The following is a 92,354-nucleotide window of genomic DNA, read 5'->3' on the forward strand; positions in this document are numbered from 1 at the left end:
CCAGATCAACAGAAATCGCCAGATAATTAAGCGTTGTTTCTAACTCCATCCAATAAGCGCGAGTCAGTTCTTTGATGATTGCGTCTCTTCTTCCGTTTTCCATTGTTTTCTCCTTTTATAGATGATTGCATTATTTGGTATGTTCTATTAGTGTACCGTACCTTAGAATGGGATTTCAACCTTTTTCCTGCTGTCGCAGAAATATATGTATTAGTGGATTTTAAACGGAGCACCGCGTGATTCCTCTTTATAAAGACTCCAAAAAGGCAATAAGCGCGTTGCGCTCTGATTTTGTCATCTGCTCAACGATTTGCCGAGATCTTTTCGCTTCGCCCCCGTGCCAAAGAATGGCTTCCATTAGATCCCGCGCCCTGCCGTCGTGGAGCAAGTTGGTATGCCCGTTGACTCTTTTCATCAAGCCAATTCCCCACAAGGGCGGCGTGCGCCATTCCCTACCGCTGGCGTGAAAATCTGGGCGGTTGTCCGCCAACTCAGGTCCCATGTCATGTAACAGCATATCTGTATATGGGTGGATTGTCTGATTGCTGACCGAGGGAACACCCACTAAAACACCGGTTCTTAACGTAGGCACATGACAACTCGCGCATTGTGCTTTGGCAAAAAGTTCTTCGCCCTGTTTAACTTGTGGGTTATCCACGTTGCGTCGCGCTGGCACTGCCAATGTCTGAACGTAGAATGTTACGACCTCTAAGATATCGTCGCTGACCTCTGGTGTTGCGCTGTGTTTAGTGAGCTGGGGTTGTCCTGCGGAGTTCTCAATTGAAAATAGAGACGTTGTTAGTCCCATATCATCGTGGTACGCCGCTGCAACCTGCTGAATAAGCGTCGGTTGATTTGCTTTCCACCCGAAACGTCCCAGGGCGTAACGCTGCTTAACGACATCCCAGACATAATTAGGTTTACCAGAAATACCGTCCCCGTCTACATCGGCTTCGTCTGCGTAAGCGAGGATAGTTTCTTCAGGAATCGCTTCCAGCAAACCGAGTCCAAAGACAACCGGTGCGACGCGTGGCGATACTTCGATGTTTTCTGGCAGGGGTTGGTAAGTATCCGTAAAAGTATAGTTCGGATAGCGTAGATGCACGCGCGTGCCATCTACCGTTGTCAACGTCTGTTCGGTATAGTCAATCTTGACCTTTCCTTCCGGGTTTGCATTGACAATTGAGCGGTTGTTAAGTTGTGTACCGAAGCCAGGCACCGGTGTTGGCGGCATTCCGGCTGCCGAATCCTCTGCTTTTGGAAGGCTGAGTCTGAAGAGCATTGACACCAGTTTCTCGTTGGGACCCGGGGGGTGTCCACGCCCATCACGTGCGTGACAATTGATGCACGATATGTTGTTGTAGATAGGTCCGAGACCGGGGTTAACCTCTGCAGGTGCTGTCACAAACGCTGCTTCAAATTCACGGTCACCGTCCAGGTGTTTCTCAAATGCTGTTGGGGAAAGATTAGGAGCCGGGATTGAAAAGGCGTGGCTTGAGGCATCAAAGATCGTTGTCTCACCACCCGAAAACTCGCTCGTCGAAGATATGGGTATCGACTCTACAGCCACAGGAGACTCGGTGTCACACGCGCTCAGCAGAACCGCTAAGAAAAAGATGAGGAATGTTAAGCTCTGAAAATGTTTCATTTTAGTTGTTAGTCGTCAGTTATCAGTATTCAGTTAATTTAATTAAACTCGCTTGATTGAACGAGCGGGAGTATATCTTGTTCAAGTGTTAGTTGTACCGTGCTAACAGCATCGATTGCAGCTTGGACAGCACTGCGATTTGCGGTAATCGAATCGCGGAACGGATCTGGAATTGCCCCAATAGCGTCGATGGCTGCTTGTACTTCTTGCTGGAAACGGGCATCTAAATCAGAATCCTGACTGTTCACGAATTCGTTCAACCCCTGTCCATCCGTTACGAAATTACCCATGTAAACGTTCTGAATCCCACGGATATTGTCTTGGAAATCCGAGATGGAGTTGAAACTGAACTGGGATTCAACAAGGGTTGTGTCCGATTCGTTGTAAGGGTCAGATATTTTACCGTTCGCAACCTCATCAGCGATGGTTATCATGCCGTTTACCATCTCTTGCACCACGGCACTTTGGGATGGATAGATAACACTCCCTGTACCAGCTTGTGCCACTGCACTGCTGAAGTTTTCACCTTCTGGTGCCCACGCTAAGCGTAGTTGAGAGGTACTCGTCTTAAGGTTCTCTGTGGTTGAAACGAGGTATTCCAATTCACGTCTGGTTATATCCGATGCTTTACGTTGGTTGCCATCGCGGAACAGTAGGAATTCGATGGTGTGAAATCCTTTTTGTGTATCTTCTAATCCACTGACAAAATCCACCGTTAGTGCATCATTGCTGTCCAGAACAGACTGTAAGTTAACGTGATCGACGGGCCAACTATCTAACGCTGGATCGAGCCCTTGTGTGTCAACGGGACCGAACAGAAACGCTTCGCTCTGTTCCCAAGGTGTTCGGGTTGCTATCCACGCTTGTTGTGCTTTTTCAAGATTCCCTTGTGAGGTATCCGCCTCCAGCGTCTTGACGGCTGCCAACAGTTCACCGGCTTTGTTATCGAGGTCGGTGTATGTGGCTAACACAACAGTGTTGGCGAAATCATTGAGCATCGTGCTTGCATCAAAAGCAGCATCTTGCGAACCGTTAAGTTCATCCGCCTCATCATCACTGCCACATCCTACAACAAAGGCGGATGCAAGGAGCAAACAACACATTCCTATAGCAAGTTTTGACTTGCAAGCTGCGTCAAAAAGTGTCCAAACTTTATAGAGTTTCATACAAAACCTCCGTATTTGTAGATGATTAACTTTTCCTTAATATTGAAAGCCAAAGCCGAGCGAGAAAGTATTTTCTCTGTTTTTGTCTTTCGTTGCTAACCGTCGGAGAGAATAGTGGCTCTTAAAAACCATTTTTGGATGGACATGGTAGTTAATCCCAAAAGTCCATGTGTTTCTTTCCCACCGCGGATTGTCGAAGATAATACCTTCAACGCTCGCCATGGTATCATAAAAATCATAACGCGCGAAGACATCCAAAGTCTTATCTGAAGGCTTGTCCTCCAGATCATGATGTTTCGTGCTGTTATTTGGTTTCGTGAAAAATGATAGAATATCGTAGCCTGCCTCAATGTACCAACCGAGGGCTGAACTCCCTATGGGTGTACGCTTTACATTGAGATTGTTGGAAAGCGTCCGATTGACTTTAGACAACCGATCGGCATTCTCAAGCCTGCCCCAGAGAAACAATCCGCGTACCTTCACGGCATTTACTTCATAAAATCCGTGAAGACTCACAATTCCCACGTGGGCATCAAAATCCACATCAGGTTTTGGTCGGTTCGCGGCGGTGTCTCCGTAGTAGCCAGAGATACCGACGGTCGCGTTTTCATGAAACGCGTAATCGAGCCGTCCGACGAATGTAGGTGCCTCGGCGTTGGCTGTTTCAAATCGAAGTTGGTGTCCGCGAACTATCCAGTGCCGGGAACTGAAACCGGTCGAATCCAATCCGTTGACAATTTGTGCCTGATAGTTCAGTGAGCCGAGCGATCCGAAAATTTCGACACCGGTTTCATGCCAAATCGTTGGAATGATATGTGCTTCCGATTCGGGACGTGTTGTCGTAAAGTAGTGTTGGGGTCGATGCCGCTTTGCAACAAGCCCTACTGGGACTATAATATGTCCGACACGGAAGTTGAGGGAAGATTGAAAAGAAAAAACGGCAGCGAGTTTTTCAACAATGATTTCACCGCCTTTTTCGATTTCTGTCTCGAATTCTCCAAACTCTTCAAATTTGTCAAATTCCATTGTGCTACCGGTACCGCCGTGTTCAAACTCCAATTCCGATTCAAGTTGGATGGTATCGTTGATGCGGTATTTTGGCGCGATGACGAAACGTTCCACATCAATAGCAGCTCGCCTGCCCGGGTCAAGTTCCCAATCAAAGTGAGAATAGTGGATGATTCCGTATCCAGAGACCGAGAACGAATTTGATTCAGCAAAAGCAGCATCGCGATTAAAAATCGCTCCTACGAAAATAAACATTCCCCAAACAGTGAGGAACACGGGTTGTTTTCTCATAAATACAGATCTCTAACAAATATGATATTGAGATTCATTATCATATTTAGTGGCGTTTGCCCGAAATTTTTGATTTTATATTGGAGATTGCGTTTTTTAAAATTGATAACGAATCTCAGTATCTTTAATTATACCTACAATTCTCGCGAATGTCAAAGAAATTCGCGATAAATTGGCAGGTAACCGCGTGAATTGTGTTAATTATACCTACAATTTCTGTAAATGTCAAAAAAATCTACAGAAAATGTGAAAATTTCTAAAAATCCGATAAATGGATGAACCACGCGTTGACTAAAATCGGTCGGGCCACCAAACGTGCGGATGACCGAGTGGAAAGAGGATTTCCAGCACGGGAATAATTCCTTCGCTTACCGAAACATCGGGTTCAATGACGAGATCTTCAATGCTTCGTCTCCCCATCATCAATTGGATGAGTTTATCCTGTGGCATCTCAAGATTGAAGGTGTTCGCTCGACTGTTGGTATGTGCAACGCTGCCCTTATCAATTTCTAAGCAATCCTGTCCGATATCTGTTGAGATGAGGATCTTCCCGCTCCACTCTGAGAGATCGGCAGAACGTCGTAGACGTTTTCCCAATTCACTACTAATCCCTTTTAAGGTGCTTGATTGGTTGATAATCCGCATCATACCCGCGCTGTTCTTTGGGTTATTGGTATGTGTTCGGCAGCCATAACGTCGACAAAAGATAGTGAATGGATGGTCTGCGGGGATATGGCACTGGACCTGTGCTGCCCCAGTGTGTTTGGCACGGTCCGCAAGAAAGCAGACGATTGTCTCAAAAATCGTTCTGTCTTGGAATCCGATGTCACAGAGGATACAGTTCTCCTCCGTATCGTCACAGACGAAATAGCCGACTACCATATCACCTTCGTCCAGGACGACATACGGGTCAGCGTCAACCCTAAAGTTGCTCCCCATCTTGAATTTTTTCCAACGGGTCTCGTCTCGCAGAGGCGTACCCGTTCGTTCGGCGTTGTTTGCTGCGTAGAGCGACAATATCTCTGGTGCGTCGTTCTTCTCAAATTTACGGATCTGATATGTAGGTACAGCTGCCTGTGCCTCCTCCGTTTCAAGATAGATCCATGTTTCGGGTATCACTGTTGCGTAGCCAAACTTAGGATAGAAGTTCGGGATACCAAATAGCATCGCGACATCGAATCCATTCTCGGTCATGAACGCTGTAGAGTCCTCCATGACGCGCCGAGAATATCCTTTATTACGATGCGCTTCATTCGTGCCGACACCGGCGATGCCACCCATCTTGAGTTTTGCAGACCCGAATCGCATCTGATATTCAATGAGCCATAGACGACTCACATCTTCTTTATCTTCAGTCGAGAGCGATATCCGCCAAGTATTATCAGGTTGTGAGAACCGATCAATTTTCATCGCACCCCTCTATTGTTTCAATTGTTATGTCTTAATCTCTTGGTTTTGATAGTTTATGCATTACAGCGGCATATAATGCCTTGGACTCATTCTCGAATGGTCCGGGTTTACCAAAATTTTCTGGAAAGTATGAGAACAGACGCGCTTCGCTGACTTCATTAAGGTCTGTTGGGTTCCCTAACGCTTCGATTTCTCCCCAGTAAGCGATTCCCCAGTATTCGAGGTTGTACATGAAGCAGTGTACGTAACACAAAACTTCAAGGTTTCTCAGTGTTGCCCCCGTTTCCTCCAGGAGTTCACGGTGTGCTGCTTCTTCAGCCGTTTCTCTGGATTCGACGCGTCCGCTGGGTAGTACCCAGATGCCCTTATCGCGCCATTTGCAGAAGAGAATTTGGTTTTGTTGATGCGCGACGCAATTGATAAACTCAATTTTCCCTACATTTGCTGGGGGTTCCCCGAAATAGAGAAACATGTGTCCGTCTTGTTCTTCAATCTTTTGACTCACAATCTTTCCTTTCAGTAGAATCTACGATCAGTTTTCGTCCATTCAAAGGTTGTACGGGTCGGTTGTTACCGGACATGATTGATTTAAATGCTGCGACTTGCGAGTGGGACATCTCGATGGGAGTTGTCAGAACGAACCACTTAACACCTTCTGAACAGGGAGGTGTTGTCAACGAACCGGTATAGCGATAGGTGTGTTTTCTGCTCGGCAACAGATCGTAAGCATTTAAAATAACATCTTTGTTCTGTTTAGATTCACCTATGGTTGATGGCAGATACTCCCAAAAGGGATTAAATGCTGTATTGATGCGTCCGCTTTTAATAAGCACCCCAATAACAGCCAACGTCCCGTTTTCACTTTCATGGACGAGATGCATCTCCATGTCGGATAGGTCTCCTGCCACTGTATGTTCGCTGGGAGCATGAAAGTGGAATTCCAGAAGGTGGTATTTCGTTGCATCAACCTCAATCCAACTGCCTTGCTGGTATGCAACTGTGATTGTATTCCCGGTATTGTGGATGTTCAAAGATGTAGGTTGGTAATTAAAAGTAATTGGTAGAAGTTTCGTTGGTGTGGGATTCACGAGATCAATCGGAGATTGGTGTATTCCTGCACCGCACAATTGATATTCCGGACTGAGTCGTTCCCAAACGTCTGGTCCGTTTTCTGCTTCATAGCCCCAGCACACTGGCTCAATATGCTGGATAACTTTCTTTTCTTTTTTGTTTTCGTTCATATAAGTGTAAGTAAATGATGAAACTATTCCTTATTTTTCCTTATTATGTCAAAGGTGACACTCTTATCCGATGGTTTTATCTTTTCGCTGATGGATAATAACGCGATTGCCATCGGGGTCTTCGATAATCGCCCAAAAACATACAGCGGATTCACCTACAGGCGAAAGAGCGTGTATTCCTGCTTGTTCTAATTCTTGGACAGCAGCTTTCGCGTCGGCAACTGCAAGCGCGACCGTCCCTCCACCGGGTTGCGTAAAATCATAACCCTGTCCTAATACCAATGTGCCTGGATTAATCTCGAATTCCGCCCATGTCCCTTCATGCACCAAACATGCCAGTGGAATTCCAAGTAGGTCACGATAAAAGGTGAACGATTTCTGCATATCGCTCACCGCGAAGAAAGTAAAGTCAATGCCTAATATATTCACTTGACAACTGTAGCCTCCTCTGCTCACGCCTACAATGATGTACTAAGCAGCAAGGGTTTGGATGGGGTATTCACCATCGTGTTCGGATGCTGTCCAGAACGGACTCCAATCTGTGGCTCGATCCTTTCCGATGTAAAGTGTCTTTCCAATAGCTGCCCACGCTGTTCCATCGGATGCGAACGCAATACTCCCTGTGCTAATCCGATCGATGGATTCTGTGAGCTGCTCGTTCAGTTGGGTCCACGTTCTGCCGCCGTTCTCCGAGCGACAGAGCCATGCACCACCGCCTCTGGGTCCGTTTTGGACCGTGGCAATCAGAAGGTCTGGGTCTGTTGGATGTACAGCAATAGCGGTGCCGTAGCGACGCGGTAAACCTTGAGGCCGATGTTCCCATGAGTTTCCACGGTCTGTACTGATATAAACGCCGTTGGCGGTGTTTGCGTAAACTTGATGATCGTCCACAGGACACGTAGTGACCTGATGGACATCTTTATTGAGGTCTGGCGTGACGGGTTCCCACGAAATCCCTTCATCGGGGGAACGCATGATACTTCCGACATGGATGTCTGCATAACAAAAGCCGTCTTGGGTTTTGGCAAGCGTCCGCACGGCTGGGGGACCGCCCCAGGGTGTATACCATTCTTCTCTACACGGTAATTCATCAAACGCGACGATGCGTTCTGCTGGCCCCTCTTCTCCAACGAGGCGATAGACATAAGCACCTTCATCCGTTCCGATGAGCAGCGTCAACGGATTTTCACGGATAAGCAGCAAAGAAGCAATAGGATCTTCAATGCCGGTCGGAATCTGTTTCGGGTCGTTTTCTGACAGAAGCAGGAGTGTTCCGTCCGATAGAGCGAACACGGCGGCTTGACCGTTTGCCAGTGAAACCATTGCGCCGTAGCCGAGGTTTTGATGATCTGTGCCTTTATAGACTTGAATGGGGTCGCTACCTCCGTTGTTCTCGACGGTATAGATAGCGTTGTAAGTGGCAATAAACATTATGTTTTCTCCTTTGTTTTAACAAACAACTGACACACAACAGAATTCCTTTTCTAAGCATGCAGCATTTTCATAAATGTATCGTAGTTTGAAAAGTCTTCGACCCAAAAATTACATTTTCCTTTTAAACGTGCTCCGACTCCTATGAAGTGCCATCCGAGTTCTTGAGTCGCTTGCATATCCCATTCAGCGTCACCTATATATACGATGCGCTGGAAGTTATTCCCTAACGCAAATAAGCATTTCTTCATAATCGTTACGCGTTCGTCACCATCGTCACTGGAAGTTAAAACCGTATTCCTCAAATTAAATCCTGCATGCTGGAGTTTCATCTTGGCGGTATGTCTCCAACCGCCTGTAGCGAATCCAACTTCGTAGTTATCTGCAGCAGTAAGTTTATTAATCAGGTGAATAGCACCTTCTTTTGCACAGCATTTTCCACTGTTTTGAAGATACTGCCTAATCAATTCGCCGAATTTCGTACGGACTTCCTTGATTTGTGCCTTTTCCCGAATTTTATTTTCTTCCATAATTTGTCGCAAACTACCTGTGTCGGTTACATTTTTATATTTGCTCCAATCATTATGGATGTGAACTTCACCCAAGACCTCTCTTATGGCGGAGATGTAACAAGCATCATCAAAACCGAAACTTTCGACTAAAGTGCCGTCGATGTCGAATATTGTGGCGATCATTTGTTACCGTCTTCTTAATAGGTTTTAGTCAGGTTTACCCGTATGCCATCTCAGGATGTTTGCCGAGAACGCGCAGCAAGCGTTCATCAGCGCCTTCCAAGACATAATCAGGCATGCGGTAGTTTAGATAGGGCCAAAACCGTTGTGCGACGAATCGTTGTCCATAGACTTGGTGGAACAAATAACGTACTTGGTCGGTCTGGTTTGGCGCGCCGCGGTGCCACGTTTGTCCGTTGAGTAGGTAGAGGTCCCCGGCTTTCATGAGGAGTGAAACGGGTTCTTTACCCTCAAAGGTTGGCTGTTCTGGTTCATCGGGTTGCCGCCCAGAGTAGTGGCTCCCGGGAACAAATTGGGATGGACCGTATTTCACATCGTCCTGATCGGTGAGGGCGATTTGGATGGACATGCGGAACACAGGCATCCGTAGCTTTGGGTCGTGCCGTTCCATCTCAGGTGTGATCGGAAATTCCACACCATCGTCAACGTGGAAGCGGTTGATACCTAAATCTTTGCGGTTGAGGATACAACCTTGGGCGATACAGTGGCAGTGCTCACCAAGCACGGTTTCTGCGATGCTGATAATCGGCTCGCGCACGAGTAGGTCGCGAAACATAAGATCGCACTCAAAAAGACGATGCACGACAATAGGGGATTTTCCATCTTGCCGAGAACCTTTGACATTGCGCATCTGTAAGAAGTAAGGTTCCGAGAAGATTTCATCAACGCGTGCAACGATCCGTTCACACTCTTCGCGTGAGAGCACATTTCGGACAATCGTTGCCCCATTGTGATAAAAATCCTCCAAGATAGCATTCAAGGTATCCGAAGGTAAAGGTTCAGCCGGAAGTGCTTGTTCTTTGGTTTCCATGATTCTGAATCCTAATATGGATTGGGCGGTGTAAAGATTCTATTGATATTCCGTAATCGCTTCAGGATTTTTCATTGTTAACCTCGCCGTGTCTCAATTAAGAAAGAAGTTGGGTTTCGCTGTGCTCAACCCAACCTACGTTTCTTCACCCACCAATCAATTTACGACGCAAAGGTCTTCTCATCATCAAGATCCATCAGTGCGAACCATGTTTTAATGTCCGTTCGCTCTGGCGCGATTTTGTTAATCATCTTCGCCATAAGTGCCTCATAGCGTTCATCTGTGGGGCCCATCTGGGTCATCCGTTCGTTATAGGCTTCGATATCCGCTTGGCTTTTCGGATGGTTTTCCGTCAACCACGCCTCAATCTCTGCGTCGGTCGACAAAGTCTTCAATGCCTCAGCAAATTCTGCGGCGGAGATTCCTAAAAAACCGAGCGTTGCCCGGTCAATGCCTGAATCCTCACCGAAAAAATAAGCACCCAGCGAGTTGCTATTAGATGCGCGCCCTTTGTCAATCAACCGTGCGAGTTGAACCATGCCATAGACGTCTGTATTATAAGGGCTCCGTGGTGCGCGGCGGTTAAGGTCGATAATACCGAAGCTCAATTGATCGTCCACATCTTGAAGCTGGACCCAGGTGGTAATGTCCGTGCGCGTTGGATCTACTTCTTGACATCGCGCTTCAAACCGTTCCCGTGTTGTTTCATTGGGTCCATAGTTTACGAGCGTTTCGTTGAATTCATCGATTTCGGCTTGTGATTTACCGGAGTTTTCCCGGACCCATGCGCCAATTTCAAGGTCGTTGGGATTGTTAACCGCTGCCTCTTGGAAATCATCTGCAGAAATACCGAGGAATGTTAGGATGCGGACATCTTGTCCAGAATTATCGCCGTATAGGTATTCACCGATTTTCTCGGCACGTTCAGCGCGCGCTTTATCAGCCATTCGAGCGACGCCGCAGATACCGCCTACGTCTTTGGCGCGTGCACTGCGCGGAGGTCCAGCAATGAGATCCACCTGCCAGAAGCTTCCCCAATCGTCCAATTCCATGGACTGGAGTACGGTTGTGATGTCAGTTCTGCCGGGCGCGTAGCGAGCGAGCCTTTCTTTCAGGCGTTGTTTGTGTCCTTCAGTATCTGGGTTTAAGTTGATGGTTGCCTCGTTGAATTCTGCGATCTCTGCCTCGGTCTTTCCACTTGTTTCGAGTACCCACTGTCCGAGGGCAGCATCATCATATTCGCCAGCTGCTTCGGCATAAGCGTCAGCGGTAATTCCCAAAAACACTAAGACTTGCCGATCCAAGCCCGAGTTTTCGCCGTAGAGATACTCGCCGAGTGTTTCTGCGTTATGTGCGCGTGCTTTGTCTGTCAGCCGTGCCGCACCTACGATTCCGGCAACGCTCAAGTTTGTAGGTCGACGTGGTGGTTGGCGTGTCAAATCCATAATTGATATATCCTTCCAGTTCAAGAAATGAGATATTATGTCTTCCGCCAGTATTTTATCATATTTAAACGGTGTGTCAAGAGAAAATCTGAATGCATTTCCTAATTTATCTTGACATTTTTCAGGGAAAATGCTATGTTTGTCATAAAAGCGCATGGAGGAACGCGATGGGATTCCCTGTTTACGATTACCGCACGGATATACGGAATGTGTTGGTGACCCCGCAAATTCGTTCTCGTTTCCTAAGGATGGAGCCTGGACAGAGTGCTCAACGCCATAGTCATGACTTAGGACATGAGATTTTCCTGATCCTCGAAGGACGCGTCGAATTTGAAATTGATGGCGAAACCGAGGAGTTGGGACCGGGACAGATGTGTATTGCATTGGCGGATCAACCGCACACGGTGCGCGTTCTTGGTAATGAACCGATGACGATGTATCTGTCCGTTACACCACATATCCACCCGACGCACACGCCGCGGACAGAGGACGGCGAACGGCTACCACATAATTTCGTCCCTGCTCGCGCTTATGATGTCGAACCGAATATGCAGGTGTCTGTATCGGAACTCGTTGCGCGCCAAATACATGCATCACAGTTGCTTGAGGAGTTGACTCAAGCTTGTACAGCGGTTCAACAGGAGATGGGCAACCAACTGAAGGCGGCACTTGCTGAAGGTGATATGGATACGGCTACTGCAGCGCGTAAAGCAATGTGGGAGGCGATCTATCCGGTTTACAAGACACTTGCTGAATTGGGAGATGTTTGGAATACGCTTGCTCCGCGTGTAACCGATTGAGTTGTTTCGCAGACGAACTGACAAACTCTGATCCGCCTCGTCGGTTTTTAACTTGTTTTATCTTGGTGTCTATGGTATACTTAAATCAACAAAGAGGGCGTTACCTAATTTATTTGGGAAAATTGCCCGATTTGAACCGAATTTGATTTAACAACGTTTAAATTGTTTAATATTAGGATAGACTTCTCTTTTGGTTTGGAAAACCTCGTTTAAGCGATCCAACTTTGTGTATCTAACGAAAGCACGCCAACGCAGAGGGTATCCTAAATCTTGATGGATTTCTTTTGAACGAGGAATTGATCTCTGTCCCACAAGGTGGAGAAAATGTCACAATATAAATGAATTGTAAGGAGTACCTTATGATGAGAAATCAGCTTTTTAACAAGAAAATCCTTTTTTCCTTGTTAGCTGTTGTAATGTGTTTCGGGTTTACAGCGATGAGTTACGGTCAAGCCGATAGCACTGATGACCCAGAACCTACCCCGGCTGCTGAAGAGGCTGCTGAGGAACCCACTGAGGAACCTGCCGAAGAGGTTGCCGAGGAACCTGCTGAGGAACCTGCTGAGGAACCTGCCGAGGAGCCCGCTGAGGAACCTGCTGAGGAACCTGCTGAGGAGCCCGCCGAGGAACCTGCCGAGGAGCCCGCCGAGGAACCTGCTGAGGAACCTGCCGAGGAGCCCGCTGAGGAACCCACCGAAGAGGTTGCTGAGGAACCTACTGAGGAACCCACTGAAGAGGTGACTGAGGAACCTACTGCAGAGGTCCCTGTGGAAATGCCTGAAGAGGTTATCGAAGCGGAACCGGAACCGATTGTTCCTGGTTTTGATGTTACACTTGAACCGGGTTTGAATATGATTTCTATTCCGTTGATGCCTGCAGAACCGTACACTGCGAAGTCATTGGCAGAAATGCTTGGCGCGACAGTTGTCATCCAACTTGACGCTGCAACGCAGAGTTTCGTCGGTTACACGGTCACTGATAGTGGTGATGGTTTTGGTATTGATGGTGGTAGAGGTTATATTGTTAACACGCCGGCTGGTGGAATGGTGAAGTTCACGGGTGATGCGTGGGACAACCAACCGGAACCGGAACCCGTTGTTGAAGAGCCAGTAGTCGAAGAACCCGCAGTCGAAGAACCTGCGGTTGAAGAAGTTGCTGAAGAACCTGCGGTCGAAGAACCCGCAGTCGAAGAAGTTGTTGAGGAACCCGCAGTTGAAGAACCTGCGGTTGAAGAAGTTGCTGAGGAACCTGCTGAGGAACCCGCAGCTGAAGAAGTTGCTGAGGAACCCGCAGTCGAAGAACCCGCAGCTGATGGTGCTGCCAATGGTGATGCTGCCGCTAATGGCAATGGTGCTGCTAATGGTGCCGCTGCCGCTCCGGCTCTCTCGACATTCAAGAGCGCGTGGGCATTCGTCGTCGCCAGCGATATTCAAGGTATGGAGACCGGCACGGTCTACAGACTCGTCGCTGAAAATCTCCGCACTGGCAGTATCGCAACGCAGAACATCACGATGGGTGTGAAGCATTCTTCCGCTGTCTGGGCAGATCTCAACCGCAAGAGCGTCATCGAAGCAGGCGATAGACTCGAAATCGCACTCTACGATGATCGCGGTCGCGTCGTCTCAGGTCCCTTCCAACGCACGGTGACGACGACTGACATCCGCAACGCCTTCTTGAGTGTTGACTTGACAGTCGGCGATGTGCGTCCACAGGAGACGGTTTTGGCACAGAACTTCCCAAATCCGTTCAATCCAGAGACGTGGATTCCCTATCAGTTGAGCGAATCGACGGAAGTGTCGATCCAGATATATGATGTATCGGGTCGTTTGGTTCGGACGCTGAATCTGGGTTGGCAGCCGGTAGGTTCGTACATGACGCCGTCGAGTGCTGCATATTGGGATGGCAGGAATGCTATAGGTGAACGTGTAGCGAGTGGTATCTACTTCTATACGTTGCAGACCTCAGACTTTGCTGCGACCCGACGGATGGTTATCCTGAAGTAAATGGCTGTCAGTTATCGGTTGTCGATTATCAGTTAAAGACGGATGGTGTAACAAATTCGCCACTTCCTGGAATACGCCAAGTAGCGGAGGATTGTTACAAACCGCTCTTATCGACAACCGAAGACTGACAACTCATAACTAAAATTAATTAGTATCAAGTCGTTCACAATATAAATGAATTGTAAGGAGAACCTTATGATGAGAAACCAGCTTTTTAATAGGAAAATCCTTTTTTCCTTGTTAGCTGTTGTAATGTGTTTTGGGTTCACAGCGATGAGTTACGGCCAAGCTGTCGTCTCTGTAGAACCTGCTGAAGTAGAGTCCCCAGCGGCTGGGGAAGAACTCACAGTGAGTATTAATATCGCAGGTGGTGCTGGTGTCGCAGGATATCAAGTGACCGTTAACTTCGATCCGACTGCACTCAGTTATGTTTCCAGTGCAAATGCAGATTATCTACCTGCAGGTGCCTTTCCTGTACCGGCTGTTACGGCTGAAAATAGTGTTACAATAGCGGCAACTGCTATTGGTGCTACGTCTGATGGCGATGGTACACTCGCTATGGTAACGTTTGAAGTCGTTGAAGCAAAAGCGTCTGCTATCGGACTCAGCGGTGCTATCGTATCTGATGCTGCTGGCGAGCCTTTAGATGTCACAACTGCAGATGGTATGGTTACGGTTGCTGCGGCTGAAGAGGTTGCCGAGGAAACCACCGAAGAGACGACTGAGGAAACTACCGAAGAAGCCACTGAAGAGACGACTGAAGAGGTTGCCGAGGAAACCACTGAGGAAGCCGCTGAAGAGGTAACTGAGGAAGCTACCGAAGAGACGACTGAAGAGGGGACTGAGGAAACTGAAGAGGTAACTGAAGAAGCCCCGGCAGAAATGCCTGAAGAGGTTACCGAAGTTGAGATGCCTGTGAGCCAGATGTTCGAGATTACGCTCACGAACTTGACTATGGGTGAACACGGTATGAGTGGGCAAACTTTCTCACCTGCGATCTTCGCAGCACATCCTGCCGATATTAAACTTGCTGTACCCGGTGAACCCGCAAATCCTGCGATTGTTGCAATGGCTGAAGGTGGAGATACCTCAGGACTTGCCGCACTCGCAGCTGCTGCTGGCGCGAACATCGCGACAGCCATGAATGCAGATGGGACGAACAGATATACCATGCCGGGGCAATCCTCAACGGTTACCCTAACTGCTGACATGACGAACTCTTCGCTTTCTGTCGGCTCTATGCTCGTGTCAACCAACGATGCCTTCATCGCAGCGATTGACGTGCCACTCTTTGATGAAGACGGCATGCCCGTGACAGCAAGCCTTGAGTTGATGGCGTATGACGCTGGTAGTGAAGATAACACAGAGTTGGCTTCGGATATTCCGGGTCCCTTGGGTTTAGATGAAGTTGCGGACCCCGCGGGCAGTAATGAACGCGTACCAACGGTAGATGGCGTAATTATGCCTCACGAAGGTATCCAAGGTGTTGGCGATGTCAGTGAAGCGTTTGCGTGGGAAGAACCTGTCGCGATGCTGACGATCACGCCAGTTGAAGTGCCGATGGAACCCGTCGCGGAAGAACCGATGCCGGAACCTGAACCGGAACCGGAACCGATTGTTCCTGGTTTTGATGTTACACTTGAACCGGGTTTGAATATGATTTCTATTCCGTTGATGCCTGCAGAACCGTACACTGCGAAGTCATTGGCAGAAATGCTTGGCGCGACAGTTGTCATCCAACTTGACGCTGCAACGCAGAGTTTCGTCGGTTACACGGTCACTGATAGTGGTGATGGTTTTGGTATTGATGGTGGTAGAGGTTATATTGTTAACACGCCGGCTGGTGGAATGGTGAAGTTCACGGGTGATGCGTGGGACAACCAACCGGAACCGGAACCCGTTGTTGAAGAGCCAGTAGTCGAAGAACCCGCAGTCGAAGAACCTGCGGTTGAAGAAGTTGCTGAAGAACCTGCGGTCGAAGAACCCGCAGTCGAAGAAGTTGTTGAGGAACCCGCAGTTGAAGAACCTGCGGTTGAAGAAGTTGCTGAGGAACCTGCTGAGGAACCCGCAGCTGAAGAAGTTGCTGAGGAACCCGCAGTCGAAGAACCCGCAGCTGATGGTGCTGCCAATGGTGATGCTGCCGCTAATGGCAATGGTGCTGCTAATGGTGCCGCTGCCGCTCCGGCTCTCTCGACATTCAAGAGCGCGTGGGCATTCGTCGTCGCCAGCGATATTCAAGGTATGGAGACCGGCACGGTCTACAGACTCGTCGCTGAAAATCTCCGCACTGGCAGTATCGCAACGCAGAACATCACGATGGGTGTGAAGCATTCTTCCGCTGTCTGGGCAGATCTCAACCGCAAGAGCGTCATCGAAGCAGGCGATAGACTCGAAATCGCACTCTACGATGATCGCGGTCGCGTCGTCTCAGGTCCCTTCCAACGCACGGTTACCACAACTGACATCCGCAACGCTTTTCTAAGTGTTGACTTGACAGTTGGCGATGTGCGTCCCGAGGAAACGGTTTTGGCACAGAACTTCCCGAATCCGTTCAATCCTGAAACATGGATTCCGTATCAGTTGAGTGAATCGACAGAAGTCTCAATCCAGATCTATGATGTATCGGGTCGTTTGGTTCGGACGTTGAATCTGGGTTGGCAGCCGGTAGGTTCGTACATGACGCCGTCGAGTGCTGCGTATTGGGATGGCAGGAATGCTGTCGGTGAACGTGTAGCGAGTGGTATCTACTTCTATACGTTACAGACATCAGACTTTGCTGCGACCCGACGGATGGTTATCCTGAAGTAAATGGTTGTCGGTTATCAGTTAAAGAAGGCTGCTGTAACAAATTCGCCACTTCTTGGAATACGCCAAGTAGCGGAAAATTGTTACAAACCGCCGAAAACTGGCAACTCATAACGAAAAAAATAAAACGCCCCAATCTGCCGGTTGAGCTAACCGCGAATCAACGCCGATTAGCAGTCGGTGTTGGGGCGTTTTTTGATGTATAGATGAAGGAGAAGTTTTTTGAGTTATCTAAAAAATATCTTACCTGTTTGGGTGGTAATCGTGCTGCTTTTGGTTGCAGGCACGAATAGCGTATCTGCTTTCTCTTTTCTCCCGCCCCCGGATGAGAAGACTGGTGCGCCGAATGAAGGCACTTGTAGGGATTGCCACGTTGGTAATGACCTTGATGCTTCCGGTGGTTCATTGATGTTGACAATTCCCGAAACATATCAACCGGGTGAGGTATATACAATTATCGTCAATTTATCACGTGCCGGACAGAGCAAGTGGGGTTTTGAAATGACTGCGTTGGATGCGGATAGCGCACGTGCTGGTTCATTCACAGTCGACGCTGCAGCGAATACGCAGTTAACAGAAACAAACAGTAAGCAGTATATCCAGCATACGACTGCTGGGACTGCTGCAGGCACAAACGATGCGCATAGTTGGGAGTTTGAATGGACAGCCCCTGATGCTGATATAGGACCTATCACTTTCTACGCTGCGGGAAATGCCGCTAATAATGACAGTGGTATCACAGGCGATTATATCTACACAACACAGGCGGAATCAACACCGCCGGTTCCAGTAGTCGCGGGTGTGACCTTGGAAATTGTTGGGGATATGGCACTTTCGACAATGGATGCCGTTGCCGGTGTGAGTTATACCCTCAAAGTCACGAATACCGGGAATATGATGGACACAGTAACGCTTGAAGCCTCAGCAGAGGTGGGTATCGAAGGCACTGTTCTTGGTGCTTTGAGTGACAGTTCAGTTGCACTTGAGGCTGGGGCATCTGTGGAGGCTACACTCAAGGTTGCAGGAGACCTGTTCACAGAACCCGGCGATTATGCTATTGGTGTGACGGCGACCTCTGGAACGGACAGCACGATGACTGCCGAGATCACAACGACAACCACGATAGAAATGCCACCACCACCACCGCCACCACCGACCCCATGGGATGTTAACGGCGACGGGACGGTAAATATTCAGGACTTAGTACTTGTCGCTGGGCAATTCGGTCAGTCGGGTGAGTCTCTAAAAGGCGATGTCAACGGTGATGGGACGGTAAATATTCTTGATTTAGTCGCTGTTTCCTCACATTTCGGTGAAAATACAGAATAGTTGTCAGTTATCAGTTGTCGGTTTTCAGTTATGGTAAATTATAGAAATAAGTGGACATCTGGATGCCCGAACTTGTTCGGGAAAAGTGCGCTCTCCCCAACAAGTTGGGGCATCCGGACAGAGAGACATCTTAACCAACTACTGATGACCGACAACTAACAACCACTAAGGAAATATGAACATGGCATCTAAATATCGAGTTGGAATTATCGGATGTGGTGGTATTGCCAATGCTCACGCTCGGGGTTATCAGGGTGTTGAGCAGACAGAAATTGTTGCACTCGCTGATCCAGTTCAAGTAGCACTCGACAGGTTCGCCGACACTTATGGCGTACCCGCTGAAAATTGCTATTTGGATGCGCGCGAGATGCTGGATGAGGAAGACCTTGATATTGTCAGCGTGGCAACGTGGCATCAACTTCACGCACCCATGACAATTGCGGCGTGTGCGCGGAGTCCGAAGGCGGTCCTCTGTGAGAAACCGATGGGTGTGAGTATCGGGGAATGTGATGAGATGTTAATCGCCGCGCGACGCAACGATGTGAAGGTTGTGATTGGGCATCAACGCCGGTTCAATTCCGCTTGGACAGATGCTCGAAATCTCATCGCTGAGGGCGCGATCGGTGAACCTCGACAGATTGTCTGTCACGGGGGGCAAGGGTTGCTAAATGACTGTTCTCATCTCTTTGATATGATGCGTTATGTCATCAGTGACCCGGATCCGCAATGGGTTATTGGTAACGTTGAACGAAAAACGGAACGTTACGAGCGTGGTATTCAAATTGAGGACCGGAGTGCAGGGATTGTCGGCTTTTCAAACGGCTGCATCGGTATGCTTCTACAGGAGATCGGCAGACCGAACTATCAAGGCGGTATTGTTTACGGGACAGACGGCATCGCGGATGTAACAGAGGCGCGCGTCCGCCTTCTGAACAATAAGGCTACAGACTGGGAAGAACGTCCTTCTGATGGTAGGAACCAACACGTTGCGCAAGCGGCTGAGCTCGTTGAGTGGATTGAGGGTGGTCCGGAACACCGCGGTGAGGCGAAACATGGACGTGCTTCCGTTGAAATTATTATGGCGATCTATGAGTCCGCACGGATGCACGAAGTCGTCCAGTTACCGCTCCTGACACATGCGAATCCATTGGATTTGATGATTGAAAGTGGAGATTTACCCATTGAACGCCCGGGACGTTACGATATTCGTGCGTTTCTCTTGCGCGGTGAATCCATGAAACCTGAAGAGTAAGAATTTCCTACAAACATTTAGAGAACCATGCAAATTACACAAGGTGTTACTGTTGGCTTAACAGCATTACGACGCAACAAATTGCGCTCCGTGCTAACGACGCTCGGAATTATCATCGGTATTGCAGCGGTTGTCGCGGTTGTCTCGGTCGGTGGTGGAGCGGAACATTTGATGCTCGCTGAGTTGGAACGGATCGGTGGTGCTGGGCTGATCGTATGCTTCAGGAAAGGGGAGTTTCGTAGAGAGGATGGTTCGTACGTTGAGAATAAACATCCGGAGTATATTGAATATGAAGACCTCGGTTTTATCCTTGAAAACTGTCCTTCTCTTAAGGGAGCTACGGCACTGTCGCAGTTCAACCTTCCCGTATCGCACAAGCACGTTAACCAGTCGCTTGATGTTTGGGGCGTTACGCCCTACTATGAAGAGGTGAATAACTGGTACATTCAAGCCGGTAGGTTTATCACGCAGAGCGACATGGAGCGGAGAGAACCTGTTTGTGTGATTGGTTCTAAAGTCCGAGAAGACCTGTTTCAAAGGGAAGATCCGATTGGACTTGAACTCAGAGTCGGCAAGGAACGGTTCACTGTCATCGGTGTCATGGAGGAAAAAGGCAATAGTATGGCGAGTGAAGGGTGGGATAATCGCGTGATTATTCCACTCACCACGATGGAGATTCGATTTATCGGCCAACAGAAGGGGTGGATCTTCTTATGGGCGCAAGCCGAGAGTTATGAAAAGGTCGAGCAAGCCGTCGCTGAGGTCAAAGTCGCGATGCGCCAACAGCACGGCGATGAAAAATATTTTGAATTTTTTACTGCTAAAGAGATTATAAAGCAGGTAGGTAACGTGAGTCGGATTATTCAGGTCCTCCTCGGTGGCGTTGCGAGTGTTGCTTTGTTCGTTGGGGGTATCGGTATCATGAACATCATGTTAGTTTCCGTAACAGAGCGAACGCGTGAGATTGGCTTACGCAAAGCCATCGGCGCGAAACGCCGCGATATCTTGATTCAGTTCTTGATTGAAGCGATCGTTTTAAGCGTTTGCGGCGGACTCATCGGCATTTTCATCGGAAGCAGCCTCGCTTCCGTTTCTGGTCTGGTTATTTCAAAGCTCATGCAGGCAAGTTGGCCTGCTGTTGTCTCTGTCCAAGCGGCTTTGATCGCTTTTAGCGTCTCGGCGTTCATCGGTGTATTTTTCGGACTCTATCCGGCGAACAAAGCCGCCAACCTCACGCCAATAGAAGCCCTCCGTCGTGAGTAGCGGTTAATCGATAGGGCGTTCACTTCGTTCACTTTTAGCAATTAGTGGTTAGCGATTAGTAAAGAGATGCTTAATGCCCGTCGAAATTTTCTTTCCTACACGCTATCTGCTATCTGCTAATTGCCAATATGAAATCCCTCTATTTGACGTTCCATGTCTATCTGGCGTTCGCGCGGACCTCTTTTCAGAGGCAGATGCAATATAGGATCGCGAACCTTGCGGGTTTAACGACCAATTTCTTCTTTCTGTTGGTGCAGGTTTTTGTCTATATCGCCTTCTATAAAGCCAGTACGGTGCCACAACCTCTCAATATAGATGACATCATTACCTATTTCGTCCTTTGCCAGGCATCCCTAATGCTCATGCCGTTATGGGGCGGTCGCGAAATTGCGGACACCGTTAGAAGTGGCAGCGTCGCACTCCAACTAACGAAGCCAGTTGATTTTCAGACATATTGGTTCGCGGATGAATGTGGTAGAGCCTGCTATTACTTACTCATGCGCGGGTTTCCGACCTTTCTTATCAGTCTTCTCTTCTTCAAGGTTACAATTCCACAGCAGCCCAACGTCTTATTGGCGTTTACAGTTTCAATGATGCTTGCTATTTTCATGAGTGCTGCGATCACGATCACAATTTTTAGCAGTGCGTTCTGGACCCTGGATACGACAGGAATTTCTGGGATATCTGCATCTGTAATCACCTTCTTTTCTGGCATGTTGGTGCCGATCGCGCTATGGCCCGAATGGTTGGCACATATCGCCGACTGGCTGCCATTCAGCGGCTTGATTGATGTGCCGTTTAGTATCTATTTAGGCAAGGTTACAGGTATCGAAGTCTGGCGTGCTATCGGAAAACAGATGGCGTGGAGCCTCTTTTTTTTTGGGTTAGGACGCTTCCTTTTAAGTCGAGGGTTTTCGCGGTTGGTTATACAAGGCGGTTAGTAGACACTCCGAAAAAATGTACCATCTTTCTCTTTACTTCCATTTTGTCAAGCTCCGCATCCGATCGCAGATGGAATACCGGCTCTCGTTTGTTATTGAGCTATTTGCCCAAGCGTGTATCTCCGTCATCGATTTTTTCATGATTGCCCTTCTGTTTGACCGTTTCAAAGAATTAGCTGGATGGAGTCTGTGGGAAGTTGGATTCCTCTATGGGATGATTGGTATCTGTTTTGCAGTTGCTGAAATGATTGGCAGGGGGGTTGATACGTTTCAACGAAGTGTAGTGCGCGGTGACTTTGATACAATGCTTATCCGACCGCTCGGCACTTTCTTTCAAGTTTTTGCGCATGAATTCCTACTCCGTCGGATCGGGCGGTTGGCGCAAGCCCTGGTTGTCTTGCTTATTGCTAATTCGCAGTTAACTATAGACTGGTCATTTGCCAAGTTTGGCTATCTATTGATTTCACTCGCAAGTGGGACATGCTTTTTTATCGGTCTTTTCGTGATTGGCGCGACGAGCTGTTTCTGGACTGTCCAATCTATTGAGATTATTAATATTTTCACGCACGGTGGCGTTTTCATGGGGAGTTATCCGTTTTCTATCTATCGATGGTGGTTTCGGCACTTTTTCACCTTTGTTATCCCGCTGGCGTGTGTTAACTACTTTCCGTCCCTTTTTCTGCTGGGAAAAGTTGGATCGTTAGGTGTTTCACCGATTGGTGTGCAATTAGCCCCTTTCGCGGGCTTCCTCTTTCTCGGTATCACGATGCTATTCTGGAGATGGGGGGTCTTGCATTATCAGAGTACAGGACATTGAATGGTTATTAGTTGTTGGTTGTTGGTTAAAGGTGTGTTTGTAACAATTCTCGCTTAAAAAAATATGATTGAAGTTGATAACCTTAGCAAAACCTTCAAAGTCTATCATCACCGCACCGGATTTTTCGGGAGTTTTGTGAATCTCTTTTCTCGCAAACACCGTATCGTCCAAGCAGTGGACAAAATCTCCTTTACCGTAGCACGCGGTGAAATCGTTGGATATTTAGGACCTAACGGTGCTGGAAAGTCAACGACTATCAAGATGTTGACCGGTATTTTAGTGCCTTCATCGGGCAGTGTGACTGTGAACGGTTATATCCCGCATCGGCAACGGAAGGAAAATGCGAAACACATTGGTGTCGTATTTGGGCAGCGCTCACATCTATGGTTCGATTTACCAGTTCAAGAATCATTTGCGTTGCTACAGCGTATCTATCGCATTCCAGAGACACAATACCGCCACAATGTTGAGATGTTTGACGAATTACTCGACCTTGGTGATTTTTTCCGGACCCCTGTCCGTCAGTTGAGTCTCGGTCAACGAATGCGTGCAGATATCGCTGCTGCGCTGCTCCACAACCCAGATGTGTTGTTCCTTGACGAGCCGACTATTGGGTTGGATGTGGTTGCGAAGGCACGTATCCGACAGTTTATCCAGCGAATTAACGCTGAACGACAGGTCACGGTTGTGTTGACGACGCACGATTTAGACGATGTTGAGAAGTTGTGCAAACGTGTTATTCTCATTGACAATGCGCGTCTCCGTTTTGATGGGGAACTCACTACACTGCGACGATTGCTTTCGACGGAACGGCTGTTGAGTGTCGATTACGCAGAAGTCTATCCAGACGTTGGTATTCCCAATGCGGATATTGTGTATCAGGAGGGTGCTCGCGTGCAGTATCGATTCTCTCCAGAAGAGATTAGCGCGGCGGATCTCATTGGTGCGATCCTCAAAAAGTTCAGAATTATAGATGTATCGATTCAGGAACCCGATATTGAGGACCTAATCAAAACCGTATACGAGGATAACCTTACGCTTGAGCGTAAGTTGGCGGAGCCGGTATCTCCGGACGTATAGGCGAATTGACTTGACAAACCGAAAATCTGCAGGGTAAAATGTATAAGGTTTTACTGAATCTAATTTCTGAAATTTAAAGGAGAGATACAAATGAATTTAAGAGATATGAGCGCAATTTGCGTCCTCGGCGTATTCTTGGCAATGTTCTCGTATGTCAACGCCGCTGATGCACAAGATTTCGTAACAGATGGGCTTGTCGCTATATATACCCTCAATGAAGCAGATATAGAGGGCAAAACTGTCAAAGATATCTTTGGTGGCAAAGATGCGAAAATAGAAGGCACTCTCACATCTGTCGAAGGTGCGACCGATGGCACTGGAGAGGCGTTGGAATTTGAAGGGGACAGTTACATCGAAATCCCAGCGATGGGTGAGTTTGAGCATGTGAGTATTGAATGTTACGCACTGGAGGGTCAGTTCGGCGGCATTCAAGGTATCGTGTCAACATGGATGTGGGCAGCGGGTAAAGTTCATTTCAAATTCGAGGGAAACCAGATCCAAGTCCATAAGAATGACGGCGTGAAGATCCGTTTAAATGCTGAGGAAGAGCGGTGGTATCACATCATTTACACCAGCAATACCAAAGATAACGAACTCAAGCTCTATGTTGATGGTGAGTTGGTTGATGAGGGGAACGCAGGTACGACCCCTGAACTGATGGATGAACGCCGTATCGGTAGCGAACACGACGGTAGATTTCTGATCGGTATGATTGATAATGTCCGTATTTACGATCGGATTCTTGACGAAGATGAGGTTGCACAGAATTTTGAGTCACAAAGCGATCAATTGCCTGTCGAACCTGCTGGAAAACTCTCAATGACTTGGGGATACCTCAAGGGATTGAGGAATTAATTTTTTAGCGATTAAATACGGAGTGAAATTCATCGTTAAGAAAGCGGTTATTCCCATTGCTGGATACGGGACACGCCTTTTCCCCTCGACGAAAGCCGTACCGAAAGCTCTCTTTCCAATTATCAGTCAAGACGGTTTCGCAAAACCGGTCATTCAGTTGATTATTGAAGAGGCACTCACGGCTGGTGTGGAAGAGGTGTGTCTCGTTGCTCAGCCGCAACAGGTTGAACCGATTGCCGACTATTTTTCTGGCACCGTTGCGGATGCGATTCGCGAAAAGACGGAGTTGGCAGTACAGGCAGATCGTCTGGAAGAGATAGGTGAACGGTTACATTTCGCAATACAGGCGGAACCTCAAGGGTTTGGGCATGCTATCTATTGTGCCAAGGATTTCGCTGCTGGCGAACCGGTCATAATTCTGCTTGGCGACCATCTCTATATTTCGGAATCAGACATCACTTGCGCTAAACAGCTGGTGGATGTCTACGAGGAAGTTGGGCAGTCTGTCACAAGTCTTGATCTCTGTCCTGAAAGTGAGCTCTCGGTCAACGGGATTGTTCACGGAAACCCTTCTGTTGAATCCTCACGACTCTATACATTGACGCAAATTGCCGAAAAACCGACGGTCGAGTTCGCGCAAGAACATTTGCGCGTGGAAGGCATTCCAGAAAAGGAGTATCTCTGCAACTTCGGCATAGACCTCCTCACGCCTCTCCTTTTTGACATTCTGGATTATAACTACAAGCACCAAGTTCTAACGCACGGCGAGATTCAACTGCGGGATGCGATGACGGAAATGATACGACAGGAAGGCATGTATGGTTATCGGGTCGCTGGCGAACGTTATGATACAGGGAACCCGCAGGAGCTGCTAAGGACTGTCTATGCCTTTGGATTGCAAAGTCCCTATTGGGAAGTACTCGTCCATTAGATAAGATCCACGCGAAAATTAGAAACGGGCAGTTTGAGTTATATCCAAGTTTATCTCATCGAGCACAAACTGACAGTTTGTGCTACAAAGAATCTCTTAATCTAACGTTTCCCCGACCTCTAATTCAATAATTTCCACATCCTGAGATGCGGTTAATTTACGGAGTTCTTCGGGTGTTCCCGTCAATAGTGGGAAAGTGCCGTAATGGATAGGTAGGATCGCTGGTACGTTGAGCAATTGTGCGGCGTAGGCGGCTTCACGCGGTCCCATCGTAAAGTGGTCGCCGATGGGAAGCAGTGCCAAATCGGGTTGATAGATCTCGCCGATAATACGCATGTCCCCGAAGACGTTGGTGTCTCCAGCGTGATAGATTTTGTAGCCGTTCCCAAATTCAATCACATAGCCTGCTGGTTCACCCAGATAAACTGTCGTGCCGTCCTCTTCCGTGAAGCTGCTACTATGGTTTGCTGAAACCATTGTTGCCTTTATGCTGCCGACTGTGACAGTACCTCCCTTGTTCATTCCAACTGTGTTTTCAACGCCTTGTTTACCAAGCCATCCTGCGATTTCGACGATGGAGACGACTGTGGGAGCATAAGTTTTGGCGAGTGGCACAGCGTCGCTAATATGATCGGCATGTCCGTGTGTTATGAGAATAATGTCAAGGTTGTGGAATATCTTGAGTTCATCAGGACACACTGGGTTGTGAGTCACCCACGGGTCAATGAGGAGTGTTTGTCCGTCTGCTTCGATTTTAAAGGTGGAATGTCCGAGCCATGTCAGGCGGATGCCGTTATTGAGTTTCATTTAATGTTTCTCCTGGCACAGACTAACAGTCTATGCTACAAAGTATTTCCTTTAATCTGTGAGCAATAATTTCTACTTCTCCTGGCCTGAGGGTTTGTCCGTTGATAAGGACACCGTTCGCGCCTGTTCCTGCGATGTCAATAACGGGATTGCCTGCTTGCAGCTGCTGGAGGATTTCGTCTCGTGTGATACCGAGTTCTTCTGCGTCGAATCGGATTTCGGTGCGTGGCATGGGTTGCCCGGCTTCAGATGGAAAGCTGCGGTGTACTGTAACGCCTTGGATGTCCTTGAAAACCTCAGTATAATAGGTAACCTGATCTTCGTAAGATTGCTGTAGTTGTTCGTGATCCTGACCGAGATACCACTCCACGGCGGCGAGCAGCCCGACCAATTCCTCTTTGCCGACTTTCATACCCCTACCAATAAACGGATGCGGTGGTCCATTGAAAGCAATCGCTTCAATCAGCGATTTTGTCCCGACGATTAACCCGCTGCTCTGTGGACCGTGTAATCCTTTTCCGCCACTAAAGAGTGCCAAATCCGCGCCCATCTGTGTGAAACGCCATAAGTTTTCTGGGGGTGGTAGCTGCGCGGCGGCATCAACAATAAGCGGGACATCGTGCTTTTTGGCAATACTAATGGCTTGTTCATAGGGGACCCAGAGGTGTTCCCTACTCGGATTTGCGAAATAAAAGATTGCGGCGGTTTTTTCGGTGATGGCGTTTTCGAGTTCGTCGGGAGGCGTACCATTTTCATCACCTATTTCTACAAAACTAACACCGACCTGTCGCACTGCAAAATCGTATCCGACGCGACCGTGGCGGTGTACGATGACTTCACTTTTCATTGTGGACGGTTGGAAACCGCCCCTACCGGGGGAGGGGTGGAGCGGTAATTTCTCACGTTTGGTAGCATCAAGTCCAGTGATGCAGGCAGCAGTGCTGAGCGTTAGGGCAGCAGCGGCACCACAAGAGACGTACGCCGCCTCGTTGTGGGTAAGTTTCGCAATTTCTTCACCGACCCGTTTTTGCAGTTCGATGATGTCTACGAAATGTTTCGAGGCATCGGCCATCGCTGCAACGACCTCAGGGGGCATGATAGAGCCACCGAGTCGCGTGAGCGTTGCGTTGCCGTTAATGACTGTGCGAATGCCGAGGCGTTTGTAGATGTTCATCCCACTTCTTCACCATCTAATTTACCAACTTGGAGGTCAATTTCATTACGAGATTCAATCTTATCCACTTTGCCATCCACCATGCGGAAGATACGGTCGGAAACATCTAACATCTTGTGGTCGTGCGTTGCTGTGATGATGGTCACACCGTTTTCGGCGTTAAGTCGGCGGAGCAAAGCGATAATTTCTAACCCAGTTTTAGTGTCGAGGTTTCCTGTGGGTTCGTCAGCGAGAACAATCGCTGGATCGTTGGCGAGGGAACGTGCGATTGCGACGCGCTGTTGCTGTCCGCCGGAGAGTTCCAACGGCTTGTGTTGCACACGGTCACCGAGTCCAACGAGTGAAAGCAGATCAACACCCTTTTCTCGGCTTTCGTCGGCACTCATACCCGCGAAAATCATGGGGAGAGAGACGTTTTCGAGTGCTGTCATAACAGGGATGAGATTGAAGGATTGGAAGATGTAACCAATCTTTCGGCAGCGGAGCCATGCGAGTTCATAGGCGTCGAGTTGTGCGATGTCTACTTCGTCAATGTAGACTCTGCCTTCGGTTGGTTTATCAAGTCCGCCAATCATATTGAAGAGCGTTGATTTTCCTGAACCCGAGGGCCCCATAATGGAGATGTATTCACCGCGTTGGATTTGGAAGTTGACACCGCGGAGTGCATCAACCGTCTGCGTCCCCATCTCGTAGCGTTTAATGAGGTTCCGCACGCGGACTGTATTTTCTTTCGGAAGAACGCGTTGGAACTTTTCTGGTGTTTCGGCTAGAATTGCGTTGACATCGCCTATTTCTGTTGGTATGTTCATTTTTTTTCTCCTTCGTTTCGTAACTTAAAGTTCGTTAATAGTGAGCTGATATGATGTTTCTCGTACGGTTTGTATCAAGTAGTTCCTTGTCCATGCGAGTGCAGCTTGTAGGTCTATCGGTGGGTTAGGTTGTATGTATCCATCTCGTTTATTTTGTCTACGAAGTGCGTTAAGACTCATTGTGTTCGATTTTTTACTATTGCACGGCTGGCAGAGCAGAGCACGGTTATCTATATCATTTGTGCCCCCATCAGTTTTTGGGATTATATGATCAAGATGCAAATACCGTTTGTCGGGTGGAATGAAGTTGCATCCCCAACATTTAAGGCCGAACTGCTCGGTGAGGATGTCGTGCATTTCAGCGTGACGAAGTTGATGTTGGGTTTCAATAGAATAGACGTGTGCCAATTCGGGTGAAGTTTGCTCGTTTTGATCTGTACGTATGGGTGGTTCGGTCTGATAATGCATTTCGTATGGACGTGTTTGTCTATCAAGCCATTCTTTGTTGGTTGCGTATTTTTCAAGACGTTCCCGCTCTTTGCGTGGGATTCCCATGAGACGGGTGATGATATGATAGCGTGCATCTTTTCGCCTATCAATGCCAACCCAGCGTCGATTGAGATTTTGTGCAGCGATGATAGTAGTTGCACATCCGCAGAATGGATCTAATATAAGGTCGCCTTCGTTACTACTAGCTTTGATGATACGCTCGTAGAGAGCGACAGGTTTTTGGTCGGGAGAGCCGGTGCGTTCGTCGTCTCGGCCTTGCATCGTTAATTCTTTTTCTGTCCATAGATTTCCAATAGCTACTCCCGGGTGAGTGTCAAGATAAACTCTTTTGACGATGCCTTGTCTGAATTTGCGTCCGCGTGGTATTGCATAACGGCTTCCATTTTCGTCAACATGTTTATATTCAGACTTGATAGTTTGTTCTGACAACGGACGGAATATTTGATTAAAAGCGTGTGCATTGGAGGCAGAATAAAAAAACAACGTGTCGTGTTCTGTTGTAAATTTCAATTTAGCCGTGTTTTTATGCCCACCATACTTTTTCCACACAATTTCGTTGCGAAAGTTTTTCTTCCCCCAAATTGCATCCATACACATCTTGATATAATGACTCGCGGTAGAGTCGCAATGTAGGTAAATAGAACCCTTAGGTTTTAGGATACGGTGCATTTCAAGTAGTCTGACGCTAAGGAAGCAGAGGAATGCTGCGGTATCCCCCCCTTGGCAATGTTTAGCGGCTTCGATTGCATGGTAGAGTGCAGCATGGTTGTCTTTGATTTCTTCAAGCCATTTGGGGTGTACTTCGTTCCACTTCCATTGATCAGGTAATATACCCGTGTCGCCCCATTTCCAATTATCAACATAGTGACCTGCTGTTGTACTACGATTTCGTTTAGTGTTAAATGGTGGGTCGGTAGCGATAAGATCTACGGTTTCGCTGTTCATTCCCCGAAGCACATCTAAATTGTCCATTTCGTAAAGTGTGTTATCTAAGAAATTTTGTGTCATACGAGATGCTCTGCCAAGTACAGTATTGACAGGCCTCTGATTTTTTTCAAGAACGAAAACTATTTTCGGTTCTTTGTTTTACTTCTTGAAGCCGATTATATCGCTCTAAGAATTCAGTATGTGACCGTTGAACCATATTGAGTAAATCTTCATATCTCCTAATGTATATCTGTGCTTTTGCTAAATTATCCCGTTTTCCTCTGACTTGATAAGTGTCGACCAAGTTTCCACAAAGAAGATAGCCCGTGACTTCCTTATATTGATGCTCGGGATCGGTTGTTCGGTTAATGTGATCCCGCATAAAATTAACGTACTCTTCAATTTGATCAAGCGCGTCCGTAGAAACCTTTGACTGTGGGCGTTTTATTTCTACGACAACTAAATGCGTACTTTCTCGCACACATAGAAAATCGATTCGCCTATCTATCTCTGGTATATCATCTCTTTCTGGAAATGTATTGCGTAGCAAGTCGCTATATCTAACTTCGTCATCCACTAAGGTCCAACGTGGATCAATCACCCAAGGAAATTCTTTTAAGAAATTATGGAGCGTCGGGACCTCCAACGCGTTAGTCTTAATGAGGTTATCAAGTCTTTCAATTGTCGTTATCCGGCCTTCGGTAACCTTTGCCATTTCTTTTGCTTCTAAAATTTCCCATTCTCTAAATAAATTGAGGAGTTTTTCGGGTTCCTCAATTCCTGTGTTTTTTATTTCTGCAGCCATTTCTCTAAAGGAATCAAACTTCCAAAAGTCAAGGAACATTTGGATCATTGATTCAAAGTCCTGGATCTCGGCAGTAGGATTCTTATCAGTCGATTGCTGAATCAATTGACGAACTAATTGATCTGCTCGCTTAAACTCTCGCTTTTTGTCAATTTCCGCTGCTTGCTTTTGGAAGATAAGATATAGCGGATGCTCTTTTAACTTACGTTGATTATCTTCACTACGTTTTTTAGCCCATAAAGATGCTTTTTTATTTACCTCTTTTTGGCCCCATTCCTTCAGAGCTGTATTTGCTTCTGTATCCCATACTAACGAGTTTCGGGTCGTCGCGATTGTATCTTCTACTTCATCAACAAAATCAACGTGGAGTTCACCAATGAGATAGGAAAGCGCGAACTGTTGACCGATAACCGCGTCAAAAACGAATGGTTCTTGTACCAGCTTACCTCTTGCCATGAGCACAATACCGCGCTCTATCTTGTCTTTCTCTTGGCTTGTTCGGGTGAGTGCACCGATCCAACCTGACACTGTCCATCCAGTTCCAGGTTTTATCTCTGTCTTATCGTATTTCCACAAATACGGATTCCCATCCGCGTCCGAGGCAAGCTTGCTTTGCAAGTTTCGCTCTTCAATCGAGATAGGTTGGTCGTTAATGATGACTTCAAAGTCGTTCTGTTCCCCAATGACAGCAAATCTTCTCGCGAGTCCCCGACGAAGAGTGACGATTGAAATACTGCGAGTTTTGAATTTTGTGATGTACCTGAGGGTAATCTTTGTACCCTCGGATACTTTACCTGTCGGTTTCAGAGGTGGAAATTCAATTTCCCGTTTCTCTTCTTCTTTCAGGAGTTTGTCATAATTCATCTGAAAATGGCTGACTTCGCCATCTTTTACACTTTCTATAGCGATCTCCTTAGCGATTCCAAAAGCGGAAAACTTACCTATCCCTTTTCTCCCCATAATTTTACGCTTGTACGGAGTAGGTGTTTCTTCGGATTTTTCCTTTTCGCGTCGGTCTCTGCCTATAATGAGATATTTTTTACGGATATCCTGATCCGACATACCCAGTCCATTGTCTTTAATTATAATTTCTGAAGTTTGTTCGTTAATTTGCCCTTCTGGAATTGTAATTTCAACCTTTGTCGCATTTGCATCCCAAGCGTTGGCTACCAATTCACCAATGACCGGCGGCAGTGTCGAGTACATCTGCAGACCAAGGTGTTTGATGGTAGCAACATCAAATTCCATCCGATACGGCTGTTTTGAAGAAACTGGGTTATGCTTCATAGTGTACTTATCTATTTTGTTCAAATGCATTAATAATTGATTTTCCCAGATATTCAGCGAGTTTCACTGGGACAGCGTTACCGATTTGCCGAGCTATCGCAGAAATAGATGTGCCAAAAAATTTGTAATTATCCTTGAAGGTTTGTAGGGCAGCTGCTTCACGCAATGAAATACCCCTGTCTTGTTTAGGATGTATAAAGCGTCCAGAGTAAACATCCGTACAGCGAGAAGTCAACGTTGGTGCAGGTTTATTCCATGCCATCCGTCCAAACACATCTCTATGTGCATTCGGTTTTTCTTGATGACATTTTAGAAGGATAGTTGTATCAGTTACATCCCGACGGCTACCACCATCTTTCGGTACTGCCTCAACAATGCGTTTATGATGAGGTTTCAGTTCCCTTGCAACATGATTTGAATAATCTTGTGCCTCTTTTGCATCAACATCAGGGTAATTTTCAATACACTTTTTCACTGTTACAAATTTATCAGGATCTGTCTGCGGAGTAGGCAGAGAAATTGAGCCTTTTTTCGATGCCAAAAGGATGAATCGCTTTCGTGTCTGTGGAACCCCGAAATGCTTCGCATCAAGTAAATCTGCTGCAGGTTCTGAAAATTCACACTCTTCAAGAACCTCCAAGAATTTTTCATAAATCTCTTTTCCACAATTGTTGTTCAGCCCGGGCACATTTTCAACAAGAATGAAATCTGGAGGACATTCTTTTACGATCTCGGCGAAACTTAAAAGCAAGACTTTTCGGCTATCATCTTTCCAGTTCTGTCTGCTAAGAGTAGAGAACGGTTGGCATGGCGTGCAAGCAGCATAAAGCGTTGTATCTTCATCTTGGATTCCGAGTTCTTTGCGTAGTTCCTGGATTTCAATTTTACCGATGTCTTTATTGATGAAACGGCTAGGTTTGTTATTGTGAGTGTAAGTGTCTTGCAGACGCTCATCGTTATCTACTCCTGCTAGCACTCCTATCCCAGCATCTAACAAACCTCTTGTTAAACCGCCTGCGCCGCAGAAGAAATCAATTGCTTTAATCATAAGACTTTTTCCCATGTTGAGAAAGGACGTATCTAAGATAACCTTTGTATATTGATACAAAAATGCTTGTTACCCATAAAGTTAAACCTTCAAATTAGTTTACCACAAACTTCCTTAGAATGTCAAACGACTTTCTCATATTTTTTCATAGATGTTAGTCTATTGTCGTCTCTGTAGAAATCCAAAAATGCCTTGTTTTTCAGGTTCGGGTTCTGGTGTTGCAGGCGCGTTCTGTCGGTTATCAGGGATAGCGAACCCGATGAAGTTCCGTTTGCCGAGCTGCTGCATAAACGTAAAGAGCGACGTTTCAGCCTCTTTTCGAGTCAGTTGGTACTGATTTTGAACACCCTTGACGATCTGTGAAATGGTATGCTTACCATCACACTTCTGCCATACATAAGTCCCGATGGAATCCAACACAATCACTCTTTTATCCGGAAGCATAAAGAGTTTACTGGCAAGTCGGATCCAGAGTTTGTCTTTCTGGGGGACCACAAGCGATGCTTCGCCCTTGTCGTCTATTTCCCATGTAATCAATTGGTTGCGCACAGGAAATGATTTCATGACCTGTGTGCGATCTACATCAGGACGTTTCTTAAGTTTGAGAGTGTATAAGAGTTTGTTTAGCATTTTTTTACTGGTAACTTATAACTTCTTAACCAAAAACTATCAATGGCATTCAATGCTCTCAGCGACCTTTTGGACAGTTGAGGATGCGTCGGTATTGCTGATGGATTGGATAACATAGATACGGTTAGAGTGATTACATCGCCATAAATGAAAGACAAGCGTTGTCCGTTTGGAGAGCTTATCGAGCATCAACACGGGTGTAAGCGGGACACCATCATAGAGCCGTGTCTGTTGTCCAATGAGTGTAAGGTGTTCGTCTTCGGTATCTGTGTGCGATGTCACTTCAAACCCGTAGCCGCGAATTGCTTTTGCGTATTTGGCGCGGAACCATGTCTCAAGCGGGTTCGGTGTATCTGTATAGTCGCTTAGCATCACCTCTGCGGGTCCGTACCGCTCAACACTAAGACTCCCTCTGTCAGACGATTGAGGTGCTTTGTATTCAACTGTGCCGTTATTCCGTAGGCGACCGCCTGCCGATTTAGCGAGTTTTATCACACTTTGAAAACGTTCTTTTTTCGCGACGAAGGCGAACAGCAGATAACCACTTAGCAGTTTTTGACGTTCTAATTTGTATTCTGTGGGGACACCTAACTTAAGTCCATAAGCACTCCAGAGCGTCTGTGGCGCGTCTCTGTGGTCGGTAATTGACTGAAAAATACGGAGGACTGTTGGTCGCCAGTTTTCTTTGAGCCGTCCCATCACTTGGACGATCGTAATCCGTTTTCCGGCGTGGAAGATCAGTCCATTAGCACGAATACTCCCCTTCCAGCTAAAACCGAGGACGTTACGCCCCTCAAAAAACTCGGGGTCTTTAATGAAATTGACGTTCCGGCGGAAAGAAAGTTCAGCACCTTTCTTATAGGTTTTGCGAATCAGTTTAAAATATTCGTCGAGCGTTGCGTGGAGATCGGGTTTTTTGCGTCGGGTGTGTGCCCATTTAAGTTCGAGACGCGGCATTTCAGCGTCGTCAAGTCGCAAGTAACCTGTTTTCTGGTCTCCACTGAGTCCACTGAGTTCCCAAGTTGTCGGGATTTCAAGTTGTATGCCTGCCCAGCCAAAAACAGTCCAGTCCATAGCGGTTATAAGTTATAGGTTATAAGTTATAAGTTAAGAAGGTTTTCGGTAACAATACGCCTCTTAACTTATAACCAAGAACCAAGACTCCCTAAAACGGTTTGACGATTACGGCTTTTGAGACAAGCGCGATCGCAACGGTTCCCATACCGATGAGACCGACTCCGCAGGCGAATCCTGCTGCAAGTACCGGATTGAACATATACCAGCGTCGCATTCCGAATCGTTTAATCATGTAGAACCGCCCGATAATTGCGCCGAGTAATCGGGCAACCATACTGCCTGGGTCTGCCCCGATACCCCCAACGATACCGTAAAACCACATTGAAGGTAATTTAAAGACCCACAGCATACCATAGAGGGCAAGGCTTGAGGTAAATCCTGCGGAGACATAATCGCCGCGAATCGCCTGAAGCATTTCACTATTTCCGTCCCGTAGCGATGTTTTCCAGAGTGCTTCGTTTGTAGCGTTAATGGGCCACATCATCTGTGCGAACGGGTACTGTGCACTCGGGATCGGAGCGATCTTCCAGATAAAGTGGAGGACGACAATTCCACTGACGAGCAAAATCGGCATAATTAGCAGCGTACCTGCAAGATTTGAGGTAAAGGTTGTGCCGGTCAATTCGAGCACGCGCCACCCCTGTGTGCCACGTCCATAATCCTCGTCTGGTAGTGGTGCAAACCAGATGTCTATCTCTTCGTAGCGACTCAAGATAAATGTGATTTCGTGCAGGTATGGGATTTCAAAAAGGTCTCGTCCGAGAACCCCGAAAGTTCGCGCCGTGATATAGGAATTAATCGGTGTGTACAAGAATGCGTAGCCGATCAAGAAACTGAGTGGGAAATTCGGGACCATCCAATGAATAAGCCAAACGAATCCAGCCATACCAACGAGCCACATTAAGCCCATCAACCATATCGGGAAATCGCCTCGATTTGGAGGCGTTGCGAAGGAACCGCGTTCGCCTGCTCTTTTCTGAGCCTTCCGTAGTTTGAAGAGCATCGGAATCGAAGCAGCCATACCGACGACAGCGAGGCTAAAGGATTTACCCATGCCGTAGCTAAACCAGAAATCCAGGTTGTTGAATAAAGTAACACCCCGGACATCCAGTCCTGGGTTCCATTGATGGAGAATCTCATACCGATATAGGATTTGTGGGTTCAAGATAAATTGCGATGCCATTGCGGTTACGAATTCTGACATGATAATCGGGAATGGCATCACGAACCCGATGAGCATCTGTCCGAAATCGGTTCGGAAAGCGAAGACCCCTGTTGGTGCGAAACCTTCGATGCTCTGTGTGAAATCTATCCACGGGATTTTCAAGATCTGAATCGGTTGGCTCATCATGACCCCAGTCAATGAAGGCACCCCGATATAGAGGAATCCCCAGATTAACCCAGCCATGGAGCCGATAGAGAAGACGCGCCATCGCCATGTCTCTTCTTTCCCTGTTGTTTCTGCAAGTGCGGTTGCGCCTTGTGCGGCAATTGGTGCCATTGGATATGGGAGCCGCTCGAGGTCCGCCGTGAGTCGGAACAAAATATATTGTCCGCTAACGAATCGCAACGTGCCGAGCAGCTTTCCGGCAAGGTAGATAGCAATAGGCAGAAACCAGTCTGGATGCAGCAGGCTGCGCGTAAGTACACCGACAGAATTACCGGCAGGCACAATCCACTCTGGAATTTTATCGGCGATTTCGTAGGAAGCTGCCTGGGGTGTATTGATAAAGTAGGCGTACCAGATAAAGTTCCGGTACTGCATTCCACTGCCGACAGCGGCTCCGGTTAATCCGAGAAGCATATAGAGCTCCTGTCGCCGGGCAGTTGTGAAGGAACGCCGCGCGAGTTCAGTGAATAGAATAACGGCAACCCAAGGTGCCGCTTCAGCCCCAGATTGACCGGATACGTAACTGAGATAGATGGAGCCAGGCATCATCAGCAAGCCAACGAAAAGTGCGCCAACAAACACCTTGACCGTTAGCCCCGACTCAAAGGTACGGATACCGCCTTCAATGTCGTATCGCTGCGCCCAAGCTTGCCATTCATCTGCTTGTGATACTCTTTCTCTCGCCAAGTTGAAAGTTCTCCTTTTATTGGCTATCGGCTATTGGAAACCGTCAGTAGTTGTGGCGGGTGAGGACGTTTACAACTGCCACACGTTTTGCTACCTGCCGACCGCCATTCCTTATTCGTCGCTTGGTTCTTCAGTGCTGTCAGTATCTCGCAATTCTTCCCAGAAATGCGCGGTGAAGATGCCCACTGTTAGTACAAGTGCTGAGAACATCTGCCACTGCCAACGCCCTTCAAGGACGAGAATGCTGAACAGCCATAAGAAAGTGCCAATGATGATGATAAGACTCGCTAATTTTTCCATATTTATTCGCTATACGCTATTCGCTAACCGTTATCAGCGAACAACCATTCCTCCTCTAATCCGCTGGTGCCGGGACGGGCTCGAGTTGCCCTGTTGCCGGTTCGTCTGTTCCTTCCGTTCTACCGCGTTCATGGAATTCTGCTCGGATATCGACGCTGAACGTCCGCCAAATCAGAAGTTGTTTCCGCAATAGATTGAGGAAACGTCGGTTCACACGTTTCCAAGAGGCGATCTCGCCGCTCTCACGATGCACATCCAGTGTAATCTTATAGAGATCTTCCTCTTCTCCACCTACGGGCGATGTAACGAACTGGATGGATTGGCTTACACCTAAATCATAAGGTGCTAACCATACCATCATACTAATCTGATAGGCGTCTTCACCTTCAGATTCTACAGTGCTGAAGGCGACTTGGTCGGTATAGAAATCACTGGCGGATTCATCAGCATGTGCCTCGAAGTAGTCGCGCATGAATACGTTCAAGCCGAGTGACTCCTCTTCAAGGACAGTGAAGGGGAGGTTAAAATGCCAGACATCACCTTCGGGTTCTGGGAGTTTCCATTTACGTTCAATATCGGGAACTGCCATACGTGAGGCTTTGATTGCCGGATATAGGGTACTCAGTAGAACGACAATCATGACGATAATCGTTGCAACGACAGTCGACATTGAGGAATAGTTGAGGGTCAACCCGGCGAGCCATCCGAAGTTTACGAGGGTTGTTGCGATGGCTTGTCCCATGAGATATCCGAGCACTGCGCCGACGATAGCGTATACACACGCCTCTGCGAGGAATAGGAAGGCAATATGTACGGGCGCGAGTCCGACGGAACTATAGATACTGATTTCTCGGACGCGCTCATAGACTGCCCCAAGCATGGTGTTGAGCACGATAAGCGCAGCGATGAGAATCGGTACGAATAGATTGCCCATCCCGCTGAAACTTGTCATTCCAATACTGCTGTAGAGATATGTGTCTTTATCACGACCGACGAAGAAGTCAAGAGCAATACGGTTCATGAGGGGTGCCATGATAAGGTCCAGCTTATCAACCGCACCTAACAATTCTGGGTCATCCGTTTGTGGTTCCATGTTGACAGCGACGCTTCGGAGCGTGCCACCTTGGTTCATAACCACCTCGTAGGGCAGGATAGCAACGCTATCCGGCGTGAGGTGGAGATACTTTTGTAACTCGCCTTCCAGCGTTTCATCGCCGGTTGCCCCACGACTGCGTTGCTGTTGCATCAATTGATAGTCAACAGGTGTGAGTTCTTCGCCGTCGTTGTCTGTAAGGTCCTTGAAACCGATACCCAGGACGCCGACAACGGTAAAGTCTGCACCATAGACAGAGACAGTTGCCTTGCCCATATCGCTTTCGGTGATTTTCAACAATTCCGCCATTCCTTTGGGTAGCACGATAGCATAGGGCCATTCTGTTGGCCACTCCCCAGCGTCAGCGGGGTTGAACCACTTTCCATATTGAAGGTATCTATTGATACCACTGACCTCCGGTTCTGCTTCGTTCATGCCGACAAGCATATTCGCAGCAAAAGTTAGTGCCTCACCCGTAAGTGCATGGGTAGGAGGCGAGGGATCCGCAGGATTCGCTGTGCGTGTGAGTTGAACAAAGGATTGGTCTCCGGTACCAGAGGATTGGTACCAGGCTCGCGGTGCGACAGAATTCCGAACAATGACGATGGATTCTTCGTCTACTTTTTCGATAAAGCCATCTTGTTCTAAAGTCGCTATCTCTTCCGCAACATTGATCGGTTGTTGTCCCTGCTTGACCAGGATTTCGTTTTTGCGTGCCAGCAGCCGTTCCAGAGCGGTGAGTGTGATTTGCGTCTTCTGCATGTCGTTCAGAACAGAGGTAAGCACGGGTTCTTCTAACGGACGCCAGTATTGGTCTCGGATGAGAAGTCCTGTATAGCGAGGCGTTACCTGTGGGAGACTCGTTCTATTCGGATGCATGAACGTCCGCACAGAGGTAAACGAGATGACAGTGAAGGTAAGGATTACCAATGTGCAGCAGGTTAGGATTGTCCGTCCTTTCCGTTTTCGCATGTTGGAGATCCCCAAACTAAACGCTGCGGCACTCGCGCTTAACCGTCCGACATCTGCTTTGTAAACCTTGCTTCCCTCCTGCCGAATCTTTTCAAGTTGTTCCTCGAATTTTCGGACAATGATACTGATGACAATAACTGTCAAGGCAAGCACAACGAATGCAATGAGAATAATCACAGGTGTCGTTGTGATCTGGAATGCGGGATGGACCTGGCTGAGGAAGAAGAAGACGAGTAAAAAGATCCCGAATGAGCCTAAAATCTGTTTGTGGATATTCGGGAAACCGAAGATGAGCCGTTCCATAAAGTAAGCGAACGGCATTAACAAGGCGAGATAGAACATCACACCGTTGACAACATCGTTTCCGGTCTGTTTGACATCAGGATATGCGCGTGATTCGTAGCCCCATGCCGCGCGCGCCAACTTGAGTGCTTGCTGGTAGTCATTTTGTAGCAGTTCCGTCTCGGCGCGTGCAAGATACTCGTTCGCAAATTGATGGAGTTTGTCAAGCCGATCACTGGAGATACCGAACCGTTTGTAGAGTTGTGATCGGTTTTCGTCGAGCCACCACATATCTCGGACAACGACGTACGGCGTAAGACGAATCCGGCCGTTCTCACGGACAACAAATCCTTCGCCGGTATAGAGCGTCGGATTTTTCATACCGCTTTTTGTGGCTTTGATAAGTAAGAGACGTTTACCGATTTGCCCATAAGCCATTCCGACCTTGATACGAGTATTCGGTTCGCTGTAAACGAGGGCAATCGGTTCGGCTGCAGAGACACCTTCCTGCTGCCACGGTTTTGACATCCCATATTTTTCTGGCGCGCTATCGGTGAGTGCATCGTAGACTTCAAGTTCCCGGAGGGTTCGCAGATACCGTTGATCGACGAGATCGTAGATAGTTGTGGATACGCACGGGAATGTGACGACCCGACACCCACGTCTGCGGGTATTGATCGGGATTTTATTGGGAAGCAGTTCCGCGCCGTAGTTCCCTAAATCAGGCGCATAGACGATGTCCCCAGAGTCTGGGTCAAGGATATAGGCTTCGACTTCTTGCACACCCCTGAGACGCCGGGTGGCTCTACCTTCCATGGCTAACCCGGCAACTTCAAAGTTGCCTTTATTATCACCCATAACAAACAGGTCTCCACGGACACCCATCATGGTTTTATGCTTTCTGCGGAGCGTCAAGATTGGATAGGGGACCGGTTTATTGGGGAGTGCGGATTCACGAGCATCAAATTCAACGACGTCGCCGAAGAGGTTACAGTAGAAATTTCCGACGCGTGCGGCGGTTGGCATTTCTTCATCGCGGAGTGCTTGGATAAGCAAGGATGCAAGCGTCTGTGCTTGTTGATGGAGGTTGCCGCCTTCGCGTAGATCGACCCGCTCAATTGTATCAAGTGGTGTGTCGGTTAGAACGCGTGCGTCTTCGATAGTTGCGAAAGCGATACCTGTTTTTCCGACGAGCGTTGCGACTTCGCTGTCAAAAGCGATCTTACCTGGGATGTAGGTTTTCCAAGTTTTTCCACCACTTGCGGAGATAGCATTAACGAAGTTTGAATCGCCGCCGAGACCCGCGATTGAAATGAGGGTTTTAATGTCCTCAATTTCGTCATCAGAGAAGGTTTCTGGGTCCTCGTGTCGTAGGCGGAGCATCGCGTCCAGCTGCTCGCGCGTTCGGATATTATTCTTCCGATTTTTCTTTGCTGTGCGGACATCGTTTCGGATGAAACGTTCAACCTCTTTGCGGATATAGTCCATATCCTTGAGCATGTCTTCGGAGGGTTCACCTTGGTTGCGCCACTGCTCGAACTGCATCTTCATTAAGCGACTCACACCGCTGAGTCCTGTGAGTTTGCTGAAATGGGAGCTGAGCAGTGTTTCAAGGGTTTTTCCTTCAAGAGTGGATTTATCGGAGATACCGCCAGCCACTGTCCATTGGCGTGCCATGACGGCTTGTCGGATCTGGTCATCTGTCCACTGCCAGAGTTTCCGGACACGGACCCCAAAATCGGCATCCTCTGCATAGGATGCGAGTTGGTTGCCGATACTTGCAAACTCTCGGCGCAGAACGAATTCAGGCTGTTGGTCATAGAACCATCCTTTGTTGAACACACCAAACTGATCCGATTGAGAGGAGAGGTCGATGCTAATATAGAGAGAGGTGTAGTAGCGATTGAAGAGGTCTTGAAGTGCAATAGCGGCTTCAATCTGTCCAAGTTTCCGATTATATTCTCCGGTATCGATGCGGAGCATCTTTTCAATACGACTCTGAATGTTACGGAATCGCGCGTTTCGGAGGGTTAGCATATTATCGCGCAGTAGGGTCTTCGTCTCTGTATCAAGGTCGGTATCTAAAGTAGATAGCCGGCCTATGAGATTTTCAAGTGCGATTATGTCTGTTTCCGAGCGTCTTTTGACGGTCGTCAAGAGTTCTGCTTCCGTGATGTGTGATGCGATGTGGGCGCGTAACTTGAGAGCCTGCTCTGCTTCAGTGTCTGAAAGATAGTTTTCCAAGATGAGTTTTTCTTCCTCTAAGTATTCTCTTCCAAGCGTCTCAGCAGTTGCCATCAAGTTTTGAATGCGAGTGCGCTCCAAGCGAGCGTTTCGGAGTCCGATTTCAAAAATGCTCTGCTTGTCTTTGAGCAAGTCAGTGATCAGGACAGCGGCATCCGTGATGTCTTCAGATTCCGTTAGGCGTTGTCGGAGTTGTGTGTCAATGGTGTTCAAGCGTTCGATACCGGCTTTAGAGAGGAATTTTCCGCTGTAGAGTAGCATGTTGGTATCTTGTTGCGACGTAGGTGTTTCCTTGAGTTTCCGGATACTCGCCTTAATCTGATCTTCAGCAGCCTTGCTATCAGGGATTTGCGCTAAGATTTTTTCAAGAAGTTGAGATTCCGTTTGGATGGCGACCTCAAGGGAGTTGTCGGTTTCGCGCAAGACCTTCCGTGCCTGTTTCGCGTCATTGAGTCCATGTAAATCGAGGTGCCGGTCCATGATTTTTTCGGGAGTCCACATGAGGGCGAATTTGCGTTTATCGCTCATCTCCCAGTCTGCGAGTGTTTTGTTTAGCATCTCAATGTCAGGGACCAACTCTTCGGGCAGATCACTTGGGACCGGAATTTCCCACCCTGAACCTTCTTGTACAGGAATCAGGTAGGCATCGTTTGGATGTGTAGCGTATTCGTCGGTTGCGCCGGTTTCTATGGCACGAATGAGTTTCGCTACAGCCCATGTATCAAGGCGGGCGATCGGCAGTCCAAGCGTTTCAATTAATTCACGTTGTGCCGTGCGGCTTGTGTTTAGCGCAACAGCACGAACATCGGCTAACTCCTTGACGATGTCTCGCAGGAAATGCGTTGTTTGTAGTGCTTCCTTCTTTGAGCGAGCGAGGTTTGCCAATAATATGCTCTTCTCTTCACCAGTGAATTCTTGTTTTTCTCGTTTCCGATTCTTATCTGCTTGCTTCTTTTGACGTTCCGAGAAGTCGCGTTGTTGGTTCGTGAGAGTTTCGATCTCGGAGCGGGTTTCTGCCAAGCCATCTAAGGTGGTCGTCAGAGATTCGAGGTCAGATTTTACGTTATAGATGCCGTGGAAGAAGTCAGAGGGGAGATCGACTAAGACGCTCCGGTCAATTGAGAGCAGGAGTCTTCTCCCTAATTCTTCAAATTCAATAACATCCGTGGACAGTCCGCGGCGTAGCCCGTGCATTGTTGGTGTCCCCGGAGAGTCCGTGTCACTACCGACAATATCCTGCCCGATGCCTTCCATAAATGCTCGCATGCCCGCGAGTCCTTGAAAATGTCCGTCAACTGCGACAAACAGCACAGAGTATCCTGGACGGTATTCGGGGAGGCTAAAGAGCCTTGCGACTTCCATGAGAGTGGCAACACCGCAAGTTGGATCTGCCCCAGGTGCCATAGCAGGCACAATGGACATGGAATCATAGTAAGCAGTAAGGACGATGAGTTCATCGCGTAGCGATGGGTCGCCACCTTCCAAAAAACCGCGTATATTCTGACCGACCCGACGTTCCCATGTCATCTTTCCTCTGACGCGGGCGTTTACCTGATTTCCTGCGTTGTTTTCTTCTTCGAGTAAGTTAGTGAGAAAATCCGCATCTGCTTTGGAGATCCAGAATCGTGGTATGTTAGCGGGAACTGTACCGAATTTGTTCTCCGCTTCACCTCGGATGGTTGTTTCAGGTTCAATGAAGATAATAGCAGTGCCACCGAGCATTGTTGCGTTAATATAGCGGGTACTGGAGTTGAAATCGAGGAGAGCTATGGCCCCTTTTGGTATGAAGATGTGTGCTTCGCTGGCGGCGACGAATTCACCAGATTCATCGATTTGCCCGTCTTGGTTATTGTCAATACCGTCGGTGGCATCGCCTGGGATTTCGTCTGTCCAACCATCGGCATCGTTGTCGATCCCGTCTGTTGCCCATCCAAGAATCTCAGAGAGCAGTGGAATTTCGCCGTATTCATCAATAGTACCGTCTTCATCGTTGTCAATGCCATCGGATGCTTTTTGCAGATGTTCGTTGAGTACATCGTCAGTGATGCTGGCTTCCGTGATACGGTAACGCCGAGCAAGCGATGTGAGGGTATCTCCGTCTTGGAGTTTGTACCAGAATCCCCCGATGTTAGTGCCGTTGAAGTCAGCGAGTTCGCCATCGTCGCCGTAAAGGAGAGGACCGGATAAGCCGCCGGTTGGAATGTATACACTGTTCCCTTCTACAACAGGGGATGGCAGGAATTTATTTCGTTCATCTGTGAGGATAACTTCTTCGGAGACTTGGTAGCTTGCGGCGATGTCTTGGAGTGTTTCGTCTGCCAAGACAGTATGCTTAATTCCATCTGCTAATAGGGAGGTTCGGACGAGATTTGGCCAAAGTGGAGTGAGTTTGAAACTATGTAGGACAGTACCGTCTGGTGAGACTATCTCAATGACGCTATCGCCGTGATCGATCGGCACAGTAACTGGGAACTCTCGACTTTCTACGTTTTGCAAACCGATTTCGACAAATCGGTCAAAAATGTACTTGCTGCCACTTGCGGCTTGTGGGTAACCTGTTACGCGGCTCTCTAAACTTGACAGGCGTGCGATATCCTTCCGAATGTTGCCAATGGACAGATCATCTCGAATTTGGATGGCTGCGGTTTGCCTACCGGTGCTGGAAACCGTTTGCGTGTATGCGATATTGCAGAGTCCACTGATGAGTAAAATAGAAAGACAAAGCATTAAGACACGGCTTGCCCATATATGTTGTGCAGTTAGATTTGCTATGGCACTGAAACGTCTTGAATCGTGCTTGCTCCTACTATGGATTTTCATGTTGTAAAGTCTCCCACCTCTCTCATGTATTTCGTGTTTTATTCTCACGGCGCGAAAGATACCCATAAAAAGCGTGGCGCGTAAAAACCATGCCGACGCTCATCTTAGAAAATAGAATGCGGCTTACGTATTTTTTAGCAAGTTTCTTCTGAACAGAGACCTGCGAATGTTGTGTTAAATAAGGTGTAATAGAGATATTTTATACTATTACTGCAATTTTTGTCAAATTAAAATTTGCATTTAAGGCTTTTTTAGGTTAAAATATATTTCACGTTTTGCTTCTTATTGAAGTGGAATGCTCCTAAATCTAAATATCTATGCTCTAAAATTATAGGAAATCAATCGCAATACGGTGCTTCTCGTAAATGCTAAAAGGAGTCAAACGTGAACAAGGGATCAAAAAAATCAGAGAAGGTTGATAAAGTCGTCTCACGCATAAAGTTGCGTCGTAGTGAATTGAAAATGACACAAACCGAACTCGCTAACGTCGCGAATTTAACACCAGCTGCGATCTCGCAATTTGAATCGGGAACCCGTAAACCTTCGTTTAATACGCTTGCAAGTCTCTCCGATGCTCTAAAGGTGACCACTGATTATTTACTTGGAAAGGAAGAGAGGCGTTACGAAGATCTCTTAGCCGATCCAAAGGTAAGTGCCATGTTTAGGGGTATGATGGAATTTACTGAGAAAGATAAAGATACACTCTACGAATTTTATGAGTTTCTCAAGACGAAAGCGGAAGCGGCGAAGGTGGCAGGAAAAAAAACGGGTTTGGATTCAAAGTAGCAGGTTTGGTATTCAACCGATTCAGTCCCAGTGTAGCGTTTGACATTTGAAAAAGGTTTATGTCTCTTTATGGGCATAGACAAACTTTACCGAAATTTTGACGGTTTTCCAACAATAGATGTGCTTGACGCGCCTCATGAAGCGGTAAGACCCGATCTATAATAGGTTGGAGTTTCCCTTGTCCGGCAAGATGGATAAGTGTTCGCAGTTCAGCGACTGTGCCAAGTGCAGCACCCATCACAGTCAACTCCTTCTGATACATCTTTCGGATATTAATTGTCCCGATATTGCCTGTTGTTACCCCACACGAGACCAACCTTCCATTTTTAGCCAGACTTGCGATGCTCTGCTCCCATGTTGCAGCACCGACGTGTTCAAGTACAACATCCACCCCTCGTCCTTCCGTTACATTGAGTACCACCTCCGAAAAATCTGTATCTTTGTAGTTAATTGTAACATCTGCGCCCATCTGTCGGGCGCGTTCAAGTTTCTCATCACTGCTCGCTGTAGCAAAAACTCTGGCACCGGTTAGTTTTGCGATTTGTAGCCCGGCACTCCCGACCCCACCACCTATGCCGAGAATTAGAATATCGTCCTCGGGGCGAAGTTGGGCGCGCGTCATTAGCATGTGCCATGCTGTGAGATACGCAATCGGCATTGCAGCGGCACTAACAAACAAAAGTTCATCTGGCATCCGAATAGCGTTTTGTACGGGTGCTTTTACGTATTCTGCGTATCCGCCGTTTGTTTGAAAGCCGATAAGTTCTTGTGTATCGCACAAGTTTTCGGCACCGCGATGGCAGTCGCTACAAACACCACATGGAATACAGGGCGCGAGGACGATTCTATCGCCGACTGAAACGCCGCGGACTGCGGCACCGATCTCGGCGATTGTTCCAGCGATGTCGGATCCGAGTATGTGTGGGGTGTCGCCTCGCCGGAGTTTTGCTGCTATCTCCGGTCGATTCCGTCGTGCGTGAAGGTCCAAATAGTTCACGGCACAGGCTTCGACTTTAACCAGTACTTCGTTAGTATCAAGCGTTGGCTTAGGAACGTCTATATATTGAAGCACTTCAGTACTTCCTTGTTCTGAGAAGGCGACTGCTTTCATAGGGGATGTCGTTTGGCTGTTCGCGATTAACAGTTGTTTGTTTGCTATCTGCTAACTGCGAAGCACCCTAACCGTAGGCACCGTGATTGAGGAATCCGAGTAATCGCCGTAAACGCGGGCTCGCTTTCTTGTAGACGGAATTCGGCATATTGTAGTTCATGAATGGGTAATATTTATGTCCAACGAGTCGGCGGGCATAGGTTACCTGCGTAATATATCGGGTGCGCTGGCTTTGGTTTGGACCGCCGCGATGCCATACCTGATTGTTGAACATAATAACGCTTCCGGCGTTTCCGAGGTTATACTGAATTTTTTCTTCCCACTCCGTTCCCTCTATCGGATTCGGTGGCGATGCGCCAAAGAGATGGGACCCTGGGACAACTTCTGTGCCGCCGTGTTCGATTTCGGTGACATCGGTTAGGTAGTAATTCGCCGTAAAGAGTAGTACCGGCAGCCGGACGTTCTTTGGCGGTTCACCTTCTGTTACGATATAGTGCGGTGCGTCATCTTGATGCCAGGACGTGATACCGCCACCGGGATAGGTCTGGAACGAATTGTTGTGAATGACGTGGCAGTTTTCCGCGACGAGTGCTTCAGCAAAAGAGACGATAGGCTCAAGATCGAAGAGTCGGCGGTTGGCTTCACTGTGTTCAAACATCCTGTGGCTTAAATGCATACGACCTGCTGGACTTCCGCTGTTCAAGCCATTGGGGTTGTTTTCGAGTGCCCATTCTAAGTCCTGTCGAAGTTGCGTGCACAAGTCGGGAGGCAAAACGTTTTGCAGAAACAGGCAGCCTTTTTGGTGGAAGGTTTCCACCCACTCCTGAATTTGTGTTTCCCTGGCAACCTGACCTGCTAAGTAGGTTGTTTGTTCCATTATTCTACCCTCCTTCGGTCAAAGTTGGTAGATGCATCTGAAAAACGAGAAAATTTCCGTTAAAATGGTGTTGGAGAACAAAAATTTCCATTTGAAAAAATAACTTTGCACATTTCATATCTTCAAAGGCAATTTGCATCTTATTTTTCTGTTGATTTTGCTCAGGATCACTATGGCATGGAACAACGAAGTTCAATGTATTATCTTGGATTTGTGGGTACTGATTTGGATTGAAAATATTCGCGCCAGCTTTAACTTCTGTCATAATACGAAAGCGGAGCCGTACTGAAGCCTCGTCTACATTTCTTGTTCTGCTGAAGGTTTGTTGTTCACTGAACAGGGCCAGCAATTTCTGTCGCATTGATATCGACAAAGATTCTCCGAGCTCGTTTAGCCGTTCTTCTAAAGCTTGAGCAAATGACTCTGAAATCAGTGTTGAAACGGGGATTGTCTCGAAAAACTTTCCATGAGTTAAGCAGATTTTCACATTTGGCTGTTTTTTACCACGAATTAGATAAAACACTTGGCGCATAGGTAAGGAAAATATATCATTGCCCGCTTCCTGCATTTGTGCTCGGATGGTGTTTGTTCGACCTTCTGTTAACTTCTTAATATCTTTTTCGCCAGTCGGAATTGTTGAATTGAAAGAAGCAACTGCATAAGTTTTGCTATCTTTAAGTTCAATCAATTCCCCACCAGTAAACTGTGGAGCATTTCGGTTGAGTTTAATGGCTAAATCGGGGAATTTGCCTTTATTGATGCAAGAAAGCATCTGCTTATTAAATGGAAAATTCTCAAGTTTGTTTTCGGAGAGGAATTCCGATTTTTTCTTGCATAAGTCAGCGAAGAAGTGATAAATTGAGTGAGCCATTTATTGGTTTGATTCAAGAAAAGCCATTTGTTTGGTATCAGTTTTGTCTGAGGTTGCGAACTTTCTGTTTAGCCGCTGTTTTCCCCAAATGGCTTCTAAGTCCGCAGTACAGATGTAATCATTAAAAAATCGTGAGACATCATCTGATTTTCGTTGTTCGGCAAGTCTGTTTTGAATGAGGCTGACATTGTGTGAGTCAAGTTCGATTCCTATTGCGTGACGTCCTAATTGTTCTGCGACAACGAGCGTTGTCCCCGAACCAGCGAACGGATCGAGGACAATATCACCAGGATTAGTAGAAGAAAGGATAATCCGAAGCAGCAATTGAATAGGGGTTTGTTGTTTGTGCAAGCGATTCCCTGCTGCATCCCGCAACGCTTCATCACCTGCAAAGTAGCCAGAAGTTAACTCACGGATATCATCCCACACATCTGTAACGAACATACCGTTTTCGCGAGCGTGTTTATAACCTGCTGGCAGCGGTGGATCGATGCGCAGCCGGTGAAAAACACGCGGGGTTTTGCCTTTCGTTGCAAATGCAATGACTTGGTAATGTTTACCAAAACGCTTCAGCCCGGGTACTGCTGAGGTCTTCTTTTTCCAGATAATCAAGTTTTGAAAAGTCCATCCGGTATCGCGTAAGCACTGCAATACGAATTCCGCGTTTTTTTCTCGTTGCATGAAATAGATCGCACCGCCATCGGAAGTCAAGGCATACACCTTTGCACAGATCTCATGCATCCACTCCCAATATTTCGCTGGGGGCAGATTATCGTTCCATGCCTTGTAAGCCTTATCTTGATTGAAAGGCGGATCGAGAAAAGCCAAGTCTATTTTGTGAGAGATACTTTGGCTATCTAACGCAGTCGTGCAACTTTCGTGGAGGACGATGCAACTGTTTGTAAATGAAGTGCCCATAATATTTACGAATTCACGGGTTAGCCCATCGCAGCGGCGACGATGATGCCGAGCGAAATGAGAACACCAGCAACTGTAATGCCCGCAGCGGTGTTATTTTCTTCGGCAATCTGACGGTTTAGATCGTAAGGGGTTGACATATCAAAGACCTTGTAGCCTACCATCAGAACTACTAAACCGACGATACTAAAAACAATACCTTCGATGATAAAACCGCCCAAGACTTTAAAGTCTATCATTGGTGCATCTGCTGCCGCTGCACCATCTTGAGCACTTGCATTGTGTGCGAACATAGTAAAGGCAACGATTGCCACGGTAACCAAGATGAATGTGGTGAAAACGATCTTTTTAGCCATTTTGTGTAGCTCCTTGTTTTGGGCGGGACTTACCGCCGTGCGTATTTGCCTTAATTAATGGCGCACGGTGTCTGCCTACTACGCCAACAGTTCAAACTGTACATCTATGGTGGTGTGCAGATACTTTACTAATATGGCATCTTTATCTTTGATATAAAGCCATCCGGATTCTACATCTTCAAGTGTTTGCGCAGCCGGCACCTCGGTTTCTACGTATTTTTCTACTACGTTGCTGGATTCAGCGTCGTCCGAGGGCGTTTCTACACCATTCGTTGCATCCTCCTCCGAAGGTGCTGTAAACTGATAGCGTGCTCGAACGCCGTGTGGGGCGCGTCCGTAGCCGACGATAAGTGCGTAACTTGCTTCGTTTTCGGCATAACTCAGTTGCCAGTTCAGCTGCCCCGTGTTGGTTCGGGTGAGTGTGTCTATCTTTGCGCCTGAACTCAGATGTATGTTGTCAGCGATAGCAGTTTTAATACCCGGATCAAGCCCTCGGAGCGTATAGATATTCACCATAATATCTTCAGGATTCAGGTGCGGTCCCTTGCCTTCGGTGCAGAAGCCGTAGAATCCATCAGGATAGGTGCCTTTGCGTTCACCCTCTTCCCACTGCTGATACATTGCACTGACCGTAATACCTTCAGCAATCTGGCCCCACTGCTCGTCTTTAGTGTGTCGATTCAGGCGTTGCAAATAATAGGCGAGAACCAAGCCGTTCCATTGAACAGGCACGCCAAACCAAGGGTGAGTGTGGAAACTTGTACCGAAGACGGGGATGGAAGCGAATCGCATACCGGGCCGGTCAGGGAGATGCCAGTGATATAGGAATGGCAATGCTGTTTCTGCCCAGTAAGTTGCACGTTTGAGGTATTCTTTTTTACGTGTGAGTTCATAAGCCTCAATATAAGCACCGACTGCATGCGCTGCTGCGAGAACATCCGGTTGATACATCGGACATTCCCACATTTGCGCCCCGCGTGGCACGGAAAATTGCTTCATGAATTCAAGTGCCTTCAGCCCTGCGTCTCGTGACGCTGTGTTGCCGGTAATTCGGGCGTGTTTGAGGAGTAGAAGTGCAGATTCAGCGCAGGTTCCGAGTACTGCTTCACCTGCCTTTCCAAGAGAAGCGGTTTTTGGGTTTGTCGGTTGCCACTGCCAACTTCCATCGGGTTCTTGTGTCGTGATCCGTTGCTGCGTCTCTTCCTGCATATAGGTGAGTGCGGTGTCGATGTTCCCGATATAAAACGGGAATTCCCATCTCAAAATATGGCAAGAACCTCGTGCTGCCAGTCCTTCCTTACCAGATTCTGTTATGGTATTCTTAGCGATTTCTAACGCCCGTTCTTTCACCTGTTCATCTTTTGTGGCGAGATAATCGTACCAGAGTAACGTTCCGAAACCGGGTTCGTTGTGTGCTGCCCAATCCACACAGTGCCGAGATTTCCGCGTGTTTTCGTCCCATGTGGTGTGCATAAATCCGTGTCGTGAAAGGAGGAGTTCTTCTTCATCGCTACGAGGAGGTTCAAGCGGTTCTGGGGTTCCGTAAGCGTCAGTCCAGTGTGTTACAGCATCTAAAATAGAGGCGTTTCCCTTGACGATAATTTGACTTTTGATGGAGAGTGGACGTGCCGGTGTCAGTGGATATGGCGTAGAAGCCTCTGTCTCATTTTCCTGAACCCATTCTGGTGCGGTTGGCAGAAACAGGCCGAGAGCGTGGTTTTTCTGGTGCTTATACCAGTTGGGTGAGGCGAATATTGCCGAAAGCATCTGGTTTTCGCCGTCCCAAGTATCGAGTGGATTCCAGATGATACCGACAACTGATTTCTGTATCTCTACCGCCATAACAGGAACTGTAATTTTATACGGATGCGGGACCAGGCGGTTATCAAATGGTGGGGCTGCGTCGCGTGGACTTGAGGAACGTTCTGCGTTTTCCAAGAATTCAAGTCCTGGAAACAGTGCTGCTGTTTTCTTTTCTGGATTACGTCCGCACCCTGCGTAAAGCATCGGACCGTGGAAGGCGAGGAGTGCTCTGTCTCCGTCGGTTTGCAATCGGTATTCCGTTTTGATTCGGGTCGCATCTTCGGTAAGGGTCCACCGCATCTCATAATCCCATTTCACACCGTCGGCATCTGTGTTTGTGCCGCTTAATCGAATGATGGACTCGCCTTTGTTCCCTGCAAGTTGGTATCTTGTCGGAACGAGTTGGAAGGTTTGACGTTTTTCTGCTGCATCGAGATAGGTGACCTCAGAGAGTGCCGGGCTGGTGGCGACCCGTTGATAATTGCCACCTTTTGCGACGAAAAGGGTGTAATATTCAAATCCACCCTCAGCATTCTCGTCGGAAGCGGGGGGTGGCGTGCTGCGGACGAAGACGATGCGTAGATGTTTGTTTCCCATTACGACGCTGCCGTCTTGGGGATGTGTGTGGAGCTCCTTTGTTACTTTGGTAGTGAGTTTGGGTTGCGCAGAAAGGACTCTAACACTACCTTGAGACGTCTGGCGTTCTTCACCGGCTGCGGTTTGGCATCTGAGAGAAGCTGAGAAAGAGAGTGCAGTCGGATGGGGAAGACGGCGAGCCGTCCAGAAGACAGAAGTTTCTTCACCAGGTTCAATCTCTTTGATCGTTTGTCTGGGTCTACCGCGTCTTAACTTCACGCCGTTGATGGCGATTCGCGCCGTATCCGTTTTGCCTAACGGGGCACTACCGCTGTTCCGTAGGATACATTGTATCTCGAAATCTTCACCCACTGAGACGACTGCGGCTGTTGGTCCTACACTCACAATTTCCAGTTTCGGCTGTGCAGCGTAAAGTGCTATTTTGAGGGGACGTTCTTTTATTCCGAGTGTTTCGATACAGATATCTCTTAGTGCCGATACACCTGTTGAGGCGGGCTGGTTAAACGCCAGCATCGCTGTTTTTTTATTATCTAAGTAGACAATAGCGATACCGCACCGGAGTTCCGGTTCAGGAGCTCTTTTCGCTTTTCGGAGAGCGGTTTCTTTGAGTTTATATAACTGCGGTTTACCCCACAACGCCCACGCGTAGTTGCTATTGCCTTTGACGTTGCATTCCGTCAGCAGTGAGAGAACGATTTCTTTTCCGGCGTAGCCTGTAAGGTCGATATGTTCTTCCTGCCAACGACATTCGGTTGCGACTGATTCAAAACATCTTTCTGGTGCAGCCGATTCGTCTGTATGAGAAATTTCGATAGCAAACTTTACGCCACCCGGTTGCCGCTCCGTATCGTCAAATACGATACCGTCTCTTAACCCGATGGAAAAGTGAAGAAGCAGTTTATCATTGCTATCAACATCAGGGAGGGAAACGGTATAGTCAATTTTGGCGACTTCTGTTGGTGTCGGGTGTTCAAAAATCGCAGGTTGTGTGACACCGCCTGAAGAGTCTCTACCATTGGCAGATGCTTGCTCTGTCCCAGAGATAGTGCTATGTTCAAACATCTCCACGAAGTCGTAAATTTCTTCAACAATGCCAAGGTCTACCCGTATAGGTTCAAGGCCTTCTTCCGTTTCGGCTTCCGTATTGCCGCGCTTATCAGTTCCTTGTGTTTCGGCTTCTGTAGTTTGCGGATCGGTCTCACTTTCTTCAGAGAGCAGGACAATTTCCACAGGTGTTTCTGCCTCGTCTTCGGAGACCGATTCAGTAGGTTCTAAGGGTTGCGGCGTATCATTACCGTCAGCGGGTCCCTCGTCTACGCTTGATTCAACCGGAACGTTGTCCTCGTTTGCTTCGGTGTCTTCGTCTGACGGGATAGGATCGCTGTCTGGATGTGTTTTGGGGTTCGCATCTACAGCGACAGGTGAAGCGTCCGCTTCTTCAGTTTCTGTAGGCTCGGAAACTTCAGTATGGGTCGTAGATAATGCTGTAGTTTCAGCGTCATCTACGGAACTGTCATCTGTTGTGACTTCTAATTCCGTTTGGGATTCGTCGCCATTTTGTGCGTCGGTAGAAGGATCGTTTTCTGCCTCTGTTTTTCCGATGCAGGTAGTTAAAAACTGTTGAAAACCGGTGAGCATTTTTTAATTATTCCTTTCAGGCTAAGTGCTTTGGCTTACGACCGGCTCCATTTCTGTTTCATCTGTTTCATCTCATCGTTGAGCACAACCTCTGCTGAAGGTGTCTGTGCAGAGGATTCAATTTGCCATGCGCCAGACTCGTCTTTTAGTACAGGTTTGCGTTGTGCGACGGGTAAAATGCCAAAGGGTGCGTGTGGCTCGATTTGATACCAGTATGCGACGGAAGATGTCTCATTGCGGAGGTGATTGCCGTGTCCATGCTCTATCGTAACCCGAATTTCTTTCTCGAAACGGACAGGGTTTTCGAGGTGATAGACATAGGAGGTTTGGTAGCCGTCGGTGTTATTTTCGTAGATAGAGGATCCGTTATGTGCAAACGCATTCTCTTGCATTCCCCAGGCTTGATTCAGATAATCTTCTGAACCGGTGCCGTGCAGATCGGGGGGCCACTTGTAGCCATCTACCCAAATCATATCGTCACCTTCACCCCACCATGTACCTTGGAAATTGGTAACTGAGAGGTTACAACCGATATAGTGGCCTGTGCCTTCGGCGGATAGGATGAGATAATTGGTATCCCACGCGAGTCTTTCCGCATTGATGATATTGGCTTCTGGTGTGTTTACAGTGATTTCGTGCCCCCAACCATCACACGGATTTTCGCGATGGAATTGTGCATGAAAATAGGCAACATCGTCGCCGTGTGAATCCGAGTATTGCTCATAGTCGATGTAGAAGTATTGGCGGTGTGGTGTATCGCCTTCGTTGACGAGTTCGATGCGTGCGCTGCGATTGAAAGGCATCTGCACGTAACTATTGAGTGCGCAGCCTGTATTGAACTGATTGTTTTGGTTTGTGGAAGCGGAGAACAACATGGAATCGTACGAATTGACGATTTCATTTCCGAGTCCAAAGAAGTCGCCTAAGGGACAGAGGACACTTGGATGTTCCTCATCGTCCCAAAACATCCGAATCAGGACGTTGCGATAACCGTTTGGCTGGGTCATCCAGATATGGTTAATACATCCGGGACCTTTGAGGTTTGCGATAACGCGGGTTTCACCGGGGGCGACGTCCCATGCGTCGTTATTCCTGCCTGTTGTATCCCAGGAGGATGCGCGTAACGAGCGTGCTTTTTTAACACGCGTCAACGATGACAATAATCCATCAACATAGGTCATAATTTGGTTCCCTACATAATATATTTATACATTGGTGAGGTGTGGTAAAGCGTTTTGTGTTTACGTATTTATTGCGTTTACCATAGTAGCTCGCGTAGATCCTTAAAAATGTTACACTGGTGTAACATTTTGTGCCTGAAGTGGAACGTTAGCGAACCCAGTCACCATAAGGGTTTATAGCCGTTTTTTGTTTTCTTTTATTTTTTAAAATTTTGCGAAAAGTGTAACATTTTTCTTTGTTTTCAAAGTTGTATGGTATTATCAAAGGAACGATTGAGCATAATCTGTGCATCGGTGTATTTACTGATTTGATATTGTTTTTATATTATACCACATATAACATAAGTATTCAAATTTATTTTTGGGTTTATGCCCATAAAATTGTCCAAAACTCAATATACAATTATAACACACGCAGTTAAAAAAGCAAGAGAAAAATCGATTTTTTCTATCTAATCTGTTTTCTCGGAAAAGGAGTCTCTGGGAGTGTATCTTGATTGTCCTTTCTGCTGAAGCAATTTCAACTGTAGCGCGTCTGCTGCGTAGGTGTCACATTCATTGGCGGTTTTTCTGGGTTCCGGTGCTGGCTCAAAGTTAGTGACGAGTGCTTCTAACATCGGTTTTCTATTTGATTCCTTGGCACCCACGTGATAAAAATGTTCTCTCGTGATGACGTTAAATTCTGACCATAGGGTTGAAATCGCGGGATTGTCTCTATGTTCGTTGCTGTGCCACGTTGAGAGGATAAAGCGTGCTTTGGTTGTTTTCAAACTCTGATAGAGCGATTTTTCGTCTGTTTTGTTCCAAGTGTTGAAGTAATCGGTATGTCGCCCGGCATAAGGTGGATCGCAGTAGATAAAGTCTGCCTCGGTTGCATGAGACAGGGTTATCCGAAAATCTTGATGCAAAAATGTCCAATCGCTGAGGCTGGCGCGTTTGGCGACCCATTCTACCTGATTTACAATTTTGGTAATATACGCTTTAGAAAAACGTTCCGGCTTATGTCCGAACGGTACATTAAACTCGCCTTGCCTATTGAAGCGGATAAGCCCGTTAAAACAGGCACGGTTTAAAAATAGAAAATCTAAAGGAGATTTTTCTCTATTAAACCGTTTTCGGACTTCATAATAGTAATCTGCACCGTGTTTGGCTAATTCGCTTCCCTCTGATTCAAGGAATTCTCGGACAACAATCGGATGGATTGTCCCGTTGTTTATTCCTTGATAGAAGGCGATGAGATGTGGATTTGTATCGCAGAAAAGTGCCTTGCGCGGTTTGAGGTTAAATCCGACGACCCCGGACCCCATGAACGGTTCAATCCAGACCCCTTCGCTGTTCCATTGGATGGTCTCAGCAATCCATGTAACTAATTTGCTTTTGATGCCCTGGCATTTTATCGGTGGAATAAGTACCTTCATTTTGAGCGGACCTTTCTACGTGATGCTCTCGGGAGGATAAGGCTTGTATCTCCACCTCTGTAGGTGACGAAATCATGCAGATTCGTAATTTTCTTTGTTTTGCCTGTATCGTCTCGTACAGTAATCTTCCTGTAGTTCATCCAATAATCATCAAACCACTTTTCGCCTAACAGACGGAACATGCCGTTGCCTGATAGAATGTCGGTGATCTTATCAATGCTGCCTATGTTTGCAGTATTGCCGCTGCCCCTTCTGTCGCTTGCAATTCTCCACTTTTCAGCTGCAAAGAACTGAAAATCTCTAATAACAGAAGGAATTAAATCCAAGTCCTCAAGCGCGTACGACTCTGTTTCATCAACTGAGGTAGCACTTGCCCGTGTATAGATGATTCCCAAACAGAAGTGCCCTGCGTATTCATTGTAGGGAAACTGAATATTTTTACGGTTATTGCGATCTACGAAATAATTTCCGTGGGAACCGAGTGTGAATCCATTACAGAACTCTGGATTTTCAGGAGAGATGTATGTTGTTTTGAAATCAAGAGCAAACTTGTGCCCGTCAGTTCCGCTAACCAAGGAAATATCTGGATAATAATTCTGCTTTTCCGCAGGAACAAGCGTGTAACCGTTTTGTTCCGCGAACGTCATCAATCGGGGAAATAGATGGATTTCCAATAATTTGGATACAATTTTGGTATCTGATGAAATTGTGTAAATTCTCCGGTAAACGTCAATAAAACCTTTGATAGTCCATTGTCCATCAGGAGTAGCAACGTACGAATTCAGCGTTTTAACAAATTCGTTCAGTTTTGTGTTAAATGTGCGCTTTGCTGCTTTTTCCATAAAATCTTATTCACCGAGAAATTAGCGGCTCTTTATTCATAGAATAAACCAGTTGTTGTAAAGGCACTCTCTGACTCGCGAGGCGTTTAATAGGCATCGGAAAATTTCCTTCCGTAGTTTAAACACTATTATGATCCCAATGTCCCAGAGCAAATTTTAAAATCCTATCTGCTCTGTTGGAAATAGAAACCTCATCCCACCGCTCTGTTTCTGAATTAAGAAACTCACTCAACTCGTTTTGGGTCTTGAGTGGAGCCTTGCGGAAATATCCCTGATCTTTATGCTCAAAATCCTGATTTGACTTGCTAGCATTTGCCGACAGTGGGTCAATTGTCAAATTCCCTATACTGTGGAGATACTTTGCCCTGAAGTTCAAATCTATAGTTGGTCGGATTGATTTATCTGCAACAATTTCATTAGCAGTCGGATATTGTGGGATGATGTGCTCAATTGAAAATTTTCGCCGCGAATCAGTGTTGGTAAATTCATCGTAGGACATCTCCGGAAATATCGGTTGTTTTTTTATTCTAAGATGATTCTCGTATTTCCAGAAGAGATACTGTTGATCGTTTCCGTCCACATCAAAGTGAAAGAAAGAGTTCCTTAAGCATCGTTCAAACTCAGAGTCGTTGCAGTAATATTCAACGAAGTCCTGAAGCTCTTTGACCAACTGATCGAAATTACCGCTGAAATCCCTAGCTAGTCCGTACAGCGATTCACGTCCTTTATCACTCCTGTATCCTCCAATACCGAAACGGAAACAAATAATTTCTACTAATCGGGTAATACGTTTGAAATTTTGCTTTCCATCTAAGCGATCCAATTTGTAAGCTTTGATGAGCAGTGGATAAAATGTCGCTCGGCGACTGAGAGCAAATAAGTCGAGAAGATAAGGGGCACGACTCGTAAACAACGTCTTCACGATTCCAAAACTTTCTTTCAATTCCCGACTGCACCTCTCTATGAATCTCCATGCTTCCGCTCTATCTTCTGCATTGACCAACTTGTTCACCTTCTGCTTAATCATTTGGACGGACTGTTGGTACTCTTTCTTGTTTTTCCACTCTTCAAAAGCGATGAAGTGATACTGCAAAATCGAATCTTCATCTACGCGAGATTCAATTTCCTCATAGTTTCGGTAGATTTCGCTGAACCGATCTTGGAGAATGTCTAAGTCGGTTTCAGGATTGTTTGACACAATATAACTTTTGTGCATCAGAAAACTTTTGGTTTTTTCTAAACTAGTCAGCGATTTTCCCCGGTCATTAGTCGTCTCAAAGATGAGAGTCGCCTCGGCCTTATCCTCAACCGAATAAGTTAGGACTTTCATATTTTCAATTGTATCTATGAACTTCTCGATCTTATCTGAACGTGTCTTTAGCGATCGACAAAGGAAATTTTTTGCTTTGAGTAATCGCCTTTGGGATGGGGTATGTATCTGACTAACGTCGGGTCGGTTATCTTGCAAGATGTAAGATATGAAGAAGTCATTATCAGTATCCAAAACGCGAAGTTTGTACCTGTTGTAGATCTGGATATAGGTATCCTCTAGCATCGTGACATCGTTGCCTGTTTCTTTCCTCTGTGTCAAAAGCAGCTTCATAAAGATAATAAGTGTTGTAATCCGCTGTTGACCATCAACAATATCAATTACTTCAAACCCTTCATGCCGTGGTTGTGCCTGAAACAGAATTGTTCCAAAGAAATAACTTCGATCAGGTTTTTGATTTTCTATGTCCTCAACAAAATCTTTAAGTTGTTGTTCTTCCCAAGCGTAAGCACGCTGATACTTTGGGATGTTAAAAATTTTCCTTCCATCAAACAACTCACTAATTCTTTTTTGCCCGTTTTCCAATTGTTGCCTCCTTATTTTTTGATTATTCAAAACAACCTACATCGTGCGGAACACACAAAAAAATAGACAGTCCCATGAAAACTCAACTTGTACGCAATCCTAATTGCCTACGGTGTAAAACTAAAAATCGCAGATGGGATTGGTTCGGTATTAATGATACGTTTAGAATAGCTAATACCTATATCAAAACAAGATAAGAAATTTGCTCCTAATAATCCGTGCGCGTAGGTCTCGATAGGTAAATAGCTAGCTGCAACTTCCATTCCTTCAAAAGTATGACCAATTACAGATAATCTACTCACTGTGATGATTTCAGCATTCGTAATACCACTTGCTGTGATAAAATCAATCTTACGCAAATTCGGATCTGAAAGATCATATCCTAAATCTGATAAAATATCTGGATTAATAGTCGTAAGCGAGGCACCAGTATCTAATATTAAATCTATGGTAACATGCTTGCTATCGTCTAATGCATGTATTGTAGCTTGAACCATGATTAATTTGTCAGGGCTTAACGCAAAACGTGTCTGACTCATTATAGCAGGCACAATCTCCCTTCTGGAATCTCCCCAGTATAACGTATAACGGCACCGCCTGTAAGGGTCCTTAGTTCACTATAAACATCATCCCTTAAATCACTATGGGCAGTAACTATGCCTGATATAAGTTCTGAAGTTTCGTTGTTGATTTCGGGATCAACAATAAACAGCCACTGATCGGGATACTTCTCGACCATTTCATCTAATGTCAGGCGTTTATCTGTCTCTATAGACATTTCACTTTTCCTTTAATCATTGTATGTAGGAACCGTAGCGCAAACTGACAGTTTACGCTACAAAAGACGCGTAAGTCCTAATTTTTATACTAAACTTTGGACAATTTTAAGAGAACACACATTTCGCCCCGCTGGGGCTAAAGAGGTGGGCGTATTGCATTTCTATAGACATTCCGCCCCGCTGGGGCTGCCTTTTGATGCATCTGAATTTCTTTTTCGGTGGGTTACGTTCGTGTCAGAAACTCATAGAAAAAACACAACCCCTTAGAAACTCAACTCATACGCAACAGGATATTGCCCAAACTTTAGTATTTTTATAGAAGTTAGGCATCTTATGCGGCACTGCCGATTATTAAAAATGTTGAAATTAGAGACTGTCTATCACAGATTTCATCTTTTCCAATCCAATCCGAGCAACCTCCGTTGGATCTTGTTCCCAATAGTTTGGGTTGAATAACTCCAGTGAGATGACTCCTGAATATCCAGCATCCTTCACGATAGCGATCATCTGTCCGAGGTCAAGAATACCATTCCCAGGATAAACTCTGTCTGCGTCCGATTGCTCCTCGCGTGCGGGTTGTGCAGGCGCGTCGTTGAAGTGAAAGACTGCGATTTTCTCGCCCGGAATGCCCTTCATGTCCTCTATTTCCCCGCCGCCGCGATAGATGTGGAACGGATCAAGGACAATCGTGCTATCGGGATGATCTGCCACTTCCATCACTTCCCAGGCATGTTTGACTTGGTTGACACCATCAACGAAACCGAGGAATTCCATGGCGGGTTTAACGCCGAATTCGCGTCCGAGTTCAAGCAGTTCGCGGTAGTTCTTGCCACCTAACTGCAAATCTGCCACCTCACGCGGTGGGCTTGAGATGATATAGGTTGATCCGACAGCCGCGGCTTGTGCCATGCGCCGTTTTGCCTCTTCGATGGCTTCTTGGTGTTCCGCACCTGTGGTATTAAGCCAACCGTGTAAGGCGATGACAGTGGGAACCGAAAGTCCGTAGTCATCGAGTGCTTTTTTGACATCGGCGAGCGAGCCGCCCTGCGCCTCGTAAGCCGTTAGATCGTCGTTCCATAACTCAATCGCTGAATAGCCGGTTTCGGCAGCGATCCGAATCTTGTCCATTAATCCGGCAGGACGAATTGTGCTGGTATTTAAGCCTAGCTGAAACATTTATTTCCCTCTATTTGTCCATTAAACTTCTTATGAAACGGACATCTATGCGTGCAAGGTCGATGACGGTCTCCACGGGTTCTCCGCTATATTCACTGTGGAAACTCACGGGACCTGAAAAGTCGATGGTTTGTAACGTCCTCACTGCTGTTTCCCAGTCAACGAAGCCTTTGCTCATTCGGACAACTCTGCCGCCGCTCATACCGGGGGAACGCGCAAGATCCTTGAACGCCATAACAGCGAGGTGCGATTTGACAATATCGAGTGCCATGTTGATGGGTTCACCGACGATTGAGAGATGTCCTGTATCGGCGAAAACACCGACGTGTTGCGGATCGAAACCCTTTACAAGGTTCATCACTGCGCATGAATTGAGTCCCATGGAGGTTCCAGAATGGTTATGGATACAGGTTCGGGGTCCGTATTGTGCGGAGAGCTTGGCGAACCCTTCCAATTGTGTTCGGATAAAATCGACTTGTGCCCAATAGCCGCCGTCTTCTGCATGCCAATGCCAGTATCCGAGTTTGATATTTTCGACACCGGCTTCACCGGCGGCAGCGTAGACGCGTTGCGTTTCCTCTTGTGTTGGGTCGAGGAAGTCACCGGGTGTTGTGACGAGTGGAATGGACAAACCTGCATCGGCGAATTGCTTTGCGGCAGCGGGTAGTGCCTCAGTGGCGTTTTCTGGATTCACGGGATAGCCGGGGCGAACACATAAATCGGCACCGCTCACGCCGACGGATTGCAGGGCATCAATAATATCTGGAATTTCTAAACCTTCCAGATGTTTTGTGAACATGATAAACGTGATACTCCCACGTCTAAAGTCGTGGGCTTCTTGCTTCGTCATTTCGTGCCTCCGTTGTGGAGGTCTTATAGAAACTCCACAAGCGTTTTACGTCTCGGTGTATCCCACCGCGACCTGTTTTAGGTTGATTGCTGCATTTTGGTCTCTATCTATAGACGTTCCGCAGTGGTTACACTGATAGTTTCTGTCTGAAAGCGTCAGATCGTCTTTCTTGTGTCCACAACTGCTGCACATCTTGGAACTTGCGAAAAACTGCGGTGCTTGAACAATCGGTATGCCAAGCCCTTCGGCTTTCGTCTTAAGTTTCTCAAGGAAACCACCTAACGCACTATCGGATAAGGCTTTGGCAAGTTTTCTGTTCTTGAGTAGATTCGTGACCGAAAGTGTTTCTATACCGATAGCAGACGCTTTGCGAACTATATCCGTAGTTACCTTGTGGTGAGCGTCTTTTCGGATACAAGCAATCCGATAATGCAGGCGTTCCACTTTGCGTTTCTGCTTATACCAGTTCTGACTTAAGAATACCTTTCGGCTTAACTTGCGTTGTTCGCGTGCCAACTTTCGCTCGTAACGCTTTAGCGGTCTTGGGTTTTCGTATTGCTTACCATTATCAAGGGTTGCCAGTGTGTTGATACCTACATCTATGCCAATCACAGGGAGCCCACGCGTGTCACGTGGAACGTTAGGTGTTCCTGTGTCAACAAGGATCGAGACAAACCAACGATGTGCGCTCCTTGAGATAGTAACCTGTTTGATTTTGCCAGCAAAACGTAATTCCGAAAACATCTTGACCGTGCCGATTTTCGGCAACTTGATATGTTTGCCTTCGACTTTGCACTGGTATCCTTCGACGGTATACGATTGACGGCTTCCACGTTTCTTGAACTTCGGAAAACGATTTTGCTTTTTTCGCCAGCGCGTCACAGCATCGGATAGGTTTTTTACACCGTGCAGAGCTGCGCGTTGGTCTTGTTCGCCTGCCCAGTCCAACGCTTTTTTACGTTGATTCCAACGATTATTGAGGTTTATGAAGGAATGGAACATGCCTTCTGATAAACCCGCCTTGAAATCTGCCAAAGCCAAGTTGAAGGCAAACCGTGCATAACCACATTGTTGTTGAAACCACGCAACCTGTGCATCAGTTGGACGCAAGGCGATCTTGTGTGCTTTGTGTGCCATTTTGAATATTTACCAGTTACCAGTCTTTAACCCCTACACAGTGGGTAGGCAGACACGTCACTAAGCAGTGACGCTGTGTATGTCTGCCAACTGGTAATACTCATTATACCATAAAATACACCTTTTTGTCGAATGTTTTTTAATGCAAACGGACGAGACACGCGGGACGGACCCTAAAGTTAAAACTTTGGGATTGTTAAGTGAGTCCGTTCATAATAGTTTTCAGTTTTCAGTTATTAGTTATCAGTTAGGGAAAGACTTGATGTGCATCAGAAACCTCTTTAACTGACGGCTGATAGCCGATCGCTATGCCTTACCAATCGACAACGGAACCGTCATCAGGGTGGTAAGTCACAGGGTTCTGCCAGTCGTGGTCGATTTTGTCTTCAAGGGCATCTTCATCGAGTTCTATGCCGAGGCCGGGCCCCGTTGGAAGTTCAACAAAGCCGTCTTTGAAGACGAAGGGATTCTTAAGATAGCCTTCACCAAGGGTGGTGTGTTCTTGCATCAGGAAATTCGGTATAGAGGCATCTAACTGGATACACGCCGCTAAGGAGATAGGGCCCAACGGGTTGTGCGGGGCGATGCCGCCGTAATAGGCTTCTGCCATGCCTGCGATGATGCGCACCTCATTGATACCACCGGCGTGACAGAGATCAGGCTGAAGGATAGATGCTGCCTGTTTCTCTAAGATTTCACGGAATCCCCATTTTGTGAACACGCGCTCACCCGTCGCAATCGGAATGTGGGTACTCCTTGCTATTTCAGCGAGGGTGTCCACGTTTTGGCACTGAATTGGCTCTTCAATGAACATCGGTTGGTAGGGTTCTAACGCTTTAATCAGAACTTTTGCGGTTTGCGGACTGATTGCTCCGTGGAAGTCTATGGCGAGGTCAACTTCTGTGCCAGCAGCTTCACGGAGCGCAGCGAAGTGATCTACGGCTCTGTCGATAAAGGCTTTATTTTCGATGATACGTGCCGGTCTGCCGCCTGCAGGACCTGTTTTGAAAGCGGTGAATCCTTTGTCAATCCATTCTTTGATCCCTTCTGGATCGCCGCCGCCTTTGTAGAGCCTGATGCGGTCGCGGGTTGGTCCACCGAAGAGTTGATAGACGGGAACGCCGAGCGACTTTCCTGCGAGGTCCCAGAGTGCCTGCTCCACGCCGCTTAGTGCACTTGTCAAAATGGGACCCCCGCGATAGAATGCATGACGATACATCGCTTGCCAGTGATGTACGACGCGTCTCGGATCCTGACCGATGAGATAGGGGGCGAGTTCGTCAACGGCTTGTGCACAGGTTTTCGCGCGTCCTTCTAAGATCGGTTCGCCGAGTCCGACCAATCCCTCGTCCGTGTGGATTTTAAGAAAGAGCCAGCGCGGTTGCACCAGAAACGTCTCTAATTTTGTAATCTTCATTGAGATTCCTCAAATTGATATGGACTTGAAACGGATTGTTTTATCTATTTTGGTGCCATGTTACCATTTCCCCCGAATTTTTTCAAGGATTAATATGGGATGTATTAGCGTTATTTATGTTGATTCTTTTCGAGAAAACTTGTAATCTTACTGTTAACTTTTTTCGTTTGAGGACAATATATAGTTGTAGTTTATCCTTTTTGAAAAAATCTCTGAACTTCACAAAAGGAGGCGTTACTAATGAACCGCTTTAACCTCATGTTCCTCGTACTGTTTATCGGAAGTGTTGTGCTTTTGCTCGTAGCTCCCTTGAAGAGCGATGGACAGGATCGCGCCCTAACAACTTTCTCTGGACGCGTCGTTGATGAGGCGGGAAATCCGATTGAGGGACTCACAATAGGGCTTGTCTCTGTTTTTGATGGCAACGGTGCCTGGTTTCCAGTGTATGAGGATCAACACGGTTCGCCGATAGATCCACCGACATTCCAAACAGAAACCGATTCAGAAGGGCATTTCATTATCACTGATGTTATTGCTGGTCCTATGCTATTGACGCTATTGCCATCCAGTGAGGTAGATGTTCAGCTTCTAAAGGCTCAGATTGAAGGGCTGTTTTTCTATGCGAGTGGGACATGGAAACGTGGGATTGTGTTTGCTGTAGAGCAAGGGGACGACATTGGAAACGTTGAAATTACCGTACAATATCCGCATATCCGAGGTAAGGTGCAGCGCGCAAATGGGACACCGATCGCCGATGAGGGAATCAAATTTCGCTTGCGAACGGTAAGTCTGCACAGTGAATCTTCTCAGTCTTCGAGTTTTCATACGGATGCCCAAGGCTACTTTAAGTATTATGTGGATAGCGGGATAGCGGAACCCACATTTTACATCTTGTCCGTAATGTATGCGGGCCAGACTGTGAAGGCGAATCCCATTATCCTTAAGTCTGGGGATCCGACGCACGACATGATTTTTACATTTGACAGTCCGGCAGCTACACCTTTCTCTACGCAGCGCAGGAACTCCTTCAGCGCATCCGCTTCTGCTTCCGTTGGTGGATCCAGTGCATTCGATGTTTGGGTCATCAGACCAGAGAACTGGCACGCGTATAAAATGATTAAGCGTGAGCGTTGGGAATCCGCACAAGCCCAAGCCGCCGCTGAAGGCGCGTACCTTGTCGCAATTAACGATGAATCCGAACAGAATTGGTTGCAGGCTGTTTTTGGAGGCCAACCGAGTTGGATCGGACTCAACGACATCGCGAAAGAAGGGCAATGGCAGTGGGACAACGGCGAGCCGCTTACTTACACCAACTGGCGTGTGCAGGAACCTCATGACACCGGCGATGGAGATGAGGATTACGTTATTATGGGTCCCTCAGGAAAATGGGAAGACGTTAATCCGAGAAACAGGCGGTGGGGTTTTATTACGACGGCTATCATTGAAAAGGAAGAACCGCCGGTAGAGCAGTAAACCTTATGTTTCGTTGAAAAGGAGACAAATTATGAAACGTTCAGCATTCAAAAAGCGGCATTTGGTGTTACTGGCAGCAGTCATTGCCCTTTTCATCGGTTTTACTTTACGCGGTCCCGCTCAGGAGGAGACAGGAACTTTGAGTGGTCGCGTTGTTGATTTGGATGGAAATCCAGTCGCTGGCTTATCAATATATGTCGCTCCCAGTAGACTTGATGATGGACACCTGGATCGAGTCTTTTTACCTTATGAGTATTCTCAGTTACGTCGTGCTCGCACAGATGCTGAGGGGCAGTTTTCTATTAAGGATATTCCGCAAGGACCATTGCATTTCGGTGCGCTTCCGGACAATATAGGTAACCTGCTTCCAAGGAACTTTGAGAAGATATTAAAGAGTGGCACATATACACAAGACGCTAATGCTTTCGGAATGGAACCAGACGATTTTGAACCCGATCTTGAAGTCCTATCCCTCCGTATCCAAGGTATCGCCTTCTACGCACGCGATGATTTCAGCCCAATCGCGTTTGGTGTCAAACCCGGAACACATATTGATAATGTCATAGTTACGGTGCATCCACGAATGCGGATTCGGGGACGTATTCTTTTTAAAGATGGTACCCCGCTTTCTAATGCACGTGTTCGTCTTCACTTCCGTTCTTACGATGTGAATGAAACTGGCAGTCGGCAGTCGGGTGGGGATCCGCGAACGGATGCTGAAGGCTATTTTGTTTATTATCTGGACGAAAAAGATGACGCTGCCTTCTACACGTTTTCTGTGGAATATCGGGCTCTGTCCGCAGAGGCTGAACCTGTTCGCCTTGAACCTGGACAACGTTTTGAAGGTCTCACACTAACCTTTGATAGTCAACCAATTTTGCCCGAACCGCCGCGTACAACAGCAGTTGACGGGTCTGAACTGGCATCCGAACAGGAATCAGACGGGATGTGGATAGTAAATCCTACCAATGGTCATGCCTATAAAAGGGTTAGCTGCGAAACGCGCGATGCCGCGGTTGCCCGAGCTGCCGATGAAAAGGCACATCTCGTCACGATTAACGATGCCGAGGAACAGGCGTGGTTGGAAGCGGTTTTTGGGCATAAATTCTATTGGATTGGTCTCAGTAATACCGAAACAGCGGGACAGTGGCAGTGGGATAACGGTGAACCTGTCGCTTATGAAAACTGGGTCCCTGACGACTTCTTTTCCGAAGCCTCAGATGTTGGTGGAAGGGATTATGCTGTTATGACCTTCTTTGATGGCAAGTGGTATGCCGTTAATCCGGGCAGTGTTATCCTCCACATGACAGAAATGGCACTTCTTGAAAAAGGAATTAAGGACCAAAAATAGGAGATATTTACGATGAAGCGTTCAGATTTTATACAAAGGCTTGTGGATGCGCAATTAATAAATCCATTTATCGGCATAGTGCTTTTCTTCGTTATTGCAGTCTGTCTTTTTTCAGGCTGTAGTGATCTTCGACAACCTGTCCTCTCTGCAGTGTCACACGACAGGACACAAGACGGCACGGTGGGGTTTTCGGGTCGCGTTGTGGGATTAGAGGGGGAGTCAATTGCAGGACTCTCGTTAGCGATTCAACATGTCATGTTTGATGATTATACGGATGAGGCGGAGTGGATACAACCGTTAGAAACAGAGACGGACGAGGATGGAGCTTTTTCTTTCAGCGGCATTACCCCTGGCCAAGTTCAATTAATATTACCGTTTGATATAGATACTGAGAAACAATTTTACGTTGAACCTGAAGATGAGATCCTCTCCATCAAAATAGGGGAAGTAACTTACCATCAGGATGAACCGTATGCGTTTGGTGGCATCACCTTTACTATCACTCCCGGGGTGCACATCCAAAACGTTGAGGTTAAAGTGCGTCCGCGTATGCGGATTCGGGGACGGCTCGTTTTCAACGACGGCTCTCCGCTCGCGGATGCGCGCATTCGCATAAGTATGAGGCAAGAGGATTTGGATGGCAGCGGCGGCGGGTCTTCAAGTGGAGGGACACAGACAGATGCCGATGGAACCTTCACGGAGTATGTTAGTGGAGGTGGTCTGTATACCGTTACAGTCGCATATCAAGACCTTTCTGTCACGTCGGAGCAGTTTGTGCTGAATGCTGGGGAACGACGGGAAGATCTCCTGTTGATGTTTGATAGTGCGCCCATTGCGCCCGTGGCGGAAGATGTAGAAACGTCTACACCTCCGGCATTCGACCGGAGAGGAGTGTGGGTCGTCAACCCTGAAAATGGACACGCCTACAAAGAGGTTTATGTTGAGGGACCTGAGGAAGCAAAAGCCTTGGCAACTGCAGAAAATGCCTATCTTGTCTCTATTAACGACGAAATGGAACAGCGGTGGCTTGAGGGACTTTTTGACCCGGCACCCTTTTGGATTGGGCTAAGTGATGTTGAAACAGAGGGAGAGTGGCAATGGGATAGCGGCGAACCTGTCACATACACGAACTGGAGCCCCAACGAAATCTTTCCCGATGACCTGGATGATGCCGAAAAAGATTATGTTGTCAAGATTTTTACGGGCGAATGGCAAGCTGTTGGCACTGAAAGTCCGTTCTGGCGGATTACGCGTCGGGCAATTCTTGAAGCAGACGAATTACCTGCCGGTGCACTCACAGCGGAGTAAACGCGGCTGTCCGGAAAACGGGTGAATTGCCCTATCCGCCCGTACGGTATTCAGCACTACGAGAGTAGATACCCACAGTACGCACAAGCGCGCAACTCGACATCACCACTAAGCGTTTCACATTCGGGAATTAAGTAGGTTTCATAGTTCGTGACACAGTTTGTGTTTGCACACGTATGTGCAGAGGTGCTGATGTCTCGCTTCGGGGGTTGTGTCAGAATGAGTTGTTCGAGTCCGATGAGACTGGCAATCAGTGCCATCCGAATCGGCACGGCGTTCGCGGATTGCTCGAAATAGGCAGCGCGCGGATCATCGTCTAACTCGTAGGCGAGTTCGTTGACGCGGGGGAGTGGATGCATAATCATCGCATCGGGTTTCGCGTTTTTCATAACTTCTGCGTTCAGCAGATAACTGCCCCGTACGGTGGCTGCGTCCATATTTGAAGGGAGTCGCTCTTCCTGAAGCCTGTTGACGTAGATGACATCTAACTGATCAATCACCTCTGCGACGCTTTCGACCTCAAGCGGTTTCTGACCGTAGCGTTGTTCCAATGACGCAAGTATCCACGCTGGCATCTGTAGCGGTTTCGGCGCGATGTGAATGAGTTTCCCACCGAACCGTGCGACTGCGAGTGCGAAGGAGTGCGCTGCTCTGCCAAACTGCAAATCTCCGCAGATACCGACGGTGAGTCCTTCGACCTCCGATTTTCGCTGTATAATGGTATAGAGATCAGCGAGTGCTTGTGTCGGATGTGTGTGGCTGCCGTCGCCACCGTTGATGACCGGAATATGTGCGTACTGCGCCATAACGCGTGCTGAACCCGCCCAGCTGTGTCGAACCACAATGATGTCGGCGTAATTCGTCACCATCCGTGCGGTATCGGCAAGGGTTTCACCTTTAGCGGTGGAAGTCGCGCGTGGGTCAGCAAAGCCGAGCGTCCCGCCGTTGAGTCGTTCCATCGCACTTTCAAACGAGAGCCGAGTCCGTGTGCTCGGTTCATAAAAAAGCGTTGCGAGCAGTTTGCTCCGACAGATTCCCGCCCATGTTTCCAGTTGTGACTGCATGCCTGATGCGAGTCGAAAAATCTGTTCAATCTCAAAATTCGACAGATCGTCGAGTGTTACCAGATGCCGCATTCTTTTCCTTTGGAGGACATTTTTAAGGATGCCCGCTGCGTATGCTGATGTGTTTCTATCTATGTAGCGTTTGCATGAACGCTTCGAGACTCTCAGATTGGGGAACCGTGAGTAGCAATTGCCTGAGGTCTTGCAAATTGTCTATAGATTCAAGGGCCGGCTTCAAGGCGTGGACTGCTTCAGTGTTGAATTGCATTCCGAGCAATGCAATGATGTTTTCGATAGTGCCTTTTCTCTCGCCTTGTTCGAGACCTTGTTCGAGACCTTGTTCGAGACCTTGTTCGAGACCTTGTTCGAGACCTCGTTCGAGACCTCGTTTAAGAGCTTCTTGTTCAGCTTCTTGGATGTAGAGTTGGAGAAGAGGAGATTTTTGCATGATACCCTCCGGTAAAAGTTTTTTAATCAATTGTGGTTCATAAACCAATTCACCAAAAATGCCGAGTGCTGCGAGTAAAGTATCACGAGTGCTTTGATCCACGCTTGCCGAGGCTGTCACGTCAATACATTTTTCCAGCCAGCGGTTTGGTTCTATTCTTTCTGGTGGTTTCATTAGCGGCGTGAAGGGCAATAATCCCGGTGCCTGCATTTCCAAAACCGATTGTCCTTCTATCTCGATAAGTCTTATCACTTTATAGCGTAGTGTGTATTCATAACCCGGACCCTTGTCCGCATAATAACCTTTATCATTCCTGCCTGCCCTCGGGTGTAGATAGAGAACGTTGGAATAGACAGGGAGCTCATATAAATTCATGAGAAAACCGTGATATGCTGCCATACGATAGTGCATCGGTTTTCTGCTGTTATCTGTCTGCACCTCTGTATGGAGTATCACAGTTTCATTGTTGATTTCCACCTTCAAAGTGCTATCATTTTCATGCGCTTTGAGTGTGGGTTCTTTCGTTTCGAGTTTCTCCCGAACGATGATATCTGAAGACCCCGTCATGAATTCCGCGAATTCTTGTGCGTGTTGAAGCATAACATATTTTGCTGCATTATCAAAGTATTGTGCCATATTCTAATTATACACCAGATTGTCCGAAAATATCAATTTTTTCAGCAGCGATTACAGATTGACCTTTAAGCTTCCAACCAATTCTTTAACCGATTTCATATCTGCTTTCTGAAGATAGTCATAGATACCTTTCACCACTTCCATCGATGCACAGGGATTGACGAAGTTCGCTGTTCCTACTGCTACAGCAGACGCACCGGCAATAAAGAATTCCACAGCATCCCTTGCGGTCATAATACCCCCCATCCCTACAATCGGAATAGAGACGCTTTTGTAGACCTCCCAGACCAATCGGAGTGCTACGGGTTTTATTGCAGGCCCGGAGAGTCCGCCCGTCACATTTGCCAGTTCGGGTTTTCGTGTTTCAGCGTTGATCGCCATGCCGAGGAGTGTGTTGATGGCAGAGAGCGCGTTTGCACCGGCATCCTCGACAGCGCGCGCAATTACGGTAATGTCTGTGACGTTCGGGGAGAGTTTCACCAATAGCGGTAGGTGTGTTATAGCTCTGACTTCTTTAACGAGTTGATATGCCAGCGTTGCATCGACACCGAAACTCATACCGCCACAATCTAAGTTCGGACAGGAGATGTTGAGTTCTACGCCTGCGATACCGTCTGCCGTGTTCAGTTTCTCAATCACTGTTAGGTATTCTTCAACCGTTTTGCCACAGACATTGACAATCACTGGCACGTCAAAGTCGCGGAGGTAGGGGAGTTTCTCTGAAATGAAACCGTCTACGCCGACATTTTGAAGTCCGATGGCATTGAGCATACCGGAGGGGGTTTCCATGATGCGTTGCATCGGATTGCCGGGCCACGGGACACTTGTAACACCTTTAACGACAACTGCGCCGAGTCGGTTCAGATCCACGAAATCGGCGTATTCGCTGCCGTAGCCAAAAGTGCCGGATGCTGTCATGACCGGGTTCCGCATCTTGATCCCGCCGATGTTCACGTTGAGTGCCGTTTCTATTGTCTCCATAAGGATAATGATACCAAGTCTGGTTGGGAAAGTCAAGTTTTTTGTAGCATAACCTGTTAGGTTGTGCATAGTATTTCTGCATCCTGTCCATCCTGATCCTGACAATAACAGGACTTACGCAAAATTAGGAAATTACGCCTATTCCTCCGCGGTAGGTGTGGTTTTGCGGCGTACTCGCCTAAATGCGATGTGCATTCCTAACCGCACGATTAGGGAATTGCGTAAGTTGTAAATAAAATGTGTCAGAAATCCGCGTCATCCGCGTCCTCCCCGATGTCAGACAATCTACAAAATATTTACACACTGAAAAAAATAACCGATTGTGTCGGAATTCCTCCAAAATCTGCGTGATTATATTACGAAGGCAGTTGCAGATGCCTTTAAATATAATAGATATATTGAAAGGCAGATAGGTGAGGTGTGTAGCGGCGTTAATTTAAATCGGCACGTTTTAGAGACTGATGACGCAGAGGAGATATGTAGATTCCTCTTTGATAGGTATTACAAGACCGTTTTCGACTACGTTAGCAAGATGATGTGGAACTATCCAGATCCCATCACAGATGCTGAGGATATTACGAGCGAAACCTTCACCAAAGCCTTCAATGCTCTCAAGAGGGGGAAGGAAATCCAAGAACCGGAGGAGTTGTCAGGATGGTTGATAACCATCGCGATAAATCTAACGATTGACCGCACGAGAGCCTTGGAAAGACGAGCGAGGTACCTGCCAACTGAATCGCTTGACAATCTTTCTGTCAGTGAGAAAGAGGCACCTTTCGCATCAACACTCTCAGATAAGGATAGTCGGCAGAGAGCAGCGAATCACGATATGAAGATGCAACTCTTGCGTTTGCTTTCGGATAAAGATCGAGAGATTGCGGTGCTGATGGATCATCTGACACCCAAAGCGGTCGCGGAAGTGATTGGCTCGACTCCTGGAGCCGTTCAGAAAAGATGGGAGCGGTTGATTACATGGCTGAGTCCGGTTGCAGTTCACTTAGAGGCATTAGTAGAGTGTCTCCCAGAAGAGCGCGACAGATGGATTATGGAACGGTACTTGGATGGACAGCCTCTATCGGACATTGCGAAAGCAATTGGTATCTCTCAGTCTGTTATTGAGGAGACGGTGAAACGTGTGAGAGCGGCATGGAAGAAAGCCGCGGCGGAGAATCCCACGGATCCTGTGTCTGTGATGGTAAAGAAAGAGAGATGATTATTAACTTTTGATTTTCACTTGACAAGGCTTGAAAAAGGAGATAAATTGTTAAAATATTTGATGCATACCTGCAAGGTTTTCTCCTTATTTTTTGAAGTTTTGTCATTCTTGACGAAATGCTGCTATATCTGATAGTCTCCGAAGACTGTAGCACAGATTGGATGTAGTTTGTGAGGCTTTTAGGTTAGCACCTTATACAATAATAGGATTGCCGCTGAATGCAAAAATCTTACCTTTTTGCATTTCAGAAGTGATCCCTCGAAAAATAAAGGAGAAAACAAATGCGACTGTCTTTGTGTAGAATAATTGCTATTGTTTGTATTCTATCCATTGGTATCACAGGTTCTCTGTTATTGGCTCCGATGAGTGAGGCAGATCCAAGCGAATATATCTATGAGACACACGAATACTGGACTCGGTGTATCAACATACCAAGTTCTCCTCATCTCAGCTTTACTAACCAGGAGGTCTATGCGAATGGGTGGCATGAAGGTGACCATTGGAGTGGTGGAAATGACTATGTGCCTCCCCACGATATAACCAGGTTATACCGGACGGTTTACCATCTAAGTTGGGTCTGGTGTGAGGCGGCCTAACACCTTATTCTTTCTATATTAGGTATAACTTGCCAAAGGTAAGTTATACCTCTCTTTAATAGGAGGTATTCTTAGAAATGAAACAAGTCATTTTCATCGCCTGCATTCTAATTTTTTTGGGTGCCGCGTGGACGTTGTATCTCCGGTGGGATAATACTCGTTTTGTTGAGAGCCTGCCCAAAGTGCCTGATCGCTCAAATGTTGAAAACGCCACGGATCTGAGCCCCCAGCGAGAACCAACCGTTGAAGATAAAAACATAGACTTTCTTCGAGAAGCGATAACACAACAAGATCCCCCCCTTGTAGATGAGGAAGTGCCTATTGACACAACGCACCGCCCCTTGCGTGTTGGTGAGACTCATGCGCCTCCTCAAACGGTCACGCGCTATGAGTCTGAACGAGACATTAAAGATCGCAAAGTAGAAAGTGAACCCTTCCTTTTTATGCCGGATTTCTCAGCAGAGGAACTCATGGAGAGTGACCGTCAAAGCTTCGTAAAAAAACATGGGAATATCCCTGAGATAGACACATATTTCAAATATATGGCACCTGTTTATGAAGCGTGGGCAGCTGGGGAGGGTCAGGTTGTCATAGAAAGAACCCCCGAGGAAACAGTGGAGTTGAGCCGTGCCCAGATGGTTTTGTATCCCGATGAGCCTTCTTTTAGAAACCGATATCAACATGCGTTAAAAGTAGTGGCGGAGCAAAAACGACGCCGTGAACGCTTAGAAAAGTGAGGTGCCCTTTTTAGAGCATCCGTTATGATGAAAGACACCAATTTTTTATTTTCCATGACCACACTCGCGCTCGGCAGTATCATCGTTATCTTTGTCAGTTATGCCACAAACACGCTCCCCAAGCATTCCCCTAGAAAAATCACACATCCTATTGAGACAGCACGGGTGATAAAAAACTGCAGTTGCTGCGCGGAGATAACACCTCAAGCTTTGGCAGACATCCGAGAACATTGGGAGGTTTACAAAAAAGCCAATGAACTCTTACAACAGCATGGACGTGAGGAGGGACTCCGTCGGCTAAAACAAATAGCCCCTACGGTTGCCGCACAACTTGAAAAACTCATCGAGAAGAAACCCGTTACTCAGGAACCTTAGTCTTTCCGTATGTCTCTTTAGTCTTCTGCTTCTTGCGTTTTTGCTACGTATTCAAGGGGGTGAGCGTCTCCCTGCGGGACACTTCACCGAGACCGATGCCTACTTCTATTATTGGCAGGCACAACTCGTCTCAGCACACGGCAAACTCCCCGAACGCGATATGCACCGCTGGCTGCCCCTGGGTAGAGATTTAGGACAGACGCTAAACCTTTATGGCTATGTCCTTTCTTATACGCATAAAGCCCTTGCGGTCGTGTTCCGAACAGGCATCACGCTTTATCACGTCTGTCTCTATATGCCTGTCGTCTGTTTTTGTATCGGGCTCGGGACACTCTGTGTATTTCTTTACCACATCTACCGAGGGGTCTTTTCAAGTGTTGTTGGCGTGCTTTTGGCAATCCTCCCCGGTAGTATAGAACGCAGTGCCGCTGGCTTTGGTGACAGGGATGCTTTTTGCCTGATGATCGGTATCCTCGCTGTCATTACCTACCTAATGTCTTTGCAAACGCAGCACCGACGCAAACGACTTTTCTGGACCCTCGCGAGTGGCTTGACAGTCTTTCTCGGTGGTATCTCTTGGGAAGGTTTCGGTGTATTCTTGAGCGTTATTCTCTTTGTAGAGCTCTGGCGGTTTCTCACGACCGAAACAGAAGACAACCTGTGTCTATATCTGCTGTGGGTGTTGTCTTTTGTGCCGACACTTTACCTCGCCTCCCCTGCCTACAGGAATGGATACGGCTTTGCGGAACATCTTTTTGCCTTTGTGCTTGTGCCCCCTGTTGTGCTTTTAGGCGTGCGTGGACTTCGATATCTTCTCCTCTCAGAAGTGGAAAAACTCCGACCGCATGCCCGCAAGCTATCACTCGGATTGGCGTTGGCAAGCATTGCCCTTGCAATCGGGTATGTTTTGATACAACTTGACACCTTCGCCGATACCACCGTCCCGTTAAGCCGCACCTCGCTGATGCAATCGATAACAGAACTAAAAGCCCCGGGGTACGGCTATTGGGTTTTTCGCTATGGCAGCGTCTTTATTTTTGGGAGTGTTGGGCTGATTTTTGCCACCCAACGCCACTCGAATCATACCGTTTTATTTGTCCCAATCGTCCTTTTCATCGCTACCACCTTTTTCCGTGAGCCGCTTGAAACATATCTCTGGAATGCATCCTACGGCAATTTTTTCTTTTTCCTTGCGATGACCTGTTCCGGAATAGGATTTCTGATCATCGCATGGCTCCAGAAATCGCACGAAACGCGTCTGGTGCCAGGTGTCGCATTCATGACTTGGTTCGTTTTCTGGGTAGCTCTCTCCCGGGACGCAAAACGTTACGACTTCTTTATCAGCGTGCCCCTCGCTTTTTTTACGGCAGAACTCATACACTTCTTTTCTAATTCCCTGAGTCTTCTCGTGAAAGAAGGCCGACAACGCGCTGTCCTGAAAACAACCAGCGCGATCGCTTTACTGGTGGGGATCCTGTTCTTACCACCTTTTGGTGGATACAGCACGCGTGCCATTTCTGATGCTGCTCGTATGCGCTCATCTACGCCGACACTCGACGTGTCAAATGCCTTACACTGGATGAAGATGACACTTCCAAATACCGCCATCGTTGCCTCACATTGGGGATACGGTAGCCAACTCAACGTCCTTGGTCGGGTAAAAACCATCACTGATCAAGATACCTACCTCCCGAATTGGATACTTCTCTATGATCAGCATGTTCACAAGGCCGTGTCCGAACGTGACGCGTTGGAATACTTAAAGACTCACGGGACGACGCACCTGATGTTTACAAACAAGGACCCAAAGGACTCGTTTCTATATGAAAACTTAAGTGACGCGTTTTTCCCTGTCTATCCGACGGCGAACTTCGAGAAATCTATGGTGAAAGTATGGGAAATTCACTATCCTCCGGACATCCAACCGAATCTGAAATACCTCAAAACAGGTTTTTCTGAATTAGACAAGGATTTACACCTTCAATAAACATGCTCGTAAAAACGATTGTCTTCCTCAGCATCGGTGTGTTGGGTTTCTTGCTCTTCGGAGGTTTCGGTACGCGACGCGTACCGACCGCAGCCGCGAGGCAACCGAAAAACGAAACACTTACCGAGACACCGCGCCCCGTCTCTCCCCGAGTGTTCCGCAGTCTGTTCTCAACACCGCAGGAATCCCTGAAGCATTTTCAAAAGAGTGATTTCTACCGGACGATTGTAGACAACAACCTGTTTCGTCCGCTCGGTTGGACACCGCCACGCCCCAGAGACCCCTATCGCTTGCTCGGCACGATCATCCCCACCGACGCGAACACCCCCAAACAGGCGATCCTCCAACGTACAACCGCGAGAACAACAAACATCGTCACGGTGGGTGATAAACTCGACGCGGACACCACTGTCACCGACATCCAGGCTAAACAGGTAACGCTGGAAACAGTCGGACAGCAACGCACGCTCCGTCTCAACACCACGCCCTTCCTCAAATGAAAGGAATCCCAACGTTTGTTTGATTTTGATGACACACACTTCATAGAACGCACACAACATGGCGACACCGATGCCTTTAACCCGCTCGTTGTCAAATACCACCGCCATGTCTACAACCATATTCTCGGAAACATCAAGAACCCTGAAACCGCTAAAGACCTCACACAAGAGACATGGCTCAAAGCATTCCGTGCTATCCACACCTTCCGGGGCGAGGCAGCCTTTTCCTCTTGGCTTTACCGCATCGCTGAAAATGTGTGTATCGACTATTTCCGAAAGCAGAAACATGACACGGAACCGCTGCATCTCATTGATGAAAGCCATATCACCGACACGTATCCCTCCGCGTGCCGAGACCTGCAACGCCAGGAGCTGCGAGTGCACCTCTCGAATGCGATCACGCATCTCACACCTGTCCGCAAACAGGTGTTTTTCTTATACTACATCCAAGAACTCCCCATCAAAGCGATTGCACGACAGTTAAACAGGTCCGAAGGCACTATCAAATCGCATCTCCGCAACGCGAGGCTCCAACTTCAGGAACATCTCACGCCGTATCTGGATAACGATAACGTTTCCTGACTCAGTAAAAATCAGGACTTACGCAATTTTCAAGGAAGGGTGCTTTGTGAAATGAAAATCCTAAAAAAACGCAAGTGTTTTGGATGCACAACCTAACAGGTTATGCTACAAAAGAGCATTCTGCGTAAGTCCTAAAGATGCTACCAACTCAGATAGACAACGCGGAAGTCGAAAATGAGTCCAAGAATACTAATCACAGAAGCGACTATCACATCGCCAATCACCAAGCCGATGAAAAATGGGATGGAACGCCTATATAAGCGAACACCACCCGTTGAAAGTAGTATCCGTTTAACGACCCAACTGATTAAGAGCGGGAACCACAACCCTGTAAACGTCCACCAACTTGACACGACATAGCCGACAGGGTGTAGGGGCCACTGAATGAACCGCCACCGTAGAAGCAGAAGGCTAACGGCGAAGCCAAATCCACCAGCAGTATAGAGCATACCGCTGATACTCGTTTCGGTAGGGTTATAGAGCCACCCCGCGAGTCTATTAAAAGCGGCGCGGGCATACCACGAGCGGGCTTGTTCTAAACCGACTTGATAGGAGAGATGGAGGTGTCCCCACGCCGCAGAGAGCGCGCCTACAAAGATCGCAATTGCTAAAACCCAGAGCAGTTGCGTTGGATTGAAACGGGTTTGGTGGGCGAATTTCAATCCCTCCAGTTGATGCGGCATTGGGTGTGCGCGGTAGGAGAGGTGGTTCAGCCAGAAAAAGATCGACATCACCGAGAGGTTGCGATTGCCGATGCGGCGTGTACCGAGTGCGTCTGTCAAAAGTAGGTCTGGACCGGCGTTGTAAAGGTCGTGTGCGGGTGGGCCGAGTTCGGCACGGATCCGGGTGATTGTGATTGACATTGCGAGATAGAGTCCGAAGAATAAGGCTGCGAACCAGAGCGACATCCCTGCCTTCAGACAGAACGCCAGAATCAAGATAAACCCGACAAGCACCCCAATGCCTGCTGTCCTATAGCGCATTGCTTCGCCTTCGTCGCTTGCGGGGTGTGTGTGTCTACCGAAAATGGTCTGCAAGACGACTTTGATGTGTGCGCGTCCCATCCACACTGTCCAGAGGAAGAGCGCAATCCAGACCCCTCGGATTTGCGCCATCTCTCTCGGAAATCCGACAGCACTCCGCCAACCGAACATATCCCCGATAATTCGTTCAAAGTGCCAAAACAGATGGAAGAACCAGCAAGAGAACCCCAAATCGAGCGGGATAAGGAAACCTACGCCGATGGCAAACGGAAAGAAACTAATACGGAAACCGGGGTTATTCATTGCGCTCCACGGCTTTTCTGCGAGTCGGAATCCGTGATAGAGCGGAATTGTCGGGAAAACAGGATCGATTTGATGTAAACTATAGACAAGGTTCAGCACGGCGGCGATGCTTAACCCAACAACCATCATCCGTCGATTAAAAAATAGGTGAGATGTCGTTGACAAGCGACCTGTGTTTGTAGCGGCTCGTGTGATTTCATAAGGGAGTTGTGCGATCGGGTAGGTGAGACGTTCGTGTTCTTGCCACTGTTTGCGTAACAGGACATTGAGGCAGAGCATTGTTACGCCGATAACAAGGCAGAAGCCTACCCAAATCAGCGTCGGTAGCAGCCATGCGTCTATATGCGTCCGAAGATAGAATGTGGATTCGCCTTCATAGAAACCCCGTAATATTTCTTGTTCTCCAACGACGAGCCATTCAGGGAGATGTTGGTGAAAGAGTTGTGCCCACTCGTTTTCGGTTGTTGCGTACCAGAACCCGTTACCCATCAACGGCACCAAAACTTGCAGCATATCGCGTCCAGCGAAAACGGAGGCTTGGCAGAGCATCGCATAGATTGTTAGCAATTCGCTCTGTGTAAACGCCAAGCTCGGTCGCAAGCGACGCAGGATTGTACTGAATCCGATAAGAACAAGCAACGTAAATAGGACATTGAAGAGCAGTGCCAAACTCGTGGGTCGGTTGGAGTCCCAGATATAACTGAGGTGTAGGACCCAATAACTGTTGAATGGAATAAGGAAAATACCAATCAGCGTTGCGCGTAGCGTGATGGGGCTTTTGGAAGGGTGTTTCATGTCTGTGACTTATGTGCTTTTCAATAGATAGGTGCCTTTTTAGCAGCTATCAATTATCAGTGTTAGGGTGGAAGAATGGAAGGACGGAAGAATAGGTATCCAACCTTCCAGTTTTCCAATCTTCCATTTAAATTCTGGCGGTTGACACCTGTTAAAGAAACTTGGGGGTGAGGGTCAAAGATGGTGTTGGTAGTTGTTTTTGGTTTCGTTGTTGTAATTATGATATGTGGTGGGACGTTGCTTGCGCGTCTGGCAACGGTTGCCAAATCCAAAGGTTCGTGGGTGTGGGGTTTCTTCATTCTCATCGTGCTTGTCTGTATTCCACTTTTCCTGATAGGTCTTTGCGCGTGGTTCCTCCACTTTATCGGAATATCACCGAGACTATTTAGTCCATTTTAAGATAGCGACCAGCAATCAGGACGCTGCGCTTTCAGCAGTCAGTTAAGGTCGGTTTCTGGCGGTGTTAAATATCTTCTTCAGTGGGTTCTGGCGTGTTGTCCGTAGTCTTGCCGGATAAGTAGAGAAACCAGAAGGTGAGTCCAATTGCAATAAGAATCCAAAGCACTCCCCAAACTTCGGTTGGAATGCCTGTCACTTCTGAGAGCATCCGAGCATCTGACCGGAGATTGGATCTATCTAAGACATCGCTTTTGATGTCCAGAATCGCGTAAAGGCAGCTCGTCACGCCGATGATACGTAGGACCCAATCGTTGATGGCTTCTGAGAGATAAAACCCAATGGCGATTAGCGCGACACCGAAACCGATGCCAAACAGATAGGTAAAAGTGCTCTCACCGTAGGCGATGGAAATTGCCACCATGCCGAGACCGATAAGGATGCTAATCCCTTTGTCGAAATGCGTTCTCGCTGCCAAAAGCAGGATAAGACCGCCCCACAAGAGGCTGCCGAGATACCCCGCAGTCAACGTCCAAAACCGAGAGCCGCCTTGTGTAAGTGCATGCCCTCCCTGCTGCGGGTTAATCTGAATTTCAACGATACGGCCACCTGTTGCGATTGCCGCAAGTCCGTGACTCACCTCATGCATAAACACGACGAAGATTTTGATCGGATAAATGAACAGTGTGTTCCATAGGAGTCCAATGCCTATAAAAATCAGCAGTAGGACAATATAACGTTTGAAAAATGTTGACATGGTTTTTCTAAAAAATTAATTGGGTAATCGACGGGCAATAATGCACGTCGCATTTGGGCGAGTACGCCGCAGAATTGCCCTACTACAAACGGATTGGTTCGTAGTAGTGCGATTTATCGCACGTTCAGAAATTATCTGATTAAATTCTTAAACTTCATACAGTTTGTGCTACAATTGCTTGTATTTTGATAGAGAATTTGCTATAGTATATCACGAGATGTCTGAAATATACAATCCTAAATCTAAATACAGAGGTGTGTGCTTGCAAAGCACACTTATGGAGTTAAATGAATACGTTCGGCCACCTTTTTCGGATTACGACTTGGGGTGAATCACACGGTGGTGCTGTCGGTGTTGTCGTTGATGGATGCCCACCACAGATTGACCTTGATGTGTCCGCAATACAATTTGAGATGAATCGCCGGAAACCTGGGCAGAGTCACCTCACGACCCCGCGTCAGGAAGGTGATGCTGTTGAAATACTTTCGGGTGTCTTTGAAGGCAAGACGCTCGGCACGCCCATCTCTATGCTGGTGTGGAACAAGAACGCCCGTCCGTCAGACTACCAGCATCTGAAAGATCTCTATCGACCTTCACACGCCGATTTTACGTATCAAGAGAAGTATGGTATCAGAAACTGGCAAGGCGGCGGTAGAGCGAGCGCACGTGAAACTATCGGACGCGTCGCAGCAGGGGCAATTGCGAAGCAGATTTTGCGTGAGAAAGCGGAAACGGAGGTGCTCGCTTACGTCAAACAGATCCATACGCTCGCAGCTGAAGTCGATACGGACACGGTAACGCTTGAACAGGTTGAAGCGAGTCCAGTTCGCTGTCCTGACCCTATTGTGAGTCCGAAGATGGCGGAGCGGATTGATCAGGCGCGGCGCGACCGAGATTCCCTTGGCGGCATCATTGAGTCGGTTGCTCGCAACGTTCCGGTTGGACTTGGCGAACCGATCTTCGATAAACTCAAGGCGGATCTGGCGAAGGCGATGATGTCTCTACCGGCAACGATGGGTTTCCAAATCGGTTCCGGCTTTGATGGGATCACGATGACAGGCTCTGAACACAACGATCCTTTTTATCTCGAAAAGGCGGGTGAGACGACGCGGGTTCGGACGCGTACGAACAATTCGGGCGGCACACAAGGTGGTATTTCAAATGGCGAGAATATTGTGTTCCAAGTCGCTTTCAAACCGACAGCAACGATTGGGAAGCCGCAACAGACGGTGGATGTACAGGGGAAGGAAGTGACATTGGAGGCAAGCGGACGGCATGATCCGTGTGTGTTGGTGCGCGCGCCTGCGATTGTGGAGGCAATGGCAGCACTTGTGCTGACAGATCATCTGCTCCGGCATCGTGCGAAGTCTTGATAGCAATCAGCAGCTGGTGGAATAATGGAAACCATAAAGCCGAAAACCAAAAGGGTCTCGCCTGACGAAACGTTAGAGACCTGCGCGAGACGGATTATCGTGGATTATTTCCGCAAAATGATGTCCTATAAAGAGGGTGCCGAAGACGGAACCGACATTGAATTCGTCCACGATATGCGCGTCACCTCTCGTCGTCTGCGTGCCGCAATGGACAATTTTGCCGACTGCTTTCGAGAAAGACCGTTCAAAAAACACTACAAAAAAATAAAAGCGATAACTCGGACGATGGGGTCCGTCCGCGATCTGGATGTGCTTATCGCCCGTTTTCAGAGAGAAGTGAACACTTTGTCTGAGGTAGAACGGACGGATATCCACAGACTCATTGAACATTTACAGCATGAACGAGAAGTTGCCCGAAAGCCGATGCTGACGCTCTTTGCGGAACTTGAAGAATCCGATTTTGAAACAAAATTTTTGAAATTCTTTGACGGAGAAAGCATCTTACCTGATGTAGGAGCATAGAGATGGCGAAAGCGCATAAACTCACCGGCGTTGAACCGCTCCGCAGCTACCGCGAAAATGCACGAACAATTCTTCCACAGAAAGTTGAAGAAGTTTGGACATGGGAGCCGTTCATTCGGGATGCATCCAGGCGCGAAGAACTTCATAACATGCGGATTTCGATTAAACGCCTTCGGTATACAATGGAGATTTTTCACGTTGCGTATACTGTTCCAAAAGAGGGTTTTGAGGAAACTGCAGTAATTTGTGGCAAACGTTTCTCGGAATTCCTTGCTGTCATCGTTGACTTACAGGAGATACTCGGCGATGTCCATGACGCTGATGTTGTCTTGGATGTTTTAACCGATGATACGCAGCGGACGGCGGAGAACGTTTTAGCACCGGGTGTTGCTACGCTTATCGCCCGAACAAGGAAGACTCGGAAAGCGGATTATGAAACATTTCTGAAAAAGTGGGAGCATCTATCAGCGACGGGTATCAAACAAAAATTATTATCGTTTTTAGGAGAATAGCAGTTAGCAAAGAGGCGGTCAGCGGTCAGCGGTCAGCAGAGACTTTCAAAGGACATCTTTCTTTTTATAAAGAGACATTCTTGGAGAAATACTGACTGCTGAAAGTGGAGCGAAGCGGAACGTCCTAATTGCTGACAGCCATAAAAAAGGAGATTCTTGTATGGGCGCGAATGTTATCGGTGTGGATATGGGAGGTACCAAGATTCTATCTGCTGTTATTGATGCGGACGGTAATATCTTGGGGACAGCCAAAGTACCAACCAAAGCGGACAAAGGAGCATCCGAGGTGATTGATCGGATTGCCGACTGTATCCGCAAGGCTATTGACAAATCAGGCGTTGCCTCCGATTCAATTCAGGCGGTCGGTATTGGCGCGCCCGGACCCTTGGATCCTGCGACAGGCGTTGTCATTTTCGCGCCGAACCTCGGTTGGAGAGATGTTCCCCTGAAGGCTGAGCTCGAAGCACGGGTCGGTTTTCCGACGTTTGTTGACAACGATGTGAACGTGGGTACACTCGGTGAACACGTGTTCGGGGCAGGTAGGGGTGTTCAGAACGTTGTCGGGATTTTTGTAGGCACCGGTATTGGGGGCGGCATTATTTTAAACGGCGAGTTGTTCCACGGTGCGAGCAAGACTGCGGGTGAAGTTGGACATATTATTGTCAAAGCCGGTGGACCCCGATGTGGCTGCGGCACGCGTGGATGCTTGGAAGCGATCGCCAGTCGGACGGCGATGACGAAGCAATTCCAGAAGGCTATTGTGAAAAAAAAGAAAAAGAGTGTGATTTCTAAACTCACCGATGGCGACCTTGGGGCTATTCGGAGCGGGGTTTTGGCAAAGGCGATTCGCTTAAACGATAAGTTAACCCTGAAGGTTTTCAAAAAAGTGACAAAGTATCTTGGGATTGGTATCGGTTCGATTGTAAATTTTTTGAACCCAGAGATGATTGTATTGGGTGGAGGTGTCGTTGAGGCACTCGACGACACATTCTTGGATGATATTCGCGCTGCTGCGAAGAAATACTCGCTTCCTAATACGCTGGACGGGGTCCAGATTGTCCGGGCAGAGTTGGGTGATAATTCCGGTATTCTTGGCGCAGCGGCACTCGCGCGACAGCGGTCCGACAACTGATGACTATTCAGGGAGGGTGCTTCTATGTTAGTAGATGATAACAGAGAAGAACATCGGATGATAATTTTTGGTAACGATAGTCGCCTTGTTCAAGAGCGGTTGATCACTGACAATGACACAAAGCGGGACGGCATTCTGGCACAGAAGGTCCATGAGGATTCCTATACCGTCACGTTGTATGTGTTGTTGAAGGATTACGGTCTCGCACCGGTCTTTCGGATCAAGCCGCGCATTCGGTTCCATCGCTCTAACTACGATAACCTCTCTTCAAGCGCACCGCTCCGATATAGTCTTGATGACATCATCCATTTCGCTGAGCTGAAACGTGGTGTTGATTTGACGGAAAAGATTGACGATGTTAAACTCGCGGAGATCCTCGGTGATGCACCAGCACTCAAGGATATAGCGGATGATGTGGCGTTGCAACTCGTTTCGCAGCGTGATGTCTCACTACGGAATCCCCCTTTCAAAACCAAAACCAAGGTTTTTGGGAAGAGCGAAGATGAGGGGGTAGAAGAGGGGGGTATCCCTATCGGCACATTCCTTGATGCGCTCAATCAACCCAAACGAACTGAGCAAATTTTTAAGCGGTTTGCGCGCGGAAGCGAGTTTGCGCGCGATTTGCGAGAGGCTTTGGCACCCTACGAAGACTTTGAATTTCGATTTGGGCTTTATTCGCGGTATGAACGGCGGGATTGCATCTTAGCGAATGGTGATTCCGAGACCAGTGGAAACTACCGAGCGACTTTCGATCCGTGGACGGCACTCGGTTATATCCGAACGAGTGGCGATACGCAACAGTTCCAAATCCTTGCACACGAACGCGGTACCCGATGGGAACACAAAATTATGTTGGAGGAGTTAGATGCCGCGACGCTCGAACGCCTTGCCACAGAAATCCCAGGACTCCGCCGCCAGTACCTGATTGGACGTGTCTTATCTAAGAGCCAGACCGCCTTGACACGCTTGGCTGAACTTCGCGAATCGCAGCTAAACCTTACAAAGGATTTGCACACTGGCTATACACTCCATCTCGAAATACCGGTCCCTGAAAGGCGGTTTTCCGTCATAGAACATCGTCGCAAGTTGCGCGAGATATTTAACGGTAGTGGTGCTTATCGCCTCCATGCATTGAATGGTGAATTTGTGGAGAGACATCATAACATGGCAAAGGGTGTCCGAGATGGTATCGTTTGGACTTTGGATTCGGTTGATTTGTTCACAGGACAACCGCCTTTAGAGGAGAGAGATGAGGGGTTTCTTATCATCAAGACACCCCATCAAAACAAGTTCGTCGTTCGTTCCGCTGGGGAACTGCGGGAACGTCTCCCTAAAAATGGGTTTGAAAAGTGTTGGAATGAGGCTGTTGATGTAGGCGGTTATGCAATTCTCAGTCGGATGAGTGGTAGAGTCTATGCCGTAAACTATGGAAGGCGGAGTACGGGAGGCATCCATGAAGGCGATGTCACCCAGGAAGGGACTGAACACTATTTCTCAATTGAATACTTAGGGGTAGAGTCTGGGCGTGTTGGAAGTTCGCTCTTCGGGGTGCCAACCCACGCGCAACGCACCTTCTTCGATAGACTTTTTAATAGGCAACCGGTACCGCCATTCTTTAATCAACTGATGCAGACTGAGACACAGATCATCGCTGAGATGAAGACGTTGGCGCGGCATTGTAAAGAGAAATTGGCGATTAGCAATTAGGTCGCTGCGCTTTCAGCAATCAGTTAAGTCGTAAAAACCTCTTTGCTGACCGCTGATGGCTGACTGCAAGAAAAAGGGAGATATTTGGTGGAAAATCGAAAAAAAGTCCTTATCACCGGTGCATCTGGCTATATTGCTGGACGGATGCTCCCGGAATTTCGAGAACGCTATGAACTCGTACTCTTGGACGTGAAAAAGACAAATCGGCAGGGAGAAGCGGTCGAAGGTATTCAGATTGCTGAGCTCACTAACCCTGACCGAGATGCCTATAGACACCATTTTGAAGGCGTTGACGCAGTTGTCCACTGTGCTTTTAAAGGTGGTAGTTTTGAGAACGAACTCGCTAACGTTCAGATGGCGTACAACCTCTATCAAACCTGTGTTGAGACGGATGTCCGACGCGTTGTCGTCTGTAGTTCCAACCACGCCGCCGACTATTATGAACGGCTGATATGGGCAGATAAGTGGGATGTGGTGACGCCAGAGATGCGTCCGCTCTCGGATAACTTCTACGGATGGGCAAAAGAGGCGTATGAACACCTTGGCTTTGTTTTCGCGACGGGGCATGTTGACGGTAAGAAGTTGCAGAATATCCAACTCCGTATCGGGGGACCGCGAGAGACCGACATGGCAAACTCTTCAGCAGATGATTTAAAAGCCATGCACCGCGGACTCGGGGCGTATTTGAGCATCCGGGATCAGGTTCAACTCTTTGTCAAGAGCATTGAGACGGAAAACATAGAGGACGAGAACGGGATTCCGTTCCAGATTTTCTACGGTATTAGTGACAATTCGCATAAGTTCTGGAGTATCACCAATGCCCGGAAAGTGATAGGCTATGCCCCAGAGGACGACAGTCAACTCCGTTTTGCTGATCGGTTGGCGGAATTGTTAAAGGAAGCGAGATAACGCTATCATCGGAGCAGGGGAAACACAATGGCATTCAGCGATTTCAAAGCAATTTCTGAGGTTCTGGAGAAATTTAGGATTGTATATACAGAAAAAGACTTTTTTACCGTTGAGGTGCCCTTAAATCCTTCAGAGCAATTTCTCCAAGACTTTGAGTTTTGCAGACAGCACATTGATGTCTTCGCGTCTGAGGCAGCGCGCTGTGAAGTTATTATTTTTCCGATTCTAAAGGAAATCTACAAAGGATATGCTGACACCTACGCGCTTTGGATACAGAAACCTATCACCTACGATGAAATTTTGAACGGAACACCTGATTACTTAATCTCAACAAAATCTGAATTAGGTAGGCCTGTCGTTGGAACGCCTTTGATCCTGCTGGCGGAAGCGAAGAAAAACGATTTTGAACAAGGTTGGGGACAATGTTTGGCTGAATTGGTAGCTGCCCAAAAGATAAACGATGATCCAGAATTTCCGGTTTACGGGGTTGTGAGTGATGGTATATCCTGGCAATTCGGATGCCTTATTGGCGATGTTTTTACGCAGAACCGCACAAATTTTGGGGTTGATAACTTGCCTGTGCTCTTTGGTGCCATTAATGCTGTATTTAAAGCAGCACTGCGGACATCGTACTAAGCCGAGGAAGGTGGTTTTTGTATCACCGGAATGACATAACTCTGAATCTGCACGCCCTTAATCGCTTCTGTTTCTGCCCGCGGTTCTGGCACTTGACGATGATCAAATACAACATAGTACCCCTCCGCGGCACCTTCCAATTGGAGGTATGCCGCAAGTTGTTTTTTGCCTGCCTGATACGACCGAGGCCCCTCCCATATTTTTGTCTCAACGATATATTTTCGGGTGTTGTGGAAGATAACGAGTCACTGCAGGTTGGAATGCTTGCGTGATGCAATAGTGATAAATCGGATTGAGGATTTCACAACGGCCGTCAGCACCTTTTGTAATGACCCCGTAAATGGCAAGTTCGTTCATGAGTTCATTGTAAGGATTAAACATTGGTGCTTGTTCGTAGGAAGCAATTTTCATAAGAAGTGCTTCAAACCGTCTATCCTTACGGACATTCGTCAGAAGGTGTTCAATATTTGTGTTCCGTTCGTGGATAAGTTGTCTGTGTGCCGTTGCGAAGTGGGGCATCATAATCGTCTCGTGTTTCGGGGTGTGCATCTCCTCAGTGAGAATTTGTGCCAATCGATTAACAAGATAGGGCTGCCCGGCGGTCTGCCGGTGGAGGGATTGGATGACATCGGGCGCGATCACTTGTCCGACTTCATCTGTATATTGTCCAAACAGTTCCTGTACCTGATCAAACGTGAAGTTGGGTAAATGAAATTCATCTTGGATGTTGAACGGCGAAATGGATCTGTCGTAATCCAGCTGCGTGATGTCTTTAACACCGATAATGCCAACACTATGCGGACATCGCGTCCTGCCGGAGAGATAGATTTCGCGAAGTACGCGAAGAAACCCTTTCACTGCACTACGCGGAATAGCATCAAACTCGTCAATGATGAGGACGATCCGTTGATCCTTTAAAACCTTTCCTAATGCTCTGAGAAACGTTCGCAGAGAGAGTTGATTCGTGAGGTGTGTAGTTTCCAATAGGTGCCTTATGGTATCAGGCGGGGTCTGTCGGCGTTCTTGAAAAACATCTGTGATTTTCTCATGGATATCACCGGTGAGGCCATCGTAAAACTCTAAAGGGGTGCAGTCTTCGTACACCTCAAAATTGAGTTGAATGGGGAAATAGGTCGGATCTGTGGTGGTGAGTTTTTCGAGTGCTAATTGGAAGAAGGTGGTTTTGCCGGTCTGCCGAGGGGCGAAAAGAACAATATACTTCCCCTCTTTGACGCGCCTGATAAAGTCGGCACCCTCCACTGTTCGAGGGACGAGGTAGTTATCTTCAGGATAGAGGCGGCCTTGGGTTCCGAAGCGTCGCGTTTTTTTCGGCATGTCGTTAGCCTTTTCAAGGGGTGTGTTTCTGTTTAATTTCGTCTATGTTAACGTGAGGCGTTTACGTTATGTGCGAGCCGCTTGACGAACCGCATCGCATAAGTGCCTGAGCCGTTGGAGTTATTAGGGTGTCCGTGAAAAACTTCTGTTTTTAACCATTATATATGCCTCGTTGGAATTTTTCAAACGAAAATGAACAGTTGATTCTATTTTCATGGAGCGACTCTATCACGGTTTTTTAGATACGGCGTGAGGTATTCTTGAAGTTGGAGGCGTGCATTGCGGAGATGTGATTTGATAGTCCCTTCGGATTTTTTGAGGCGGACGGCGATGTTTTTGATGGGAAATTCGTGAAAGTAGTAGAGGCGAAAGACTTGTTTGCGGATGGGGGTGAGCTGCTCGATGGCAGCCCGGAGATGTTCTCGAAGTTCTTGATTCACGATGTCCTGACATGGGGAGGGATACGTGTCAGTGATACAGCGTTCCGCGACAGTGTGCAGTGGTTCGATAGCATCCGCTTTCTTCTGTTTTCGGAAATAATCAATACAGGCGTTTTCGGCGATGCGGTAGAGCCATGAGGTGAAGGTAGAATCGCCACGGAAGGTGTGGACAGCACGAAACGCTTTGAGCCATGTCTCTTGTGTGAGGTCTTTAGCGATTTCGGGGTTTCTGACATTTCCAAGTATGTGATTGTAGACGCGGTGTTGGTATTTGACAACGAGCGGACCGAAGGCTTCAGTGTCACCGCGTTGGGTGCGTTCAATGAGGTGTGTTTCGTCAAAATCAAACAAAGTTTTGTGTCAAGTTCTCTCTTATTGTATTACGGGCGTTGTGTTGAGGGTAAGGATTCTCGGTTTTTCTCCTATTTTTTCGAGGGTGACCTGTTTTGGCTGGATGTCAATAAGGGTGGTGTCCACATCCAATTTCTCACCGAGGGAGATGGTTCGCGTCTGATTTCTACTTGTAGTTTGCAATATCGCTTGTGGAGGCATTTCCCCGCTTGTGGGGATGGTCGTGCCGAGCAAGCGATAGGGTTCGCGTGGACGTGGCGGTCTCCAACCGAGCGGACGCAACAGGTTGTTGTCTATGATGGTACGGTAGAACTCAGTGTCTCGAAAGTGGGGTGTTTGTTCTGCTGCCGGAGTTTGTCTAATTCCGAAAGAAGAGGCGGTCGTTTTGCTTTTTTGTGTGTTGACGGCAACCTTCTTATCGTGGGGTGCTGCTGGTCGCGACTGCGTCTGTGGCAGTACGAACGAGAGTCCCAGTATGACACTAATTCCGCTGGCTATCGCGATGCATTTTAAGTGCGTTCTAGGCATGATGTTTCCTTGTGCGGCGGAGGCTCCTACCAAACTTTGAAGCCGTATTGCCAACCAATGGTGAGCTGCGATATTGTTTTGAGTTGCGTTCCCGCGAGGTTCTGATAGAGAGGCATCTGGAACTCAATCGCGAATCTTTGTCCCGTGAAGATCCCGGTCGGAATGATAAGATTGCTGGAGACTGCAAAGTCAAGCCGTGTGCTCCCTCGGAAATCTGGACGGTGACTGGGGGTCATGTTTGGATTTAAATCCGGGTGGCTCCCGGTGATATTTCCGCGTCGTGACAATAATAATCGGCTACTGAGACTGATCCAATTGTTGATACGTCGAGCCCCCCATGCGGTGGCATTAAAGGTGTTTCCGTGTCGGTACCCACTGATATTGATATTTAGGGGAAACCCGCCGCGCAGTTGCCCGCCATAAGACCACATGTTGTGAAAGCCAAAGAGCGTGACACCGGGGATGACTTGAAAAGACCCGCTTCCCAGTTGCATCGGATAGGGGAGGAGATTATCAGTCTCATCCTTTTTGGCAATGGAACCGGTAGGGAGTGACACACCGAGGTTTGCCAGGATTGTCAGGCCATGGCTTTTCCAAATCGTGGGTAATACCGCGATCTTTGTATCGCCGATGCCCGCACTCGACATTTCATGATGTCCTATTGGATGTTTATGATCGCCATGTGTGTGCTGATGTGAACCTTCCATTTGCATAGTATTGCGTTGGTAGTTTGTCATTGCCATGAGAGTGACACGGTTGTGTGGTGCAAACATTGCACCAAGCATGTGCATCTGCATACGCATCTGTGTGGGAGCCATCTTAAAATCTTTGAGGATATCCGCTGTCTCAACAAGAGTCGCCCTGGATTGTAGTCCCCTCATATCCATCGCCATGAAACGGTAAGCAAGCATCATTTCACCTATTTTATGCCCATGGTCTGCCATCACACCGATCGGAGCATGGCTATCAGCGCGAGACTGCTTGAGTGTGTCAGCATAAGCGGCGGTGAAAAAAATAAATATAAGTAGGAAATTTGTTATGCACATTGTGTGGTTTTTCAATGAATCTCTCCTTTTATTTTTGATTTTATAGTAAAATCCATAATTATCTTTACCATTACCATAAGGTAGTGATATTTCCCAACCTCGCCGATTCATAATATACTTCGTAATTGTAAAATCTACTATAGCACTAAATAGATTGACTTGCGTTGCGATATATATGCTTGAAACTCACGCGTAGTATGCGTGCGAGTTCCGCGCTACCTCCTGTTAACGACGAAAGTTTTTCCATACTATTACCAATGACGGAGTTCCCCGAATGAGACAAAAGGCAATAGTGGCATTAACAAGTATTGTACCTGCTGATTCTATAGCAGTATTTTCGGGTTTGAAAATACTGATGCTCGCAAGAAAAAGAAAGGTACTCATTTTGGCGATGCCACAAAGTGCTTGGCTTGTGTAGGAACGAATCAGAAGGTGGGTCCATCCATTTTTTGATGGGTTGATATAGGGCTGCAAGTTGTCTATCAAAAAACCGCTAGTCAGAATGGTAACTGGCATCCATAAAGGAGTCAGCCCAGTTACAGTAAAATAGATCCAGAAGGTGTTTTCAATAATTCTGTCGGCTATAGGGTCAAGGATTGCTCCCAGTTTGGTTGTCTGGTTATATTTGCGGGCAACGAGACCATCAACAGCATCAAGCGTGAAAATAAGAACAATAGCTGCGGGGATCCCTCTATTTAAAACTGAAGGCACGCGAAACAGGGCTATGACACCGAAGGTGAAAAAAACACGACCAAGTGTTATGGTGTTTGCAAGCATCTGTATTTATTCTTTTAATTTTTCTGGATCCAGCTCCTTAGCCTTCTTGAAATCCATCTCTGCTGCCTCCTTTTTCCCAAGTGCTGCTTTCGCACGCCCGCGTTCGTAGTAGTCTGCGGCGGATTCTGGGTTTATCTTGATGGCTCTATCAAAATCGGCTATTGCCCCTTCAAGGTCCCCAAGGGCAGCCTTTATAACGCCACGTGTATGGTAGGCATAAGCAGTTTCCGAATTTCGTTGGATAGATGCGTCACTATCTATTATCGCCGATTCATAAAGTTTTCTGGCTTCTGCTATATTTCCTGCAGTGGCTTCAGATTTTCCAAGCAGATACTTTGCATACCCCCGATTGTTGTACGCTACAGCATCCTCAGGAATTCGTTCGATAGCTTGCGTGCTGTCTGCAATCGCGCCGTGATAATGCTGCTGTGCTGCCTCTACATCCCCTTGATTTGCTTTAAGTTCACCAAGGTTGGTCCTTGCAGCTCCAAGGTTCATGTAGGGTTCAGCACTTTCTGAATCGAGTTGGAGCATTTGCATCCAATCCCCAATCGCGCCGTGATAATGCTGCTGTGCTGCTTCTACATCCCCTTGATTTGCTTTAAATTCACCAAGGCGGAACTGCCCAAGTCCACGATTGTAGTAGGTCTCCGCCTCATCAGGATTTAATTCAATGGCTTGCGTCCAGTCTTCTATGCCAGCTTCATATAACGCTCTGGCTCCCTCTACATGTCCTTGGGTAGTTTGCAGATCTGCAAGTTTGACTCTCGTAAGTCCACGATTGTAGTAAGTCTCCGCCTCATCAGGATTTAATTCAATGGCTTGCGTCCAGTCTTCTATGCCAG

79 protein-coding genes (1 of these 79 only partly in view) are annotated in these 92,354 nt (G+C 47.5%); 29 read left to right on the plus strand and 50 right to left on the minus strand.

Features of this window, described 5'->3' with window-relative positions; translation table 11 throughout:
• The 12 genes from OXN25_20695 to OXN25_20750 all read right to left on the minus strand — a co-directional run.
• Positions 1-103 carry the 5' end (the start) of a ferritin-like domain-containing protein gene (locus OXN25_20695; protein MDE0427279.1) on the minus strand. The gene continues 359 nt to the left of window position 1, outside the view, so 103 of the gene's 462 nt are visible here — the first part of the coding sequence; the start codon lies at positions 101-103; the stop codon falls past the left edge of the window.
• Between the two features lie 144 nt (positions 104-247).
• A complete protein-coding gene (locus OXN25_20700; protein MDE0427280.1) occupies positions 248-1,648 on the minus strand; it encodes a c-type cytochrome in 1,401 nt (466 codons plus the stop codon).
• A 38-nt stretch (positions 1,649-1,686) separates the two neighbouring features.
• Positions 1,687-2,814 carry a hypothetical protein gene (locus tag OXN25_20705; GenBank protein ID MDE0427281.1) on the minus strand — a complete coding sequence of 376 codons (1,128 nt, stop codon included), beginning with the start codon at positions 2,812-2,814 and terminating at the stop codon, positions 1,687-1,689.
• A gap of 36 nt (positions 2,815-2,850) precedes the next feature.
• Entirely contained in the window at positions 2,851-4,113 is a 1,263-nt protein-coding gene (locus tag OXN25_20710; protein ID MDE0427282.1) for an autotransporter outer membrane beta-barrel domain-containing protein, read from the minus strand.
• A 291-nt stretch (positions 4,114-4,404) separates the two neighbouring features.
• Complete coding sequence (locus OXN25_20715; GenBank protein MDE0427283.1) at positions 4,405-5,523, minus strand: GNAT family N-acetyltransferase; 1,119 nt, start codon at positions 5,521-5,523, stop codon at positions 4,405-4,407.
• A gap of 31 nt (positions 5,524-5,554) precedes the next feature.
• A complete protein-coding gene (locus OXN25_20720; GenBank protein ID MDE0427284.1) occupies positions 5,555-6,028 on the minus strand; it encodes an NUDIX hydrolase in 474 nt (157 codons plus the stop codon).
• Positions 6,012-6,764: a carbonic anhydrase family protein gene (locus OXN25_20725; GenBank protein MDE0427285.1), complete on the minus strand. Its 753-nt coding sequence runs from the start codon at positions 6,762-6,764 to the stop codon at positions 6,012-6,014. Before OXN25_20725 ends, OXN25_20720 begins: the two co-directional genes overlap by 17 nt.
• 63 nt (positions 6,765-6,827) lie before the next feature.
• Positions 6,828-7,193: a VOC family protein gene (locus OXN25_20730; GenBank protein ID MDE0427286.1), complete on the minus strand. Its 366-nt coding sequence runs from the start codon at positions 7,191-7,193 to the stop codon at positions 6,828-6,830.
• Positions 7,194-7,235: 42 nt separating this feature from the next.
• Positions 7,236-8,195, minus strand: a complete 960-nt coding sequence (locus OXN25_20735; GenBank protein MDE0427287.1) for a hypothetical protein — start codon at positions 8,193-8,195, stop codon at positions 7,236-7,238.
• Positions 8,196-8,248: 53 nt separating this feature from the next.
• Entirely contained in the window at positions 8,249-8,890 is a 642-nt protein-coding gene (locus tag OXN25_20740) for an HAD hydrolase-like protein (GenBank protein MDE0427288.1), read from the minus strand.
• A 34-nt stretch (positions 8,891-8,924) separates the two neighbouring features.
• A complete protein-coding gene (locus OXN25_20745; GenBank protein MDE0427289.1) occupies positions 8,925-9,758 on the minus strand; it encodes a phytanoyl-CoA dioxygenase family protein in 834 nt (277 codons plus the stop codon).
• Positions 9,759-9,919: 161 nt separating this feature from the next.
• Positions 9,920-11,203 (minus strand): DUF5069 domain-containing protein, encoded by a 1,284-nt coding sequence (locus OXN25_20750; GenBank protein ID MDE0427290.1) that lies wholly within the window; start codon positions 11,201-11,203, stop codon positions 9,920-9,922.
• Between the two features lie 167 nt (positions 11,204-11,370).
• Between OXN25_20750 and OXN25_20755 the strand changes: the two genes are divergently transcribed.
• From OXN25_20755 to OXN25_20805, 11 genes are all read left to right on the plus strand, one after another.
• Positions 11,371-12,003: a cupin domain-containing protein gene (locus OXN25_20755; GenBank protein MDE0427291.1), complete on the plus strand. Its 633-nt coding sequence runs from the start codon at positions 11,371-11,373 to the stop codon at positions 12,001-12,003.
• 359 nt (positions 12,004-12,362) lie between these two features.
• A complete protein-coding gene (locus tag OXN25_20760) occupies positions 12,363-14,006 on the plus strand; it encodes a T9SS type A sorting domain-containing protein (protein MDE0427292.1) in 1,644 nt (547 codons plus the stop codon).
• A 195-nt stretch (positions 14,007-14,201) separates the two neighbouring features.
• Positions 14,202-16,814, plus strand: a complete 2,613-nt coding sequence (locus OXN25_20765; GenBank protein ID MDE0427293.1) for a spondin domain-containing protein — start codon at positions 14,202-14,204, stop codon at positions 16,812-16,814.
• A 219-nt stretch (positions 16,815-17,033) separates the two neighbouring features.
• Complete coding sequence (locus tag OXN25_20770; GenBank protein MDE0427294.1) at positions 17,034-18,140, plus strand: hypothetical protein; 1,107 nt, start codon at positions 17,034-17,036, stop codon at positions 18,138-18,140.
• A gap of 181 nt (positions 18,141-18,321) precedes the next feature.
• Positions 18,322-19,392, plus strand: a complete 1,071-nt coding sequence (locus OXN25_20775) for a Gfo/Idh/MocA family oxidoreductase (GenBank protein MDE0427295.1) — start codon at positions 18,322-18,324, stop codon at positions 19,390-19,392.
• Positions 19,393-19,419: 27 nt separating this feature from the next.
• Positions 19,420-20,655: an ABC transporter permease gene (locus tag OXN25_20780; protein MDE0427296.1), complete on the plus strand. Its 1,236-nt coding sequence runs from the start codon at positions 19,420-19,422 to the stop codon at positions 20,653-20,655.
• 128 nt (positions 20,656-20,783) lie between these two features.
• On the plus strand, positions 20,784-21,596 hold the full coding sequence (locus OXN25_20785; GenBank protein MDE0427297.1) for an ABC-2 family transporter protein: 813 nt from the start codon (positions 20,784-20,786) through the stop codon (positions 21,594-21,596).
• 16 nt (positions 21,597-21,612) lie between these two features.
• Complete coding sequence (locus tag OXN25_20790; GenBank protein MDE0427298.1) at positions 21,613-22,413, plus strand: ABC-2 family transporter protein; 801 nt, start codon at positions 21,613-21,615, stop codon at positions 22,411-22,413.
• 63 nt (positions 22,414-22,476) lie between these two features.
• The gene (locus tag OXN25_20795) at positions 22,477-23,493 is read left to right on the plus strand and encodes an ATP-binding cassette domain-containing protein (protein MDE0427299.1); all 1,017 of its coding nucleotides are present in this window, start codon (positions 22,477-22,479) and stop codon (positions 23,491-23,493) included.
• A 90-nt stretch (positions 23,494-23,583) separates the two neighbouring features.
• On the plus strand, positions 23,584-24,348 hold the full coding sequence (locus OXN25_20800) for a hypothetical protein (protein ID MDE0427300.1): 765 nt from the start codon (positions 23,584-23,586) through the stop codon (positions 24,346-24,348).
• A gap of 22 nt (positions 24,349-24,370) precedes the next feature.
• A complete protein-coding gene (locus OXN25_20805) occupies positions 24,371-25,279 on the plus strand; it encodes a sugar phosphate nucleotidyltransferase (GenBank protein ID MDE0427301.1) in 909 nt (302 codons plus the stop codon).
• Positions 25,280-25,375: 96 nt separating this feature from the next.
• Here the strand turns inward: OXN25_20805 and OXN25_20810 are convergent, their stop codons facing one another.
• The 11 genes from OXN25_20810 to OXN25_20860 form a co-directional block, all read right to left on the minus strand.
• Positions 25,376-26,086 carry a metal-dependent hydrolase gene (locus OXN25_20810; protein ID MDE0427302.1) on the minus strand — a complete coding sequence of 237 codons (711 nt, stop codon included), beginning with the start codon at positions 26,084-26,086 and terminating at the stop codon, positions 25,376-25,378.
• 22 nt (positions 26,087-26,108) lie between these two features.
• Positions 26,109-27,260 (minus strand): aminotransferase class V-fold PLP-dependent enzyme, encoded by a 1,152-nt coding sequence (locus tag OXN25_20815; protein MDE0427303.1) that lies wholly within the window; start codon positions 27,258-27,260, stop codon positions 26,109-26,111.
• A complete protein-coding gene (locus OXN25_20820) occupies positions 27,257-27,946 on the minus strand; it encodes an ABC transporter ATP-binding protein (protein ID MDE0427304.1) in 690 nt (229 codons plus the stop codon). Before OXN25_20820 ends, OXN25_20815 begins: the two co-directional genes overlap by 4 nt.
• A 147-nt stretch (positions 27,947-28,093) precedes the next feature.
• Positions 28,094-29,587, minus strand: coding sequence for a DNA methyltransferase (locus OXN25_20825; GenBank protein MDE0427305.1), 1,494 nt, complete (start codon positions 29,585-29,587; stop codon positions 28,094-28,096).
• Positions 29,588-29,633: 46 nt separating this feature from the next.
• Positions 29,634-31,598: an ATP-binding protein gene (locus OXN25_20830; protein ID MDE0427306.1), complete on the minus strand. Its 1,965-nt coding sequence runs from the start codon at positions 31,596-31,598 to the stop codon at positions 29,634-29,636.
• A 7-nt stretch (positions 31,599-31,605) separates the two neighbouring features.
• The gene (locus OXN25_20835; GenBank protein ID MDE0427307.1) at positions 31,606-32,646 is read right to left on the minus strand and encodes a DNA cytosine methyltransferase; all 1,041 of its coding nucleotides are present in this window, start codon (positions 32,644-32,646) and stop codon (positions 31,606-31,608) included.
• Between the two features lie 159 nt (positions 32,647-32,805).
• Positions 32,806-33,276, minus strand: coding sequence for a PqqD family protein (locus tag OXN25_20840; protein ID MDE0427308.1), 471 nt, complete (start codon positions 33,274-33,276; stop codon positions 32,806-32,808).
• A gap of 39 nt (positions 33,277-33,315) precedes the next feature.
• Positions 33,316-34,350: a hypothetical protein gene (locus OXN25_20845; GenBank protein ID MDE0427309.1), complete on the minus strand. Its 1,035-nt coding sequence runs from the start codon at positions 34,348-34,350 to the stop codon at positions 33,316-33,318.
• A 91-nt stretch (positions 34,351-34,441) separates the two neighbouring features.
• Positions 34,442-36,430: a hypothetical protein gene (locus OXN25_20850; protein MDE0427310.1), complete on the minus strand. Its 1,989-nt coding sequence runs from the start codon at positions 36,428-36,430 to the stop codon at positions 34,442-34,444.
• 111 nt (positions 36,431-36,541) lie between these two features.
• Positions 36,542-36,730 (minus strand): hypothetical protein, encoded by a 189-nt coding sequence (locus tag OXN25_20855; GenBank protein ID MDE0427311.1) that lies wholly within the window; start codon positions 36,728-36,730, stop codon positions 36,542-36,544.
• A gap of 55 nt (positions 36,731-36,785) precedes the next feature.
• On the minus strand, positions 36,786-44,141 hold the full coding sequence (locus OXN25_20860; protein ID MDE0427312.1) for a LysM peptidoglycan-binding domain-containing protein: 7,356 nt from the start codon (positions 44,139-44,141) through the stop codon (positions 36,786-36,788).
• Positions 44,142-44,525: 384 nt separating this feature from the next.
• Between OXN25_20860 and OXN25_20865 the strand changes: the two genes are divergently transcribed.
• Positions 44,526-44,927, plus strand: a complete 402-nt coding sequence (locus OXN25_20865) for a helix-turn-helix transcriptional regulator (GenBank protein MDE0427313.1) — start codon at positions 44,526-44,528, stop codon at positions 44,925-44,927.
• A 67-nt stretch (positions 44,928-44,994) separates the two neighbouring features.
• Here OXN25_20865 and OXN25_20870 read toward each other — a convergent pair whose 3' ends face one another.
• The 16 genes from OXN25_20870 to dgoD form a co-directional block, all read right to left on the minus strand.
• Positions 44,995-46,038, minus strand: a complete 1,044-nt coding sequence (locus OXN25_20870; protein MDE0427314.1) for a zinc-binding dehydrogenase — start codon at positions 46,036-46,038, stop codon at positions 44,995-44,997.
• A gap of 67 nt (positions 46,039-46,105) precedes the next feature.
• Positions 46,106-46,915, minus strand: a complete 810-nt coding sequence (locus tag OXN25_20875) for a phytanoyl-CoA dioxygenase family protein (GenBank protein ID MDE0427315.1) — start codon at positions 46,913-46,915, stop codon at positions 46,106-46,108.
• Positions 46,916-46,919: 4 nt separating this feature from the next.
• A complete protein-coding gene (locus tag OXN25_20880) occupies positions 46,920-47,786 on the minus strand; it encodes a hypothetical protein (protein ID MDE0427316.1) in 867 nt (288 codons plus the stop codon).
• Complete coding sequence (locus tag OXN25_20885; GenBank protein ID MDE0427317.1) at positions 47,787-48,704, minus strand: site-specific DNA-methyltransferase; 918 nt, start codon at positions 48,702-48,704, stop codon at positions 47,787-47,789. It abuts the gene before it with no gap.
• A 20-nt stretch (positions 48,705-48,724) separates the two neighbouring features.
• Positions 48,725-49,060, minus strand: a complete 336-nt coding sequence (locus OXN25_20890; protein ID MDE0427318.1) for a DUF350 domain-containing protein — start codon at positions 49,058-49,060, stop codon at positions 48,725-48,727.
• A gap of 78 nt (positions 49,061-49,138) precedes the next feature.
• Entirely contained in the window at positions 49,139-53,098 is a 3,960-nt protein-coding gene (locus OXN25_20895; protein ID MDE0427319.1) for a hypothetical protein, read from the minus strand.
• A 35-nt stretch (positions 53,099-53,133) separates the two neighbouring features.
• Positions 53,134-54,279 (minus strand): DUF2961 domain-containing protein, encoded by a 1,146-nt coding sequence (locus OXN25_20900; GenBank protein MDE0427320.1) that lies wholly within the window; start codon positions 54,277-54,279, stop codon positions 53,134-53,136.
• Positions 54,280-54,731: 452 nt separating this feature from the next.
• On the minus strand, positions 54,732-55,697 hold the full coding sequence (locus OXN25_20905) for a Dam family site-specific DNA-(adenine-N6)-methyltransferase (GenBank protein MDE0427321.1): 966 nt from the start codon (positions 55,695-55,697) through the stop codon (positions 54,732-54,734).
• Complete coding sequence (locus tag OXN25_20910) at positions 55,694-56,539, minus strand: restriction endonuclease (GenBank protein ID MDE0427322.1); 846 nt, start codon at positions 56,537-56,539, stop codon at positions 55,694-55,696. The genes OXN25_20905 and OXN25_20910 overlap by 4 nt, the downstream gene beginning before the upstream one ends.
• Before the next feature lie 118 nt (positions 56,540-56,657).
• Positions 56,658-58,394: a DUF262 domain-containing HNH endonuclease family protein gene (locus OXN25_20915; GenBank protein ID MDE0427323.1), complete on the minus strand. Its 1,737-nt coding sequence runs from the start codon at positions 58,392-58,394 to the stop codon at positions 56,658-56,660.
• 107 nt (positions 58,395-58,501) lie between these two features.
• Positions 58,502-58,933, minus strand: a complete 432-nt coding sequence (locus OXN25_20920) for a retropepsin-like aspartic protease (protein MDE0427324.1) — start codon at positions 58,931-58,933, stop codon at positions 58,502-58,504.
• Positions 58,933-59,172: a hypothetical protein gene (locus OXN25_20925; protein MDE0427325.1), complete on the minus strand. Its 240-nt coding sequence runs from the start codon at positions 59,170-59,172 to the stop codon at positions 58,933-58,935. Before OXN25_20925 ends, OXN25_20920 begins: the two co-directional genes overlap by 1 nt.
• A 367-nt stretch (positions 59,173-59,539) precedes the next feature.
• Positions 59,540-60,349, minus strand: coding sequence for a sugar phosphate isomerase/epimerase (locus tag OXN25_20930; protein ID MDE0427326.1), 810 nt, complete (start codon positions 60,347-60,349; stop codon positions 59,540-59,542).
• 10 nt (positions 60,350-60,359) lie between these two features.
• A complete protein-coding gene (locus OXN25_20935) occupies positions 60,360-61,199 on the minus strand; it encodes a TIM barrel protein (GenBank protein ID MDE0427327.1) in 840 nt (279 codons plus the stop codon).
• 45 nt (positions 61,200-61,244) lie between these two features.
• Positions 61,245-62,336 carry an RNA-guided endonuclease TnpB family protein gene (locus OXN25_20940; GenBank protein MDE0427328.1) on the minus strand — a complete coding sequence of 364 codons (1,092 nt, stop codon included), beginning with the start codon at positions 62,334-62,336 and terminating at the stop codon, positions 61,245-61,247.
• Between the two features lie 313 nt (positions 62,337-62,649).
• Positions 62,650-63,753 (minus strand): galactonate dehydratase, encoded by a 1,104-nt coding sequence (gene dgoD, locus OXN25_20945; GenBank protein MDE0427329.1) that lies wholly within the window; start codon positions 63,751-63,753, stop codon positions 62,650-62,652.
• Positions 63,754-63,993: 240 nt separating this feature from the next.
• On the opposite strand from dgoD, the gene OXN25_20950 reads away from it, so the two are divergent.
• The 3 genes from OXN25_20950 to OXN25_20960 are packed head-to-tail and all read left to right on the plus strand — an operon-like array spanning position 63,994 to position 67,885.
• On the plus strand, positions 63,994-65,226 hold the full coding sequence (locus OXN25_20950; protein ID MDE0427330.1) for a lectin-like protein: 1,233 nt from the start codon (positions 63,994-63,996) through the stop codon (positions 65,224-65,226).
• Positions 65,227-65,257: 31 nt separating this feature from the next.
• A complete protein-coding gene (locus OXN25_20955; protein ID MDE0427331.1) occupies positions 65,258-66,577 on the plus strand; it encodes a lectin-like protein in 1,320 nt (439 codons plus the stop codon).
• A 12-nt stretch (positions 66,578-66,589) separates the two neighbouring features.
• Positions 66,590-67,885, plus strand: a complete 1,296-nt coding sequence (locus OXN25_20960) for a lectin-like protein (GenBank protein MDE0427332.1) — start codon at positions 66,590-66,592, stop codon at positions 67,883-67,885.
• 56 nt (positions 67,886-67,941) lie between these two features.
• Here the strand turns inward: OXN25_20960 and pyrB are convergent, their stop codons facing one another.
• From pyrB to OXN25_20975, 3 genes are read right to left on the minus strand one after another with little or no spacing between them, the layout of a single operon-like run.
• A complete protein-coding gene (gene pyrB / locus OXN25_20965; GenBank protein MDE0427333.1) occupies positions 67,942-69,021 on the minus strand; it encodes an aspartate carbamoyltransferase in 1,080 nt (359 codons plus the stop codon).
• Positions 69,022-69,076: 55 nt separating this feature from the next.
• On the minus strand, positions 69,077-70,033 hold the full coding sequence (locus OXN25_20970; protein MDE0427334.1) for a hypothetical protein: 957 nt from the start codon (positions 70,031-70,033) through the stop codon (positions 69,077-69,079).
• 51 nt (positions 70,034-70,084) lie between these two features.
• Complete coding sequence (locus tag OXN25_20975; GenBank protein MDE0427335.1) at positions 70,085-71,014, minus strand: dihydroorotate dehydrogenase; 930 nt, start codon at positions 71,012-71,014, stop codon at positions 70,085-70,087.
• A 322-nt stretch (positions 71,015-71,336) separates the two neighbouring features.
• Here OXN25_20975 and OXN25_20980 point away from each other — a divergent pair, with 322 nt between their 5' ends.
• The 7 genes from OXN25_20980 to OXN25_21010 all read left to right on the plus strand — a co-directional run bounded on the left by OXN25_20980 (position 71,337) and on the right by OXN25_21010 (position 77,007).
• A complete protein-coding gene (locus OXN25_20980; GenBank protein ID MDE0427336.1) occupies positions 71,337-72,227 on the plus strand; it encodes a sigma-70 family RNA polymerase sigma factor in 891 nt (296 codons plus the stop codon).
• A 284-nt stretch (positions 72,228-72,511) separates the two neighbouring features.
• Entirely contained in the window at positions 72,512-72,826 is a 315-nt protein-coding gene (locus tag OXN25_20985) for a hypothetical protein (GenBank protein MDE0427337.1), read from the plus strand.
• A 77-nt stretch (positions 72,827-72,903) separates the two neighbouring features.
• Positions 72,904-73,563 (plus strand): hypothetical protein, encoded by a 660-nt coding sequence (locus OXN25_20990; protein MDE0427338.1) that lies wholly within the window; start codon positions 72,904-72,906, stop codon positions 73,561-73,563.
• 24 nt (positions 73,564-73,587) lie between these two features.
• Entirely contained in the window at positions 73,588-73,938 is a 351-nt protein-coding gene (locus OXN25_20995) for a hypothetical protein (protein MDE0427339.1), read from the plus strand.
• A 40-nt stretch (positions 73,939-73,978) separates the two neighbouring features.
• On the plus strand, positions 73,979-75,925 hold the full coding sequence (locus OXN25_21000) for a hypothetical protein (GenBank protein MDE0427340.1): 1,947 nt from the start codon (positions 73,979-73,981) through the stop codon (positions 75,923-75,925).
• A 2-nt stretch (positions 75,926-75,927) separates the two neighbouring features.
• Positions 75,928-76,425, plus strand: a complete 498-nt coding sequence (locus tag OXN25_21005; GenBank protein ID MDE0427341.1) for a hypothetical protein — start codon at positions 75,928-75,930, stop codon at positions 76,423-76,425.
• A gap of 15 nt (positions 76,426-76,440) precedes the next feature.
• Entirely contained in the window at positions 76,441-77,007 is a 567-nt protein-coding gene (locus OXN25_21010; protein ID MDE0427342.1) for a sigma-70 family RNA polymerase sigma factor, read from the plus strand.
• A gap of 140 nt (positions 77,008-77,147) precedes the next feature.
• On the opposite strand, the gene OXN25_21015 is transcribed toward OXN25_21010, so the two are convergent.
• Positions 77,148-79,088, minus strand: coding sequence for a hypothetical protein (locus OXN25_21015; protein ID MDE0427343.1), 1,941 nt, complete (start codon positions 79,086-79,088; stop codon positions 77,148-77,150).
• Between the two features lie 463 nt (positions 79,089-79,551).
• On the minus strand, positions 79,552-80,241 hold the full coding sequence (locus tag OXN25_21020) for a M50 family metallopeptidase (GenBank protein MDE0427344.1): 690 nt from the start codon (positions 80,239-80,241) through the stop codon (positions 79,552-79,554).
• 287 nt (positions 80,242-80,528) lie between these two features.
• Here OXN25_21020 and aroC point away from each other — a divergent pair, with 287 nt between their 5' ends.
• The 7 genes from aroC to OXN25_21055 all read left to right on the plus strand — a co-directional run bounded on the left by aroC (position 80,529) and on the right by OXN25_21055 (position 87,032).
• Positions 80,529-81,614, plus strand: coding sequence for a chorismate synthase (aroC, locus tag OXN25_21025; protein ID MDE0427345.1), 1,086 nt, complete (start codon positions 80,529-80,531; stop codon positions 81,612-81,614).
• A gap of 24 nt (positions 81,615-81,638) precedes the next feature.
• On the plus strand, positions 81,639-82,136 hold the full coding sequence (locus OXN25_21030) for a CHAD domain-containing protein (protein MDE0427346.1): 498 nt from the start codon (positions 81,639-81,641) through the stop codon (positions 82,134-82,136).
• A gap of 2 nt (positions 82,137-82,138) precedes the next feature.
• Positions 82,139-82,648 (plus strand): CHAD domain-containing protein, encoded by a 510-nt coding sequence (locus OXN25_21035; GenBank protein MDE0427347.1) that lies wholly within the window; start codon positions 82,139-82,141, stop codon positions 82,646-82,648.
• Positions 82,649-82,808: 160 nt separating this feature from the next.
• On the plus strand, positions 82,809-83,780 hold the full coding sequence (locus OXN25_21040; GenBank protein MDE0427348.1) for an ROK family glucokinase: 972 nt from the start codon (positions 82,809-82,811) through the stop codon (positions 83,778-83,780).
• Between the two features lie 24 nt (positions 83,781-83,804).
• The gene (locus OXN25_21045) at positions 83,805-85,487 is read left to right on the plus strand and encodes a hypothetical protein (protein MDE0427349.1); all 1,683 of its coding nucleotides are present in this window, start codon (positions 83,805-83,807) and stop codon (positions 85,485-85,487) included.
• 87 nt (positions 85,488-85,574) lie between these two features.
• Complete coding sequence (locus OXN25_21050) at positions 85,575-86,396, plus strand: NAD(P)-dependent oxidoreductase (GenBank protein ID MDE0427350.1); 822 nt, start codon at positions 85,575-85,577, stop codon at positions 86,394-86,396.
• A 27-nt stretch (positions 86,397-86,423) separates the two neighbouring features.
• On the plus strand, positions 86,424-87,032 hold the full coding sequence (locus tag OXN25_21055) for a hypothetical protein (protein ID MDE0427351.1): 609 nt from the start codon (positions 86,424-86,426) through the stop codon (positions 87,030-87,032).
• A 207-nt stretch (positions 87,033-87,239) separates the two neighbouring features.
• On the opposite strand, the gene OXN25_21060 is transcribed toward OXN25_21055, so the two are convergent.
• The 6 genes from OXN25_21060 to OXN25_21085 all read right to left on the minus strand — a co-directional run.
• A complete protein-coding gene (locus tag OXN25_21060; GenBank protein ID MDE0427352.1) occupies positions 87,240-88,367 on the minus strand; it encodes an AAA-like domain-containing protein in 1,128 nt (375 codons plus the stop codon).
• A 212-nt stretch (positions 88,368-88,579) separates the two neighbouring features.
• Entirely contained in the window at positions 88,580-89,158 is a 579-nt protein-coding gene (locus tag OXN25_21065) for a sigma-70 family RNA polymerase sigma factor (GenBank protein MDE0427353.1), read from the minus strand.
• Positions 89,159-89,179: 21 nt separating this feature from the next.
• Positions 89,180-89,686, minus strand: coding sequence for a hypothetical protein (locus OXN25_21070; protein MDE0427354.1), 507 nt, complete (start codon positions 89,684-89,686; stop codon positions 89,180-89,182).
• A 26-nt stretch (positions 89,687-89,712) separates the two neighbouring features.
• Complete coding sequence (locus OXN25_21075; GenBank protein MDE0427355.1) at positions 89,713-90,747, minus strand: transporter; 1,035 nt, start codon at positions 90,745-90,747, stop codon at positions 89,713-89,715.
• A 210-nt stretch (positions 90,748-90,957) separates the two neighbouring features.
• A complete protein-coding gene (locus OXN25_21080) occupies positions 90,958-91,509 on the minus strand; it encodes a CDP-alcohol phosphatidyltransferase family protein (GenBank protein ID MDE0427356.1) in 552 nt (183 codons plus the stop codon).
• 6 nt (positions 91,510-91,515) lie between these two features.
• A partial coding sequence (locus OXN25_21085; protein MDE0427357.1) for a tetratricopeptide repeat protein occupies positions 91,516-92,354 on the minus strand: 839 nt, incomplete at its 5' end.

Source organism: Candidatus Poribacteria bacterium, from assembly GCA_028820845.1.
Classification (GTDB): domain Bacteria; phylum Poribacteria; class WGA-4E; order WGA-4E; family WGA-3G; genus WGA-3G.

What these genes read in the sequence shown, in the direction of transcription:
- OXN25_20700 (MDE0427280.1), bottom strand. Translation starts at nt 1,648, where the DNA reads ATGAAACATTTTCAGAGCTTAACATTCCTCATCTTTTTCTTAGCGGTT.
- OXN25_20705 (MDE0427281.1), bottom strand. Translation starts at nt 2,814, where the DNA reads ATGAAACTCTATAAAGTTTGGACACTTTTTGACGCAGCTTGCAAGTCA.
- OXN25_20710 (MDE0427282.1), bottom strand. Translation starts at nt 4,113, where the DNA reads ATGAGAAAACAACCCGTGTTCCTCACTGTTTGGGGAATGTTTATTTTC.
- OXN25_20715 (MDE0427283.1), bottom strand. Translation starts at nt 5,523, where the DNA reads ATGAAAATTGATCGGTTCTCACAACCTGATAATACTTGGCGGATATCG.
- OXN25_20725 (MDE0427285.1), bottom strand. Translation starts at nt 6,764, where the DNA reads ATGAACGAAAACAAAAAAGAAAAGAAAGTTATCCAGCATATTGAGCCA.
- OXN25_20735 (MDE0427287.1), bottom strand. Translation starts at nt 8,195, where the DNA reads ATGTTTATTGCCACTTACAACGCTATCTATACCGTCGAGAACAACGGA.
- OXN25_20740 (MDE0427288.1), bottom strand. Translation starts at nt 8,890, where the DNA reads ATGATCGCCACAATATTCGACATCGACGGCACTTTAGTCGAAAGTTTC.
- OXN25_20745 (MDE0427289.1), bottom strand. Translation starts at nt 9,758, where the DNA reads ATGGAAACCAAAGAACAAGCACTTCCGGCTGAACCTTTACCTTCGGAT.
- OXN25_20750 (MDE0427290.1), bottom strand. Translation starts at nt 11,203, where the DNA reads ATGGATTTGACACGCCAACCACCACGTCGACCTACAAACTTGAGCGTT.
- OXN25_20755 (MDE0427291.1), top strand. Translation starts at nt 11,371, where the DNA reads ATGGGATTCCCTGTTTACGATTACCGCACGGATATACGGAATGTGTTG.
- OXN25_20760 (MDE0427292.1), top strand. Translation starts at nt 12,363, where the DNA reads ATGATGAGAAATCAGCTTTTTAACAAGAAAATCCTTTTTTCCTTGTTA.
- OXN25_20765 (MDE0427293.1), top strand. Translation starts at nt 14,202, where the DNA reads ATGATGAGAAACCAGCTTTTTAATAGGAAAATCCTTTTTTCCTTGTTA.
- OXN25_20775 (MDE0427295.1), top strand. Translation starts at nt 18,322, where the DNA reads ATGGCATCTAAATATCGAGTTGGAATTATCGGATGTGGTGGTATTGCC.
- OXN25_20780 (MDE0427296.1), top strand. Translation starts at nt 19,420, where the DNA reads ATGCAAATTACACAAGGTGTTACTGTTGGCTTAACAGCATTACGACGC.
- OXN25_20785 (MDE0427297.1), top strand. Translation starts at nt 20,784, where the DNA reads ATGAAATCCCTCTATTTGACGTTCCATGTCTATCTGGCGTTCGCGCGG.
- OXN25_20790 (MDE0427298.1), top strand. Translation starts at nt 21,613, where the DNA reads ATGTACCATCTTTCTCTTTACTTCCATTTTGTCAAGCTCCGCATCCGA.
- OXN25_20795 (MDE0427299.1), top strand. Translation starts at nt 22,477, where the DNA reads ATGATTGAAGTTGATAACCTTAGCAAAACCTTCAAAGTCTATCATCAC.
- OXN25_20800 (MDE0427300.1), top strand. Translation starts at nt 23,584, where the DNA reads ATGAATTTAAGAGATATGAGCGCAATTTGCGTCCTCGGCGTATTCTTG.
- OXN25_20810 (MDE0427302.1), bottom strand. Translation starts at nt 26,086, where the DNA reads ATGAAACTCAATAACGGCATCCGCCTGACATGGCTCGGACATTCCACC.
- OXN25_20815 (MDE0427303.1), bottom strand. Translation starts at nt 27,260, where the DNA reads ATGAACATCTACAAACGCCTCGGCATTCGCACAGTCATTAACGGCAAC.
- OXN25_20820 (MDE0427304.1), bottom strand. Translation starts at nt 27,946, where the DNA reads ATGGGGACGCAGACGGTTGATGCACTCCGCGGTGTCAACTTCCAAATC.
- OXN25_20825 (MDE0427305.1), bottom strand. Translation starts at nt 29,587, where the DNA reads ATGACACAAAATTTCTTAGATAACACACTTTACGAAATGGACAATTTA.
- OXN25_20830 (MDE0427306.1), bottom strand. Translation starts at nt 31,598, where the DNA reads ATGAAGCATAACCCAGTTTCTTCAAAACAGCCGTATCGGATGGAATTT.
- OXN25_20835 (MDE0427307.1), bottom strand. Translation starts at nt 32,646, where the DNA reads ATGATTAAAGCAATTGATTTCTTCTGCGGCGCAGGCGGTTTAACAAGA.
- OXN25_20840 (MDE0427308.1), bottom strand. Translation starts at nt 33,276, where the DNA reads ATGCTAAACAAACTCTTATACACTCTCAAACTTAAGAAACGTCCTGAT.
- OXN25_20845 (MDE0427309.1), bottom strand. Translation starts at nt 34,350, where the DNA reads ATGGACTGGACTGTTTTTGGCTGGGCAGGCATACAACTTGAAATCCCG.
- OXN25_20855 (MDE0427311.1), bottom strand. Translation starts at nt 36,730, where the DNA reads ATGGAAAAATTAGCGAGTCTTATCATCATCATTGGCACTTTCTTATGG.
- OXN25_20860 (MDE0427312.1), bottom strand. Translation starts at nt 44,141, where the DNA reads ATGAAAATCCATAGTAGGAGCAAGCACGATTCAAGACGTTTCAGTGCC.
- OXN25_20870 (MDE0427314.1), bottom strand. Translation starts at nt 46,038, where the DNA reads ATGAAAGCAGTCGCCTTCTCAGAACAAGGAAGTACTGAAGTGCTTCAA.
- OXN25_20875 (MDE0427315.1), bottom strand. Translation starts at nt 46,915, where the DNA reads ATGGAACAAACAACCTACTTAGCAGGTCAGGTTGCCAGGGAAACACAA.
- OXN25_20880 (MDE0427316.1), bottom strand. Translation starts at nt 47,786, where the DNA reads ATGGCTCACTCAATTTATCACTTCTTCGCTGACTTATGCAAGAAAAAA.
- OXN25_20885 (MDE0427317.1), bottom strand. Translation starts at nt 48,704, where the DNA reads ATGGGCACTTCATTTACAAACAGTTGCATCGTCCTCCACGAAAGTTGC.
- OXN25_20890 (MDE0427318.1), bottom strand. Translation starts at nt 49,060, where the DNA reads ATGGCTAAAAAGATCGTTTTCACCACATTCATCTTGGTTACCGTGGCA.
- OXN25_20895 (MDE0427319.1), bottom strand. Translation starts at nt 53,098, where the DNA reads ATGCTCACCGGTTTTCAACAGTTTTTAACTACCTGCATCGGAAAAACA.
- OXN25_20900 (MDE0427320.1), bottom strand. Translation starts at nt 54,279, where the DNA reads ATGACCTATGTTGATGGATTATTGTCATCGTTGACGCGTGTTAAAAAA.
- OXN25_20905 (MDE0427321.1), bottom strand. Translation starts at nt 55,697, where the DNA reads ATGAAGGTACTTATTCCACCGATAAAATGCCAGGGCATCAAAAGCAAA.
- OXN25_20910 (MDE0427322.1), bottom strand. Translation starts at nt 56,539, where the DNA reads ATGGAAAAAGCAGCAAAGCGCACATTTAACACAAAACTGAACGAATTT.
- OXN25_20920 (MDE0427324.1), bottom strand. Translation starts at nt 58,933, where the DNA reads ATGAGTCAGACACGTTTTGCGTTAAGCCCTGACAAATTAATCATGGTT.
- OXN25_20925 (MDE0427325.1), bottom strand. Translation starts at nt 59,172, where the DNA reads ATGTCTATAGAGACAGATAAACGCCTGACATTAGATGAAATGGTCGAG.
- OXN25_20930 (MDE0427326.1), bottom strand. Translation starts at nt 60,349, where the DNA reads ATGTTTCAGCTAGGCTTAAATACCAGCACAATTCGTCCTGCCGGATTA.
- OXN25_20935 (MDE0427327.1), bottom strand. Translation starts at nt 61,199, where the DNA reads ATGACGAAGCAAGAAGCCCACGACTTTAGACGTGGGAGTATCACGTTT.
- OXN25_20940 (MDE0427328.1), bottom strand. Translation starts at nt 62,336, where the DNA reads ATGGCACACAAAGCACACAAGATCGCCTTGCGTCCAACTGATGCACAG.
- dgoD (MDE0427329.1), bottom strand. Translation starts at nt 63,753, where the DNA reads ATGAAGATTACAAAATTAGAGACGTTTCTGGTGCAACCGCGCTGGCTC.
- OXN25_20950 (MDE0427330.1), top strand. Translation starts at nt 63,994, where the DNA reads ATGAACCGCTTTAACCTCATGTTCCTCGTACTGTTTATCGGAAGTGTT.
- OXN25_20955 (MDE0427331.1), top strand. Translation starts at nt 65,258, where the DNA reads ATGAAACGTTCAGCATTCAAAAAGCGGCATTTGGTGTTACTGGCAGCA.
- OXN25_20960 (MDE0427332.1), top strand. Translation starts at nt 66,590, where the DNA reads ATGAAGCGTTCAGATTTTATACAAAGGCTTGTGGATGCGCAATTAATA.
- pyrB (MDE0427333.1), bottom strand. Translation starts at nt 69,021, where the DNA reads ATGCGGCATCTGGTAACACTCGACGATCTGTCGAATTTTGAGATTGAA.
- OXN25_20970 (MDE0427334.1), bottom strand. Translation starts at nt 70,033, where the DNA reads ATGGCACAATACTTTGATAATGCAGCAAAATATGTTATGCTTCAACAC.
- OXN25_20975 (MDE0427335.1), bottom strand. Translation starts at nt 71,014, where the DNA reads ATGGAGACAATAGAAACGGCACTCAACGTGAACATCGGCGGGATCAAG.
- OXN25_20985 (MDE0427337.1), top strand. Translation starts at nt 72,512, where the DNA reads ATGCGACTGTCTTTGTGTAGAATAATTGCTATTGTTTGTATTCTATCC.
- OXN25_20990 (MDE0427338.1), top strand. Translation starts at nt 72,904, where the DNA reads ATGAAACAAGTCATTTTCATCGCCTGCATTCTAATTTTTTTGGGTGCC.
- OXN25_20995 (MDE0427339.1), top strand. Translation starts at nt 73,588, where the DNA reads ATGATGAAAGACACCAATTTTTTATTTTCCATGACCACACTCGCGCTC.
- OXN25_21005 (MDE0427341.1), top strand. Translation starts at nt 75,928, where the DNA reads ATGCTCGTAAAAACGATTGTCTTCCTCAGCATCGGTGTGTTGGGTTTC.
- OXN25_21015 (MDE0427343.1), bottom strand. Translation starts at nt 79,088, where the DNA reads ATGAAACACCCTTCCAAAAGCCCCATCACGCTACGCGCAACGCTGATT.
- OXN25_21020 (MDE0427344.1), bottom strand. Translation starts at nt 80,241, where the DNA reads ATGTCAACATTTTTCAAACGTTATATTGTCCTACTGCTGATTTTTATA.
- aroC (MDE0427345.1), top strand. Translation starts at nt 80,529, where the DNA reads ATGAATACGTTCGGCCACCTTTTTCGGATTACGACTTGGGGTGAATCA.
- OXN25_21030 (MDE0427346.1), top strand. Translation starts at nt 81,639, where the DNA reads ATGGAAACCATAAAGCCGAAAACCAAAAGGGTCTCGCCTGACGAAACG.
- OXN25_21035 (MDE0427347.1), top strand. Translation starts at nt 82,139, where the DNA reads ATGGCGAAAGCGCATAAACTCACCGGCGTTGAACCGCTCCGCAGCTAC.
- OXN25_21040 (MDE0427348.1), top strand. Translation starts at nt 82,809, where the DNA reads ATGGGCGCGAATGTTATCGGTGTGGATATGGGAGGTACCAAGATTCTA.
- OXN25_21045 (MDE0427349.1), top strand. Translation starts at nt 83,805, where the DNA reads ATGTTAGTAGATGATAACAGAGAAGAACATCGGATGATAATTTTTGGT.
- OXN25_21055 (MDE0427351.1), top strand. Translation starts at nt 86,424, where the DNA reads ATGGCATTCAGCGATTTCAAAGCAATTTCTGAGGTTCTGGAGAAATTT.
- OXN25_21060 (MDE0427352.1), bottom strand. Translation starts at nt 88,367, where the DNA reads ATGCCGAAAAAAACGCGACGCTTCGGAACCCAAGGCCGCCTCTATCCT.
- OXN25_21070 (MDE0427354.1), bottom strand. Translation starts at nt 89,686, where the DNA reads ATGCCTAGAACGCACTTAAAATGCATCGCGATAGCCAGCGGAATTAGT.
- OXN25_21080 (MDE0427356.1), bottom strand. Translation starts at nt 91,509, where the DNA reads ATGCTTGCAAACACCATAACACTTGGTCGTGTTTTTTTCACCTTCGGT.